General features: G+C 69.3%; 96 protein-coding genes and 1 pseudogene. 51 read left to right on the top strand and 46 right to left on the bottom strand.

The window, feature by feature from the left end:
* Positions 1 to 127, top strand: a 127-nt coding sequence (locus DDF62_RS01070) for an EF-Tu C-terminal domain-related protein (RefSeq protein ID WP_482764081.1), incomplete at its 5' end; no start/stop codon positions are given.
* Positions 128 to 350: 223 nt separating this feature from the next.
* On the opposite strand, the gene DDF62_RS01065 is transcribed toward DDF62_RS01070, so the two are convergent.
* Positions 351 to 1,004: a DUF998 domain-containing protein gene (locus tag DDF62_RS01065; RefSeq protein ID WP_116487390.1), complete on the bottom strand. Its 654-nt coding sequence runs from the start codon at positions 1,002 to 1,004 to the stop codon at positions 351 to 353.
* Positions 1,005 to 1,158: 154 nt separating this feature from the next.
* Positions 1,159 to 2,817 carry a M28 family peptidase gene (locus tag DDF62_RS01060; RefSeq protein ID WP_116487389.1) on the bottom strand — a complete coding sequence of 553 codons (1,659 nt, stop codon included), beginning with the start codon at positions 2,815 to 2,817 and terminating at the stop codon, positions 1,159 to 1,161.
* 242 nt (positions 2,818 to 3,059) lie between these two features.
* On the opposite strand from DDF62_RS01060, the gene DDF62_RS01055 reads away from it, so the two are divergent.
* Positions 3,060 to 3,281, top strand: coding sequence for a flagellar hook protein FlgE (locus DDF62_RS01055; RefSeq protein WP_116487388.1), 222 nt, complete (start codon positions 3,060 to 3,062; stop codon positions 3,279 to 3,281).
* A 125-nt stretch (positions 3,282 to 3,406) separates the two neighbouring features.
* Here the strand turns inward: DDF62_RS01055 and DDF62_RS01050 are convergent, their stop codons facing one another.
* Both DDF62_RS01050 and DDF62_RS01045 read right to left on the bottom strand, forming a co-directional pair.
* Positions 3,407 to 4,177, bottom strand: a complete 771-nt coding sequence (locus DDF62_RS01050) for an anti-sigma factor (RefSeq protein ID WP_116487387.1) — start codon at positions 4,175 to 4,177, stop codon at positions 3,407 to 3,409.
* The gene (locus DDF62_RS01045) at positions 4,174 to 4,674 is read right to left on the bottom strand and encodes a sigma-70 family RNA polymerase sigma factor (RefSeq protein WP_208866799.1); all 501 of its coding nucleotides are present in this window, start codon (positions 4,672 to 4,674) and stop codon (positions 4,174 to 4,176) included. The genes DDF62_RS01050 and DDF62_RS01045 overlap by 4 nt, the downstream gene beginning before the upstream one ends.
* A 126-nt stretch (positions 4,675 to 4,800) precedes the next feature.
* Here DDF62_RS01045 and DDF62_RS01040 point away from each other — a divergent pair, with 126 nt between their 5' ends.
* Positions 4,801 to 6,075: a S8 family serine peptidase gene (locus tag DDF62_RS01040; RefSeq protein WP_244286662.1), complete on the top strand. Its 1,275-nt coding sequence runs from the start codon at positions 4,801 to 4,803 to the stop codon at positions 6,073 to 6,075.
* 99 nt (positions 6,076 to 6,174) lie between these two features.
* Positions 6,175 to 7,026 (top strand): hypothetical protein, encoded by an 852-nt coding sequence (locus DDF62_RS01035; RefSeq protein WP_116487384.1) that lies wholly within the window; start codon positions 6,175 to 6,177, stop codon positions 7,024 to 7,026.
* Between the two features lie 84 nt (positions 7,027 to 7,110).
* Here the strand turns inward: DDF62_RS01035 and rpoD are convergent, their stop codons facing one another.
* On the bottom strand, positions 7,111 to 9,066 hold the full coding sequence (gene rpoD / locus DDF62_RS01030) for an RNA polymerase sigma factor RpoD (RefSeq protein ID WP_116487383.1): 1,956 nt from the start codon (positions 9,064 to 9,066) through the stop codon (positions 7,111 to 7,113).
* On the opposite strand from rpoD, the gene DDF62_RS25310 reads away from it, so the two are divergent.
* Entirely contained in the window at positions 9,059 to 9,256 is a 198-nt protein-coding gene (locus DDF62_RS25310) for a hypothetical protein (protein ID WP_133244862.1), read from the top strand. The genes rpoD and DDF62_RS25310 overlap by 8 nt on opposite strands.
* Before the next feature lie 510 nt (positions 9,257 to 9,766).
* On the opposite strand, the gene carB is transcribed toward DDF62_RS25310, so the two are convergent.
* The 3 genes from carB to DDF62_RS01015 all read right to left on the bottom strand — a co-directional run bounded on the left by carB (position 9,767) and on the right by DDF62_RS01015 (position 14,764).
* Positions 9,767 to 13,060, bottom strand: a complete 3,294-nt coding sequence (carB, locus tag DDF62_RS01025) for a carbamoyl-phosphate synthase large subunit (protein ID WP_116487382.1) — start codon at positions 13,058 to 13,060, stop codon at positions 9,767 to 9,769.
* 146 nt (positions 13,061 to 13,206) lie between these two features.
* Entirely contained in the window at positions 13,207 to 14,403 is a 1,197-nt protein-coding gene (locus tag DDF62_RS01020; protein ID WP_116487381.1) for a patatin-like phospholipase family protein, read from the bottom strand.
* A 151-nt stretch (positions 14,404 to 14,554) separates the two neighbouring features.
* Positions 14,555 to 14,764 carry a cold-shock protein gene (locus tag DDF62_RS01015; RefSeq protein ID WP_058346787.1) on the bottom strand — a complete coding sequence of 70 codons (210 nt, stop codon included), beginning with the start codon at positions 14,762 to 14,764 and terminating at the stop codon, positions 14,555 to 14,557.
* A 281-nt stretch (positions 14,765 to 15,045) separates the two neighbouring features.
* Here DDF62_RS01015 and DDF62_RS01010 point away from each other — a divergent pair, with 281 nt between their 5' ends.
* Positions 15,046 to 15,246: a hypothetical protein gene (locus tag DDF62_RS01010; protein WP_208866798.1), complete on the top strand. Its 201-nt coding sequence runs from the start codon at positions 15,046 to 15,048 to the stop codon at positions 15,244 to 15,246.
* An 87-nt stretch (positions 15,247 to 15,333) separates the two neighbouring features.
* A complete protein-coding gene (locus DDF62_RS25455) occupies positions 15,334 to 15,480 on the top strand; it encodes a hypothetical protein (RefSeq protein WP_165832140.1) in 147 nt (48 codons plus the stop codon).
* Between the two features lie 162 nt (positions 15,481 to 15,642).
* On the opposite strand, the gene DDF62_RS01005 is transcribed toward DDF62_RS25455, so the two are convergent.
* The 3 genes from DDF62_RS01005 to DDF62_RS00995 form a co-directional block, all read right to left on the bottom strand.
* Positions 15,643 to 16,695, bottom strand: coding sequence for an alpha/beta hydrolase-fold protein (locus DDF62_RS01005; RefSeq protein WP_116487380.1), 1,053 nt, complete (start codon positions 16,693 to 16,695; stop codon positions 15,643 to 15,645).
* Between the two features lie 71 nt (positions 16,696 to 16,766).
* Positions 16,767 to 17,384 carry a CDP-diacylglycerol--glycerol-3-phosphate 3-phosphatidyltransferase gene (pgsA, locus tag DDF62_RS01000; RefSeq protein WP_116487379.1) on the bottom strand — a complete coding sequence of 206 codons (618 nt, stop codon included), beginning with the start codon at positions 17,382 to 17,384 and terminating at the stop codon, positions 16,767 to 16,769.
* A 70-nt stretch (positions 17,385 to 17,454) separates the two neighbouring features.
* Positions 17,455 to 18,123 carry a phytanoyl-CoA dioxygenase family protein gene (locus DDF62_RS00995; protein ID WP_116487378.1) on the bottom strand — a complete coding sequence of 223 codons (669 nt, stop codon included), beginning with the start codon at positions 18,121 to 18,123 and terminating at the stop codon, positions 17,455 to 17,457.
* A 157-nt stretch (positions 18,124 to 18,280) separates the two neighbouring features.
* Here DDF62_RS00995 and DDF62_RS00990 point away from each other — a divergent pair, with 157 nt between their 5' ends.
* The 3 genes from DDF62_RS00990 (at position 18,281) to DDF62_RS00980 (ending at position 22,316) form a co-directional block, all read left to right on the top strand.
* Positions 18,281 to 19,024 (top strand): SDR family NAD(P)-dependent oxidoreductase, encoded by a 744-nt coding sequence (locus tag DDF62_RS00990; protein ID WP_116487377.1) that lies wholly within the window; start codon positions 18,281 to 18,283, stop codon positions 19,022 to 19,024.
* A gap of 177 nt (positions 19,025 to 19,201) precedes the next feature.
* A complete protein-coding gene (locus tag DDF62_RS00985; protein WP_116487376.1) occupies positions 19,202 to 20,479 on the top strand; it encodes an MFS transporter in 1,278 nt (425 codons plus the stop codon).
* 160 nt (positions 20,480 to 20,639) lie between these two features.
* Positions 20,640 to 22,316 (top strand): sensor histidine kinase, encoded by a 1,677-nt coding sequence (locus DDF62_RS00980; protein ID WP_116487375.1) that lies wholly within the window; start codon positions 20,640 to 20,642, stop codon positions 22,314 to 22,316.
* On the opposite strand, the gene DDF62_RS00975 is transcribed toward DDF62_RS00980, so the two are convergent.
* From DDF62_RS00975 to DDF62_RS00955, 5 genes are all read right to left on the bottom strand, one after another.
* On the bottom strand, positions 22,313 to 23,416 hold the full coding sequence (locus DDF62_RS00975; RefSeq protein WP_116487374.1) for a hypothetical protein: 1,104 nt from the start codon (positions 23,414 to 23,416) through the stop codon (positions 22,313 to 22,315). The two genes, DDF62_RS00980 and DDF62_RS00975, sit on opposite strands and share 4 nt — an antisense overlap.
* Positions 23,417 to 23,462: 46 nt before the next feature.
* Positions 23,463 to 24,815: a lipocalin-like domain-containing protein gene (locus DDF62_RS00970; protein ID WP_116487373.1), complete on the bottom strand. Its 1,353-nt coding sequence runs from the start codon at positions 24,813 to 24,815 to the stop codon at positions 23,463 to 23,465.
* 139 nt (positions 24,816 to 24,954) lie between these two features.
* Positions 24,955 to 26,874: an excinuclease ABC subunit UvrC gene (uvrC, locus tag DDF62_RS00965; protein ID WP_425266994.1), complete on the bottom strand. Its 1,920-nt coding sequence runs from the start codon at positions 26,872 to 26,874 to the stop codon at positions 24,955 to 24,957.
* A gap of 19 nt (positions 26,875 to 26,893) precedes the next feature.
* Positions 26,894 to 27,175: a type II toxin-antitoxin system RelE/ParE family toxin gene (locus DDF62_RS00960; RefSeq protein WP_116487371.1), complete on the bottom strand. Its 282-nt coding sequence runs from the start codon at positions 27,173 to 27,175 to the stop codon at positions 26,894 to 26,896.
* A 3-nt stretch (positions 27,176 to 27,178) separates the two neighbouring features.
* Positions 27,179 to 27,499 (bottom strand): hypothetical protein, encoded by a 321-nt coding sequence (locus DDF62_RS00955; protein ID WP_133244861.1) that lies wholly within the window; start codon positions 27,497 to 27,499, stop codon positions 27,179 to 27,181.
* 61 nt (positions 27,500 to 27,560) lie between these two features.
* Between DDF62_RS00955 and DDF62_RS00950 the strand changes: the two genes are divergently transcribed.
* The 7 genes from DDF62_RS00950 (at position 27,561) to DDF62_RS00920 (ending at position 35,006) form a co-directional block, all read left to right on the top strand.
* Entirely contained in the window at positions 27,561 to 28,181 is a 621-nt protein-coding gene (locus tag DDF62_RS00950; RefSeq protein WP_116487369.1) for a TIGR02466 family protein, read from the top strand.
* 100 nt (positions 28,182 to 28,281) lie between these two features.
* Complete coding sequence (locus DDF62_RS00945; protein WP_116487368.1) at positions 28,282 to 30,381, top strand: multicopper oxidase family protein; 2,100 nt, start codon at positions 28,282 to 28,284, stop codon at positions 30,379 to 30,381.
* 103 nt (positions 30,382 to 30,484) lie between these two features.
* Positions 30,485 to 32,197, top strand: coding sequence for a tyrosinase family protein (locus DDF62_RS00940; protein WP_116487367.1), 1,713 nt, complete (start codon positions 30,485 to 30,487; stop codon positions 32,195 to 32,197).
* Between the two features lie 47 nt (positions 32,198 to 32,244).
* On the top strand, positions 32,245 to 32,658 hold the full coding sequence (locus DDF62_RS00935) for a hypothetical protein (protein WP_116487366.1): 414 nt from the start codon (positions 32,245 to 32,247) through the stop codon (positions 32,656 to 32,658).
* Positions 32,655 to 33,446 (top strand): DJ-1/PfpI family protein, encoded by a 792-nt coding sequence (locus DDF62_RS00930; protein ID WP_116487365.1) that lies wholly within the window; start codon positions 32,655 to 32,657, stop codon positions 33,444 to 33,446. Before DDF62_RS00935 ends, DDF62_RS00930 begins: the two co-directional genes overlap by 4 nt.
* Positions 33,447 to 33,634: 188 nt before the next feature.
* Entirely contained in the window at positions 33,635 to 34,396 is a 762-nt protein-coding gene (locus DDF62_RS00925) for a phosphocholine cytidylyltransferase family protein (protein ID WP_116487364.1), read from the top strand.
* 172 nt (positions 34,397 to 34,568) lie between these two features.
* Positions 34,569 to 35,006 carry a hypothetical protein gene (locus tag DDF62_RS00920; protein WP_116487363.1) on the top strand — a complete coding sequence of 146 codons (438 nt, stop codon included), beginning with the start codon at positions 34,569 to 34,571 and terminating at the stop codon, positions 35,004 to 35,006.
* A 150-nt stretch (positions 35,007 to 35,156) separates the two neighbouring features.
* Here DDF62_RS00920 and DDF62_RS00915 read toward each other — a convergent pair whose 3' ends face one another.
* Together DDF62_RS00915 and DDF62_RS00910 are read right to left on the bottom strand one after the other, a co-directional pair.
* Positions 35,157 to 36,077, bottom strand: coding sequence for a phosphodiester glycosidase family protein (locus DDF62_RS00915; protein ID WP_116487362.1), 921 nt, complete (start codon positions 36,075 to 36,077; stop codon positions 35,157 to 35,159).
* A gap of 134 nt (positions 36,078 to 36,211) precedes the next feature.
* Complete coding sequence (locus DDF62_RS00910; protein ID WP_116487361.1) at positions 36,212 to 36,634, bottom strand: RrF2 family transcriptional regulator; 423 nt, start codon at positions 36,632 to 36,634, stop codon at positions 36,212 to 36,214.
* Positions 36,635 to 36,738: 104 nt separating this feature from the next.
* Here DDF62_RS00910 and DDF62_RS00905 point away from each other — a divergent pair, with 104 nt between their 5' ends.
* The 4 genes from DDF62_RS00905 (at position 36,739) to DDF62_RS00890 (ending at position 39,516) form a co-directional block, all read left to right on the top strand.
* Positions 36,739 to 37,398 carry a TehB-like domain-containing protein gene (locus DDF62_RS00905; RefSeq protein ID WP_116487360.1) on the top strand — a complete coding sequence of 220 codons (660 nt, stop codon included), beginning with the start codon at positions 36,739 to 36,741 and terminating at the stop codon, positions 37,396 to 37,398.
* A gap of 162 nt (positions 37,399 to 37,560) precedes the next feature.
* Positions 37,561 to 38,652: an NO-inducible flavohemoprotein gene (gene hmpA / locus DDF62_RS00900; protein WP_341871554.1), complete on the top strand. Its 1,092-nt coding sequence runs from the start codon at positions 37,561 to 37,563 to the stop codon at positions 38,650 to 38,652.
* A gap of 56 nt (positions 38,653 to 38,708) precedes the next feature.
* Positions 38,709 to 39,191: a hypothetical protein gene (locus tag DDF62_RS00895; RefSeq protein WP_116487359.1), complete on the top strand. Its 483-nt coding sequence runs from the start codon at positions 38,709 to 38,711 to the stop codon at positions 39,189 to 39,191.
* A 100-nt stretch (positions 39,192 to 39,291) separates the two neighbouring features.
* The gene (locus DDF62_RS00890) at positions 39,292 to 39,516 is read left to right on the top strand and encodes a hexameric tyrosine-coordinated heme protein (protein ID WP_116487358.1); all 225 of its coding nucleotides are present in this window, start codon (positions 39,292 to 39,294) and stop codon (positions 39,514 to 39,516) included.
* Here the strand turns inward: DDF62_RS00890 and DDF62_RS00885 are convergent.
* The 5 genes from DDF62_RS00885 to DDF62_RS00865 are packed head-to-tail and all read right to left on the bottom strand — an operon-like array spanning position 39,513 to position 44,146.
* The gene (locus tag DDF62_RS00885) at positions 39,513 to 40,274 is read right to left on the bottom strand and encodes a nucleotidyltransferase family protein (protein ID WP_244286661.1); all 762 of its coding nucleotides are present in this window, start codon (positions 40,272 to 40,274) and stop codon (positions 39,513 to 39,515) included. The genes DDF62_RS00890 and DDF62_RS00885 overlap by 4 nt on opposite strands.
* A complete protein-coding gene (gene bcerS / locus DDF62_RS00880; protein WP_116487356.1) occupies positions 40,271 to 41,425 on the bottom strand; it encodes a ceramide synthase in 1,155 nt (384 codons plus the stop codon). Before bcerS ends, DDF62_RS00885 begins: the two co-directional genes overlap by 4 nt.
* On the bottom strand, positions 41,425 to 42,486 hold the full coding sequence (locus tag DDF62_RS00875) for an LptF/LptG family permease (protein WP_116487355.1): 1,062 nt from the start codon (positions 42,484 to 42,486) through the stop codon (positions 41,425 to 41,427). The genes bcerS and DDF62_RS00875 overlap by 1 nt, the downstream gene beginning before the upstream one ends.
* On the bottom strand, positions 42,483 to 43,667 hold the full coding sequence (locus DDF62_RS00870) for an LptF/LptG family permease (protein ID WP_116487394.1): 1,185 nt from the start codon (positions 43,665 to 43,667) through the stop codon (positions 42,483 to 42,485). Before DDF62_RS00870 ends, DDF62_RS00875 begins: the two co-directional genes overlap by 4 nt.
* A gap of 41 nt (positions 43,668 to 43,708) precedes the next feature.
* Complete coding sequence (locus tag DDF62_RS00865) at positions 43,709 to 44,146, bottom strand: HIT family protein (protein WP_116487354.1); 438 nt, start codon at positions 44,144 to 44,146, stop codon at positions 43,709 to 43,711.
* A gap of 74 nt (positions 44,147 to 44,220) precedes the next feature.
* Here DDF62_RS00865 and DDF62_RS00860 point away from each other — a divergent pair, with 74 nt between their 5' ends.
* Together DDF62_RS00860 and DDF62_RS25915 are read left to right on the top strand one after the other, a co-directional pair.
* Positions 44,221 to 44,706 (top strand): DUF2141 domain-containing protein, encoded by a 486-nt coding sequence (locus DDF62_RS00860; protein WP_116487353.1) that lies wholly within the window; start codon positions 44,221 to 44,223, stop codon positions 44,704 to 44,706.
* 7 nt (positions 44,707 to 44,713) lie between these two features.
* Positions 44,714 to 44,848, top strand: a pseudogene (locus tag DDF62_RS25915) (hypothetical protein); the annotation flags it as partial.
* Here DDF62_RS25915 and DDF62_RS00855 read toward each other — a convergent pair.
* Positions 44,848 to 45,738, bottom strand: coding sequence for a metallophosphoesterase family protein (locus DDF62_RS00855; RefSeq protein WP_116487352.1), 891 nt, complete (start codon positions 45,736 to 45,738; stop codon positions 44,848 to 44,850). The pseudogene DDF62_RS25915 and the gene DDF62_RS00855 overlap by 1 nt on opposite strands.
* Before the next feature lie 150 nt (positions 45,739 to 45,888).
* Between DDF62_RS00855 and DDF62_RS00850 the strand changes: the two genes are divergently transcribed.
* The 3 genes from DDF62_RS00850 to DDF62_RS00840 are packed head-to-tail and all read left to right on the top strand — an operon-like array spanning position 45,889 to position 48,757.
* Entirely contained in the window at positions 45,889 to 46,941 is a 1,053-nt protein-coding gene (locus DDF62_RS00850) for a CDP-alcohol phosphatidyltransferase family protein (RefSeq protein ID WP_116487393.1), read from the top strand.
* Positions 46,941 to 47,852, top strand: coding sequence for a diacylglycerol/lipid kinase family protein (locus DDF62_RS00845; RefSeq protein ID WP_116487351.1), 912 nt, complete (start codon positions 46,941 to 46,943; stop codon positions 47,850 to 47,852). The genes DDF62_RS00850 and DDF62_RS00845 overlap by 1 nt, the downstream gene beginning before the upstream one ends.
* Positions 47,849 to 48,757, top strand: coding sequence for a hypothetical protein (locus tag DDF62_RS00840; RefSeq protein WP_116487350.1), 909 nt, complete (start codon positions 47,849 to 47,851; stop codon positions 48,755 to 48,757). The genes DDF62_RS00845 and DDF62_RS00840 overlap by 4 nt, the downstream gene beginning before the upstream one ends.
* A 165-nt stretch (positions 48,758 to 48,922) precedes the next feature.
* Here the strand turns inward: DDF62_RS00840 and DDF62_RS00835 are convergent, their stop codons facing one another.
* The 12 genes from DDF62_RS00835 to DDF62_RS00780 all read right to left on the bottom strand — a co-directional run bounded on the left by DDF62_RS00835 (position 48,923) and on the right by DDF62_RS00780 (position 61,035).
* Positions 48,923 to 49,540 carry a hypothetical protein gene (locus tag DDF62_RS00835; RefSeq protein WP_116487349.1) on the bottom strand — a complete coding sequence of 206 codons (618 nt, stop codon included), beginning with the start codon at positions 49,538 to 49,540 and terminating at the stop codon, positions 48,923 to 48,925.
* A complete protein-coding gene (locus DDF62_RS00830; protein WP_116487348.1) occupies positions 49,540 to 49,845 on the bottom strand; it encodes a PadR family transcriptional regulator in 306 nt (101 codons plus the stop codon). Before DDF62_RS00830 ends, DDF62_RS00835 begins: the two co-directional genes overlap by 1 nt.
* A 214-nt stretch (positions 49,846 to 50,059) precedes the next feature.
* Positions 50,060 to 51,274 (bottom strand): serine palmitoyltransferase, encoded by a 1,215-nt coding sequence (gene spt, locus DDF62_RS00825; RefSeq protein WP_116487347.1) that lies wholly within the window; start codon positions 51,272 to 51,274, stop codon positions 50,060 to 50,062.
* Positions 51,275 to 51,277: 3 nt separating this feature from the next.
* The gene (locus tag DDF62_RS00820) at positions 51,278 to 51,529 is read right to left on the bottom strand and encodes an acyl carrier protein (RefSeq protein WP_101711242.1); all 252 of its coding nucleotides are present in this window, start codon (positions 51,527 to 51,529) and stop codon (positions 51,278 to 51,280) included.
* Positions 51,530 to 51,608: 79 nt separating this feature from the next.
* A complete protein-coding gene (locus tag DDF62_RS00815; RefSeq protein WP_116487346.1) occupies positions 51,609 to 52,580 on the bottom strand; it encodes an NAD-dependent epimerase/dehydratase family protein in 972 nt (323 codons plus the stop codon).
* Between the two features lies 1 nt (position 52,581).
* The gene (locus DDF62_RS00810) at positions 52,582 to 54,294 is read right to left on the bottom strand and encodes a fatty acyl-AMP ligase (protein ID WP_116487345.1); all 1,713 of its coding nucleotides are present in this window, start codon (positions 54,292 to 54,294) and stop codon (positions 52,582 to 52,584) included.
* Positions 54,291 to 55,703, bottom strand: a complete 1,413-nt coding sequence (locus DDF62_RS00805; protein ID WP_116487344.1) for a lipopolysaccharide biosynthesis protein — start codon at positions 55,701 to 55,703, stop codon at positions 54,291 to 54,293. The genes DDF62_RS00810 and DDF62_RS00805 overlap by 4 nt, the downstream gene beginning before the upstream one ends.
* Complete coding sequence (locus DDF62_RS00800) at positions 55,700 to 56,860, bottom strand: glycerophosphotransferase (RefSeq protein ID WP_116487343.1); 1,161 nt, start codon at positions 56,858 to 56,860, stop codon at positions 55,700 to 55,702. The genes DDF62_RS00805 and DDF62_RS00800 overlap by 4 nt, the downstream gene beginning before the upstream one ends.
* Before the next feature lie 11 nt (positions 56,861 to 56,871).
* Complete coding sequence (lptC, locus tag DDF62_RS00795) at positions 56,872 to 57,486, bottom strand: LPS export ABC transporter periplasmic protein LptC (protein ID WP_116487342.1); 615 nt, start codon at positions 57,484 to 57,486, stop codon at positions 56,872 to 56,874.
* 233 nt (positions 57,487 to 57,719) lie between these two features.
* The gene (locus DDF62_RS00790) at positions 57,720 to 58,880 is read right to left on the bottom strand and encodes a DSD1 family PLP-dependent enzyme (RefSeq protein WP_116487341.1); all 1,161 of its coding nucleotides are present in this window, start codon (positions 58,878 to 58,880) and stop codon (positions 57,720 to 57,722) included.
* A 10-nt stretch (positions 58,881 to 58,890) separates the two neighbouring features.
* Positions 58,891 to 60,165: a D-arabinono-1,4-lactone oxidase gene (locus tag DDF62_RS00785; RefSeq protein ID WP_116487340.1), complete on the bottom strand. Its 1,275-nt coding sequence runs from the start codon at positions 60,163 to 60,165 to the stop codon at positions 58,891 to 58,893.
* Between the two features lie 207 nt (positions 60,166 to 60,372).
* The gene (locus DDF62_RS00780) at positions 60,373 to 61,035 is read right to left on the bottom strand and encodes a TetR/AcrR family transcriptional regulator (protein WP_116487339.1); all 663 of its coding nucleotides are present in this window, start codon (positions 61,033 to 61,035) and stop codon (positions 60,373 to 60,375) included.
* A 149-nt stretch (positions 61,036 to 61,184) separates the two neighbouring features.
* Here DDF62_RS00780 and DDF62_RS00775 point away from each other — a divergent pair, with 149 nt between their 5' ends.
* From DDF62_RS00775 to DDF62_RS00720, 12 genes are all read left to right on the top strand, one after another.
* On the top strand, positions 61,185 to 62,270 hold the full coding sequence (locus DDF62_RS00775) for a serine hydrolase domain-containing protein (protein WP_116487338.1): 1,086 nt from the start codon (positions 61,185 to 61,187) through the stop codon (positions 62,268 to 62,270).
* 112 nt (positions 62,271 to 62,382) lie between these two features.
* On the top strand, positions 62,383 to 63,783 hold the full coding sequence (locus DDF62_RS00770; RefSeq protein WP_425266991.1) for a M20/M25/M40 family metallo-hydrolase: 1,401 nt from the start codon (positions 62,383 to 62,385) through the stop codon (positions 63,781 to 63,783).
* Positions 63,784 to 63,787: 4 nt separating this feature from the next.
* The gene (locus DDF62_RS00765) at positions 63,788 to 64,438 is read left to right on the top strand and encodes a suppressor of fused domain protein (RefSeq protein ID WP_165832139.1); all 651 of its coding nucleotides are present in this window, start codon (positions 63,788 to 63,790) and stop codon (positions 64,436 to 64,438) included.
* A gap of 405 nt (positions 64,439 to 64,843) precedes the next feature.
* The gene (ftsQ, locus tag DDF62_RS00760) at positions 64,844 to 65,749 is read left to right on the top strand and encodes a cell division protein FtsQ (protein WP_116487335.1); all 906 of its coding nucleotides are present in this window, start codon (positions 64,844 to 64,846) and stop codon (positions 65,747 to 65,749) included.
* Positions 65,750 to 65,782: 33 nt separating this feature from the next.
* Entirely contained in the window at positions 65,783 to 67,108 is a 1,326-nt protein-coding gene (ftsA, locus tag DDF62_RS00755) for a cell division protein FtsA (RefSeq protein ID WP_101711281.1), read from the top strand.
* A gap of 429 nt (positions 67,109 to 67,537) precedes the next feature.
* The gene (ftsZ, locus tag DDF62_RS00750) at positions 67,538 to 69,082 is read left to right on the top strand and encodes a cell division protein FtsZ (RefSeq protein ID WP_116487334.1); all 1,545 of its coding nucleotides are present in this window, start codon (positions 67,538 to 67,540) and stop codon (positions 69,080 to 69,082) included.
* Positions 69,083 to 69,348: 266 nt separating this feature from the next.
* The gene (locus tag DDF62_RS00745) at positions 69,349 to 69,819 is read left to right on the top strand and encodes an Lrp/AsnC family transcriptional regulator (RefSeq protein WP_116487333.1); all 471 of its coding nucleotides are present in this window, start codon (positions 69,349 to 69,351) and stop codon (positions 69,817 to 69,819) included.
* 285 nt (positions 69,820 to 70,104) lie between these two features.
* Positions 70,105 to 71,223 carry a histidinol-phosphate transaminase gene (hisC, locus tag DDF62_RS00740; protein ID WP_116487332.1) on the top strand — a complete coding sequence of 373 codons (1,119 nt, stop codon included), beginning with the start codon at positions 70,105 to 70,107 and terminating at the stop codon, positions 71,221 to 71,223.
* 30 nt (positions 71,224 to 71,253) lie between these two features.
* The gene (gene hppD / locus DDF62_RS00735; RefSeq protein WP_116487331.1) at positions 71,254 to 72,315 is read left to right on the top strand and encodes a 4-hydroxyphenylpyruvate dioxygenase; all 1,062 of its coding nucleotides are present in this window, start codon (positions 71,254 to 71,256) and stop codon (positions 72,313 to 72,315) included.
* Between the two features lie 157 nt (positions 72,316 to 72,472).
* Positions 72,473 to 73,750, top strand: coding sequence for a homogentisate 1,2-dioxygenase (hmgA, locus tag DDF62_RS00730; protein ID WP_116487330.1), 1,278 nt, complete (start codon positions 72,473 to 72,475; stop codon positions 73,748 to 73,750).
* Positions 73,751 to 73,775: 25 nt separating this feature from the next.
* Positions 73,776 to 74,780, top strand: coding sequence for a fumarylacetoacetate hydrolase family protein (locus DDF62_RS00725; RefSeq protein ID WP_116487329.1), 1,005 nt, complete (start codon positions 73,776 to 73,778; stop codon positions 74,778 to 74,780).
* A complete protein-coding gene (locus tag DDF62_RS00720; RefSeq protein ID WP_116487328.1) occupies positions 74,777 to 75,151 on the top strand; it encodes a Rieske (2Fe-2S) protein in 375 nt (124 codons plus the stop codon). The genes DDF62_RS00725 and DDF62_RS00720 overlap by 4 nt, the downstream gene beginning before the upstream one ends.
* 159 nt (positions 75,152 to 75,310) lie before the next feature.
* Here DDF62_RS00720 and DDF62_RS00715 read toward each other — a convergent pair whose 3' ends face one another.
* Positions 75,311 to 75,676 (bottom strand): c-type cytochrome, encoded by a 366-nt coding sequence (locus tag DDF62_RS00715; RefSeq protein ID WP_116487327.1) that lies wholly within the window; start codon positions 75,674 to 75,676, stop codon positions 75,311 to 75,313.
* A gap of 132 nt (positions 75,677 to 75,808) precedes the next feature.
* On the opposite strand from DDF62_RS00715, the gene DDF62_RS00710 reads away from it, so the two are divergent.
* On the top strand, positions 75,809 to 76,375 hold the full coding sequence (locus DDF62_RS00710; protein ID WP_116487326.1) for a GNAT family N-acetyltransferase: 567 nt from the start codon (positions 75,809 to 75,811) through the stop codon (positions 76,373 to 76,375).
* Positions 76,376 to 76,396: 21 nt separating this feature from the next.
* On the opposite strand, the gene DDF62_RS00705 is transcribed toward DDF62_RS00710, so the two are convergent.
* The 3 genes from DDF62_RS00705 to DDF62_RS00695 form a co-directional block, all read right to left on the bottom strand.
* Complete coding sequence (locus tag DDF62_RS00705; RefSeq protein WP_116487325.1) at positions 76,397 to 77,818, bottom strand: PI-PLC domain-containing protein; 1,422 nt, start codon at positions 77,816 to 77,818, stop codon at positions 76,397 to 76,399.
* Positions 77,819 to 78,023: 205 nt separating this feature from the next.
* Positions 78,024 to 78,845 carry a flagellin gene (locus DDF62_RS00700; protein ID WP_101719006.1) on the bottom strand — a complete coding sequence of 274 codons (822 nt, stop codon included), beginning with the start codon at positions 78,843 to 78,845 and terminating at the stop codon, positions 78,024 to 78,026.
* Between the two features lie 318 nt (positions 78,846 to 79,163).
* Positions 79,164 to 79,508: a hypothetical protein gene (locus tag DDF62_RS00695; protein ID WP_116487324.1), complete on the bottom strand. Its 345-nt coding sequence runs from the start codon at positions 79,506 to 79,508 to the stop codon at positions 79,164 to 79,166.
* A 74-nt stretch (positions 79,509 to 79,582) separates the two neighbouring features.
* Between DDF62_RS00695 and DDF62_RS00690 the strand changes: the two genes are divergently transcribed.
* A complete protein-coding gene (locus tag DDF62_RS00690; RefSeq protein WP_116487323.1) occupies positions 79,583 to 80,566 on the top strand; it encodes a helix-turn-helix transcriptional regulator in 984 nt (327 codons plus the stop codon).
* Here the strand turns inward: DDF62_RS00690 and DDF62_RS00685 are convergent.
* Positions 80,563 to 81,573: a DNA topoisomerase IB gene (locus DDF62_RS00685; protein ID WP_116487392.1), complete on the bottom strand. Its 1,011-nt coding sequence runs from the start codon at positions 81,571 to 81,573 to the stop codon at positions 80,563 to 80,565. The two genes, DDF62_RS00690 and DDF62_RS00685, sit on opposite strands and share 4 nt — an antisense overlap.
* Positions 81,574 to 81,678: 105 nt before the next feature.
* Here DDF62_RS00685 and rlmJ point away from each other — a divergent pair, with 105 nt between their 5' ends.
* The 3 genes from rlmJ to phaH all read left to right on the top strand — a co-directional run bounded on the left by rlmJ (position 81,679) and on the right by phaH (position 84,562).
* A complete protein-coding gene (rlmJ, locus tag DDF62_RS00680; RefSeq protein ID WP_116487322.1) occupies positions 81,679 to 82,503 on the top strand; it encodes a 23S rRNA (adenine(2030)-N(6))-methyltransferase RlmJ in 825 nt (274 codons plus the stop codon).
* A 4-nt stretch (positions 82,504 to 82,507) separates the two neighbouring features.
* Complete coding sequence (chrA, locus tag DDF62_RS00675) at positions 82,508 to 83,788, top strand: chromate efflux transporter (protein ID WP_116487321.1); 1,281 nt, start codon at positions 82,508 to 82,510, stop codon at positions 83,786 to 83,788.
* A gap of 84 nt (positions 83,789 to 83,872) precedes the next feature.
* The gene (gene phaH, locus DDF62_RS00670) at positions 83,873 to 84,562 is read left to right on the top strand and encodes a phasin PhaH (RefSeq protein WP_116487320.1); all 690 of its coding nucleotides are present in this window, start codon (positions 83,873 to 83,875) and stop codon (positions 84,560 to 84,562) included.
* Positions 84,563 to 84,571: 9 nt separating this feature from the next.
* On the opposite strand, the gene DDF62_RS00665 is transcribed toward phaH, so the two are convergent.
* The gene (locus DDF62_RS00665) at positions 84,572 to 85,033 is read right to left on the bottom strand and encodes a PaaI family thioesterase (protein WP_101711268.1); all 462 of its coding nucleotides are present in this window, start codon (positions 85,031 to 85,033) and stop codon (positions 84,572 to 84,574) included.
* A 112-nt stretch (positions 85,034 to 85,145) separates the two neighbouring features.
* Here DDF62_RS00665 and DDF62_RS00660 point away from each other — a divergent pair, with 112 nt between their 5' ends.
* From DDF62_RS00660 to DDF62_RS00635, 6 genes are all read left to right on the top strand, one after another.
* On the top strand, positions 85,146 to 85,460 hold the full coding sequence (locus DDF62_RS00660) for a DUF3253 domain-containing protein (RefSeq protein WP_116487319.1): 315 nt from the start codon (positions 85,146 to 85,148) through the stop codon (positions 85,458 to 85,460).
* A gap of 90 nt (positions 85,461 to 85,550) precedes the next feature.
* Positions 85,551 to 86,207, top strand: coding sequence for a glutathione S-transferase family protein (locus DDF62_RS00655; RefSeq protein WP_116487318.1), 657 nt, complete (start codon positions 85,551 to 85,553; stop codon positions 86,205 to 86,207).
* Positions 86,208 to 86,267: 60 nt separating this feature from the next.
* Positions 86,268 to 87,377, top strand: a complete 1,110-nt coding sequence (locus DDF62_RS00650) for a phage tail sheath family protein (protein WP_116487317.1) — start codon at positions 86,268 to 86,270, stop codon at positions 87,375 to 87,377.
* 61 nt (positions 87,378 to 87,438) lie between these two features.
* Positions 87,439 to 88,023: a uracil-DNA glycosylase family protein gene (locus DDF62_RS00645; RefSeq protein ID WP_116487316.1), complete on the top strand. Its 585-nt coding sequence runs from the start codon at positions 87,439 to 87,441 to the stop codon at positions 88,021 to 88,023.
* Positions 88,020 to 89,054 carry an alpha/beta hydrolase gene (locus DDF62_RS00640; RefSeq protein ID WP_116487315.1) on the top strand — a complete coding sequence of 345 codons (1,035 nt, stop codon included), beginning with the start codon at positions 88,020 to 88,022 and terminating at the stop codon, positions 89,052 to 89,054. The genes DDF62_RS00645 and DDF62_RS00640 overlap by 4 nt, the downstream gene beginning before the upstream one ends.
* Positions 89,055 to 89,197: 143 nt before the next feature.
* Positions 89,198 to 90,259 (top strand): Leu/Phe/Val dehydrogenase, encoded by a 1,062-nt coding sequence (locus tag DDF62_RS00635; protein WP_116487314.1) that lies wholly within the window; start codon positions 89,198 to 89,200, stop codon positions 90,257 to 90,259.
* 141 nt (positions 90,260 to 90,400) lie between these two features.
* Here the strand turns inward: DDF62_RS00635 and DDF62_RS00630 are convergent, their stop codons facing one another.
* Positions 90,401 to 91,834 carry an MFS transporter gene (locus tag DDF62_RS00630; RefSeq protein WP_244286660.1) on the bottom strand — a complete coding sequence of 478 codons (1,434 nt, stop codon included), beginning with the start codon at positions 91,832 to 91,834 and terminating at the stop codon, positions 90,401 to 90,403.
* Between the two features lie 94 nt (positions 91,835 to 91,928).
* On the opposite strand from DDF62_RS00630, the gene DDF62_RS00625 reads away from it, so the two are divergent.
* Together DDF62_RS00625 and DDF62_RS00620 are read left to right on the top strand one after the other, a co-directional pair.
* Complete coding sequence (locus DDF62_RS00625) at positions 91,929 to 92,228, top strand: UvrB/UvrC motif-containing protein (protein ID WP_116487313.1); 300 nt, start codon at positions 91,929 to 91,931, stop codon at positions 92,226 to 92,228.
* Between the two features lie 63 nt (positions 92,229 to 92,291).
* Entirely contained in the window at positions 92,292 to 93,470 is a 1,179-nt protein-coding gene (locus DDF62_RS00620; RefSeq protein ID WP_116487312.1) for a vWA domain-containing protein, read from the top strand.
* 132 nt (positions 93,471 to 93,602) lie between these two features.
* Here the strand turns inward: DDF62_RS00620 and DDF62_RS00615 are convergent, their stop codons facing one another.
* From DDF62_RS00615 to DDF62_RS00605, 3 genes are all read right to left on the bottom strand, one after another.
* Positions 93,603 to 94,013, bottom strand: a complete 411-nt coding sequence (locus tag DDF62_RS00615) for a MerR family transcriptional regulator (protein ID WP_116487311.1) — start codon at positions 94,011 to 94,013, stop codon at positions 93,603 to 93,605.
* Positions 94,014 to 94,114: 101 nt separating this feature from the next.
* Positions 94,115 to 96,088: an acetyl-CoA carboxylase biotin carboxylase subunit gene (locus tag DDF62_RS00610; RefSeq protein WP_116487310.1), complete on the bottom strand. Its 1,974-nt coding sequence runs from the start codon at positions 96,086 to 96,088 to the stop codon at positions 94,115 to 94,117.
* A gap of 146 nt (positions 96,089 to 96,234) precedes the next feature.
* On the bottom strand, positions 96,235 to 96,541 hold a 307-nt coding region (locus DDF62_RS00605; protein ID WP_279629651.1), incomplete at its 5' end, for a carboxyl transferase domain-containing protein.

The following is a 96,541-nucleotide window of genomic DNA, read 5'->3' as shown; positions in this document are numbered from 1 at the left end:
GGGCGACAACGCCGAGCTGGACGTCGAGCTGATCACCCCGATCGCCATGGAAGAGAAGCTCCGCTTCGCCATCCGTGAAGGCGGCCGCACCGTCGGCGCCGGCGTCGTCGCCAAGATCGTCGAGTAATCGACCGATCCAGCGATAAGCTGATCTGAGATCAGGCCCCGGAGGGAAACCTCCGGGGCCTTTTCTTTTGCTCCTCCCCCTGTGGGGGAGGCGGCCGAAGGGCCGGAGGGGGAAGTGTCCGATGAGGGCGGTTCACCAGCAAAGCCAGCAGTCCCTTCCCCCTCAGTCGGCTTCGCCGACAGCTCCCCCTTCAGGGGGAGCGTCTTGGCTGTCGGGAAGAGCCCTAAGCCGCCGCCGGCTCCAGTTCCACGGGCCTGGCCCGCCAGCCGCGTTCCAGGCTCCAGGCGGCGATGCCCAGCCAAAGGAGGCCCAGGAACGCATGGCCCCGCTGCCAGAAGCCGACGTCATTGCCCGTGCGCACGTTCCACACGCCCGTCAGCAGGGCCAGCACCAGCAGCAGGCCGAAGAACCAGCCCAGCGAGAAGTGCGCCAGCCGCCGATAGCCCGGCTTGCCCCACAGGGCCCAGGCGGTGAACAGCGGCGCGAACTGGATGGCCAGGCCCACGCCGCAGGCCCGGTGCATAGGGTCGGGCCAATGGAAGACGCCGGCGAAGAAGGCGCCCAGGCCGGTCATCGCCACCCAGAGGCCCGCGAAGGCCGAGACCTGGCGGCGGCCGCCGGCCTTCTCCAGGGCATGGGCGAAGCCCGCGCCGGCGAAGAGGCCGGCGACGCCGGCCAGCATCATGCCCAGGTTGAAGATTTCCGGAGTCGGGGCCGCCGGGCCGCCCAGCTCGCTGATGAACTGGGCGCCGGGGTCGAAGCCGGGGAACAGCCTCTGGGCCAGCCACACGTCGGCCACCATCACCAGCGGCGTGATCACGCCGAGCCTCAGGAGCGCGCCCACGCTGGCCAACAGATTCCCTCTCGATAAAGACATGAGCGTGGCAGCCGAAAGTGTAAGCGGTTTCGGCGCTCGCCACGCTCAAGTGTATGAAACTGAGCCTGTTTTATCCGCTTCTGATGGAATCCATCAGAAGCGGACAGGCTCAGAGGGAAAATCGGCCTCTCCGCCTCCTCGGTCAATGGGTCGCTCAGCGCGCGGCCGAGGACGGATGCCCCTTGGGCGCGAAGGTCGAGCCGAAGAAGTCGCCGGGGTTCCAGGTCGGACGCTCGGCGGCGTCGGCCAGGTCGTGGGCGATCTCGTAGTTGACCAGGGCGAACTTGGCGGCCGCCTGGTAGTCGATCGGCTGTTTCAGGTCGTCATTGGGCTTGTGATAGTGCGTGGCCAGGAAGTCCTTGAAGGCCTTCTCGCCGCCGTTCTTGAAGCCGGTCATCAGGAATACCGACGGCACGCCCTGCTCGACGAAGCGATAGTGGTCGCTGCGGGTGAACAGGCCTTCTTCCGGCATCGGGTCGGGCGAGAGGGCGATGTCGACGCGGCCGGCGGCCTTGGCGACGATCGGGCCGATGCTCGAGCGGTTGGCCCCGAAGGCCACCACGTCGGTGAACGGGTACAGCAGCACCGGCATGTCGAGATTGACGTCGGCGGCCAGCTCGGCTTTCGGCACGGTCGGATTGTGCGCGAAGTATTCCGAGCCGATCAGGCCCTTTTCCTCGGCGGTGACGGCCAGCAGCAGGATCGAGCGCTTGGGCCGGTCCTTGGCTTGAGTGAAGCCGCGACCGACCTCCAGCAGGGTGGCGACGCCGCTCGCATTGTCCAGGGCGCCGTTATAGACCGCGTCCTCTCCGGGCTTGGGGTTTTCCTTGATCCCCTCGTGGTCGAGGTGGGCGCTGAGCACGATGGTCTGCGCCTTCAGGGTCGGGTCCGAGCCCTCGATCAGGCCGGCGACATTGCTGCTGCGGCGCTGCTGGATCTCGCTCTTCAGGGCGATGGCCGCGGTCGTCGGCAGGGCGAAGCCCTCGACCTTGCCTTCCTGGGTGTCGGCGGCCGTGTAGGCGGCTTCCAGGCGGGCGGTGGCCGAGCCGAACAGCTTGTACGCGCCCTTGACGCTGATCGAGGCCAGGCTCGGCGCCGAGCCGCCTCGGACGAAGGGCGCGCCCTCCGGCGTGCTCCAGGTCATGCGCCAGTCGCGGCTGCCGGCCACGCCGCGCGCGAACGGACGGCGCTTTTCTCCCGTGGGCGTGCCCAGGGTCAGCATGCCGATCGCGCCGCGACGGGCCGCCTCGGCCCGCTTGACGCCGACCGAGCCGTAGTGGGCCCGTTCCTCGGTCTGGAAGCCCTTGGGGGCGCCGGACAGCACGACGACGATCTTGCCCGCCACGTCCAGGCCCGCGAAGTCGTCGCGACCGCGCTCGGGGGCGCTGACGCCGAAGCCGACGAACACGAGCGGCGCATTGAGGGCAAGCTCGGCCTTGCCGGCCTGCGGGCTGGGCAGGAAGTCCTCGCCGAAGACCAGCGAGGCCGAGGTCCCGCCGCCTTCGCTGATCTTGATCTCGCCGTCGCTCGCCGGGCGATAGGCGACCAGCGGCACGGTCTGCAGGTAGGAGCCGGCGTCGCCGGCCGGCTTCAGGCCCAGGAGGGCGAACTGGGCGGCCACGTAGTTGGCGGCCAGGTCGTAGCCGCGCGTGCCGGCCTCGCGGCCCTCCATCAGGTCGTCCGCCAGGAAGGTCATGTGGGCGCGGATGGCGCCGGCCGAGGGGACGAAGGCGTCCTTGGGCGCGGCGAGGGCGGGATGGGCGACCAGCAGGAGGGCGGCGCTGAGAAAGGCGGCGCGGCGCGAGAAGGGCATTCGGTCAGGTTCCAGGCGCGGCGGATCCGCGGAGCCGGCGACCTTGCAGAGGGGAGGACAGCTTGTCGAGCAAGCTCTGCCTGAACGTTTTGTAATGTCGGCGATCAGAGCGTTCGCGTCAGTAACCTTAACGAGAAAAATTCTCTACATAATTGGGTAAGGTCGATGGAAATTCACCCTATTTATGAAGATCCGCTTAACCGAACCCCGTCAGCTTCGCGATACGACAGGGGAAACGGTTCATGCAGGCCTTCTCGATCTCCGCCGCGGGCATGGGCGCCGCGACCGGCCGCTTGGCCGCCAGCGCTCAGCGCGTGGGGAGCGATGCGGGCCTTGCCGCCAAGACGGATCTCGCCGCCGAGCGCGTCGAGCAGATCTCGGCTGAAACCGACTTCGCCGCCAACGCCGCGGTGCTTCGCACCGCCGACGCCATGACCGGCGTCCTGCTCGACCTTCTGGCCTAGCAGTCCTCCGGTCATTATCCGCGCCCGCCTCGCGTCCCCCCCTGCGAAGGGCGCGGATACGCCGCCTCCTGGATTTTCCCCTAGTCTTTCCAGGAGGCGGCGACCCTATCCGCCTCCCGATCCACTCAGCGCCAGTTGCTCTTCAGGGCCTGGGCCTCGCCGGCCGCGTCCAGCGGCGCGCCCGAGATCATGCCGTCGACCACGGCCATCACCGCCGTCGGCGTCTCCGAGGCGGCCTGGCGGTACTCGCCGCCGGCGGCCGGAGCCGTCGCGGGCGCGGAGGCCAGCACCCGCCAGGCGCCGTCGGCGCGGCAGGCCACGCCCGCCTGGTCCTGGCCCTGGAAGGTGCGGCACCAGCGGCCGGCCTGGCTCTTGAAGGTCACGCCGATCCGCACCGGGTCCTGGCCTTGCGCGGCCGCGCCGTCTTCCAGCGCCCGGGCCAGCGGTCCGACGGCCATCGGCGGTTCGGCGGCGCGTCCGTCTGCGGTCGGCGGCGAGGGCAGGGCCAGGCGGCCGATCGCCAGGCCGGCCACCAGGCAGGCGGCCATGGCGGCCCAGGCCGGCGGTTTGCGGAAAGCCGGGCGGCCGGCGACCGGCGTCGCGGGCTTCTGGACCTTGGCCTTGTCCTTGAGCTTTTCCTTGGGCTTGGGCTGCGGGAAGGCGATCACCTCGGCGGGCTTGCTTCCGGCGGTCACGGTCGCCTTCAGGTCGGGGGGGACCGGTTCGCGCAGGACGCCGGCGTGGGCGCCCGACAGCAGCCGGCGCAGGTCGCGCTGGGCCTGGATTCTGGCGGCCAGGGCCGGATCCTTGGTCATGGCCGCGGTGATCTTGGCCATGGCCTCGGGCGGCAGCTCGCCGTCCACATAGGCGAAGACCTCTTCGTCGCTCACGGTCATGGCCTTGCTCCTTGGTCGATCAGCGCGGCTTGCAGGGCCGTGCGGCCGCGCGCCAGGCGGCTGGTGAGGGTTCCCATCGGGATGTCGAGACTATCGGCGGCTTCCTGGTAGGACAGCCCCTCGATCAGCACCAGGGCCACGGCGATCCGCTGGTCTTCCGGCAGGGCGTCCAGCGCCGCCTCGACGGCGGTCATGGCCAGCCGTCCGTCCAGCGACGGCGCGGCCGGGTCGGCCGCATGCACGCCGGCTTCGGGCGGGGCCAGGACACGGCCGTGGCGGGCCCTGCTTCTGCTCTCGTCGATCCAGGCGTTGCGCATGATCCGAAACATCCAGCTGTCTTGTCGCGTGCCTTCCCGCCACTGATCGCGACGCGCCAGGGCGCGCTCGATAGTCAGCTGCGTCAGGTCGTCGGCGTCGGCGGGATCCCGGGCCAGCACCCGCGCCATGCGGCGAAGCCTTGGCAAGAGGTCCAGCATGTCCTTCTGAAAAGAATCCAAGGTCCGCCTACGTCGCCTAAGGGAAGAAACGCGCCGCTTCCGGCGTTTAATCCATGAACCGGATAATTATTCCACTCCGCGCGGGTTCCGGCCATCGTTCTCGCGCGGCAAGCTTCGGAGATCGCGTTGCGGAAGAAAGTCCACGTCCTGGTCCTCGCGGCCTGCGCCCTGGCCCTCGCGCCGGCGCCGGCGGCGGACGCGCAGCTGCTGCCGGGCGGCCTGCCGTCGCTGCCAGGCCGGCTGCCGGTGGTCTCCGACGTGGTCGACGGCGCCGAGGACCTGACCACGCGCACCGCGCGGGGCGTGGGTGACCTGGCGGGCCTCGAGCGGCTGAAGGCCCTGCTGCGCGCCAACCCCCGCGTGCTGGAGCCCGACGACCAGGGCCGCCCCGTCGTGCGCGGAGAGGTGCTGGCCGTGTCGCCCAGCCCCGAGGCCCTGAGGCGGGCCCTGGACGCCGGCTTTGTCGAGGCGCGGCGTGAACGGTCCGGCGAGCTGGGCATCGAGCTGGTGACCCTGACGCCGCCGCGCGGCATGGACGCCCGCCAGGCCGTTCGCCGGCTGAGGGCGCTGGATCCGTCCGGCGATTACGACTTCAATCACATCTATGCGGGGGCCGGCATGGCGAGCGCGAGCGGCCTGGCTGTCGCGGGCCCGGCCGTCGCCGGGGCGAGCGGCGCGCGGGTCGGGCTGGTTGACGGCGGAGTGGAAGCGGGCCATCCGGACTTTCGCGGCGTCGTCATCGAGCAGCGGGGCTTCACCAAGGGCGCGCCCAAGGCCGGGGCGCACGGTACGGCGACGGCTTCGCTGATCGTCGCGCGCGACTACGGCTCGGCCGGACCGGGCGCCAGGTTGCTGGCCGCAGACGTCTATGGCGTGGGGCCGACCGGAGGTTCGGCCTCGGCGATCGTCGGGGCGCTGTCGTGGATGAGCGCGGCCAAGGTCCCGGTGGTCAATGTCAGCCTCGTGGGGCCCGACAATGGGGCGCTGCGGGCGGCGGTGAAGGCGCTGGTCGGCCAGGGCGTGCTGGTGGTGGCGGCGGTCGGCAACGACGGTCCGGCCGCGCCGCCGCTGTATCCGGCCTCCTATCCGGGCGTGATCGCCGTGACGGGCGTCGACAAGCGGGGCAGGGCGCTGCCCGAGGCCAGCGCCAACGGCCAGGTGGCGTTCGCGGCTCTGGGCGCCGAGGTAAGGGCCGCCGCGCCGGGCGGACGCAAGGCGAGCCTGCGCGGCGCCTCGTTCGCCGCGCCCGTCGTGGCCGGACGGCTGGCCCGGCTGACGGCCAGCCCGGACCCGGCCAAGGCCCGGGCGGCGGTGGCTGCGCTGGGACGCTCGGCCAAGGATCTGGGCGCGCCGGGGCCCGACAGGACGTTCGGCGCGGGCGAGGTCGACGCCGGTCGCTGAAATAATTTCCGGCGCGATGGAAGAAAGCCGGAAGCGGCGTCGTTGGACGGGTCAGGAGGCGAAAAGACGCCCCGCGAAATGACCTCAAGGAGACGTGCCATGCGTAAGATCTCGTTCCTCGTCACCGCCGCTTCGGCCGCCGTTCTGCTGGCCGCCCCGATGGCCCAGGCCCAGTTGCTGGGCGGCTCGGGCGGCGGCGGGCTGACCGGCGGACTCACTGGCGGCATGGGCGGCCTTGGCGGTCAGCTGGGCGGCGCCGGCGGCCTGGGCGGCGGTCTGACCGCTCCCGACACGAGCGGCCTGGGCTCGGGCGTCCGCGGAACCACGAGCCGGATCCGCGACCGGGCCGGCGAGACGACCTCGACCGCGCGCGGCAAGGCCCGTGACGCCGCCGGCCGCACGCGCGGCGCCGCCGAAGGCGCGGCTTCTACCGCCCGCGGCGCGGCTTCGAGCGCCAAGGCCGACGGTTCAGCCGAAGGTTCCGGCTCGGGCTCGGCGACCGCCGGCCAGCTGACCGGCGCCCTGGCGGGCTCGGGCTCCGGCGCGGGTTCGGTCGCTGCGCCAGACACGAGCGGCCTGACCTCGACCGCTTCGGGCGCCGCCTCGAACGCCGCGTCCCGGGCCCAGGGCGTCGCCGGCTCGGCCCGCGACCGGGCCGCCGGTTCCACCGGCCGCGCCACGGGCGTCGCCCGCAATGCCGCCAGTTCGGCCCGTGACGCGGCCGCCTCGACCAACGCGACCGGCGCCGGCGCCCTGACCGGCGGCGGTTCGGTCAGCCGCGACGGCGCCTCGGGCTCGGCCAATGGCTCGGGCTCGTCCAGCGCCTCGACCAGCAAGGGCGGGGCCGGACAGTCCGGCTCGCTGGGCCTGTCGGGCTCGGCCTCGCGCAGCGGCGTCTCGGGTTCGGCGGGCGGCGCCGGCTCGGCCGACGTCAAGACCGGCAACAACTAGACCGTCCCGTTCCTCAGCGGGCTCCAAAGAAAAAGGCGGCGTCCTCGCGGGCGCCGCCTTCGTCTTGTCTGGCCTGGAAGCCGATCAGCTGTCGAGGAAGCTGCGCAGCTTGCGCGAGCGGCTCGGGTGCTTGAGCTTGCGCAGGGCCTTGGCCTCGATCTGGCGGATGCGTTCGCGGGTCACCGAGAACTGCTGGCCGACTTCTTCCAGCGTGTGGTCGGTGTTCATGCCGATGCCGAAGCGCATCCGCAGAACCCGTTCTTCCCGCGGGGTCAGCGACGCGAGCACTCGCGTCGTGGTCTCACGAAGATTGCTCTGGATGGCCGCGTCGATCGGCAGGACCGCGTTCTTGTCCTCGATGAAGTCGCCCAGGTGGCTGTCTTCCTCGTCGCCGATCGGCGTTTCGAGCGAGATCGGCTCCTTGGCGATCTTCAGGACCTTGCGCACCTTTTCCAGCGGCATGGCCAGCTTTTCGGCCAGCTCTTCCGGGGTCGGCTCGCGACCGATCTCGTGCAGCATCTGGCGGCTGGTGCGGACGATCTTGTTGATCGTCTCGATCATGTGCACCGGGATGCGGATGGTCCGCGCCTGGTCAGCGATCGAGCGGGTGATGGCCTGACGGATCCACCAGGTGGCGTAGGTCGAGAACTTGTAGCCGCGGCGGTACTCGAACTTGTCGACGGCCTTCATCAGGCCGATGTTGCCTTCCTGGATCAGGTCCAGGAACTGCAGGCCGCGGTTGGTGTACTTCTTGGCGATCGAGATCACGAGGCGCAGGTTGGCCTCGACCATTTCCTTCTTGGCCTGACGGGCCTCGCGCTCGCCCTTCTGAACGGTCTGGACGATGCGGCGGTAATCGTCGATCGGCACGCCCGTTTCGGTGGCCAGGGCGGCGATTTCCTGGCGGATGTCGGAGACCGAGCTGGTGTCGTTCTCGACGAACTTGGTCCAGCGCACGCCCATGCCCTTCACCTGGTCGACCCAGGTGGGGTTCAGTTCCGAACCGAAATAGGCCTTGAGGAACTCGGCGCGGCTGATGCCGTAGCTGTCGGCCAGGCGCAGCAGGCGGCCTTCCAGGCCGATCAGGCGCTTGTTGATCGCATAGAGCTGCTCGACCAGCGCCTCGATGCGGTTGTTGTTCAGCTTCAGCGTCTTCAGGTGCTGGATGATCGTCGCCGACAGGCCCTCGTAGGCCTTGCGGTCGGCGTCCGACAGGTCCGTGCCCTTCAGGCGGCTGCCGACCAGCTTGTCCTGCAGCTTGCGGAAGGTCTCGAACTCGCTGGCGATGGCGTCGAGGATGGCCATGACGCCTTCGCGCAGCTCGCCTTCCATGGCGCTGACGGTCGGGCCGGCGCCGTCGTCGAAGTCGTCGTCGTCCTCGCCTTCGCCCTCGGGCTTGGCTTCGCCGGCTTCGTCGTCGACGGGCTCGGCCGGACCCTCGTCGTCCTCGGCCGCGGGCTGGGCCGCGCCGCCGTTGATGGCCGCGTAGGTGCCTTCCAGGTCGATGACTTCACGCAGCAGGATGCGGCCGGTGGAGAGTTCCTCGCGCCACACCATGATGGCTTCGAAGGTCAGCGCGCTTTCGCACAGGCCGCGGATCATCGTGTCGCGGCCGGCCTCGATGCGCTTGGCGATGGCGATTTCGCCTTCGCGCGACAGCAGCTCGACCGAGCCCATCTCGCGCAGGTACATGCGCACGGGGTCGTCGGTGCGGTCGTAGGCGGCCGGCTTGTCGCTGGTGATGACCGTGGTGTTCTCGTCGCGGGTGGCGACTTCGCCGCCCTCGGCGTTCTCGGCGTCTTCCTCGGCCTCGACGACGTTGACGCCCATCTCGCTGAGCATGGCGAGGGTGTCTTCGATGGCGTCGGGGCTGACTTCTTCCGACGGCAGCACCTTGTTCAGCTCGTCCATCGTGACGTAGCCGCGGGCTTTCGCCTGCTTGATGAACTTCTTTACGCCGGCGTCGGTCAGGTCGAGGAGCGGACCATCACCACCGGTGGCTTCGGGCGCTTCGGTCTCGGCCGTGGAATTGTTGCTCATCAAGCTCTCCGAAATCGGCGCCGACCCCTTCGTGGCGGGGGCGGGCCGAAAATGCCTCAACATGTCTCCGGCCTTCCGCGGATCCTCGCGAGTTCGGGCCGGCTACTGCTTCCTCAAGGGTCAGGACCCCGCTGCGCAGGCGCTCCAAGCGTCCAGCAGGATCGGCGAAAAAATTTTCGACGTTCTGTGAACTAACGCACGAAAGACCACGGGGTAACGCTCCGCGCGAAAAGGGCGGAGGGCGGCGGCTTCGAGCGCGGCGTTCATGAACGTCGATCTTTCGATCGGCGACCGCTGGGACCTGGCGCGGCGAGGATGACATCCTGTTTCAAAGAGGGCGCGCGCTGTGCGTTGGCGGCCCGATCGATGTCAAATCAGCTGCGTGGCAAATCCTTGAGTCGGCAAATGGCCGTGGGTGACGCCTGTGTCAAGATGGCGACAGCCGGGAAGGGCGGTTTCTTTGGGTTTTGGGGCTGTGCGCGCGCTGTTCGGCCCTTCCTCAAGATGCTCCCCCTGAAGGGGGAGCTGTCGCGGAGCGACTGAGGGGGAAGTTGTTGGTGAGCCAGCAGCGCCCTCGATGTCAGCAGACACTTCCCCCTCCGCCCCTTCGGGCCACCTCCCCCTTCAGGGGGAGGATCAAGAGAAAGCCGCCCGGATCGCTCCGGGCGGCTTCTTGCGTCTTAAGGACGGGGCCTTGACCTTACGCGTAGCTTTGCAGCGGGCGCACGTCGAGGGACTCGGCAGGGGCGCCGGCGATGGCTTGGGCGGCGGCCAGCGCGCCGGCGCTGGTGGTGTAGTAGGGCACCTTCATCATCAGCGCCGTGCGGCGGATGTCGAAGCTGTCCTCCAGGGCCTGCTTGCCTTCGGTGGTGTTGAAGACCAGTTGCACGCCGCCGTTCTTCATCACGTCGACGATGTTGGGACGGCCTTCCAGCACCTTCTTGACCAGTTCGACCTCGACGCCCTGCTCGGCGAGGTAGCCGCGCGTGCCGACGGTGGAGATCACCTTGAAGCCGGCCGCTTGCAGCAGCTTCACCGGCTCGACGATCCACGGGCGGTCGCTTTCCTTGACCGACACGAACGCCGTGCCCGAGGTCGGCAGCTTCACGCCGCCGCCCAGCTGGCTCTTGGCGAAGGCGCGGGCGAAGGCCGGGCCCAGGCTCGTCTCGCCTTCACGGATCCAGTCCAGGCCCATGACCTCGCCGGTCGAGCGCATTTCCGGGCCGAGCACCGTGTCGACGCCGGCGAAGCGGGCGAACGGGAAGACCGCTTCCTTGACCGCGATGTGGTCGTAGGGCTCGTCCTTCAGGCCGAACTCGGCAAGCTTGGCGCCGGCCATCAGCTTGGCGGCGATGGCGGCCACGGGCTGACCAATGGTCTTGGCGACGAACGGCACGGTGCGCGAGGCGCGCGGGTTGACTTCCAGCACATAGATGCGCGGAGCGTCGGAGTGCGGCTCCTCGATGGCGAACTGCACGTTCATCAGGCCGCGCACGTTGAGGGCCAGGGCCATCTGCACGGTCTGGCGCTTCAGCTCCTCGATGGTCTCGGCCTTCAGCGAGAAGGGCGGCATCGAACAGGCGCTGTCGCCCGAGTGGACGCCGGCTTCCTCGATGTGCTCCAGCACGCCGGCCACGAACACGCTTTCGCCGTCGCACAGGGCGTCGACGTCCACTTCCGTGGCGCGGCTCAGATAGTGGTCGAGCAGGATCGGGTGCTCGAGCGAGATCTCGCCGGCGCCGGCGATGTAGCGCTCCATGGCTTCGTGATCACGGATGATCTCCATGCCACGGCCGCCCAGCACGTAGGACGGACGCATCACGAACGGGAAGCCGATCTTGTCGCCTTCGGCGCGGGCTTCGTCCCAGCTGCGGGCGATGGCGTTTTCCGGCTGGGCGATGTCCAGGCCGTTCAGCAGCTGCTGGAAGCGCTCGCGGTCCTCGGCCAGGTCGATGGCGTCCGGGCTGGTGCCCAGGATCGGCACGCCGGCCTCTTCCAGGGCGTGGGCCAGCTTCAGCGGGGTCTGGCCGCCGAACTGGACGATGACGCCGGCCAGCTCGCCCTTGCTCATCTCGACATGCAGCAGCTCCAGCACGTCCTCGGCCGTCAGCGGCTCGAAATACAGGCGGTCGGAGGTGTCGTAGTCGGTCGAGACGGTCTCGGGGTTGCAGTTGACCATGATCGACTCCACGCCGATCTGGTCGAGCGCGAAGGCGGCATGGCAGCAGCAGTAGTCGAACTCGATGCCCTGGCCGATCCGGTTGGGACCGCCGCCGAGGATGACGGCCTTCTTGCGGTCGGACGGCTCGCTCTCGCACTCGGGAACCTGGCCCAGGGCGCCGAACTCGTAGGTCGAATACATGTAGGGCGTGGTGGCCAGGAACTCGCCGGCGCAGCTGTCGATGCGCTTGAACACCGGGCGCACGTTCAGGGCCTGGCGAGCGGCGCGGACGGCCTTCTCGGTCGAGGCGGTCAGCTTGGCCAGGCGGGCGTCGGAGAAGCCCTGGGCCTTCAGCTCGCGGAAGCCCTGGGCGGTCTTGGGCAGGCCGCCGGCGCGGACCAGGCCTTCCTGGCGGACGATCTCGGCGATCTGGCGCAGGAACCAGGGTTCATACGAGCACGCGGCGTTGACCTCTTCCACGGTCAGGCCGTGGCGGAAGGCCTGGGCGATGACGCGCAGGCGGTCCGGGGTCGGCACGCCCAGAGCGCGGACGACCGCGGCCTTGCCGGTGTCCGGGTCATCGGCGCCGTGGATTTCCACCTCGTCGAAGCCGGCGAGACCGGTCTCCAGGCCGCGCAGGGCCTTCTGGACGCTTTCCTTGAAGGTGCGGCCGATGGCCATCACTTCGCCGACCGACTTCATGGCCGTGGTCAGCAGGGGCTCGCTGCCCGGATACTTCTCGAAGGCGAAGCGCGGGATCTTGGTGACGACGTAGTCGATCGACGGCTCGAACGAGGCCGGGGTGGCGCCGCCGGTGATGTCGTTCTGCAGTTCGTCGAGCGTGTAGCCGACGGCCAGGCGCGCGGCGACCTTGGCGATCGGGAAGCCGGTGGCCTTGGACGCCAGGGCCGACGAGCGCGACACGCGCGGGTTCATCTCGATGACGACCATGCGGCCGTCGGCCGGGTTCAGGGCGAACTGGACGTTCGAACCGCCGGTCTCGACGCCGATCTCGCGCAGCACGGCGATCGAGGCCGCGCGCATCCACTGGTATTCCTTGTCCGTCAGGGTCAGGGCCGGGGCGACGGTGATGCTGTCGCCGGTGTGGACGCCCATCGGGTCGATGTTCTCGATCGAGCAGACGATGATGCAGTTGTCCGCGGTGTCGCGGACCACTTCCATCTCGTATTCCTTCCAGCCCAGGACGCTCTCTTCGATCAGCACCTCGGTGGTCGGCGACAGGTCGAGACCGCGCTCGACGATCTCCTTGAACTCTTCGAGGTTGTAGGCGATGCCGCCGCCGGTGCCGGCCAGGGTGAAAGACGGGCGGATGATCGCCGGCAGGCCGACGAAATCCAGGCCTTCCATGGCTTCGTCCATGGTGTGGGCGGCCTTGGAGCGCGGGCTCTCGAGGCCCAGCTTGTCCATGGCGTCGCGGAACTTCTGGCGGTCCTCGGCCTTGTCGATGACCTCGGCCTTGGCGCCGATCATCTCGACGCCGAACTTCTTCAGGACGCCGGCTTCCTCGAGGGCGAGGGCGGTGTTCAGGGCCGTCTGGCCGCCCATGGTCGGGAGGAGGGCGTCGGGGCGCTCCTTCTCGATGATCTTGGCGACCATGTCGGGGGTGATCGGCTCGATGTAGGTTGCGTCGGCCACGTCCGGATCGGTCATGATCGTGGCCGGGTTCGAGTTGACCAGGATGATGCGGTAGCCCTCGGCGCGCAGCGCCTTGCAGGCCTGGACGCCCGAATAGTCGAACTCGCAGGCCTGACCGATGACGATGGGCCCAGCGCCGATGATCAGGATCGAGGAGAGGTCGGTACGTTTGGGCATGGCTAACTCGCGCAAAGACACGGTCGCGCACATCCGCGCGCCCGCTGTCGACCATCTTGCAGGTTAAGCCGCCCCTTTAGAGACGGAGTCAGGCGGGCGCAACCCCAGAGTCGGGGAGTCTGGAAAAGCGCTGTTAGCGGTGTGGCTTAGCGTCCGCTCTTGGCCGGCGGCGCGGGGACGACCCCGGGACTTGGCGGAGGCTCGGCGGGGGCGGCGGCGAGGCTCCAGGCCCAGCCGGCGACAGCGCGGTCGTAGCCCATGCGGAACAGGGCCTTTCGGTTGTCGGCGGCGAAATCCAGGCCCGAGGTGTCGGCCTCGGCGGCGTCGGGGATGGCGCTGTAGAACAGCTGCCCGCCGTTGCGCTGGGCGAAGCCGGCGCTGGCGGCCAGGTGGGTGCGGATCAGGGCCTTGCTCATGGTCTGCCACGAGCGGCCGACGATCGACAGGGCGCCGCCCTTGGTGAAGCCGAAGACGCCGCCGACCTGGCCGTTGACGACGACGAAGATCCGGCCGGGCTTGGCCGTGCCGCGGTCGGCGGTCCACAGCAGCAGAGACTCCGGCGCGACGAAGAACGGGATGGTCACCCCGCCGTCGACGTGCATCTCCGACAGCCGGCGGCCGTGGCCCTCGACCTGGATCAGGGCGGGCGGGAAGACGCCGGGAATGCTGGCCGAGGCCACCAGCACGTCGCGGAACAGCTCGCGCGAGGCCTCGTCGCCCTTGGAGGCGATGGCGCCCATGTCCCAGATCACCGTCTCCTCGGTGTCGAGGTTGGTGGTGGCGATCAGCAGGCGCCGGCCGCGGGCGTGCTCGGCGGCGATGGCCTGCATCATGTTGGCGTCGGCGTACTTGTCGACGAGGCCGCTCAGCGCCCGGCTGTCGTAGAAGCTGGGATGGAAGAGGACGCCCAGGCCGCGCGGTTGCAGGATCCGGTCGACGGCCTCTCCGGTGTAGACCTCGGCCAGGCGCTCGTCCCAGGTGGGGCCGAGAAAGGCGAAGGGGGCGGTCAGGGCGCCGGTCGAGACGCCGGTGACGATGTCGAACTCGGGCCGCTCGCCGGTCTTGGTCCAGCCGGTGATGACGCCCGCGCCATAGGCGCCGTTGGAGCCGCCGCCGGAGAGGGCCAGGACGTCGAAGGTCTGCTGGTGGCGGGCGCGGTTGCGGGCGGCGTCGGCGAAGCGGATGCCCGCGGCGCTGTCGCTGGCGTTGAAGCGGATGTCCGACAGGCCCGACGGCGGCGGGCCGGCCATGTCGCTGGCCTTGAAGGCGTCGCGCGACACCGAGCCGCAGGCGGCCAGGGTCATCAGGGCGAGGGCGGCGAGGGCGAGGCGGATCGGACGCATGAGGGGCCGGAGGTGTTCGAACGGCGCGAACCTAGGCGTGGCGGCGCCCCGCGTCCACTCAATGGCGCGTTCGTTCAAAACCGAACGCCCAAACGCAAAACGGGCCGGCGCTGGGCCGGCCCGTTCGCGGGTCGCTTATGCAGCGCGGCTTTTAGGCCGACTGCAGCTGGCCGGCCGAGACCTTGCCGCTGCGGCGGTCTTGCTCGAGCTCGTAGCTGACCTTCTGGCCTTCGTTCAGCGAGGTCATGCCGGCGCGTTCGACGGCCGAGATGTGAACGAAGACGTCGTTGCCGCCGTCTTCAGGCTGGATGAAGCCGAAGCCCTTGGTGCCGTTGAACCATTTCACGGTGCCGATAGCCATTGGGGTAGTCCTTTAGATCGTAGTGCAAGGCGCCTCGCGGCAACGTGCCGGAAAGCGATCAATTTCGTTGGAGGTCGGAGGGCTGGCCCGAGGCTTCTTCATCAAAGAAGCATGGAATAGCAGATCGAGCGGCAGCGAATTCGATGATCGTCTTCTAGAAGGTCGAGGCGTGAATAGCAAGCGGAACATCGATATTTTATTTTTTGGCGGCGAAGCGTCACCTTCGAAGCTCTTTGAGCGTTGTGGTTATCGACGTCGCTGAATTTGGATGGAGCGAGACCATGACGCTGATCGATCGCATTCCGAGCCTGAAGGACTCGGAGCTGGCGCAACTGCTGAGCAACGTGCGCCGCCTCGACGTCAGCGGGACGCCGGAGGAACGCCGGCGCGCGGCCGAGGTTGCGCCGCACCTGGAGCGCGAAGCCTCGCGCCGTCGGGAGCGGGTGCTGCTGGCGCGTCGCGCGGCCACCGCGCGCTTCTAAGAGGGGAGCCTTAAGCGTCGAAATCGCCTTGATTGGTTCGATATTGCGAGTCACTCTCAATAACGACCTTGAGTCCTGGAGGCGATCATGGTGTTGCGGATGACGGGGACCCGCTGGCTGGCTCTGATGATGCAGGCCGAGCGAGCCGGCGGCGAAGACCGGCCCGACAGCGAGTGGCTGATGTACGGCCCGTCCGAAGAGGACGACGGCGAAGAGATCATCGCGGGCGAATAGGGCGCGGCGTCTTTGCCTCCACAAGGAACCTCCCCTGTGGGGGAGGTGATCGCGTAGCGATCGGTGGGGGAAGTAAGTGATGACTTCCGGACGCGCGGGCAGCTGAAAATGCCCCCCACCGGCCCTTGGCCGCCTCGCCCCCATAGGCAGGTTCCTGAAGGCTCACCCTGGCTCGAACGCCAGCGTGCGCCCGAAGAACGGCAGGGCGCGGGCCTCGACGCGGCCGGCCTGGGTCCAGTGGCGTTCGCCCCACCAGCCGCGATACTCCTCGGCCTCGTTGGGCACGCCGAACTCTTCCAGGAGGCCCGCGAAGGCGCGGTTGGCGACCACATGGTCGGCGTTGCCGTCGAAGCGGCCCCAGTCGAACATCAGGCCGCGCAGGCTTTTCAGGTCGGCGGCGTGGGCCGGCAGCAGCCTGTCGAGCAGGAAGGCGTTCTGCAGTTTGGCCGTCAGGACCGGATCGGTGGCCAGGCTCTCGCCCCGGCCGCTGGCGGGCAGGTCGGCATAGAGCGGGGCCTTGTCCGGATTGGGCAGGAAGGCCTGGTACATCCCCAGGAACACCCGCGAGAAGCCGTCGTCGCCCAGATCGTCGAGCGATCTGGACGCGGCCAGCCGCTCGAAGTTCGGGCGTGAGTTCATGGTCTGGAGCCCGACGCCCGTGCCGACCGGATGCAAGGCGTAGACCGAGCCGAACACCCCCGGCGCCACCATGGCCGTGCGGATCGCGCCATAGCCGCCCATGCGGTCGCCCAGCAGGCCGCGCGAGTCGGCGGCGGGCAGGGTGCGGAAGCGGCCGTCGACGGCGGCCACGAGGTCTTTCGAGAGGAAGCCCGTCCAGTCGCCGGTCACCGGCGAACTCGCATAGAATGAACTGCCGGCCGGGGTGGAGAAGTCGGCGCTGACCAGGATCAGCGGCGGGACCGTCCCGTCGGCGATCGCCCGGTCGAGCACGGCCTTGGCGCCGTCGCGGTCGAAGAGGGCGCGATGGCCGTCGAACAGGTTGGGCAGGAAGTAGACGACCGGATAGCGCCGCGACCCCGCCTCGTAGCCCTCGGGCAGGTAGGCGACGACCTTGCGGATCGGCGAGATCCCGACCTTGGCGCCGTCGAAGCGCCTGGAGGCGACCTCGAAATCCACAAGCCGCCCCTCGGCCAGCGCCGTCATGGGCGCGAGCGCCAGCAGGAACACAACGCACGACCACAGCACGCCACGCATCGCACCGCCCCCGTCGCAGGTGTTGGGAATGCGATGATCGCCCTATGCGTGTGTCGGATTTGGGGCGGTGGTCAGGTCAGCGCCTTGCGGGCGGCTTCCCAGTATTGGGCGCCGGTGATCAGGGTGACGACGGCGGCGACGCCGAGCAGGCCGTGGACGGCCCAGGAAACCGGCTCGATGATCGCCGGGTCCTGCGGCAGGTTGAAAGCGCCCCAGGAGACGACGATCAGCTCGCCGCCGATGGCCACCAACTGCAGGGTGGTCTTCCACTTGGCCAGCAGGGTGACGGGCAGCTTGATCCCCTTGCCGGCGCCGACCTCGCGCAGGGCGCTGACGGCGAATTCGCGGAACAGGATCAGGCCGGCGGGCAGGATGACCAGCGGATTGGGGCCCAGCGCCATCAGGCCCAGCAGGGCGCCGCAGACCAGGATCTTGTCGCCGATGGGATCGAGGATCGCGCCCCAGATGCTGACGGCGTCAAGCTTGCGGGCCAGCCAGCCGTCGAAGAAGTCGGTGATCGCGGCGATGGCGAAGGCCCAGAACGCCCAGCGTTGCAGCGAGAACTGCTGGTCGCCCGTCAGGCGCTCGCTGAGCCACGGCACGCCGCCGGCGGCGGCCGCCAGGGCCACGAACATGAAGAGAGCGATGACCAGGCGGGCGGAGGTCAGGATGTTGGGCAGGGCTTTCATGGCGCCGTTCTAACGCATGAGCGCGCCACAGGGCTATGGCGCATGCGCGGTTGCGGCCAAGCCTGTTTCCTTAGGGGGTGAACACCTCGCCGTTGTCCATGCGCACGTCGCGGACCGCGCGGTAGGCGTCTTCGGCCGCCCGGTCGCGTTCGGGCAGGAAGTTCAGCAGCAGCGAGCGCCGCCGGGCGCCGGACACGTTGCGGGTGGCGCCGTGCAGCAGGTCGGCGTCGAACACCAGGATGTCGCCGGCCTGGCCCGCCAGGGTCTGGGACAGGGTCTCGTCAGGATCGCCCTGGTCGAGCGGACGGGGAACCACGCGGGTTGCGCCGTTGGCCGGACCGTAGTCGTCGAGAAAGACCATGGCCGAGACGGCGCGCAGGCCCGCGCCGTCTCGATGCAGGGGCTGGTGGCCGCCGTCCGGCAGGGGTTCGCGGCCCTCGACCTGGGCGAGGAAGAAGGGGCCTTCGAGCATGTGTCCCGCCACTGAAAGCAGGGTCGGCAGGCGGCAGGTCTCGCGGACGGTCGGATTCAGGTCGACGAGGGCGTGGCGCCAGCCGGGCGCCTTGGGCGCGGCCCACTGCTCGTCGCCGACGACGCCTGCCTCGAAGGCCGCGTGCAGAAGATCGCGCCAGGCCTCGGGCACGACGCCGCGCAGCAGGAGATAGCCGTCGTGGTCGAGAAGGGCGGCCAGATCCGCGGCCAGCGAGCCGACCTTGGTCGGCGTCAAAGCGGTGCACATCAAGGTTGGGTAGAGGTCAGCCGCGGGGCCTGCAAGGGCGACGCGCACGTAAGGCGTCGCGGGGAAAAATGGGCGGTGGCGGTGGTGGCGCTGGGGACCGGGCGGTCCCAGATAGGACACGGGGCGTATAGTGTAACACCAAGTGGAGTAGAGCCTCATGAGCACGGAATTCGCGAACAAGGTCGCCCTGGTCACCGGCGGCGCCTCGGGCATCGGCGAGGCGGTGGTGCGCGAACTGGCGGCCGGCGGCGCCAGGGTGGTGATCGCCGACTTCAACCTCGACGCAGCCGAGGCGCTGGCGAAGGAGGTCGGCTCGGCGAGCGCGTTCAAGGTGGACGTCGCCGATCCGGCCCAGGTGGAAGCCATGGTCAAGTTCGCGGTCGACACCTACGGCGCCCTGCACCTGGCGGTGAACAACGCCGGCATCGGCGGTCCCAACATGCCCACGGCCGACTATCCGCTCGACCAGTGGAAGCGCGTGGTCGATGTCGACATGAACAGCGTGCTCTATTCGATGAAGTACGAGATCCCGGCCATGCTGGCGGCCGGCGGCGGCTCGATCGTCAACATGGCCTCGATCCTTGGCACGCACGGCTGGGCCGGTTCGGGCGCCTATGTCGCGTCCAAGCATGCGGTGGTCGGCATGACCAAGACCGCGGCCATCGAGTACGCCCCGCAGGGCGTGCGCATCAACGCCGTCGGCCCCGGCTTCATCGAGACGCCGCTGATCCATTCGGAGATGACCGACGAGGCCCGCGCCGGCCTGATCGGCCTGCATCCGGCCGGGCGCCTGGGCCGTCCCGAGGAGGTTTCGGCCCTGACCTGCTTCCTGCTGTCGGACCGCGCCTCGTTCATCACCGGCAGCTACCACCTTGTGGACGGCGGGTTCTCGGCCCGCTGAGGATACGGCCCCGCTGTTCGCGCGGCGGGGCAATCCTCTTCCTTGAAACGAGGTTCGCGCGAAGAAAACGCATTGGTTCGCGCGAATTTCCTGTTTGGCTCGGGTGATTTTCTTCTCTCGGATGGTTGACGTGGCGGACGGGCGGAGCCAAGCCGTGGTCAAGTTTCCGAGGACGCCATGACCGCCAGCGCCGCACCGACCAGCAATTCTTCCCGCCGCGTGCTGATGGCCAGCCTGGTGGGCACGGCGGTGGAGTTCTACGACTTCTACATCTACGCCACCGCCGCCTCGCTGGTGTTCGGGCCGCTGTTCTTCCCCTCGCACTCGGCCTCGATGCAGCTCCTGGCGTCCTACGCCAGCCTGGCGGTGGCGTTCTTCGCCCGGCCGGTGGGCGCGATCGCCTTCGGCCACTTCGGCGACCGCATCGGCCGCAAGTCGACTCTGGTGGCGTCGCTGATGCTGATGGGCGGCTCGACCCTGCTGATCGCCTTCCTGCCGACCTACCAGATGGCCGGCTGGCTGGCGCCGGCGCTGCTGTGCGTGCTGCGGTTCGGCCAGGGCTTCGGCCTGGGCGGCGAGTGGGGCGGGGCGGCGCTGCTGGCCGTCGAGAACGCCCCTCCCGGCTGGAAGGCGCGCTTTGGCATGTTCCCGCAACTGGGCGCGCCGGTGGGCTTCATCGCCGCCAACGGCCTTTTCCTGATCCTGGGCCTGCTGCTGAGCCCCGAACAGTTCATGGCCTGGGGCTGGCGCCTGCCGTTCCTGGCCAGCGCCGTGCTGGTGGGCCTTGGCCTGTGGGTGCGGCTGAAGCTGACCGAGACCCCGGCCTTCGCCGCGGCCCTGGCCCACGAGCCGCCGCCCGCCGTGCCGCTGGCCGAGCTGCTGCGCCTGCACTGGAGGGAGACGCTGGGCGGCACCTTCGCGGTGGTCTGCTGCTTTGCGCTGTTCTACCTGAGCACGGCCTTCGCGCTGGGCTACGGGGCCAAGACCCTGGGCTACGACCGCCAGCTGTTCCTGGGCGTGCAGCTGTTCGCCATCCTGTTCATGGCCGGCGGCATCGTCGCCTCGGGGTACTGGTCGGACGCCACGACGCCGCGTCGGGTGCTGATGGCCGGCTGCGCCATGACCGTGGGCGCGGGCGTGCTGCTGCCGGTGATGATGGGCGCGGGCTCGCTGGCCCTGATCTGCGCCTTCCTGTCGCTGGCCCTGTTCGCCATGGGCTTCGTCTACGGCCCGCTGGGTTCGTGGCTGCCCGAGCTGTTTCCGGCCCGGGTGCGCTACACCGGCGCCTCGATGGCCTTCAACATCGGCGGCATCATCGGCGGCGGCCTGACGCCGATGGCCGCCACCTTCCTGGCGGCGCAGGGCGGGCTGGTTCCGGTCGGGATCTATCTGGCGGTCGCCGCCGCGATCAGCTTCGTGGCCCTGGTGCTGCTGAAGACGCGCACCGAGGCGTGAGGCTGGCGAATAACGTCGGTTTCTTACCGGGTGACAGCGTCGACACATCGCGTAAGGTCGCGTCATCCGGGCAGGGGGAGCAAGGCATGGCGGGGCTGACGAACGGCGCGATCCAAGGGGCTGTCCGCAACCTCCCGGCCGCCGCCGCGTAATTCCGCCCATGGCGTCCAACCCTTCCGAGACCCCGGCCGCGTCGCACCGGGGCCTGCGCAGCTCGGTCCGCGGCCTGCTGGTGCTGCTGACCGTCAGCCTGCTGGTGCCGGCCCTGGCCGCCACGGCGCTGCTGCTCGAACGCTCCAACCGCCAGAACCGCGACCAGCTGGAAGAGCAGCTGCTGGCCACCGCGCGGGCGCTGTCGGGCGCGGTCGACCGGCAGGTGGCCGAGGGCGTGGCGGTGGCCGAGACCCTGGCCACCGACCAGGCGCTGCTGAACGGCGACTGGAAGAACTTCTACGTCCGGGCCAAGCGGGCCACCGGCAACCGGCCCGGCTGGGTGGCCGTGACCGCGGCCGACGGCCAGCAGGTGGTCAACACCCTGGTTCCGTGGGGCGCGGCCCTGCCCAAGACCCCGCCGCCGGCCTACATGGTCGCCGCCCGCGCGGCCGGCCGCACCCAGGTGTCGGACCTGCGCATGGGCGCCCTGGCCCAGCGCCACGTGATCACCGTCGGCGCTCCGGTCGACATCAAGGGGCAGGCCTATGTGGTGTCTTACGTGGTCGAGGCGGCCAGCTTCACCTCGGTATTCCGCCAGCAGCGCGCGCCCGAGAGCTGGGTCGCCACCATCCTCGACAACCAGCGCAAGGTGATCGCCCGCTCGGTGCGCAACGAGCGCTTCACCGGGGCCAGCGCCTCGCCGGACATGACCCGCAACCTGGCCCGCTCGAACGAGGGGATCAGCAAGAGCGTGTCGCTCGACAACGTGAAGACCCGCGTGGCCTACAGCCGCTCGCCGCGCACGGGCTGGACGCTGGTGGTGGCCATCCCCCGCGCCGACGTCGCCAAGGTGGGGGTGGCGGCGGCCTGGGGCACGGCGGCGATCTTCCCGTTGCTGCTGCTGCTGGGCGTGGGCATGGCGCTGTTCCTGGCCAACCGCATCAACCGCGAGGTCGTGGGCCTGGTCGAGGACGCCGGGGCGATCGGGGAGGGGCGGCCGCTGGATCCGAACAAGCGCGGCGGGCTGGCCGAGATCGCCGTGGTGCGCGAGGCCCTGGTCGCCGCCTCGCACGAACTGGAGGCCCGCGAGGCGCGCCAGGCGGTGATGATCAACGAGCTTAACCATCGGGTGAAGAACAACCTGGCCACCGTGCAGTCGCTGGCCCGCCAGACCTTCGCCAAGCTCGACGCCGACCAGGTGCGGATCTTCACCGAGCGGCTGGTGGCCTTCTCGGCGGCCCACGACCTCCTGACCCGCACCGGCTGGAACGAGGCCGACCTGACCGACGTGGCGGCGATCTGCGTCAAGGCGCACGGCGAGGGCATCGACGCTTCGGGGCCGAAGGTGGCGCTGAGCCCGCACGTGGCGGTGTCGCTGTCGATGGTGCTGCACGAACTGGCCACCAACAGCGCCAAGTACGGCGCGCTGTCGGCGGCCGAAGGGCGGGTGAGCCTGCGCTGGAGCCTCGACCAGGACGCGCGGCAGCTGCGCCTGACCTGGAGCGAGAGCGGCGGCCCGGCGGTCAGCGAGCCCGAGCGGTTCGGCTTTGGCGCGCGGCTGATCGAGAATCTGACCCAGCGCGAGCTGAAGGGCCGCTCGCGCTTCGACTTCCACCCCGACGGCCTGGTGTTCGAAGCCTGGCTGCCGCTGGCCTCGGTGCAGCGCTGGAGCAACGACTTCTAGGGTTTGCCGCCCTGGCCCGGGCGGCAGGCCCAGGTGCGCACGGTCCTGACGTAGCGCAGGTCGCGCAGGCCGGTGGCCACGACCCCGGCGACGCACAGGCGCCCCTCTGCCGCCAGCCGGCCCTCCTGGGGCGACAGCTCCCATTCGGTCGGCCGGTCATCGACCACGATCACGGCCTCGTAGCCGTCGCGATGCAGGCCGTCGGTGTCCTGGCGCAGGTCGGTCAGCTGGGCCGGGACGACGGTCTCTGCGCGGGTCAGCCACTTGTTGGCGCGCAATTGCAGCAGCTCCTTGCTGAACGGCAGCAGGCACAGGGCGACCAGGCCGACGACCAGCAGCGTGCGGTGCGACGAGGCCCGCCGGGCGCCGAGCAGGACGTAGGGCCCCACGGCGACCGCCAGCCAGGCCGCCATGCCCAGCCAGTCGAGCTGGGCGTAGGTCTCGATCTGGCGGGCCCACAGCTGCTCGCTGTCGTGATGGGCCGCGAAGATCGCGCCGCCCGCCAGCAGGGCCCAGGCCAGGCCCAAGATCCGCCGGTCGAACCAGGACGGCGCCGGCGCGGGGCCGTCGCCCGGGCCGGGCCAGAGCTTGGCGAAGGCGCAGAGCGCCTCGCCGGCGGTCGCCATGTCGTGCTGGCCGTCGTCGCGGTCGGGTCGCAGGGCGCCGGCCATGGTCATGGTGACGCGGCTGAAGGCGATATCGACCTGGGCGGCGCCGGCGTCGAACAGCTCGAGCACCGCGCGGCGCAGGTCGGGCCGCTCGCGCAGCGCGGCGATCAGGTGCTGGTCGGCGGTTGTCAGATAGATGCGGCTGTCGAACTCGGTGTCGCCGGTCTGCGGCTCGACGGCGTAGCCGATGTCCTTGGCCAGGCGGTCATAGGCGCTCTCGGCGGTCAGCTGGGCCGGGCGCAGGCCCTGCACGGTCAGGGACATCACGTTGCTGCCGCGCCCGCTGTTGCGTCGGCCGTCGAACAGGCCCGACCGGGCGCCGGCGAAGCTCAGGTCCTCGCCGCCTGGGCCGCGCCCGGTCCAGTCGTGGTTGCCGTGGTCGGTCCAGGCGACGGGCGGGAAGGGGGACGCGGCGAAGGCGGGCGAGGACATGTCCAAGCTTAACCTTTGCGCGCGTCCCGCGCCATGCCCGCCGGCCTCAGAGCGCCTGTTCGATCCAACCCGTGCCCGACGCGGGCTTGCCCTGGAAGCTGCCCTCGGCCGAGGCGATGCCCTCGTAGATCGAACCGGTGGGCAACGGGAACTCCTGGTCGGCCAGCAGGGCCTTGAAGTTCAGCACCGCGTCGAAGCCGGCGATGTCGAGCTGGTAGTCGAGATAGTAGACCACGCCGGAGGCCGGGCTGGTCCAGGGGCGCTCGGCGGTCATGACGCCGGGCACGACGTACATCTGGCCTTCGGGGTCCTGCAAGGTGACCTCGCAGGGGACCGGTTCGCCGGGATTTGGCCGCTTGTTGCCGCCGGCTAGGACGTAGTGGTTCGACAGCGACCAGCCGTTGTCGAGCTGGGCGTTCTGCAGGATCCACTTGACCGGGTTCTGGGCGGTGCCGAAGAAGCCGTACTCGTGGTCCATCCAGGTCTTGCCCGTGACCTCGAAGATCTCGCCGTCGATGGTGATCGTGCCCGAGGCGGCGACGTTGGTCAGCGAGTAGTAGTAGTTGCCGGTCTGCAGGTGCGAGCCGCTGGCCGGCGGCAGGATCTGGGTGACGCCGGTGCCCCAGACCACGAACGGCGCGCCCTTCTGCGACAGGGTCAGGTCGAAGACGACCTCGGTGTCGGTGGCGTCGTCGGTCAGCTTGGAGACCACGGCCATGTTCTGGGTGGGGTCGCCCCAGGCCGCGTCCATGGTGATGAAGGTGTGCACCGCCTCGGCGGTGGCGCCCGAGCCCTTGCCGGTGATGACGATGTGCGGCGGCGAGGTGTAGCCGCGCCCCGGGTTGGTCAGCTGGATCGACAGGATGGCGCCGGTGGTCGGGTCGACCAGCGGCCAGGCTATGGCCTGCGAACCGCCGCCGCCGGTCACGGTGACGGTGGTGGCGAGGGGGTCGTAGCCCGAGCCCGGATTGGTCACCTTGATCGCGGTCAGCCGGCTGTTCGGGTCGCCCAGCCGCACGCGCCAGTCGCGGTTGACGTCGTGCTCGGCCCAGGTGGCCGGGTCATAGCCGGCCGGCGGGGTGAAGGTGGTGGTGCGCTGGTAATGCTTCTTGGCGGCGACGTCGGTCAGCATGATCTGCGAAAAGCCGAAGCCCCGGCCCTGGAACGAGGCGGCGTTGATCTCGAAGCCGAACACCCTGTCGCCGGCCTTCAGCGTGCCGATGTGCCACCACCACTCGGTGGGGGCGTCGCGGTGCAGGTAGTGGTCGGCCGGCAGGCGGATCACCGACAATTCGCGCGGGATCGGCTGGGGCGCGTCGGTGTGGGTGTCGGCGCCAGGGCAGGCCTGGGCGAGCGGGCGCGCGAAGCCGCGGCCCCGCAGGAACGGCAGAATGGTCATGGCGATGTTTCCCCCAAACGGCTCCGGCGCGGCGCGTTGGTCGCGCCACGTGGCAGGTTGAATGCTTTTCCAGAGCGGCCTGAGGTTCCGTTCGGCGACCGGCGTTGTCAATCGCGCCGGCCCGTTTTGGGTAGGGGGATCAGCCCTTGCGGAAGAAGGCGTGGATGCGCTCGGCCAGGGCCTGGCTGACGCCGTCGACCTTGATCAGGTCCTCGACGCTGGCCCGCCCGACGCCCTTGGCCGAGCCGAAGGCGTGCAGCAGGGCCTTCTTGCGGCCGGGGCCCACGCCCTCGATCTCGTCGAGCGGGTTCTTCTTCAGGTCCATGCTGCGACGGGTGCGGTGGGCGCCGATGGCGAAGCGGTGGGCCTCGTCGCGCAGGCGTTGCAGGTAGTAGAGGACCGGCGACTTGGGCTCGAGCATGAACGGCGTCTGGCCGGGGATGAAGAAGCGCTCCAGCCCGGCGTCGCGATCAGGACCCTTGGCGACGCCGATGACGGTGATGTCGTCGACGCCCAGGTCGGCCATGATCTCCAGCGCCGCGTCCAGCTGGCCCTTGCCGCCATCGACCAGGACGAGGTCGGGGCGGTTGGCGTCGTCGCCTTCTTCCTCTTCCTTGACCAGGCGGGAGAAGCGGCGCTTCAGCACCTCCTTCATCATGCCGTAGTCGTCGCCGGGCGTGAGCTCGGTGCTCTTGATGTTGAACTTGCGGTACTGGCCCTTCATGAAGCCTTCGGGGCCCGCCACGATCATGCCGCCCACGGCGTTGGTGCCCTGGATGTGGCTGTTGTCGTAGACCTCGATCCGCTCGGGCGGGGCGTCCAGCTTGAAGGCCTCGGCGACGCCGGCCAGCAGCTTGGTCTGGGCGCTGCCCTCGGCCATGCGGCGGCCCAGGGCTTCGCGGGCGTTGGTCAGGGCATGGCCGACCAGGTCGGCCTTCTCGCCGCGCTTGGGCACGGCGATCTCGACCTTGCGGCCGCTCTTCAGGGCGAAGGCCTCGCTCAAGAGGTCGGCGTCGGCCGGCTGGACGTTGGCCAGGATCAGGCGGGGGATCGGCTTGTCGTCGTAGAATTGGCCCAGGAACGCGGTGATGATCCGCTGCTCCTCGGTGACGCCTTCCTCCTCGTCCTCGGCGGCGCCGGTGATACGGGGGAAGTAGGCGTGGTTGCCCCAGTTCTGGCCGGCGCGGAAGAAGAACACCTGCACGCAGGCCTGGCCGCCCTCGACGTGCAGGGCGACGACGTCGGCCTCCTCGACGGTGTCGGGGTTGATCTGGCTTTCCTGGGCGACGGCGGCCAGGGCGCGGATGCGGTCGCGCAGGCGGGCGGCGCGCTCGAACTCCAGGTCCTCGGCCGCGGCCTCCATCTCCTTGGCCATCTGGCCCATGACCGCGCGGGACTTCCCCCTCAGGAAAGCCTCGGCCTGGTCGACCAGGCCAGCGTAGTCCTCAAGGCTGATCAGGCCGGTGCAGGGCGCGGCGCAGCGCTTGATCTGGTGCAGCATGCAGGGGCGGTCGCGCGTCTCGTAGACGCTGTCGCTGCACGAGCGGAGCAGAAACGCCTTCTGCAGGGTGTTGAGCGTGCGGTTCACCGCCCAGGCGCTGGCGAACGGTCCGAAATAGTCGCCCTTGATCGCGTGCGCGCCGCGATGCTTGCGCAGCTGGGCGGCGTCGTGGTCGCGGCGGATGAGGATCTCGGGAAAGCTCTTGTCGTCGCGCAGCAGCACGTTGAAGCGCGGCTTCAGCTGCTTGATCAGGTTGATCTCGAGCAGCAGGGCGTCGGCTTCGGTGCGGGTGGTGACGAACTCCATCGCCCGCGTGGCGTCGACCATGTGGGCGATGCGGTTGGTGTGGAAGCGGCCCTGCGCGTACTGCACGACGCGCTTCTTGAGGCTCTTGGCCTTGCCGACGTAGAGCACCTCGCCGGCGTCGCCGATCATCCGGTAGACGCCCGGTCCGTCGGGCAGGCGCGTGACCTCGTCCTTGATCAGGGCGGCGCCGGACAATTTCGGCGGTTCGGCGGGGGAGGGGATGTCGGCGGTGGTGTCGGTCACGAGGCAGATATAGGCGAGTCCGGCGGAATCAGCGACGTTCGAGGCTGTGTCGGATGCGCAGGATCACCACGGCGTCGCCGTGGACTTGATATTGGATGACGTACTGGTTCGAGTGGAAGGTCACGTGGAGTTCACGGTAACGACCATCTTTGCTCAGCGAGGTGCGCTCGGAATACTCGACGAGGGTGGCTGAAGCATCCGCGAGCTTGCCGCCTAGCGCGAGGCCGTAATCGGCGCCGCGTTTGAGCAGCCAGTCTTCAAGGTAATCGACATCGGCTATGGCCGCCGGTGTGACGATGACCCGATACATGGATCAGCGGGGCTGTCCGAGGTTGCGAAGGCGGGCTTGTAAGACCTCGAAAGGAATGCCGCCGGTTCTCAGTGCTTCCTCAGCGATCCGATCCAGTTCGTCGGCATAGGCTTCCGCGTCCTCGCCGAAGCCGTTGTCCTGCACTACGCGAGCCGGTGATCCGTTCCACGGGCTATCAGCTTCTTCGAGGCCCGGCTGTTCGACGGCGCGCCGCAGAACGTCGAGAGCATACTCTTCAACGCTCAGACCGGCTGCCTCGGCGAACGGCCGTAGGCGCTCGGCGCGCGCCGCGTCGATCCTTATGATGAGGGCGCCGTCAGTCATGTTCCCATGATGTTCTATTCGCGGTTTGTCGTCAACGCGCTCGGGCGCTATGAGGCGCCCCATGACCACGCGCTCGCTCTTCGTCACCCCGCTCTATGAAGCCGCCCTGTCCGGCGAGAAGGACTTCGAGACCTTCATCGACGACCTGCACGACGCCTGCATCGCCGTGGCCGAGGACGACGAGGCCGGCCAGGCCTGGGCCGAGCGCAAGGGCTATCTGGGGTACACCTCCTACGCCTCGCTGGACGACCTGGCCCAGCGCGACAGCCTGTTCGCAGACCTGAAAAAGAAGCTCGACAAGCACGCGGCGGCCTTCGCCAAGGCGCTGCGCTTCGACCTGGCCGGCGGCAAGCTGGTGATGGACAGCTTCTGGATCAACATCCTGGATCCGGGCGGCCAGCACACCGGCCACATCCATCCCCACAGCGTGATCTCCGGCACGGTCTACGTCACCATCCCGGAGGGCGCCTCGGCGCTGAAGTTCGAGGACCCGCGCCTGCCGATGATGATGGCCGCGCCGACCCGCCAGGAAGACGCGCCCGAGAGCCTGCAACCGTTCGTCTACGTGCGGCCCGAGCCGGGCACGATCCTGATGTGGGAGAGCTGGCTTCGCCACGAGGTGACGCCCAACCAGGCCGAGGAGCAGCGGATCAGCATCAGCTTCAACTACGCCTGGCGTTGAGCCCTGCTGCGTGTGCGAAAGATCACAAAAATTTAGCCTTCACCTGTAGTATCGCTTAGGTAGTATGTAGCCTCGGGGAACGTCGTTCGGGGAGGCTGCGATGAGCGGTGCTGGTTGGCGCGCGCGTGATAGGCGCGTGATGTTGGCGGTGGGGGCGGCCCTGGCCGCGATCGCCGTGCAGGCGGGGACCGCCGCGGCGCAGGACCGGATTGTCGACAATCCCCGCGTCCTGGGCGCGCCGCTCGAGGAGACGGCCCAGAAGGCGACGACCAGCCTGCTGGCCATCACCGGCACGGCCTCGGGCGACAAGAGCTATGTCATCCCGCCGTCGACGGCGGCGATCACCGCCGACAAGCGCCTGGCCCTGAACATCGTCTACACCGACGGGCGGCTCTACAATCCCGCCAACGGTCGCTACGACAAGGTCCACCTGCGCAGCTACAACGGCACCGACGTCTCGCCGACCACGCCCTATGTGGCGCCGACGATCTCGACGCGGCCGGGCGAGACGGTGCGCGTCGCGCTGGACAACAGGCTGCCGGCCGACCCCAGCTGCACCGACCCCAACTGGCTGATCAACGTGCCGCACTGCTACAACGGCACCAACCTGCACAGCCACGGCCTGTGGGTCAGCCCGACCGGCAACAGCGACAACGTGCTGCTGTCGATCAATCCCGGGGTGAAGTTCGAGTACGAATACAACATCCCCCGCGACCATCCGGCCGGCACCTTCTGGTACCACACCCACCGCCACGGCTCGACGGCGCTGCAGGTCTCCAGCGGCATGGCCGGGGCCCTGGTCATCAAGGGCGACCGCAAGCCGACCCTGGCCACGAACGGCGACCTCGACACCCTGCTCTACAAGAACGGGGCCCCGATCCCGGAAAAGCTGCTGGTGTTCCAGCAGATCCAGTACGCGTGCCTGGGCAAGGACGGGAACATCAAGGTCAAGACCGACGCCAAGGGCAATGTGGTCGAGTGGGTCTGCGATCCCGGCGACACCGGGGTGATCGAGTTCTACAGCGACGCCAACGGCAACGGCTTCGGGCCGGGCAGCTGGGGGCAGTCGGGCCGCTACACCAGCATCAACGGCCAGGTTCTGGCCACCCTGCCGGCCAAGCAGGGCGAGCTGGCCCGCTGGCGGATGATCCACGCCGGCGTGCGCGACACCATCTCGCTGCAGTTCGTGAAGATGGCCGAGGGCGGTCCGGCGGCGATGGAGCGCCTGGCGGCGGCCGACGGCCCGGCCTTCCAGAAGACCTACTGCATCGGCGAGCCGGTTCCGTTCTACGTGGTCGCCGACGATGGCCTGACCGACGCCCAGGCCCGCAAGGCCACGGTGGTCACCCTGCAGCCGGGCTATCGCAACGACCTGCTGGTGGTTTTCCCCAAGGCGGGCAACTACTGCATGCTCGACGCCGACACCGCGCCCAGCGCCACGGTCAACAGCATCGCGGTCGGTACGCGCCTGCTTGGCAAGGTCAGCGTCGCGCCCGGCCAGGAGGTCAGGGACATCCCGGCCTTCGTCACCAGCGAACTGGTGGCCGCCGCCAACGTGCAGATGCCGCCTGACGTGCGCGCCAGCGTCGTTTCCGACCTGCGCAACGGCCTGAAGCTGACCCGCTTCGTGCCGCACCCGACCATCACCGAGGCCGAGATCAAGGGCTCGGAGACCGAGAAGGTGCTCTTCAACATCGCCATTCCGGGCCAGAACACCAACATGCCGGTGCAGTTCGAGGTTGGTTCGCAGGACTATGCGCCGCGTCCCTACGCCCCCGACCGCGTCGACCGCACCCTGGTTCTGGGCACGGCCCAGGAGTGGGAGCTGCGCTCGGAGTTCGTCAGCCACCCGTTCCACATCCACGTGAACCCGTTCCAGATCGTCAAGATCCTGGACCCGACCGGCAAGGACGTCAGCGCCCCCGGCGCGGTCGACGACTTCGGCCCCGGCCCGCCCGACCCGCAGTATCCGGGCCTGAAGGGCGCGTGGAAGGACACCCTGTGGGTCAAGAGCGTGCAGAAGACCGACAACGGTCCCTACCTGCCCTACACCCTGATCGTCCGGACCCGCTACCAGCGCTACATCGGCGAGTACGTCCTGCACTGCCACATCCTCGACCACGAGGACCAGGGCATGATGCAGAACGTCCAGATCGTGCTGCCCGACGGCGCCGGCGGCGTATCCCACGGCCACCACTGACGACCTGCCGGCGCGGCCTTTCTGGGCCGCGCCGCTCGGCTTTCCGCGCTTCGCCGGGCTCGCGCCGGCGCTTCTCCATGATCCGAAAAAGAGAGTCTTCGCCATGACCCAGGATCCGACCGTCCCAGGCCCGTTCTCTGGCCCGTTCTCCGCTCCGTCGCGCCGTGACCTGATGGCGGGCGGCGCGGCCGTCGTCGGCGCCATGGCCGCCGGTCAGGCCCTGGCCCAGCCCGCCGCCCCGAAGAAGGCCCGCTGGCGGCGCTGGAACGTCGCCAGCCCGCAGGGCCAGAAGGCGCTGGCCAGCTACGCCAAGGCCGTCGAGATCATGCTCAAGCTGCCGCCCGAGCATCCGAACAACTGGTACAACCACGCGCTGACCCACACGGTCGACTGCCCGCACGGCAACTGGTGGTTCGTGGTCTGGCACCGCGGCTATGTCGGCTGGTTCGAGCAGACGGTGCGCCAGCTCAGCGGCGACCCCGACTTCGCCTTCCCCTACTGGGACTGGACCGCCAGCCCCCGGGTGCCGGCGGCGATGTTCGAGGGCGTGCTCAATCCCAACAACCGCGCCTACATCCAGAGCCTGGACGCCTTCAACAAGGCCTTCGGGCCGGTGCTGGAGAAGTTCTGGGCCGGTCTCAGCCAGGCCCAGAACCAGCAGCTGCTGATCCGCGGCCTGCGCTTCCCGGCCGACCTGCTGTTCGACATCGGACCCAAGGGCGGGCCGATGTTCTTCGCGCCGCCGAACGCGCGAGGCTCGACGCCCCAGAACCCGGGCTTCGACACGATCACCAACAACGCCGTGTCGTCGTGGATGCTGAACGACGCCCTGTCGCCGCGCGACTTCATCGGCTTCGCCAGCCCCAAGTCGAACTATCACAGCAGCATCACCGGCTTTGGCGTGATGGAAGGCCAGCCGCACAACAAGGTGCACAACTGCGTCGGCGGCATCTGGACCGACGACCAGGGCAACACGACCTATGGCGACGGCTTCATGCAGTCGAACCTGTCGCCGGTGGACCCGCTGTTCTTCCTGCACCACGCCAATATCGACCGCATCTGGGACGTGTGGACCCGCAAGCAGCAGGGCTTCGGCTATCCGACCCTGCCGGCCGACAATCCCAGCTACGTCGACCCCAAGGGCGACCTGGTGCGCTGGCAGTCCGAGCCGTTCCTGTTCTTCACCGACGCCGGCGGCGCGCCGCTGCCGCCCGAGAAGCAGAAGGCCAAGGCCTACCAGACGATCGGCGAGTTCGATTACGACTACGAGCCCGGCTCGGGCGAGAACGTCGTGCCCAAGCTGGGCGCGCCCAAGCTGAAGGCCGCCGCCGCGCCGACCCGCTACGCCGCCAAGCTGAAGACGCCGACCGGAACGAGCCTCGGGGCCGGCGACGTCGCCGTGCCGTCCGCCGTCCTGGCCCAGGCCGCCAAGCCCGAGGGAACCAGCCTGCTGGCGACGATTACCGTCGACCTGCCGCCGTTCGAGCACGGCGGCGACCTGGCGGTGGTGCTCAACACGCCCGAAGGCCAGCCGGTGACGCCCAGTTCGCCGGGCTTCGTGACCACGCTGTCGATGTTCGGCCGCCACCTGGTCACCCGGCCGGTGACCTTCACCGTGCCGCTGTCGCCGCCGCTGGCCAAGCTGGCCAAGGCCAGGGGCACGCTGGAGGCCGCCGCGCCGTCCGGTCTGAACATCCGGCTCGTGCGCCTGTCGGGCAAGCCGCTGCTGACCGAGACGCCGCACGCCCACCACGCCGACGCTGGCGCGACGACCGCCACGCCGCAGGTGCTGGACATCGTCATCAACGCCAACTGAGGCGGCGCCCGAACATCTGACGCGAAACCTGGACGGGGAGGATCCCGATGAGCCTGGCCGGCAAGTGGACCTATCGCAGCTACCTGAACAATCCCGAGCTGGTGGGCGACGACGCCCAGACGGCGCTCAGCCTGATCTTCGGCGAGGGGGTGTTCACCTTCGAGACCCCGACGCCGCGCACCGTCGCGGGTACGCTCGACATGGGCGGCGGTTACGTGCTGGACCTGAAGGGAACGGTCGATCCCGAATGCGAGGGGCCGACCACCATCGTCATCCGGGGTTTTGGCCGTGACGGCACGCCCACGGCCGGCTGGGAGTACGACTACTACGGCTGGCCCGGCTACATGTGGCCGGACGGCGTGGACCAAGTGCCGTCGATCGTCGGCACGATCGTGCGGGCCAAGCCGCACAACGGCGAGCCGGCCGGGGTGACGGCCTCGTTCATCGCGGTGGCCCAATGACCGCGCCGACGCCGCCGCCGTTCACGGTGGGCATCGTGCTCTATCCGGGCGTCGACATCCTCGACGTCGCGGGGCCGCACGAGGTGTTCGCCTTCTTCGACGGCGAGGTCATCGGCCGAACGATCGAGGTGGCGACCGTGGCGGCGAGCACCGACCCGATCCAGACCTCGGGCGTGCTCAAGGTGGTGGCGCAGTACGACTATGACGCCGCGCCGCACATCGACATGCTGTTCGTGCCGGGCGGCGGCGCCGGCCTGCAGGACGCCATCGGCGACCAGGCGCTGCTGGACTTCCTGAGCGATCGAGCCGGCAAGGCGCGCTATGTGGTCTCGGTCTGCACCGGCGGGCTGCTGCTGGCCTCGGCCGGGCTGCTGGACGGCTATCGGGCCACCACCCACTGGGGCTTCATCGAGTGCCTGAAGCTGTTCCCCAAGGTGACGGTGGTCAACGGCTGCCCGCGCTGGGTCAAGGACGGCAACCGCATCACCGGGGCGGGGATCTCGTCGTCGATCGACGAGTCGCTGTTCATGGTCCAGACGATCGTCACCGACCTGGCCGGCGGTCCGGACGCGGAAGAGAAGGCGCAGCTGGCCTCGCAGCAGGCGCAGCTGTCGATCCAATACAATCCCGAACCTCCGTTCCCCGGCGGCGATCCTTGCTCGGTCAGCTACGACGTGTTCGAGCCGGTCAACGCCGGCATGGTCGACTTCCGGGCGGCCCTCGACGAGGCGATCGAGGCGCGGCTGCATCCAGCCACCAAGACCTACAAGGCGACCGTCGAGGCCTGACGACGGGGGAGGGCGCGCGAGCCCCGAGGGCGCGCGGATTGTCGCAAGCGGCGTTTTGCGGGACGCCGGACCTTGCCACGGCTATGGTCGCGCACAATTTGCGCTGATATGGCTCGTTTCGAGTCGTGCTCTCGCCCTTTTCACCCCCGTCTTCGCCGCCCTCTTCGCGGCGCGCCCGAGTTTTCGCCATGCAGTCGCCGGTCAAAGCCATCATCCTCAGCGCCGGACAGGGCAAGCGCCTGTCGCCGCTGACCGACACCCGTCCCAAGTGCCTGGTGGACCTGTCGGGCCGCTCGGTCCTGGAATGGCAGATCCGCCACCTGCACAGCGCCGGCGTCACCGAGGTGGTGGTCGTCACCGGCTTCAACGCCGACCTGGTCGAGGCCGAGCTGGCCAAGCTGCGCCTGCCGGGCCTGACCCTGCGCACGATCTTCAACCCGTTCTACAGCGTCAGCGACAACCTGGCCTCGGTGTGGATGGCGCGCGGCGAGATGCAGGGCTCGTTCCTGCTGCTGAACGGCGACACCCTGTTCGAGCCGGCCATCGCCGAGCGCCTGCTGTCGGCGCCGTCGGCCCCGATCACGGTGACCATCGACCGCAAGGACGGCGGCTACGACTCCGACGACATGAAGGTGCGCACCGAGGGCGACGCCCTGCGTGAGATCGGTAAGACCATCACCACCTATGACGCCGAGTCGATCGGCTTCCTGCGCTTCGAGCCGGAAGGCGCGGCGCTGTTCACCGACATCGTCGAGCGCTCGCTGCGCACGCCCGAGGGTCTGCGTCGCTGGTACCTGTCGGCCATCGACCAGATCGCCCGCGCCCATGACGCCGTGGCCGTGCGCTCGATCCAGGGCCTGGACTGGGCCGAGATGGACTTCCCCGAGGACCTGCCCAAGAACCGCGAACTGGCCGCGCGCTGGGCGGCGGTCGAGGCGACCCCGGCCTGAGGCGAGCGCGCGCTGCGTCTTCAAGCGCCACCACCCGCCCGCGCCGTGCGCAGGCGGGCGATTGGCGCGGCGATCCGATGGATCGGCGTTCTCCCAAAGAATGTGTCATGCGTTGATGCGATCATAGGTTGCGCGAGCTTCGTCGCGCCGCCCCTTGATCGAGGATGCGCTCATGCAGCAAACCGGCGCCCTGAAGCTGACGGTCTACAAGCCCGACATCGTGGCCGACGGCCAGGTGGGCTTCGAGTACGAGCTGACCCTGGTGACCCCGGAGGGAAAGAGCCTCGCCAGTAGCGAGGCCGCGCTGGAGACGGGCTCGACGGCGCGCTGCGAAGTGGTGCCGGTGACGGGCGAACTGTCGTTCCCAAACCCGGCCGCGCCGGTGATCTCGCCGTTCACCGGCGTGATGTTCATCTACGACAACGCCCCGGCCATCGGCTTTCCGCTGTCGATCATGATCAGCAGCACCAGCGACGAACTGCTGAAGTTCAGGCTCAACCTGTGTTTCCCGTCGATGTCGAGCGACCCGCTTTCCGGCTCGATCGTGTTCGGCGACTGGCCCGGTCCGCTCAGCAATGTCGCGGCCAGCTTCCTGTCGCCGCAGGTCTAGGGCGGATCGGCGTTCAAGGTCCGAGCGTGGTCCTCGTCCTTCGACAAGCTCAGGATGAGGACCATTGATAGGCCCGGATCGTAGAAAAACCTCATCCTGAGCCTGTCGAAGGACGAGGTTTTCGTCTCTGATATCGAATGTCGATCCGACCTACGGCGCGCCAAGCACCCGCACGCCGATCTGGTTGGCCACCGGGCGCTCGCGGCCGGGCACGCCGGTATGGATCGGCGAGTTCAGCACGCGCGGGCGGCCAAAGCCGTCGTCGACCGCTAGGGTGGTCGAGCCGCCGCCGTCGAGATTGATGGCGTCGGCCGCGCCCAGGTCGCGGAAGAAGGCGGTCAGCTCGGTCAGGGTCGCGCCCTCGCTGAGCACGGACTGGCGGCCGTCGACCACCACCAGCCAGCCGGTGCGGCCGTCGGCCGACACGCCGAAGGCGGTGCGCGGATGGCGGTCGCGGGCGTACTTGGGCCCGGCGTTCTGGAACGACTGCTCGGCGCCGTCGACCAGCAGGACGGGGCCGGCGGCCACCGCGTCGACCACGTCCCAGCGGCAGGTGGCGCCCGAGCGGATCTCGACGAACGACGGGTGGATGCAGAGGATGGCGTTGACCCGCGGGTCGACCTCGGGATCGTCCGGCGGGGCCACCTCGCGGCCGCCGACGATCACCTTGCCGACGGGATCGACGTGCTGGCCCGCGTGCGGGACGAAGTCGTCGCCGCCCGGCGAGCCGGCCTTGAACGGCACGAAGTAGCTGGCGTTGACGGCCAGCAGGGCGCCCGAGGCGGTGACGAATTCCGAGGTCGTGCGGGCGTGGTACTGGCCCGCGCCGTCATTGGGCGGCGAGACGAAGAGTTCGACCTTGGGGTCGGCCAGGTCCAACTGCACCACGTGATAGACCTGTCGCAGCGGGTTTTCGCGCGTCTCGCTCCAGTAGGTCACGCCCTGGGACAGGACGCCGGAAGCGCTGCGGCTGAACGCGGCCTTGGGCGAGGCGGGAAGATCGACGCTGGCGCAGGCCGACAGCAGGAAGAGGGCGCCCAGAACGGCGGCGCGACGAAGGAAAGGCGGCACGGGACAGACTTCGGCAAACGAAAATAGAGGTGGCCGCGGTCATGGGAGAGGGCGGCCTGGGCCGGCACATAGGTCCGGCCGCCGCCGCATGCAAAGCCGAACGCCGTGTTTTATCGCGCTGTGGCGGGAAGGCCTCAGCCGGCCTGGGCGAACAGGTGGCGCAGCACGTCGGGCTGGCGCGAGATGTCGGCGACGCTGTAGCCGTCGAGCACGGCCAGGAAGGCCCGCGTCGCCTCGGCCAGCATGCGCGGCAGGCCGCAGCCCGGCGCGGCCACGCAGGACGAGCAGTCGACGAGGTCGAAACCGCCCTCGGTCTCGCGCACCAGGGCGCCGACATTGACCTGGTCGGCGGGACGGGCCAGGCGCAGGCCGCCGCCGCGACCGCGCACCGTCTCGACGAAACCGGCGGCCGCCAGTTGCTGCACCACCTTCATCAGGTGGTTCTGCGAGATGTCGTAGGCGCGGGCGATCTCGGCGATCGAGGCCAGGCGGCCGTCGTGATTGGCCAGGTAGATGACCGTGCGCACCGCGTAGTCGGTGTAGCGGGTGAGCTTCATGGGCTCCCCTTAAGGGTTCGGCGCGCCGGATAAATCATGCATTCAGATTGCATGTTTTTGGTCGCGGGAATAGATGCATTCCAGATGAATGAATTGAGGGCGTCATGTCCGCCAACCCCGTCTTCGACTTCGACGACACCGTCCTGCCGGCGCTGCTGACCAGCTTCTACGCCGCCGTGCGGGACGATCCGCAGCTGGGCCCCGTCTTCGCCGATGCGGTGGAGGACTGGGACGAGCATCTCGACCGGCTGGCCGATTTCTGGTCGTCGGTGATGCGCGCCTCGGCCCGCTACAAGGGCAATCCGCTGGCCGCGCACATGAAGCATGTCGAGCGCATCGAGCCGGAGATGTTCGATCGCTGGCTGGCGCTGTGGCGCGAGGCGACGAACACCTTCGTTCCGCCCCGTCACGCGGCCGAGCTTCAGGAGAAGGCGCAGCGCATGGCCCGGAACCTGAACGGCGCGCTGGAAAGCCGACGGCCGGCGCCGAACGCGCCCTACCGCTCGACCCCGGTGTTCGACGAGGCGACCCTGCCCGAGGGCCTGCGTCGCGACCACAGCACCCGGGCCGGCGTCTGGGGCGTGATCCGCCTGATCGAGGGGCGGCTCGTCCTGCACTACGACGACGCCGACATTCCGTCGGTCGAGCTGAGCCCCGGCGTGTCGGGGCTGGTGCGGCCGCAGCAGATCCATCGGGTCGAGCCGCTGGGGCCGATCCGCATGCAGGTGGATTTCTACGACCGCGAACCCGCGCTCGCCGCCTGATCCCCCGACACTCCCGACATCCGAATTCCAAGGAGCAAGACCATGCCCAAGCCGCTGAGCGCGGAGACGATCGCGCACGTCAAGGCCACCGCCCCGGCCGTCGCCGCCCGCGCCACCGAAGTGACCAAGGCGATGTACGCCCGGCTTTTCTAGGACGACCACATCAAGGCCCTGTTCAACCACGCCAACCAGGCCAGCGGTCAGCAGCATCACGCCCTGGCCGGGGCGATCGTCGGCTACGCCCTCAATATCGAGAACCTGGAGGCGCTGATCCCGGCGATCGAGCGCATGGCCCAGAAGCATGTCGGCTATCACGTGCTGCCCGAGCACTACCCCTACGTGGCCAAGGCCCTGCTGGGCGCCATCGCCGAGGTGATGGGCGAGGCGGTCAACGACGAGGTGCTGGCCGCCTGGGGCGAGGCCTACTGGTTCCTGGCCGGCCTGCTGCAGGAGCGCGAGCACGGCATCCGCGAGGCCATCGAGGCGGTCGACGGCGGCTGGAACGGCTGGCGCGCCTTCGAGATCGCCGAGCGCACGGTCGAGAGCGCGGTGATCACCTCGTTCGTGCTGCGGCCCAAGGACGGCGGCAAGGTGCTGCCGCACAAGCCCGGCCAGTACCTGACCCTGCGCCTGACGACGCCCGACCAGGGCGAGATCCGCCGCAACTACACGATCTCGAACGCGCCCAACGAGACGGCCTATCGCATCTCGGTCAAGCGCGAGGAGGGCGGCCAGGGCGGTTCGCGCTTCCTGCACGACGTGGCGCGGGTCGGCACGACGATCCAGCTGACCCCGCCGTCGGGCGATTTCTTCCTGCCGCAGGCGCAAGAGCGGCCGGTGGTGCTGCTGTCGGGCGGGGTGGGGCTGACGCCGATGGTCAGCATGCTGGAGACCATCGCCGACAAGCATCCGGAGCTGGAAACCGCCTTCGTGCACGGCGCGCTGGACGGCGCCAGCCACGCCATGGACGGCCACGTCCGGGCTCTGGCCAAGGCGCATGGCAAGACCTCGGTGGCCACCTTCTATGCCCAGCCGGCGGCCAATGACGAAGCCGGCCGCACCCACGACCACGACGGCCTGATCACCGTCGACTGGCTGAAGGCCAACACCCCGTTCGAGACCGCCGACTTCTTCCTGTGCGGGCCGCGCCCGTTCCTGAAGGCGTTCGTCGGCGGGCTGTCGCGGGCCGGGGTGGCGTCCGAGCGGATCCATTTCGAGTTCTTCGGCCCGGCCGACGAGGCCCTGGCCGTCTGAGTGCGCGTGTCCTCCCAACCCTGACCCCGGCCGCCGAGCGGCCGAAGGAGCCTGTCATGGACTATGTCTCCACCACGACGCCGCTGACCTACGCCTTCTACGAAGGCCCGTCCTGGGAGCCGCCCGCGCCGCGCGCGCGGACGGCTCCGGCGGTGGTCGAAGCCGCCGTCCGCGAGCCCCTGGCGCCCGAGCCCTCGACGCCCGACCTGCCCAAGGCGGTGGGCTGGATGATCGTCGGCGCCTATGGCGCGATCCTCGGGGCGTTCGCCCTGGCCTTTCTCGGCGACGCCGAGGTCGGGCTGGTGCTGGGGGTCTGCGCGGTCTACCTGGCCGTCTATCTCGGCGTGCCGGCGGTGATCCTGCGCATGGAGCCGAAGGTCGAAACCCGGCCCGACCTCGCCGATTTCCTGCGCGAGGGCCTTTCGACCTGGACCGGCCGGGTGAGCGCCGGCTCGGCCCTGGCCCAGATCCTGACCGTGCCGATCGCCCTGGCGGTCGCGGCCGCGGGCCTCGGGGTCATCGTCAGGCTCAGCGCCTGAGGTCTTGGCGACGATTGGACGGAACGGCGGAGCTTTTCGTCCAATCGTGGTCGCGCCGGGCCGCCTAGGCTGCCCGGATCCTGAACGTGAGTGACGCCCAATGGCCGCCTGGCTGCCCAGCCTGATCACCGCCACGCCCGAGGAGGGCTACGATCTCGCCATCAAGCTCTCGCGGATGGCGGTCAAGAAGACCCAGCCCTCAGACGAGGTCCGCGCCCGGCTGCGGGCGATCTACGAGAACGACGCGCAGGCCCTCGTGGCCGTCTCGCACGTGGTGGCGGTGAACTTCGCCACCGTGGCGGCGGCGAACGGCTACTGGCGCTAGGCGGGTTCGCCGACGATCCGGCGCACGAGATCGAGGTCCGCGGGCTTGTCGACATCGACGGCGGCCAGGCCGTCCTGGGCGCGCACCGCCGCCGCCTTGACGCCCGCCAGCAGGCCCAGGCGCGCGATGGCCTCGTCCAGAGTCAGCAGGCCCAGCAGGTAGCGGACCAGCAGGCCCGGGCCGAGCATGGCGGCGATCTTCCAGGGCTGCTTGCGGTTCTGCTCGACCCGCCGCCACAGGGCGATGGCGGGCAGGGCGGCCTCGCTGCGGAACAGGAAGAGGTTGCAGCCCGAGAAGCGGCCGTCGCGGAACGCAAGATAGGTGCGCTTGGTGTCCGGCGCGGCGGCGCGGACACGCTCTTCCGGCGCCAGCATCAGGCAGACGTCGGCGTTGGCCGGCGCGTCGGCCAGGAACTGCTTGATCCACTCGGGCTTGAGCAGCGCGTGGTCGACGGTGGTGATCAGCAGCGGGAAGCCGAGCGTCTTAGCGCCTTCCCGCACGCTCTGGCTGGGGCCCTCGGCCGAGGCGGCGATGGCCGCGACGCCTTGCGGCAGGGCCGAGACTATGGCGGCGTCCGACGTCGAGACCCCGATCGCTTCCGCGCCGGCGGCCTGGACGGCGCCGAGCACGCGGTCGAGCAGCGTGCGGCCTTCCAGCGTGATCAGGCCCTTGTGCGAGACGCCGGCATAGGCCGCGGCGCTGTCGATCTCGCCCGGCCGCGAGCCGGCCAGGACCAGGGCCTTGAAGGGCAGGGTCACAGCGCCTTCTCGTAGATCCGATAGGTCTTGTAGATCGTCGAGCCGATGGACTCGGCGATGCGGCGCATGGGCATGTTCTCTTCCAGCACCCACGAGATCTCGAAGCGCTCGTAGCCCAGGGCGATGGCCGAGGTGCGGCCCGCGTGCATCATCTGGAACGGCAGCATGCGGCCGCGGATGCTCTCGGCGAACTTGCGCTTGACGCCCATCAGCGGGATGCGGGCCGACTTCACGCGCTTGACCTTCAGCCGCCACAGGAGCTTGGCCCAGCCGAACGGCAGCAGCTTGCCGCCAAGGTCGCGGATGGCCTCGTTGACGTTGGGCAGGAAGACCAGGAAGCCGGCGGCCTCGCCGTCGATCTCGGCGAACCAGGTCAGGCGCTTGTCGATCACGGCCTTGAGGGCCTTGGCCAGCTGGGCGGTCTCGGCCTCGGTGGTGGGGGTGAAGCCCCAGTTGTCCTTCCAGGCGTCGTTGAGGATCTCGGTCAGGGTGACCACCTCCTCGTCGTAGCGGCTCATGTCGAGCTGGCGCAGAACCACGCCATCGGCTGGCGGACGCTCGGCCCGGCGGCGCACGGCCGGCGGCAGGTCGGCCTGCATGGGAGCGTAGTAGGCGTAGATGTCCTTGGCCTTGGCATAGCCCTGCTGTTCGACGCGGCCGCCGGCATAGGCCGGGTCGTGGCCCATCATCACCATCGGCGGGGTGTCGAAGCCGTCGACCAGCAGGCCGACCTCCTCGTTGATCGACAGGTTGAAGGGCCCCATCACATGGGTGCGGCCGCGCTCGCGCAGCCAGGCCTCGGCCGCGCGCAGCAGGGCGGCGAAGACCTCGGCGTCGTCCTCGGCGGCGATCAGGCCGAAGTGACCGTCCAGACGACCGGGAACCTTCTGGGGCGTCAGCTGGTCGATCTGGGCGCTGATCCGGCCGACGTCTCGGCCGCCGCGCACGGCCAGGAACAGCTGCACCTCGGCGTGCTGGAAGAACGGGTTGGTCTTGGGCGACAGGGCCTCGGTCCGCTCCAGGAACAGCGGGGTGATCCAGCTTCGATCTTTTGTGTTGAGGCGCGCGGGCAGGGCGATGAAGCGCTTGAGCTCTTCAGGCGTGCGGACGGGCAGGACCGAGATCGCCTCGGCCGCGGAATCGAAAGGCATCATCCCTCCAGGGATACGAAGGCGCGCACAGCGAGGGCGGCGAAGACGACGGGGGCGGCCCAGGCCGCCAGGATCGGCGACAGGGCCCCGGACTCGCCCAGGGCGGACAACAGGCCGTCGGCGACCAGGAAGACGAGGCCGGCGGCCAGGCCCGAGGTCAGCAGCACCGCGCCCTGGCCGCTGCGGAAGTTGGCCCAGGCGACGGGGGCGCTGAGCAGCAACATGACCAGCGCCGCGATCGGGCCGGAGAAGGCCGTCTGCAGGCGGGTGGCGTAGAAGCTCTGCGGGCGGTCCGAGCCGCCGTTCTCCAGCGCCCGGCGGGCCGAGGCGGCGGACGGGGCGGGGGCGTCGGCGAACAGCGCCTGCACGTCGGCCGGGCGCAAAGCGGTCGGCCAGGTGGCCGAGGCGGCGGTCATCGGCTCGACGCGGTCGCCGAGATAGCGGGTGGTGACCGGCGATTGCAGCCGCCAGGCGCCGGCCTGGAACTGGGCCGAGGGGGCGACGACGCGCTCGGTCAGGGCGCCGGAGTTGTCGCGGCGATAGATGGTCAGCTCGGTCAGGCGCGCGCCGTTGGCCGTGGCTTCTTTGGCGGTGACCAGGTCTTCGCCGGCGCGGAAGGTGCGCGAAGCGGGGGCCTTGCGGTCGGCGACCGGCGTGGTGGCGGCCCACCAGGCGCTGAGCGTCGGGTCGGTGCGCGGCGAGACGACCTGGGCGCACAGGGCGTCCAGCGCCAGCACGGCCAGCGCGACCGGCACGGCCATGGCGACGATCCGGTAGCCCGAGATGCCGGCGGCGCGCATGGCCACCACGGCGTTCTCGCGGGCCAGCTGCGAGAAGGCGAACAGGCCGCCGGCCAGCACGGCCAGCGGGGCGACCTGCTGGAACAGCGCCGGGGCGCGCAGGGCGGCGTAGTAGAACACGCCGCCGACGCCCAGGCCCCGGTCGAGGATGTCGGTGGTGACTTCCAGCAGGTCGAGGATCTGCAGGATGGCCATCAGGATCAGGACGGCGCCCAGCACGCGCGTGGCGACGGTGCGCAGGACGTAGAGCTGCAGCTTCATGCGGCGCGCTCCTTGCGCTGGAACGGCTTGAGGGCGCGGCGGATCCAGGCGCTCATGGCCAGCACGAGGCGCGAGATCGGCGTGTCGCCGGGCCGCGTGCGGCTGCCGACGAACAGCCAGACCGCAAGGCCGGTGAAGATCAGGAACGGCAGGCCGACGGCGGGCAGGGAAGCGATGCGGCCCGACTCCGCCAGGCTCTGGCCCAGCAGCAGGCTGTGCTGGAAGGCCAGCAGCAGCACGCCGGCCAGCAGCAGGCCGGGCGCGCGGTTGCCGCGCTTGGCGGCCAGGCCCAGGGGGAAGGCCAGCAGCGGCAGGAACGGCAGGAAAGCCGCGCGAGCCAGGCGCCCGTAGAACTCGGCCATCAGCGTGGTCTTGGGCACGACCGGGTTGGGCGACCTGGCCTGGTGCAGCAGCTCGCCCAGGGTCAGCTCGCGTTCATCGCCGCCGCGGGCGCGCAGCAGACTGGCGGCGGCTTTCAGCGGCGCCTCGGTGGTCAGGTCGTCGAAAGCCAGGCTGCGGTAGTTTCCGCGCGCGTCGCTGCCGATGCGGCGGCCCGACTTCAGGCGCATGGTCACCGTCTTGCCGTCGGCCGAGACCTGCAAGGTGGCGGTGGCGGCGGTGATCAGCTCCTCGTGGCCGGCGGCGTCGGGGCGGCGGATGAAGACGCGGGTCAGGCTCTGGCCGGCGAGGTCGGCGGCGTCGGCGGTCATCAGCGAGCCGTCGTCGTCGATGAAGGCTCCGCCCGACAGGCGGCCGTTCCAGCCGGCGTTGACGGCCGCGTGCATCACGGCGCGATAGGCGTAGCGGCTGTAGGGCTGGACGTAGCCGAACACGGCGATGCTGAAGACGCTGAGCGCCAGGCCCACGCAGACGAACGGCGCGGCGACTCTTTCGAGGGATTGGCCGCCGGCCAGCAGGGCGTCGATCTCCGAGCCGTCCGACAGTTTGCTGATGACGATGAACAGCGCCACGAAGAACGCCACCGGCAGGGCCAGGCCCAGGTAGTGCGGCAAGAGGTTGAGCGCCAGCTGGGTGACGTAGTCGAAGCGGGCGCTGCTCTGCGACAGGAGGTCGAGCAGGCGCAGCACGCGCTCGAGCAGCAGGGCGACGACGGTCAGCCCCAGGCACCCGGCCAGCGGCCAGCCCAGCAGGCGCAGCAGGTAGCGGTCGATCAGGCCCATGGCCGTGATCCGTCGCACGTCGAACTTCTTCTTCAGCTTGCTCACGCGGCGGTCCACGCGGCTGCGAGGTCCTGGGCCAGGCGCTCGACGGCGGCGTCGTCCAGCGCGACGGCCGAGGCCAGGGCCGGAGCGGCGGGCCAACCGGTGTCAGGGAAGCTCGTTCCCTCGTGTTCGCGCGCGCCTTCGTAGCGGGGCAGGACGTGGAAGTGCACGTCGCGGTCGACCATCATCAGCATCAGATAATTGATCTTTTCGTAGGCGACCCTGGCCTTCAGGACGCGCTCGATCCCGGCCACGGCGACCCGCATGTCGGCGAAGGCTTCGGGGCTGAGGTCCGAGAACGCCTGAACGGGTTCCTTGCATACGAGGACGAGAGACCCGAAAGTCGGCTGCTTGGGACGTACAAGGACCAACCAGTGGTCGGTCTCGGCCACTTTCGAACGTGGGAAGCCGAATGCGAGGGCTGTGGGATTGGGCATGCGGCAACCGATACTTCAGGCGAGTCTGCGGGCGCTGATCGCGTCGGGGCGACAATAGGGACACGGCCTTTTACATGGAAGCACGAACCGCTCTTCCAGGCCTTGCGGCGCTAGGGACGCTGCTGGGCCTGCTGGGGATGGCGACACCGGCGGCGGCCAGGCAGGACTGCGTGGGTCGCGACACCGGCGTACGACTGACCGTGGAGGTCGGCCGCCTGAAATCGGAGACGGGAGAGGTGACGGTGACGATCTATCCGTCCGATCCCAGTCGTTTCCTGGCGCCGCGCGGCAAGCTGCTGCGCCTGCGGATCCCGGCCAGCGCGCCGACCACCGAGGCCTGCTTCAACCTGCCCAAGGCCGACATCTACGCCGTGGCCGTCTATCATGACGCCAACGGCAACCACGACTTCGACCGCAACGCCGTGGGCCTTCCGACCGAGGGCTACGGTTTTTCCAACGACGCGCCGTCGCGGTTCGGCGTGCCGTCCTTCGATTCGGCGCGGATCAGCGTGAAGTCGGGCGACAACACGATCCGGGTGCGGATGCGCTACGGGAAGTAGGGCGGGAGATCCTCCCCCTCAGAGGGGGAGGTGGCCCGGAGGGCCGGAGGGGGAAGTTACTTCGGCTTTGGGAGCTGCTGCTTCAGCAGTCACGTCCCCCTCCGTCGGCTTCGCCGACACCTCCCCCTTCAGGGGGAGGATCTAGATCAGCGAATAGCGTCCGAGCTCCCTGATCCCGCCGGTCTGCGGATCGAGGCCCCGCGCGATGACCCGCAGCGAAAAGCCGCCATTCTCACGCGGCTCGATCTCCAGCGCGTGCCAGCGGGCCGGCGAGTGGCCGCCGATCCAGGCCGAGGCCGAGGGCACGCCCAGCACGGGGATAGACCGGCCGCCCGGGCCCGGAATGGTCGCGGTCAGCGACTCGTGGGCGTGGCCGTGCAGCACGAGGTCGACACCGCGGCGGGCGAGCAGGTCGCGCAGGGGGCCTTGATCGTCCAGCGACTTGCGACCCGAGACCGCGCCGGCGATCGGCGGGTGATGCAGCAGCAGCACCTTGAACCTGTCGGCGAAGGCGGGATCGGCCAGCAGGGCGTCGAGCTTGTCGAGCTGATCGACGCCGAGGCGGCCGGTGGCCAGATGCAGGGCGGTGGGCACGGCCGAGCACAGGTTGAAGAGCGCCACGGGGCCGCGCAGCCGCACCTGCGGGAAGGCGGCCGCCTCGTCGTCGCCCAGCCAGGCGGTCCAGGGGGCGAAGCGGGCCTGAGCGGTCTCGCCGACCAGGGCGTCGTGGTTGCCGGGGCTGACGGTGATCGTCTCGGCGGGGCCCAGGCCTTGCAGCCAGCGGGTGGCGGCCGCGATCTCCACGGGCGAGGCGAAGTTGGTGAGATCGCCGGTGATCGCCACATGGTCGGGGGCGTGGGCCTTCAGGTCGGCGACCAGGGCTTCGAGGACTTCGAGGCGATGGATCTTGTGCTTGCGACGCCAGGCGATGCGGCTGAGCAGCCGCTTGGAGGCTAGGTCGCGCCAGCCGAACGCGCCCGGCGGCGGCGGCAGGTGAGGGTCCGACAGATGGGCGAGGCGGAATATCGACAAGAGGGACCGGCGCGATTGTGGCGAATTTCGGCGAAGCTGCTTATCAATCGCCTCGGCTTTCAAGGGGTTTAAGTACCGGTGACCGGCGAAATCAATCCAGTCGCTTCGCGCGCCGTGACGGTGGGCGACAGCGAGGCGCGCATCTGGGGCATGTCCTCGGGCGAGCGGCTGTCGCGCATCTATCGCCGGATCGGCGTTTCGGAAGCCCCGGAGCAGGGCGGCGATACGATCGCCGTGCACGCCGGCTGGGTGTTCGACGAGTCGCTGATCAAGGCCCTGGCCGGCCGTCCGTGGGCGGTGCTGGTCGACGAGGCCGGCGGGGCCACGGCGGTGAACGCCCCGGCCGAGGTCGCCGAAGCAGCGGTCGCGGCCCTGGCGGCCGGTAAAGACCCCTCGACCGTCGATGCGCGCTTTACGCGCCTGACAGCGCTGGAGCTGGGCTCGGCCTACAACAGCGCCCTGCGAAAGCGTGAGCCGCCGGTGCTGGAGCGCCTGACCAAGGAAACCGTGCGCGCCGTCGAGAAGCGCCTGTTCCAGGGCTCGTACAAGGGCGTCACCGATCTGGTCACCAAGTATGTCTGGCCGACCCCGGCGCGGATCGTCACCCGCTGGTGCGCGCTGGCGAAGATGACGCCCAACCAGGTGACCTTCATCGGCTTCCTGCTGACCATCGCCGCCTTCGTGCTGTTCTGGCGCGGCCAGTTCGGCTGGGGCCTGGTCTGCGCCTGGATCATGACCTTCCTCGACACGGTCGACGGCAAGCTGGCCCGGGTGACCCTGACCTCGTCCAAGTGGGGCAACGTCTTCGACCACGGCATCGACCTGGTTCACCCGCCGTTCTGGTGGTGGGCCTGGTACGTCGGCGTGTTCGCCGTCGGCCTGTCGATGCCCTACGCGCCATGGCTGCTGGCCATCGTCGTCGGCGGCTATGTGGCCCAGCGGGTGGAGGAGGGGATCTTCCTGGCCCTGTTCAAGCTGGAGATGCACGCCTGGCGGCCGTTCGACAGCTTCTTCCGGCTGATCACCGCCCGTCGCAACCCCAACTTGATCCTGCTGACCGGCAGCGTGCTGGTCGGCCGGCCCGACATCGGCTTCGTGCTGGTGGCGGTGTGGACGGCGATCTGCTTCCTCGTCCACGCCCTTCAGATCGTGCAGGGCGCCCTGGCCCCCAAGGGCTCGATCCAGTCCTGGCTGTCGCGGTGATGCGCGTCGGCGTCGTCCGCAACCCGCGCAGCCACGCCAACCAGGGCCGGGTGCATGCGCCCACGCCCGAGGGCGTGCGCGTGGTCGAGCCGGCGACGCGCGAGGCGCTGGGGCAAGAGCTGGCCCGCTTCGCCGAGGACAGGATCGACCTCCTGGTCATCGACGGCGGCGACGGCACGGTGCGCGACGTGCTGGGCCTGACGCCGTCGACCTTCGGTGACGACATGCCGATGCTGGCGATCCTGCCGTCGGGCAAGACCAACGTGCTGGCCATCGACCTGGGCGCGCCGCGCGACTGGCGGCTGGAGGAGGCCCTGGCGGCGGCCGCGAGCCCTGAGCCGCGCGTCAAGATCCGCGCGCCGCTCGAGGTGCGCTTCGCCGACGGCCGTCCGCCGCTGCGGGGCTTCTTCTTCGGCCTGGGGGCCCTGGTGCGGGCCACGGCGCTGTCCAAGCGCGTCAACCGCATGGGCGTGTTCCAGAGCCTGTCGGTGGCCGTGACCCTGGTCGGCGCTACGCTGGGCGCGCTGTTCGGCGGCGCGCGCGACCAGTGGCGCCAGGGCGTGGCCGTGAAGGTGGCCATGGACGGCGAGATCCAGCCCGAAGGCGAGCGCTTCGTCCTGTTGGCCACGGCGCTGAAGCGCCTGCCGTTCGATCTCAAGCCGTTCGGCCCGCCGCGCGAGGGGCTGAAGGTGCTCGACGTCGACGCCCCGCCCAAGCGCCTGCTGCGCATGGTGCCCACGGTGCTGTCGGGCAAGGACAAGCCGATCCTGGAGGCGCGCGGCTATCGCCGGCGCGACCCGGCGGCGCTCTACGCCTCGGGCCAGTTCGACTTCGTGCTCGACGGCGAGGTGTTCGAGGGCGGCAAGCTGGCCTTGGCCCTGGGCGCGCCGCTGCGGTTCGTGGTCGGATGAGCGCGGTCCGGCCGCTGGTCGAGGCCGAGCTGGCGCAGTCGATCCCGGCGCCAATCCGCGCCTTCGCCGAACACCTGACGGGTCTCTTCCCGACCGCCCAGGCGGTGCTGTTCTACGGCTCGATCCTGCGCACCGGCGACCTGTCGGGCGTGCTCGACTTCTACGTTCTGACCGAGCGGCCGCCACGCGGCCTGCGCGGCGTGGCCACCCGCATCCTGTGGCCCGACGTCAGTTATCACGAGCTGGAGCACGAGGGAGTCACCCTGCGGGCCAAGGCCGCCTCGATGACCCTGTCGCGGTTCTCGCAGGCGGTGAAGGGCAGGGGGATCGATACCACCCTTTGGACCCGCTTCGTGCAGCCCTCGGGCCTCGTTTGGGCCGTCGATGAGGCCGCGCGCGAGGCGGTGGTCGAGGCCGTGCGCCGCGCGGCCCGCACCGCCGCCCGCTTCGCCACCGCCCTGGGGCCAGAGGACGGGCCGCCCGAGGCCTATTGGACGGCGCTGTTCCAGGAGACCTACGCCGCCGAGTTCCGGGTCGAGAAGGCCGGGCGCGAGGCGTCGATCCTGGCCTTCGACCCCGCGCACTACCAGCGCCTGCTGCCGGCCTGCTGGGCCGACGACGGCCGCTTCGACGGCGAGGGACGCCCGGCGCCGCAGATGTCGGCTATCGAGCGCAAGCGCCTGAAGGCCGCCTGGCGGCTGCGGCGCAACCTCGGCAAGTCGCTGAACGTGGCCCGCCTGATCAAGGCCGCCTTCACCTTCCAGGGCGCGGCCCGCTACGCCGCCTGGAAGATCGAGCGCCACACCGGCTTCAAGGTCGAGCTGACGCCCTGGCGCGAGCGTCACCCTGTGCTGGCCGCGCCGGGCATCCTGCTGGGCCTGTGGAAGTGGCGGCGCGGGCGCTGAGGCGACCCAACACCGCTCTCACCCTGAACACGCCCGTCATTCCCGCCCTGGAACCGGGGACTTCCACCGCTACCGACACTCGCCTCTTGGCGGACGTATCAAGCGGCCGCGAAGGGTGGGGGCGGACGCTTCTGCGCGCTAACGCGCTCTGTAGGTCCTAGCCATCTAGCGACGCGTAAAGTTCCAATGTTCCAGCTTGGCCAGGCCGTGCCCCATGGCCAACATCATTGCGATCAGAAGAATGTAAATCACCGGGAACGTAATACCGCCGCCCCCGAGCGCTGGCATGGCGAGCGCAAACACAGCGACAATCATGCTCGTCCAGGCGAGGCGCCCAATACTGCCGCGTAGCAGCAGCACTGCGGCGACGAGATGCAACGCCCCAAAAGCAGCCATGGCGCCTTGCTGCCATAGCCAATGACTGAGCGGTAGGTCGCCGACAGTGCGTACCCAGCTTTCGCAACGCGTTCCGCAGGCGGTGAAACCGGGATCCGCGAGCAGCCGCATTTTCAAGGCGACATTGGACCACGGCTGAACGATATGCAGCAGCCCGAACAGACTCGCCGCGAGTGCGGTGGCCAAACGAGCGGAGAAAGCCAGAACGGCGAGAACGCTCATCCGTTGACTATAGGCGGCGACAACGCAGCCCAGCGCGAAATCGAAAGCGTCGCTCGCGCTTTCGATATGATCGAGTTCGACAACCATCGCACGGGCCTGCGTCGGTCGCAGGGGGGCGATCACGGCCGCCGCATGAGTGACCAGACACTTGGCGAACTTGCGCATCAGGCCATGCTCGGCTTCAGATTTGCCACTACGGCGGGGGACGTTGCCCAGGTCCGCGCAAAAACGATCCCGGCCGCCGTCAGGCGATAGGCGTGTCTCGCGGGGCGTCCTGGAGCGTCGGCCTTGCGCCACTCGGCTTCGAGCAAGCCCTGACGCGCCCAGCGATCAAGGAGAGGGTAGAGCGTGCCCGCGCCTACACTTGTCTCCTTGGTCAGATCGTAGCCGTGACGCCAGTTCGCCGGCGCGGCGAGGAATGCCGCGAGCACTGCCTGAGCCGCTGCTGAAGGTCTGCGTGTCGATGTCATACATCCATAATCGATATATATCGATTTGAGTCAATATCCCAGCAGTGTCCACGACAACCTATAGTTTCTGAGGCTCCGCTCAGGGGCGTGAACCGAAGTTGGCTCCACCGGCTGTTTTGGACGGTCAGATCGGTGTCGCGTCGCGTCACCGGAGTAAAGAAAAAGCCCCGGACCTTGCGGCCGGGGCTTCGTCTTTTCAGCGGTGCGCCTGCCTTTAAGCGAAAGCGCGCTGCTGGCCGTCGATGACGCCGAGCGCCGCGCCGACCTCGGCGAACACCTTGAGGACCTGGTCGATCTGCTCGTGGGTGTGGGCGGCGCTGATGCTGGCGCGCAGCAGCGGACGGCTGTCGGGGGTGGCCGGCGGCAGGGCGAGGTTGAGGTAGACGCCCGATTGCAGCAGGCCGTTCCACATGGCGATGGCGCGCTCGACGTCGGGCATGGTGGCCGCGACGATCGGGCTGGCGGCCGGGCCGGTGACGAAGCCCAGCGCGGTCAGGCCGTCGTACAGGCGGCAGGCGTTGCTGTTGAGCTGCTCGCGCAGCTGCGGCTTGGCGATCATCTGCTCCAGCGCCACCAGGGTCGAGGCGACCACGGCCGGCGGCAGCGAGGCGGTGAACATGTACGGACGGCAGATCACCCGCATGACCTCGAAGTCGTCGAGGCTGGAGACGCAGAAACCGCCGATGGCGCCCAGGCTCTTGGAGAAGGTGCCGACGATGAAGTCGACGTCGTCTTCCACGCCCGCGGCTTCGGCCAGGCCGCGGCCGGTGGCGCCGAGCACGCCCATCGAGTGGGCCTCGTCGACCAGCAGGTAGCCGCCCATCTCGCGCTTCACGGCGGCGATTTCCTTGAGCGGCGCGGTGTCGCCGATCATCGAATAGATGCCTTCGACGACGATCAGGCGCTCGCCCGGGACGTCCTTGAGGCGACGCAGGCGCTTGGCCAGGTCTTCAGGGTCGTTGTGGCGGAAGCGGATGACCTCGGCGTGGCCCAGGCGCGAGCCGTCGTAGATCGAGGCGTGGCTGTCGGCGTCGAGGATCAGGTGGTCGCCGCGGCCGACCAGGGTCGACAGCACGCCCAGATTGGCCTGGTAGCCGGTGGTGAACACCATGGCGTGCTTGCGGCCGTAGAACTTGGCCAGCGCTGTCTCCAGGGCCACGTGGGCCTCGAAGCTGCCGTTGGCGATGCGGGAACCGGTGGTGCCGGTGCCACGTTCCTGGACGGCCTTGACCGAGGCGGCGATCGCCTTCTCGTCAAAGGTCAGGCCCAGATAGTTGTTGGTGCCCAGCAGGATGGTCGGACGGCCGTCGACCACGCCCTCGGTCGGCGAGACCACGGCGTCGAAACGGACGGTGAACGGGTCGGCGCCCGCTTGCTGGATGGCCTTGTACGCGTCGCGATAGGCCAGATGCTTGTCGAACAGACCCATCGGTCAAGCCTTGGTTCGGAGATCGTTGATCAGTTTGGAGAGGTCGCCGGCGGTTTCCACCGCGGCGAGGCGATCGAGCGGGATGGAGATGTCGAAGGCGTCTTCGAGCTCCATCACGATGTTCATCAGGGCGAGGGAATCCACGGCCAGGTCGCGGCCGATGTGGGTGTCGTTCGTCACCTCGACCGTGCGGCCGAGCACCTTGCTCGTCGCCAGCCCGATCTCACGCAAACTCAGATCTGTCACTGTATCCATGCCAAACGCCAGACGCCCCCGTCAAAGCACTGTGACCGCACCGTAACAGTGTCTCTGTCAGATATCTGCCACAATTGAACTAGTCGCTGTATTTTTTCGACAACCATCCGGCCGACCGATACCAGTCGACGGTTTCGCCGAAGCCGCGGGCAACATCGTGACGACTCGGCGACGACGCAAGGGATGGATCGTCCGAAAACGCCCAATCTGCATGCGACAGTTCGCGCGCCTTGCCCGATCCGAACACCGAGGGTTGTCCTGAAAGTCTACTCGCCGCATCGGCGACGCTTCCGGCCAGTCGGATCAGGCCTTCGGGCACGCGAAGCAGGCGAGGCCGCCCCGCGCCGACGGCGACCGCGGCGGCGGTCATGATCTCGCTCCAGGCGTAACCGTCGGGCCGGGCGTCGCAGATCGAGGCCAGGCCCGTGCGGCGGCTCGTGACCAGGTCGAGGATCTGGGCGGCGGCGTCGCGCACCTCGATCATCGCCACGCGCGAGGCGGGCGACAGGACCGGCAGCACGCGGCTGGATTGGGCCGCGGCGAACAGGCCGACCGTCTCGCGGTCGCCGGGGCCGTAGATGGCCGGCGGGCGGATGATCAGCGCCTCGGGCGCGATCGCCAGTACGGCTTCCTCGCCGGCGCGCTTGCTGGCGGCGTAGTCGGAGAGCCGGGGCTCGCGGGCGGCAAGGCTGGAGACCAGCACGAAGCGGGCGCGGGCGGCGGTCGCGGCCTGGGCCGCGGCGCGGGCGCCGTCGACATTGACCTTGTCGAAGGCGGCGCGGTCGGCGGCCTTGATCAGGCCGGCCAGGTGGATCACCACGTCGGCGCCGTCGCACAGCGGGGCGAGCGCTTCTGGGCGGGCGAGATCGCCCAGCACCACCTGCGGCTCGATCCCGCGCCAGAACGGCGAGACCGGATCGCGACGCGACAGGATGCGGGGGACAAGGCCCCGTTCGGCGATGGCGCGGACGAGGTGCTGGCCCAGGAACCCGGTCGCGCCGGTGACGGCGACGACGCGAGGCCCCGAGTCCTTGGCCTCAGGGCCCTCCACCTCAGGCGCGCTCGTAGGCGCCGGCCAAGTAGGCGGCCTTGGCCTTGGAGCGGCTGAGCTTGCCCGACGAGGTCTGGGGCAGGGCGTGGGCGCCGACCAGCTTGACCTGGGTCTCGACGCCGTGGCGCGAGCGCAGCACGCCGGCCACGGTGTCGACCAGGGCCGCGCGGCTGTCGGCGTCGCCGCCGCGGGCCTGGACCAGGATGGTGACGATCTCTTCTTCCGCCGCGTCGCCGGGCACGGAGAAGGCCGCCACGTCGCCGCTGCGCAGGCCCGGGACCTCGCGCTCGGCGGTCCATTCCAGGTCCTGCGGCCAGATGTTGCGGCCGTTGAGGATGATCAGGTCCTTGGCGCGGCCGGTGATGACGATCTCGCCCTCGACCAGGAAGCCGAGGTCGCCGGTGTCGAGCCAGCCGTCGGCGTCGAGCACGCGGGCGGTCTCCTCCGGCTGCTCGAAATAGCCGCCCATCAGGCTGGGGCCCTTGGCGAAGATGCGGCCGACCTGGCGCTCGGCGACCGGCTTGCCGTCGGCGTCGCGCACTTCCAGCTGGTGGTGGGGCAGGGCCGGGCCGCAGCGGGCGAAGGCCCGGGCGCGGGGCGCGTCGGCGCCGACCGTGACGGCCAGGTCGTCGCGCTCCAGGCGCTCGATGTCGAGGATCTCGACGCGCAGGCCCTTGCCCAGCGGGGCCATGGAGAGGGCCAGGGTTGCCTCGGCCATGCCGTAGCTGGCCACATAGGCCTTTTCCGAGAAGCCGACGGCGGCGAACCGTTCCGCAAAGGCCTCGACGGGGGCCGTGCGGATCATGTCGCCGCCCAGGCCGGCGCTGCGCCAGCGCGACAGGTCCAGGTGGTCGATCGAGGCGGCCTCGGCGCGGCGGGCGCACAGCTCGTAGCCGAAGGTCGGGCTATAGGCGATCGTGCCGCCGTTGCGGCTGATCAGGTCGAGCCACAGCAGCGGCCGGCGCACGAAGGCGCCGGTGGGCAGCAGGTCGACGCTCATCTGGCTGGTCAGCGGGCTCAGCAGGAAGCCGATCAGGCCCATGTCGTGATAGAGCGGCAGCCACGAGACGGCGCGGTCTTCCGGTTTCACCTGCAGGCCGTCGCGGGTGATGGCCACGGCGTTGGCCATCAGGGCCTTGTGCGTCACCAGCACGCCGGTGGGGAAGCGGGTGCTGCCCGACGAGAACTGCAGATAGCAGGGGTGCTCGAGCGTGATTTCCGGCAGGGCCGCGCCGGCGTCTTCCGGCAGCTCCGACAGCGGGCCGGCGAAGTCGAGGCCGGCGGCGTCGCCGATCTGCTTGAGCCACTCGGCCATGCCCGACGGGCCGATCAGGATCTTCGCATGGGCAGAGGCGCACATGCGGCCGATCTGCTCGATATAGGCCTCGCGACCGCCCAGCGGCGCGGGCAGGGGCAGGGGCGCGGGAACCAGGCCCGCATATTGGCAGGCGAAGAAGGCGCGCACGAAGTCGCCTTCGGTCTCGGCGATCAGGGCGACGCTGTCGCCCACCTTGGAGCCGGCGGCCAGCAGGCGGCGGGCCAGGCCTTGGGCCTGCTCGCGCAGGGCGGCGTAGGTCAGGGCCTCGACCAGTTCGCCGCGCAGCGAATGCAGGTTGATCCCGGTCTCGCCGGTCGCGGCGAAATCCAGGGCGGCGGTCAGGGTCGGGAAGTCGGCGAGACGGACGGTCCTGCCGGAAGCGGTGGGCGTATTCATTGCGGATCGCCTTTGCGCTCGTTCAGGGGTTCCGCGCAAGTCTGTTCAAGCATGACGGCGCTTTTGTCCTCGCGCTCTGCGGCGGCTTCCGCTGCGAGACGCGACCGGAGGGTGATGAACATGCCGATCGCCATGCAGGTCGAGGCCAGGACCAGGGCCGCGCCGGCGCCGGTCAGGTCGAAGACCTGAAGCAGCGGCACGAGGGCGGCGAAGTAGATGGCGATGACGACGATGCGCACGCGCAGGGCGGCGCCGGCCGCGTGCATCGACACCAGCATCGGCTCGATCGGCAGGGCCATGATGCTGATCGCGGCGGCGGCCACCTGCCAGCTCATGATGCCGGCGGCCGAGGCGTATTCGGGGCCCATGATCACGGTCAGCAGCCAGGGGCCGGCCAGCAGGCAGACCGCCAGCAGCACGCCGGCGACGCCGCCGCCGATCAGGGCGATCTGGCGGGCCAGGCGCAGCATGGCCGCGTCGTCCTTCTGCGCGCGCAGACGGGCGAACTCGGGATGCAGGGCGGGCAGCATCAGGCGCGCGGGCTTGGCCATGCCGTCGGCCACCTGGCGGCCGACGCGCCACATGGCGGCCTGGGCGGGGCCGACCAGCGCGCCGATGGCCAGGGTCAGGACGTGGGTGAAGCCGACCTCGATGGTGCTGCTGAAATTGGTCGCCCAGGCGAAGCGCCAGACGCCCGGCAGACCGTCGCCCAGCGGGCCGAACAGGCTGAAGCCGTTCAGCAATCCCCGTTGCAGCAGGCTCCAGACGGCGATGGCGGCGACATAGAGGAACGAGGCCACGGTGCCGGCCGCCCAGGCCAGCAAGAACATCTCGATCGGCGCATCCATGGAGGCGGCGATCACGCAGCCGATCAGGCGCACGACGGACGACACCACCTGCTCGGCGGCCAGCATGCGGAAGCGGTCGAAAAGGCGCAGCAGGCCGACGCCCGTGGCCGAGGTCATGACCCCGACCGACAGGCAGTAGAGCGCGGCGGCCGGCGCCAGGTTGTCGGGCCAGCCCATGTAGTGGCTGAACAGCAGGCAGCCGGCCACGCCGATGGCCACGCCGGCGACCGCGCCGATGCCGTCGAGCACCAGGGCCAGGCGCATCACCTGCTGGAAGGTCCTGCGGTCGCCGTCCATCAGCGGCTTGGCGCCGTACTGCACGACGGTCTGCCAGGACTGGAACTTGGCCATCTCGCCCAGCGCCTGGGCGAAGGCGTTGATCAGGATCAAAAAGCCGAAGACCTCGATGCCGAGGCTGCGGGTGGTCACCGCGATATAGGCCAGGCCCACCACGGCGTTGACCCCACGGCCGCTCAGCAGGGCGCCGACATTGGCCAGCATCCTGGCCAGGGGATTGACCTTCGCGTCCTTTGGGGGCGCGTCCTTGACGGTCGCGTTCATCGGTCGAGGACGGCCAGGCGGTCGACGATGGCGCGGGCGGCGCGCTGCGACGAAGGGACGGAGGTGATGTCGAAGGTCTCGGCGACGCCGACCTTCTGGGCCTCCAGGAAGTCGCCGTGCCCGGCGATGGCGGCGGCGACCGCGTCGCAGATGTCGTCGGCGGTCTCGCGCACCGGGCCGTACAGCCAGTGATGGAAGCTCTCGTCGCCCTTCCAGTCGGCATGGCTGGGATTGAGGAACAGGCAGGGCTTGGGCGTACGCAGGAACTCGTAGACCTGGCTGGAGACGTCGCCGAGATAGAGGTCGGCGAGCCGCGTATAGGTCATGTCGAAGGCGGCCGGGCCGCCGAGGTCGAGGTGGATGCGCGGGTGGCCCTCGAAGGCGGCGACGGCGCGGCGATCGGCCTCCGAAGCGGTCTCGAACAGTCGCACGTGCGGGGCGAAGATCAGGTTGAACCGCTCGTCGGCGGCGAACTGCTCGAGGATCGACAGGCCGAAGGCGCTCCACGAACCGAGGGTCTCGTGAAAGTGCGGGTTGTAGACCACGGTCGGCAGGGCCTTGGCGAAGGCCGGGGTGGCGCTGGGCGGCAGGGCGTCGACGAGGTCGAACTTGGGATAGCCGACCATTGCGCAGGCCTCGGGACGGACCCAGCCTTCGTCGACCATCCGGTCGCGCTGCTTGGGACCGGCGGCCATCACCAGGTCGAAGACGCGCAGGCGCGGTTCGAACGGGCCGCCGCGATCGCCGGCCCCGTGCTGGGTGTAGACCAGAGCGGTGCGGCGCACGCCCAGCTTGCGCAGCAGGGCGGTGGTGCGTTCGGGCGTGACCACGGCGTCGTAGGCGGCCAGCCGGCCGGCGTTCAGGGCCAGCATCAGGGCCTTGGGCGGCGGGGCGGTCCTGGACAGTCGCCGCAGCCAGGCCGGCGGCAGCAGGCGCAGGGTGATCGGCGCACCGCCCAGGCCGTCCAGCATGCCCTGGATGTAGTCGAGGTGCCCGGCCGAGGTGGCGGCGATCTCGACCCGGATCTCCGGCCAGGCGCGGGCCATGGCCACGGCGATCGACAGGCTGTGCCAGACCTGGTGCGGCTGGGCGATGTAGAGGAAGCACACGCGCGTCGCGCGGGCCCGTTGCTGGTCCAGGAGGCCGAGGCCGGTCATCGGTCGGGGACCTAGTTGGTGGGCTGGACGCGGGTGCGGACGCGGCCCTTGAAGACCACGCGGTCGCCCTTGTCGCTGACGCTGTAGCTGTCGGCGCTGACATTGCCGCGCGGGCCGGCGCCGGCCACCGGCGCGCCGCCGACGACCTCGCCGGTCTTGGTGTCGATGCGGGCTTCCTGCGAGGCGAACTGGTAGCCCTGGCCGTTGTCGATCTTCACGTCCTTCGTCAGCACCAGAATGTTCTGGGCTTCCTGGTAGATCCCGTCCTTGGAGGTCACCTTGCTGGCGTCGGGCTCGCCGTAGCCGCGCACCAGGGTCGGCTCGACCAGCTTGACCTTGTTGGGATCGGCCGCGTCGCGCTCGGCGCGGCGGGCGGTGATCAGGAAGGCGCGGCCGTCGCGCATCGCGCCGGTGAAGCGCGGATTGTCCATGGCCAGCGGCGCGGCGGCGGCGACCTTGGAGGCGTTGTGAGTGTCGAGCATACGTAGGGTCGTCTGGCCGATCACCACGCCCGACACGCCGACCGCCAGCACCAGCAGGCCCGCGCGCGCCCAGCGCGCCGAGGGCCGACGCCGGTTGCGGCGGGGCTTCTTGGCGGGAGCGGCGGAGAGGGCGGCGGTGGTCATGCGGGCGGACGATCCAGAACGGACGCCATGGATAGTCTTCAACGCGCCCGACGCCAAAGCGGTTTTTCTCGCCGCCCTCCCTCCCGTCATTTCCGCTCTTGTGGCGGGAACCTCTCTGTCAGCCGCAGGTGCGGATGGGACGGCGCGCTCGGCGCGCCGCTTGAACTTCACGTGCGAACGGAACCAGCGGGTCCCGCCACAAGGGCGGGAATGGCGGGAGGTTGGGGCGGAGCCTACCGCGACCGTCCGCGCGCCGTGACCGGCCAGATGGCCACCAGCGTGTCGCCCTCGACCACGTGATAGGCGTCGTAGAGGTTCACGGTCGGGTCGCAGTGCGGGGCGGCCAGGGTCACGCGGGCGCCCAGGGGCGGGGGCGAGCCGGACGACGGGACCAGGGCGCCGTGCTCGTCGCCCATGAAGAAGTAGCGCGAGCCTTCCGGCGCGCCGGCGAAGACCTGCGGCGGATCGGCGTCGGTCGACATCGCCTTGAAGCCGGCGTCGACGGTGACCATGCCGGGGCTGTTGGCGCTGACAACGCGGGCGTCGATGAACAGCGAGCGCCGGTAGGGACTGGCGTCGGCGCGGGCCCCATCACCATCACCCGTCAGGTCGCAGGCCAGGTACTGGTCGTCCATGAACACGTAGGAACCGACCTGAAACTCGGTGAACAGACCGAGTTCGGCGTCGATGCGGTGCGAGCCGGTGCCCGAGCCGCTGACGATCGGCGGCGCGCCGCCGGCGGCGGTCAGGGCGTCCACGACCTCGCGGATGTAGGCCCCGCGATCCTCCAGGGCCGTCTTGCGGACGTCGAAGGCCTCGATGTGCTGCTGGACGCCGCAATAGCATTGCAGGCCGGCATAGGTCAGGGACGACTGGGCCTTGATCGCCTCGAACAGGGCGACGGCGGCCTGGGGCGAGGCGACGCCGGTGCGGTGGATGCCGGGATCCAAGTCGATCAGCACCTCCAGCGGCTTGCCGCTCGCGCTGGCCGCCGCGCCCAGGGCGGCGACGTTGTCGGGGTGATCGACGACGACCTTGAGGCCCTCGGTCGCCAGGTTCAGCGCGACCAGCCGGGCGATGGCGGGAGCCGACACGACGGGCGAGGTGATCAGCAGGCCGCTCGAGACGCCCTGCGCCGCCAGGGCCTCGGCCTCGCCGATCTTGGCGCAGCACAGGCCCACGGCGCCGGCTTCCAGTTGAAGGCGGGCGATGTCGGCGCTCTTGTGGGTCTTGGCGTGCGGGCGAAGCTTCAGGCCCTTGGAGGCGGCGAAGGCGGCCATGGTCGCGATGTTGGCGCTCAGCGCGGCGCGATCCACGACCAGGACGGGGGTGTTCAGTTGCTCGCGCGAGCCGGACTGACCGATGAGGCCGGCGTGCAGGGCGATGTCGGTCATCTGCTTGTCTCTAGAGTCCGAAGAGCTGGGTCAGGTGGGCGTTGGCGAACTTGCCGGTCGGGTCCCAGGCCTTTCGCACCCGCAGGAAGTCGCCGGCGCGGGGATAGAGGCGGTGGACGTCGGCCGGGGTGAGGGTATGGCGCTTGGCCCAGTGGGGTCGACCGCCGCTGTCGGCCAGCACGGCCTCCATCTCGGCGAAGGCCGGCCGCCAGGGCATCTTGGCGTACTGGTGGAACGAGATCGAGGCGCCCGCGCCGATGTTGAACGGACTCATCCAGATGTCGTCGCCGGCCACCAGGCGGAACTCGAACGGGAAGGTGATCGGCAGACGGCGCTTGCGGATATGGGCCATGGCCGCCCGCAGGGTGGGCAGGCCGGCGGCGCGCGGCATCTCGTACTCCATCTCCTCGAAGCGGACATTCCGCTCGGAGGGGAAGACCTCGAAGGCCGGGCCGGCGCGGCGGGCGGGCTTGCCGGCGACCTTCATCATCAGCTTTTGCAGCGGCGCGGTCAGGACGGGCAGGGCGGCGCACAGGTCGCAGATCGTCCGGAAGGTGTCCTCGTCGCCTTCGCCGCTCTTGCCCAGGGTTTCGTCGGCGGCCTCGGGCGCGACGGGGTGCAGGGTCTTGAAGATGACGTCGTCGCTATAGGGAAAGACCCAGAACTCCATGTGCCGGGTGGCGGCGGCCAGGTCGTCGAGGCGCTCGGCGACCTCGGCGAGGGGCATCCGGCTGACACGCTCTTCCAGGTAGTAGGCCGGGATGACGTTGATGCGGATGGCGACGGCCACGCCCAGCAGCCCGAGCGAGACGCGCTGGGCCTGGTAGAGCTCGGGCTCCTGGTCCGGTCCGCATTCGACGAGGCGGCCGTCGGCGGTCATCAGCCGGAAGCCGCAGGCCTGGGTCGACAGGCTGCCCAGTTCCGCGCCGGTGCCGTGGGTGCCGGTGGCCGTGGCCCCGGCCAGCGATTGCGGATTGATGTCGCCCTGATTGATCAGCGACAGGTCTTGCGCCCAGAGGGCGGCGGTCAGGCGCTTGAGGCTCCAGCCGGCCGGGGCCCAGACGGTCTTGCGGTCGGGCGCGATCTCGACGGCGCCTTCCAGGTCCGACAGGTCCAGCAGCAGGCCGTCCGTCTCGCACAGCGGCATGAACGAGTGGCCGGCCCCGACGACGCGGACCTTGCCGGCCTCGCGGACGAGGCCCGACAATTCGTCGAGCGTGCGCGGCGGGGCTATGCTGCTGGGCGTCGCCTCGACGCTGCCCGACCAGTTCTTCCAGCCCTCCATCGGCGTTCCCCCGCTGCGATGGAGTGACGATAGTAAAAACTATCGTTATTGCAAGCCGGTGTTATGCGGGGGGCGTTTTCAGCACCCTCTCCCTGTGGGAGAGGTGTCGGCGAAGCCGACGGAGAGGGGAGTGGCTGCGAAGTCGGCGGAAGCTGAGAACGGCCCCCCTCCGGCCCTCCGGGCCACCTCCCCCAGAGGGGGAGAATCTTAGAGCACCGTGTCGAACGTCTCGAAATAGCAGTCGAACAGTCGCCCGATCTCTTCGGCCAGGGCGCCGGCGTCCTGCCCCGGTTCCTCGACGGCCATTTCGGTGGCGGCGTAGGTCAGCTCGACCATCATGCGGGTGGCGGTGCGGATGCGGACCGGCGAGACCGACGGAAACCGTGCGGCCAGCACCTCGCCGAACTGTCCGGCGACCATGTCGCGCGAGGCGAAGCGCAGCTGCTGGAGCATTGGCACCGCGCGCAGAGCCCGGCCGATGGCCGCGCCGCCGGGAAAGCGGCGGGTCATGTCGATGACGTCGGTCAGCAGGGCGGCGGTCTTGGCCACGCGCTCCGAAGCGGTTGCGCCCTCCAGGCCGCCGGCCTCCATCCAGGCGAACACGGCCTCGTCCTGGAGCCGCATCAGCCGGTCGCCCAGCTCTTTCAGGATCGCGTACTTGTTGGGGAAGTAGCGATAGAGCGCCGGCGGGGTCAGGCCGGCGCGCTTGCAGATGGCGTTGGTGGTCAGTTGCTCGAAGCCGGACTCGATCAGCAGTTCGCCGGCGGTGACCAGCACCACCTCGTAGGTGTCCTGGGCGCGGGCCTGGGTCGGCCGCAGCTTGGCGTCGAGCGGAATGTCGGCGGCCGGTACGACCGTCGGCTTGGGCATCGGGGTCTCCTGAAGTCGCCAACAGACCTAGAGCGCTTCTCGTCGAATGCCAATGTTCGCTCATTGCCAAAGCTTAACGGGACTTGGGATCGCCCGTGCGCCAGGGTCTCGGCGATTGCTGGGGGCGGCGGTTTGTGGGGAGTTTTCCGATGATCGACCGACGCGGCCTGTTCGCTGCCGCCGGGGCGCTGTGCGCCGCGCCCGGCCTTTCGATGGCCGCCCCGGCCGGGCTGGGCGCCGACAACCCCGTGGTCGACGCCTTCGTCGCCGAGCAGAAGTTCCAGGGCGTGGTGATGATCGGGCGCAAGGGCAGGGCGTCCTATGTCCGCGCCTTCGGCATGGCCGACATCGAGGCGGGCAAGCCCGCGACGCGTGACACCGTCTACTGCGTGGCCTCGATCTCGAAGTGGCTGACCACGATCGCCGTGCTGCGGCTGGTGGAGCAGGGCAAGCTGTCCCTCGACGCGCCGATCGCCGCCTGGCTGCCGGACCAGCGGCCCGACACCGGCAAGACGGTGACCCTGACCCACCTGCTGTCCAACACCAGCGGCATTCCCAACGGCTTCATGCCGGCGCTCAAGGCCGATCCGGACCTCCTGAAGAAGAACCTGTCGGCGGCCGAGTCCGTCAAAGCCTTCGCCCAGGGCGACCCGCTGTTCCCGCCGGGGACGAAGTTCGACTACCACCCGGTCAACTGGTTCGTGGTCAGCGCCATCGTCGAGGCGGTGACTGGCAAGCCGTTCCTGGCGGTGGTGAGGGAGTTGACGACCGATCCGCTGAAGATGAGCCATACCCGGGCGGGCCTCGGCGTCGACGCCGAGCCGGGCGTCGCGGTCTCCTACTATGCCGGCCCGCCCCTGGCGCGGCGGGCCAATCCGCGCATGGAGGTCATGGCCGCCAGCGGCGGCTACTTCAGCACGGTCGACGACCTGCTGGTCGCGGCCCACGTCGTCTTCGACACGCCGTTCCTGTCCGAGGCCTCGCGCAAGGCCCTGACGACCATCCTGGTCCCAGAGCAGGACTATGCGCTGGGCGGGCGGGTGCGCAGCCTGACCATCGACGGCCAGGTCAAGCCGGCGGCCTGGGAGACCGGGCGCACGGCCGGCTATCGCTCTGTGCTGGGCCATCGGCTGGACACCGGCGACACCGTCGTGATCCTCAACAACACCGACCTGTCGCAGAAGGCGCTCGACCTCTTCGCCGACAAGCTGTTCGGCGCCGCGCCGCGGCCCTGACGGGGCGATTTTCGCCGCAACCGCCGACTGCTGACAAAAGTGGGCGTTGGGCGGGGTTCTCCACCGGAAGAGCGATGCTATGACAAGCACGCCTTAGGGGAGAATCCTGCTCATGATCCGCAGCCTGCTGACCGCCGTCGCCGCTTCCGCCCTGCTCGTGGGCGCGGCCCACGCTCAAGACGTCAAGACCGCCGAGGCGCTGCGCGACAAGGCCCTGACCGATCGCCTGGCCTGGGACATCACCGAGGACCTGACCACCAACATCGGCCCGCGCCTCGTCGGCTCGCCGGGCATGGAGCGCGCCAAGGACTGGGGCGTGGCCAGGTTCAAGGCCCTGGGCTTCACCAACATCAAGGTCGACCAGTTCGCCAAGCCGTCCTGGACGCGCGGCGAAGAGAGCGCCGAGCTGGTCGCGCCCTATCCGATGAAGCTGTCGATCGTTGGCCTGGGCCGCACGATCCCGACGCCGGCCGAAGGTATCGAGGCCGAGGTCGTGCTGTTCACCACCTATGCCGAGATGGTCGCCGCGCCCGCCAGCGCCATCAAGGGCAAGATCGTCGTCATCACCCAGCCGATGGTTCGCGCCCAGGACGGCGCCGGCTACGGCGTCGCGGGCGTCTCGCGCCGCGCCGGCCCGGTCGAGGCGGCCAAGCGCGGGGCCGTGGGCCTGCTGATCCGCTCGGTCTCGACCTCCAGCTCGACCGTGCCGCACACCGGCGTGACCACCAACGGCGCCGACGTCGTCACCATCCCCGCCGCCGCCCTGGGCGTGCCGGAGGCCGAACAGCTTGAGCGCCTGGCCAAGAAGGGCCCGCTGCGCATCAGGCTGAAGCTGGCCTCCAGCCTCGACGCCGGCGACGTGGCCTGGAACATCTCGGCCGACATCAAGGGCTCGGAAAAGCCCGACGAGGTGATCGTCATCGGCGGCCACCTCGACAGCTGGGACGTCGGCACGGGCGCCTTCGACGACGCCGCCGGCATCGCCATCACCACGGCCGCCGCCAAGCTGATCGGCGAGCTGCCCAAGCATCCCAAGCGCACCATCCGCGTGGTGATGTGGGGCTCCGAAGAGAGCGGCGGCTCGTCCGACGCCTTCCTGGCCGCCAACAAGGGCAACCTCGAAAAGCTGGTCCTGGCCGGCGAGAGCGACACGGGCGCCGACCGCATCTACAGCCTGCAACTGCCCAAGGGCTCGGAAGGCCACCCGGCCATGAAGGCGGCCATCCAGGTGCTGAGCCCGCTGAAGATCTATTACGACCGCAACCCGGCCGCGCACGGCGGGGCCGACATCGGCGGCATCGAGGGCGCGGGCGTGCCGGTGGTGAACCTGAACCAGGACGCCAGCCGCTACTTCGACTACCACCACACCGCCGACGACACCCTGGACAAGGTGGACCCGATCCAACTGGCCCAGAACGTGGCCGCTTGGACGAGCTTCATCTATCTGGTGGCCGACAGCGACATCGACTTCCGCGTCCTGGGCGCGGCCGCGCCGGCGCAGGCGGGGCACTGATCGCTTGAAGAGCTTCTGGCGTCGCAAGTCGCGCCTGGAGCGCGTATGGGAAGAGCGGGAAGAGACGCGCTATCCGGCCCTGTTCGGGGCGGATGGCGAAGGGGTCTTTCCGCTCGGCCCGGAAACCTTCGCGCCGTTTGGCGAGGCGGGAACGCCTGATCCCCGCTGGCTGACTATCGGCGTCTTCCGTTTCGCGCCGACGCCTGACCGGCCGACTTGGCTGGTCGTCAGCTCGGGCCTCTCCAACGATTGGGCGGACGAGGGCGAGCCGGGCCTCGGTCACGAGCTGATCGTCGAGACGCCGTGGCGCGACGACGACGCGATCCGGCTGCTGCACGGCCTCGTCGCCTACGACCTGCTGATCGCCCATGGCTGTTTCGGCGAACCGCGGGTCCTGGAGGTCGGCAGTCGCGTGAACGCGCCGTTCCAGTTCGGCGAGCGGGGCGGGATCGCGGGCGTGTTCGTCGCCCAGGGGCGTCGTTTCTCCGCCGGCTTCCGGACGGAGGTCGGGCCCGTCGCGCTGCTGTCTTGCGTCGGCGCTGGCCAGGACGAGCTGGATTTCGCCCGCGCAAACAGAACCGCCGATCTGCACGAGCGCCTGGTGGCGGCGGGCGTCGATGAGGTTACCGACCCGGAGCGGCCGTCGGTCGCCTGAGGCGTGTGCCTTGGAAAACACTCCCCGCGCGTGCGACGCGTCGCCGCGACCGTCGGGTGAGTCAAAAGGCCGCAAAGCGCGGCCGTTCATACTTTACGTGCTCATCCACAGATTTGCGGCGCCGCATCATCGCGCCGCAAAGGCCTCCCGCAACAAGGAAAACACGCCGTAAACCCTGACGCTGCAAGGCGGCGAGGGGTTAACGCCTGTCCCAGAATGGTGCGCGTCTTGGTTGCCGAGGCGTAACGCGACGGCCTCTTCGTTATCCCGGCATTAACGACCTTCGGGCCTTTCTACGCCTCCGTAGGCGCTTCGCCCGAAACCGCTCCGTCGTCGAACGACGGTCGGGTTTGGAGAAGTGTCGAAGGGTTCCGTTTTTCCAGTGTCTGATGGTGGAGGACGCTTATGCCCGCGGCAGTGCGGGGGGGACCGCGCAAGCCAGCGCGCCCCCGGGCCGAAGCGCCCGCAGGTCCGAACAAGGCTCGCCCGGCTCAGCAACAGCCGGCGGGGAAGCTGCATGCCGCGCGCGGCGGCGTCGGCGTGTCGCCGACCCTGGCCCTGGGCGTCGCCGGCGGCGCGCTCGCGCTCGCCCTGGTCGTCACCCTGGCCACCGGCCACCGCGCCGAGCGCCTGGGCCAGGCGATGGTGCACGGCGTCGACGGCGAATTCGCCAACCTGGGCTTCAAGCTGAAGGCCGTGCACGTGACCGGCGCCTCGGCCACCGCCCAGGCCGACATCCTGAAGGCCAGCGGTCTCTACCAGGACCAGCCGACGCTCGGCATGGACCTGGTCGATCTGAAGTCCCGCGTCGAGGGAGTGGGCTGGGTCAAGTCGGCCAAGGTGGTCCGCCTGCTGCCCGACACCGTGATGATCGCCGTCGAGGAGCGCCCGGCCCTGGCCGTGTGGCAGCACTCGGGCCGTCTGAAGGTGATCGACGCCGAGGGCCGCATCATCCGCGAGGCCGACGCCGCGCGCTTCCCGCATCTGCCGCTGGTGGTGGGGCAGGGCGCCGACCAGGCCGCCGGAAACATCCTGCCGGCGGTCAACGCCCGGCCGCGCCTGCGCGATCGTCTCGAGGCGCTGGTGCGCGTCGACGACCGCCGCTGGGACCTGCGATTGAAAGATGGCTCGCTGATCCAGCTGCCGGCCATTGACGAAGAATCCGCGTTGATTCAATTGGATCAACTGGACCAGCGGCAACGCATCCTCGATCTCGGCTTCGCGCGCATCGACCTGCGCGATCCCGAGATGGTGGCGATCCGGCCCCGAGACTCCGTGCTGCCCGGGCAGCCCGTGGCCAACGGGGCGTAAGAACAGAAACGATGGACTGAGGTGACCCTGACCATGTCGCGACTTGAGGACCGGAGACAGGCCCGTGACGGCCTGAAGGCGACGCTCGTGCGTCAGCCCGCGGTCGCGGCCGTGGACCTGGGGGCGTCGAAAGTCACGTGCTTCATCATGAAGGCGGACGGCGTCCACCGCGACAACCGCACCCTGACGACCGCCGGGGTCGGCTACGTGCAGTCGCGCGGCGTGCGCGGCGGGGCGATCGTCAATCTGGACGAAGCCGCCCAGGCGATCGCGCAGGCCGTGGAGCGCGCCGAGACGGTCGCCGGCGTCAGCGTCCAGGGCGTCAGCGTCTGCACCGCGGGCGGCCAACTGGCCAGCCACCGCGTCCACACCCAGGTCTCGCTGGGCGCCCGTCCGATCGCGGACGGCGACCTGTCGCGCGCCATTTCGTCGGCCCTGGCCCAGGTGCGCCTGCCGGGCCGCAAGCCCGTGCACCTGCTGCCGATCGCCTGGTCGGTCGACGGCCAGAAGGGCATCCGCGACCCGCGCGCCATGTTCGGCCGCTCGCTGGGCCTGGAACTGCTGGTCGTCTCGGTCAACGAGAACATCTTCCATACCCTGGCCCACTGCGTCGAGCGCGCCCACCTGTCGTTCGAAGGCATCGTCGCCGCGCCCTTCGCCTCGGCCCTGGCGGCCCTGGAAGAGGACGAGATGGACCTGGGCGCTGTCTGCATCGACATGGGCGGCGGCTCGACCTCGGTGGCGGTGTTCAACAACGGCGCCCTGTGCCACGTCGACAGCCTGGCCGTCGGCGGGGGGCACGTCACCCAGGACATCGCGCGCGGCCTGCAGACCTCGGTCGCCGGCGCCGAGCGCATCAAGACCCTGCACGGATCCGCCATCGCCTCGGCCAACGAGGACCGCGAGATGATCGAGGCCCCGCCGCGGGGCGACGATCCCGGCGCGGGTCCCGTCATCGCGCCGCGCTCCTTGCTGAAGGGCATCATCCAGCCGCGCGTCGAGGAGACGCTGGAGCTGCTGCGCGAGCGCCTGAAGGCCTCGGGCGCGCCGGTGGAGCCGGGCGCGGGCATCGTCCTGACCGGCGGCGCCAGCCAACTGGCCGGCGTGCGCGAAGTGGCCGTGCGGGTGTTCGACCGGCCGGTGCGCCTGGGCCGTCCGCGCCGGGTGCCGCACCTGGCCGACGCCGCCTCGGGCCCGGCCTTCTGCGCCGCCGCCGGGGTGCTGCATCGCACGGCCTTCGGTCCGCGCGAGGTGGTGTCGCCCAAGACCCTCAGCGGCGGGCAGGTGCGCAAGCGCCCGATGGATCCCAACGCCTCGCCGGTGGCCAAGGCCGCCGCCTGGCTGCGCGACAACCTCTAAGCCGTCGTCTCGACGCGGAAATTCGTCAGCGCCTCGCCTGAAAGGGCGGGGCGTTTTCGTGCGTCTGGACCAAATCACCCGGCTCGCCCGATGGGTGAATTAATCCTGTCGTTTAACTTTCTAAGTGCCTGAATGGCCAAACAGTGTAGTTTCGCGCCCCCGAATCCGAGGGCCTGGACGCAGAAAACAGGCCAGCGGCGTTCCGCCGCACAAGGGTTCCGGCCCCGCTTGTAAACCAAGGAGTTCCAAGCAATTCCTTTGGATAACTCGCTTTTTTCCCTGTAAGCGGGATCGACCTGCAGCCGACTCAGATTATGGCTTTAACCGCCAGTTAACGATGGTGGTTGTTCTGTTAACCCGATCGTCGAGGCGTTACCGGCTTGCGGTCGGTTCATTTGGCGAATTCGGCGTAAGGACGCGAGGGTCCCCATGGCTATTTCTCTTTCGGCGCCGCGCACCACCGAGCTGAAGCCGCGTATCGTGGTCTTCGGGGTCGGCGGCGCGGGCGGCAACGCCGTCAACAACATGATCGAGGCGGGCCTCGAGGGTGTTGAGTTCGTCGTCGCCAATACCGACGCCCAACAGCTCCAGTTCGCCAAGACCGACCGTCGCATCCAGCTCGGCGTGCAGATCACGCAGGGCCTGGGCGCCGGCGCGCACCCCGAAGTGGGCATGAGCGCCGCCGAGGAAAGCTTCCCCGAGATCGGCGAGCACCTGGAAGGCGCTCACATGGTGTTCATCACCGCCGGCATGGGCGGCGGCACCGGCACCGGCGCGGCTCCGATCATCGCCAAGTGCGCCCGTGAACGCGGCATCCTGACCGTCGGCGTGGTGACCAAGCCCTTCCACTTCGAAGGCCGTCACCGCATGCGCCTGGCCGACGCCGGCATCCAGGAGCTGCAGCGCTACGTCGACACCCTGATCGTCATCCCGAACCAGAACCTGTTCCGCGTCGCCAACGAACGCACGACCTTCGCCGAAGCCTTCGGCATGGCCGACCAGGTGCTGCACTCGGGCGTGCGCTCGATCACCGACCTGATGGTGCTGCCGGGCCTGATCAACCTCGACTTCGCCGACGTCCGCACGGTCATGACCGAGATGGGCAAGGCGATGATGGGCACCGGCGAGGGCACCGGCGAAGACCGCGCCCTGATGGCCGCCCAGAACGCCATCGCCAACCCGCTGCTCGACGAAGTGTCGCTGAAGGGCGCCAAGGCCGTGCTGGTCAACGTGACCGGCGGCATGGACATGACCCTGCTGGAAGTCGACGAGGCCGCCAACGCGATCTCCGACCAGGTCGACGCGGAAGCCAACATCATCTTCGGCGCGGCCTTCGACCCGTCGCTGGACGGCGTGATCCGTGTGTCGGTGGTCGCCACCGGCATGGACGGCGCCTCGATCCAGCAGATCGAACCCAAGCCGGTCGCCCGCAACACCCAGGCTCCGCCGCTGCTGGCCGAGACCTCGCGTCCCGCGCCGCAGCCGGCTCCCCAACCCGCGCCGCAGCCGGTCGCCCAGGCTCCGGCCCAGCCGGAAATCCGCCCGGGTTCGCGCTACGAAGCCCGTCCCATCGAGCGCCCGACCGCCACGGCCTATCCGGAACCGGCTTACGAGCCGGCACCGCAGCCGCACGCCCAGGCCGACCTCTACGCCCAGCCGGAAGCCGCCTACGAGCCGGAACCGGTCTATGAGCCGGCCCCCGCGCCGCGCGTCACCCGCATCGTCGACCCGATGGTCGCCGAGGCCGACGACGAGCCGCTGTACAGCGATCACTACGAGGATCGCCGTCAGCAGAAGAGCGGCGGCTGGATGAGCCTGTTCGGCGGCGGTCGCCAGCAACGCTACGAGCCGGCCCCGCAGCCGCAAGCGCGCCAGACCAGTTCGGTGCGTCCGCAACTGCAGCCGATCGAGCCCCAGGCCGACGACGGCGAGGATCTGGAGATCCCGTCGTTCCTGCGCCGCCTGGCCAACTGAACACCGAGTTAGTACCAGTAAGCGTAACAGTAAGCGTAAAGCGTAAGTCGAAGCGCCCGGGTCCTCTGGCCCGGGCGTTTTGCTGTCTGGGCGCCAGATGCTCCCCCTGAAGGGGGAGCTGTCGCGGAGCGACTGAGGGGGGGAGTGGCTTCCGACCCTCCGCAACAACTTCCCCCTCCGGCCCTTCGGGCCACCTCCCCCTTCTGGGGGAGGATTGGAGAGCAAACTCGTCATATACTGCCGCCAAATCAGCTGATCCGGTCACGATGAAGCTCACGCGCACCGACAAGAAGATCCTCGACGTCCTGCAACGCGACAGCGGGGTCACCAATGTGGAGCTGGCGGATCGGGTGGGGCTGTCGCCAAGTCCCTGCCTGCGCCGGGTCAAGCAGCTGGAGGTCGCCGGCCTGATCAGCGGCTATGTGGCCCTGCTGGACCGGCGCAAGGCCAAGCTGGACCTGCTGGCCTATGTCGAGGTCGCCGTCGATCGCCACAACGAGGCGGCCGCCGAGGCCTTCAAGGAGGCGATCCTGCGTGAGCCCCTGGTGGTCGGCTGCCACGCCATGACGGGCAGCTATGACTATCTGCTGCGGGTGGTGGCCCCGAACCTCGACGCCTATGCCGAGTTCACGATGAAGCGGCTGCTGAAGATGCCGGCGGTCAAGGACATCCAGTCGAGCTTCGTTCTGGAGACGATCAAGGACTCCACGGCCCTGCCGCTGGATTATCTGGAGTAGGGGGGCAAGGAACCTCCCCCTGTGGGGGAGGCGATCGCGTAGCGATCGGTGGGGGGCGTGACTGCGAGCCTTCCAGCACCGCGGAAACTGAGAATCTCACCCCCGCCGGCCTTCGGCCTCCTCCCCACAGGGGGAGGTTTTCTAATAGCGGGCCGTCTGTCGGATTGGCGGGATTTGGGTCATAAAATGACCTGCAAAGTGTCAACGCCGGTCATCATCGTCACAACACGTCTCTGCGCCTGACCTATCCTGACGTCCGTATCCCCGACTCCCGGAGCGGCCGTCATGCTGGTTCTCGATCGCAAGCCCCAAGCCGCCGCCCAGACGCCGATGCGTGCCGCCCTCGACGGCGTCGTGGCCTACAAGGCGGGCATGACCCTGGCGGAGGCCGGTCGCCGAACGGGCCTTTCCGACTTCGCCAAGCTGGCCAGCAACGAGAACCTACTGGGCGCCAGCCCGAAGGTCGCCGATGCGGTGATGGCCGCCGTGGCCGAGCCGCAGATCTATCCCGACCCCTATTGCGAGACCCTGCGCGCGGCCATCGGCCAGCGCCTGGGCGTGCCCGCCGCTCGTCTGGTGGTGTCGCCGGGTTCCGAAGCCCTTATCGACTACGTGTTCCGCGCCGTGCTGGCGCCGGGCGATGAGATCCTGCTCTCCTCGCCGACCTTCCCGGCCTACGACATCTTCGCCAGGTGCGCCGAGGCGGCGCTCGTCGACGTGCCGCGCCTGGCCAATTTCGACCTCGACGTCCCGGCCGTGGCCGCCGCGGCCGCCAAGGGCCCCAAGCTGCTGATCCTCTGCACGCCCAACAACCCGACCGGCAACGCCCTCTCCAAGGAAGCCGTCGAGACCGTGCTGGCCGCCACCCCGAAGACCACGCTGGTGTTCGTCGACGAGGCCTATCGCGAGTATTTCGAGACCTACGACATGCTGGCCGTGCTGGAGGCCTGGGGCGGCCCGTGGATCGCCGCGCGCACCTTCTCCAAGGCCTATGGCCTGGCCGGCATGAGGGTGGGCTACGGCATCGCCTCCTCGGAAGAGCTGATCGCCTATCTCGATCGCCTGCGCCCGCCGTTCAACGTCACCGCCGTCAGCCAGGCCGCCGCCCTGGCCGCCTGGGAGGACCGCGAGCACCTGGCCTCGACCGTCGCCCTGACCCTGTCCGAGCGCGCTCGCGTCGAGGCGGCGCTGGACGAGATGGGCGTCGAATACACCCGCTCCGAAGCCAATTTCGTCTTCCTGCGCACCCCCGCTGGCCCCGAAGCCACCGCCATGCGTTTGTTGCACGAAGGGCTCATCGTCCGCCCGACGCCCGTCAAGGGCGGCTGGGTGCGCATCACCATCGGCCGGCCGGCCGACAACGACCGCCTGATCGCCGGCCTGCCGGCCGCGCTGGTTCCGTAAGAGAACATCACGAGCCTTAGGGAGGCCCGCATGCCCGTCACGTCCGACAACCCCCTCGGCCTGAACGGCTTCGAGTTCGTCGAATTCACCAGCCCCGATCCAGCGGCGATGAAGGCGATCATCGAGCAGTTGGGCTTCGTGCCCGCCAGCACCCATCCGACCAAGGCCGTGACCCGCTACAAGCAGGGCCGCATCAACCTGCTGGTCAACGAAGAAGCCGCCGGCCAGGTCGCCGACTTCCGCGCCGCCCACGGCCCGTCGGCCAACGGCATGGCCTTCCGCGTCGGCGACGCCGAGCAGGCCTTCGCCGACGCCCTGAAGCGCGGCGCCAAGGCCGCCGACGCCAGCCGCTCGGTGCTGGGCGAAGGCGCCAAGGTGCTGGAAGGCATCGGCGGGTCCTTGCTCTATCTCGTCGAAGGCGAGGGGAGCATCTATGACGCCTGGACGCCGGTGGCCGGCGCGGCCGAGGCCGAAGCGGCCAATTCGGTGGGCCTCGATCTGCTCGACCACCTGACCCACAACGTCAAGCGCGGCCAGATGCGCACATGGTCGACCTTCTACAATCAGGTCTTCGGCTTCGAGGAGCAGAAGTACTTCGACATCAAGGGCCAGGCCACGGGCCTGTTCAGCCAGGCGATGATCGCGCCCGACAAGGCCATCCGCATCCCGCTGAACGAAAGCCAGGACGACAAGAGCCAGATCGAGGAGTTCATCCGCCAGTATAACGGCGAGGGCATCCAGCATCTGGCCCTGACGACGGACAATATCTACGACACCGTCGAGCGCCTGCGCGCCCGCGGCGTGAAGCTGCAGGACACCATCGAGACCTATTACGAGCTGGTCGACAAGCGCGTGCCCGGCCACGGCGAGGACCTGGAGCGCCTGCGCAAGAACCGCATCCTCATCGACGGCAATGTCGGCGACGAGGGCCTGCTGCTGCAGATCTTCACCGAGAACCTGTTCGGGCCGATCTTCTTCGAGATCATCCAGCGCAAGGGCAACGAGGGCTTCGGCAACGGCAACTTCCAGGCCCTGTTCGAGAGCATCGAGCTGGACCAGATCCGCCGCGGCGTGATCACGGTCGACGCGTAAGGCGTTCGCGCAAAAATACCTTCGTCGTCATCCCGGCCGAAGCGTAGCGTAGAGCCGGGACCCAGGGGCGGTGCGTACGGCCCCTGGGTCCCGGATAGCCCCTTCGAGGCTTCCGGGATGACGAGAGAAAAAGTGCTGGGAAGGCACGGAAACGCACATGGACCTCCGCTACCAGACCGGCTTCGGCGCCCACTTCGCCACCGAGGCCGTGACCGGCGCCTTGCCGGTCGGGCAGAACTCGCCGCAGCACGTGCCGTTCGGCCTCTATGCCGAGCAGATCTCCGGCACGGCCTTCACAGCGCCCCGGCATGAAAACCGCAGGAGCTGGCTCTATCGCCTGCGGCCCAGCGCCGGGCACGGACCGTACAAGCCCTACGACCAACCGCGCCTGACCAGCGCCTTCGACGGACCGGTGACGCCTAACCGCCTGCGCTGGAGCCCGATCGAGATCCCCGCCGAGCCGACCGACTTCGTCGACGGCCTGGTCACCTTGGCCGGCAATGGCGACGTGGCGGCCCAGGCCGGCATGGGCGTGCACCTGTACCTGGCCAACGCCTCGATGCGGGACCGGGTGTTCTACGACGCCGACGGCGAGCTGCTGATCGTGCCGCAGCAGGGCGTGCTGACCCTGGTGACCGAGATGGGCCGCCTGAAGGCCGGTCCCGGCCACATCGCCGTCATTCCGCGCGGCGTGCGCTTTCGGGTCGAGGTCGACGGTCCTTCGCGAGGCTATGTCTGCGAGAACCATGGCGCGGCCCTGCGCCTGCCGGAGCTGGGGCCGATCGGCTCCAACGGCCTGGCCAATCCGCGCGACTTCGAAACGCCGGTGGCCGCCTTCGAGGACGTGGATGCGCCGACCCAGGTGATCCAGAAGTTCCAGGGCGAGCTGTGGGCGGCGCAATGGGATCACAGCCCGCTGGACGTGGTGGCCTGGCACGGCAATCTCGCGCCGTACCGCTATGACCTAGCGCGGTTCAACACCATCAACACGGTCAGCTACGACCACCCCGATCCGTCGATCTTCACGGTGCTGACCTCGCCCAGCGACACGCCGGGGACGGCGAACGTGGACTTCGTGATCTTCCCGCCGCGCTGGATGGTGGCCGAGCACACCTTCCGCCCGCCCTGGTTCCACCGCAACGTGATGAGCGAGTTCATGGGGCTGGTGCACGGCGCCTATGACGCCAAGGAGGGCGGCTTCGCCCCGGGCGGCGCGAGCCTGCACAACTGCATGAGCGACCATGGCCCCGATGTGGCCAGCCATCGCAAGGCTGTCGACGCCGAGCTTGGCCCGCACAAGATCGATCACACCCTGGCCTTCATGTTCGAGAGCCGCTGGGTGATCGCGCCGACGAAGTTCGCGCTGGAGCATCGCGCGCTTCAGGCCGACTATGATGCGTGCTGGGACGGGTTCCCCAAGGCCCGCCTGCCGTAACCAGAACAGGAAGAGGAAGCGCCGAATGAAGCTCGCGTCTCTGAAGGGCGGCCGCGACGGCCGGCTGGTCGTGGTGTCGAACGACGTGGCCTGGTGCACAGACGCCGGGACGATCGCGCCGACGCTGCAGGCCGCGCTCGACGACTGGGAGCGCTGCGAGCCCTTGCTTCGCGGGCTGGCCGAAAGCCTCGAGCACGGCGGCGTGCCCAAGGAGCGCTTTCACGAGCACGACGCGCTGAGCCCGCTGCCGCGCGCCTACCAGTGGGTGGACGGCAGCGCCTACGTCAATCACGTGCAACTGGTGCGCCAGGCCCGCGGCGCGGAGATGCCGGAAAGCTTCTGGACCGATCCCCTGATGTACCAGGGGGCGTCGGACGGCTTCCTGGCCCCCCGCGACACCATCCCGCTGGCCGACGCGGCCTGGGGCTGCGACCTGGAAGGCGAGGTCGCCGTCATCGTCGGCGACGTGTCGCTGGGCGCCAGCCGCGAGGAGGCCCTGGCGGCCATCCGCCTGGTGATGCTGTGCAACGACGTCTCCCTGCGCAACCTGATCCCGGCCGAGCTGGCCAAGGGTTTCGGCTTCGTGCAGTCCAAGCCGGCCAGCGCCTTCTCGCCGACGGCGGTGTCGCCCGACGCCCTGCCGGGCTGGAAGGACGGCAAGCTGCATGGCGCGCTGCTGATCGAGCTGAACGGCCAGGACTTCGGCCGCGCCGACGCTGGCGTCGACATGACCTTCGACTTCGGGACCCTGGTGGCCCATGCGGCCAAGACCCGGGCGCTGTCGGCCGGCACCATCGTCGGTTCGGGCACGGTTTCGAACCGCGACGCCGACGGCGGTCCTGGCAAGCCGATCGCGCAGGGCGGCCTCGGCTATTCGTGCCTGGCCGAGGTGCGGACCGTGGAGACCATCCTGCACGGCGCCCCGCAGACGCCGTTCCTGATGGGCGACGACACCGTCCGCATCGAGATGAAGGACGCCAAGGGCCACACCATCTTCGGCGCCATCGAACAGACGGTCGAGCGGGTTTGACGGAAGACGCCGCAGTGGTCGGACGCGTCTGGTCGACGCGGGCTGGGATCAATCTTGGCCCGCTGGACCTGATCGCCGACGGGGCGGCGCGCAACTACGTGCTGCAGATCGGCGAGAACCGCTTCCACGGCTTCGTGGTGCGGCGGGGCGAGGCGGTGTTCGGCTATGTCGACCGCTGCCCGCACGCCGGCCTGCCGTTGGCCCAGCAGCTGGACCAGTACCTGACGCCTGACGGCGGCATGATCGCCTGTTCCTGGCATGGGGCGGTGTTCGCCATCGAGGACGGCGCCTGCCTGGGCGGACCTTGCGCCGGCGGCCGCCTGACGCCCTGGCCGGTGATGGTCGAGGACGGCAAGGTCCGGACGGCCTGATCGCGGGCAAAAGAAAAGCCGCCCTCCAGGAGAAGAAGGCGGCCCAGTGAATTGGGAGGAAACGCCCAGGAAGGGCAGGACCTGTATAGCGGCTTTCGCTACGCGTGACAACGTTGTCATGAAGTTTTCGGCGAAAATAGTTCGCCGTGTGTCCGGGCCCTATTTCCGCCGGCGCGCGGCGGCGATCTCGGCGGGCGTGATCGCCTTGCCCTTGTTGCCCCAAGACGTACGCGCATAGGTCAGCAGCCCGGCGAGGTCGGCGTCGGTGAGGTCGTCCTTGAAGCCGGGCATCTCGTTCTTGCCGTTCAGCACGATGGAGAGAAGCGGCTTGGCGTCGCCCTGGATCAGCTGCGCGCCGGCCAGGGCCGGATAGGCGCCCTTGACGCCCTTGCCGCTGGCCTGGTGGCAGGCGGCGCAGTTGTCGTCGTAGAGCGTCTTGCCAGGCGGGGGCGCGGCCAGGGCCGAGGCGGCGGGCAGGGCGGCCCCGGCCAGGACCAGGGCGGCGAAGGTGGTGTTGCGGTACATCAGGTCTCCCCGGGGAGGGTGTCGGCGACTCGACGGCGTCGGCTCCGTCGCCGGGCAGGTTAGCCGAGGCGGGCGGTCGCGAGATAGGGCGCGGGGTCTTGCACCAGCGCCGGGCCGGGCTATTTCGGACCCATGACCGATCTGACCCTGCGCCTGGCCAGGCCCGAGGACATCCCCGTCCTGACCACGCTGATGAACGCGGCGATCGCCGAGTTGCTGACGCCGTTCCTGCCGCCGGAAGGCGTGGAGGCCTCGTTCGAGGTCATGGGCCTGGACAGCCAGCTGATCGCCGACGGCACCTATTTCGTCGTCGAGGACTTTTCGCACGAGGATGGCGGAGAGATCGCCGGCTGCGGCGGCTGGAGCCGTCGCGCCACCCTGTTCGGCGGCGACCATTCGGCGGGGCGCGACGCGGCCATGCTGGACCCGGCCCGCGACGCCGCTCGCGTGCGGGCGATGTACACTCACCCCGATCACGTGCGGAAGGGCGTGGGCCGGATGATCCTGGCGGCCTGCGAGCAGGCCGCGGCGGGCGAGGGCTTCACCCGCGCCGAGATGGCCGCGACCATGGGCGGCGTGCCGCTGTACGAGGCCTGCGGCTATACGCTGATCGAGCCGTTCACCGCGCCGACCTCCAAGGGCTACGACGTGCCGCTGGCGCGGATGGGCAAGGCCTTGGGACCGGCCCCGGCGCGCTAGACGCCGGAGCCGGCCGCCGGCTCACTTGACGAAGAGCTTCTGGTTGCTGGCGATCATCAGGTCCAGCAGGCCTTCGGGGTCGCTGACGAAATCCAGAGGCAGGGTTCCATAGCGGCCGACGCCGGTCTGCACGATGTACTGGAAGATCCGGGCGTTGATGTTCTTGAACCCCGTCGCATAACCGCGCGGCGTCTCGGGGCCGGCCAGGCTCAGGAAGTTGATGAACCAGGTGCCGCTATATTCCGTCCGGGCGACGTCGGAATACTGCTGAACATAGGCGGTCTTGGCGTCCTCGGTCTGTTTCTCGTAGTTGTCCTGGATCGCGTAGGCCTGAAGATAGGGATCGCCGGGCTTGTAGTGGTCGAGCTGGTAGTTGACGCCGGTTTCGCCCTTCAGCTTGACCTCCGCGAAGGTGTCGGAGTTCTGGGGCCAGGGATAACGGTTCGTGCCGCCCTTATCGGTGAACTGGATCATCTGGATGCCGCTTAGCGGCGCGTATATCGGGTTGCCGCCGCTCTGGAGCGGGTAGCGGCGCAGAAGGACGATCTTGCCTCTCAGCTCTTTCAGGGGGAGCTGAAGCTGGCCGGCTTCCAGGCGCTTGAGGCCTGCGCCGGGCGTCTGGAAGGTGTCGCTCAGCGACCGATCGAGAAGCCCGATCAGGTTGTCGTGAAAGTTCTCGAGAGGATTGTCGTCGACGTCCGAGTTGACGCAAAGCACGATCGTTTCCTTCGGACCGCGATCACGCAGGAACTCGGCCATCGGCGCGGCGCAGTCCTTTTCGAAGAACTTCCCGGTGCGCGACAGTCCGTGGCAGATCTGGAGCGGATAGAACGGCGTCAGGCGGATGTCGAAGTAGCGGACGCCCGCGTCCAACTGCTCGGCGATGGTCAGGTCCTGGCAGCGGCTCAGGTCGATGATGTCGGCGGCGGTGCCCGCGTCATGGGCCCCCGGCAGGGTGAGGTCGCGCAGCATCGTTTCATCCGGCAGGTTGGACATCCAGGTCTTGGCGTCGATGCGCGGGATGATGGCGATGGCCAGGTGGCGGTCGTTCTCGTCCTCTCCGGTGCCGTACTCCACCTCGAGCACCCGGAAGTCGCCTGCGGCCGAGCCGAATGTAGGCAGGTAGCCCTTGCGTTCACCGGCGTCGAAGAACTTCTTGGTATCCTCGTTGACCCCTTTGATCGGCGCCCAGCCGTCGCCGATCGTACCGACCTCTCCGCGGCCGATCGCGAAGTTCAGTCGAAACTCCGCCGTCTTGGTGTCGTCGGCGATGTGCAGCGGAAGGAGTTCGGTGGAGCTGAACGGGGCGACGCGGGCGCCCTGAAACTGCATGGGCGTGCGATCGTAGGGCGGTTCCCAGTTATGGCGCTCCATCAGGCTGAGGCTGAGAATGGCGTCATACGGCGTCATGTTGAAGATCTGGAGGCTACAGAACTGGGTCATCGGCTTTCCATCGGCGGGCGCTGTTGTGGTCGACGCAATGTCGACTTCCCGACGTGAATGCCGCGTACGCCTTCTGGCCGCAGTGCGCAAAAATACACTTATTGAGGGTTTTTCGGGCGAGCGCTGCTCGAGCCCGTCGCGCCTGGGCGCGAAGAGTGGGGCGGGCCATGCGGCCCGCCCCGGTAGTCTTGGCCGTCGTTTCCGCTTAGCGGAACAGGCTCAGGATCGAGCTCGACGACTGGTTGGCGATCGAGAGCGCCTGGATGCCCAGCTGCTGCTTGGTCTGCAGGGCTTGGAGCTTGGCGCTTTCCTTGGCCAGGTCGGCGTCGATCAGGTTGCCCACGCCGGCGTCGAGGCTGTCTTGCAGCTTGCCGACGAAGTTCAGGTGGGTGTCCAGGCCGGTCGAGCTGGTGCCGAGCGAGGCCAGCTTGTTGGTCGCCGTCTGCAGGGCCGTGTCGATGGTGGTGATCATCGTCTTGGCCGCGGCGGCGGTCGTGAAGGTGGTCGTGGTGCTCAGGCCGATGCCGGCCAGCGACAGGGTCTTGGAGTTGACCGTGATGCCCGACCCGTCCGAGTTGGCCAGGTAGGTGAGCTTGGTGGTCTTGCCGTCGATGATGCTGGCGCCGTTGAACTTGGCGTTGGAGACGGCCTTGGTGATCTGGTCGCGCAGCGAGTTGAAGTCGGCCTTCAGTGCGTTGAACGACGCGGTGTTCAGCGAGGTGTCGGAAGCGGCCAGGGCCTTTTCCTTCATCTTGCCGAGCAGGTCGGTCACCGTGTCGCCGGCCGCCAGGGCGACGTCGATCGTGGACTGACCGCGTTGCAGCGAGTCCTTCACGGCGTTGATCGAGGACGAGGTGGCCGACTGGTTCTTGGCGGTGGCCCAGATCGCGCCGTTGTCCTTGGCGGAGCCGATCTTCTTGCCGGTGTTGATCCGCTGTTGGGTGACACCGAGCTCGCTGTTGGTCGAGTTCAGGTTCTGCAGGGCGATCATCGCCCCCGAGTTCGTGTTGATGCTGTTCAGCGCCATTACGAAGACTCCTTCTTGAGGTGTCCGACGTCATTTTGACGGTCGGAGGGCTTTTTGCCCCACTGCAATGTTTCGTAATATTCTTGACATTGAGTGAAAATGTCGCGGTTATCGGCGCGTTTACTGTGATGATTTGTTAACCGAGATTGACGCAGCCGGCGTGACTGAATCGAGCTCGATGTCGACATGAGGCCCTCAGGTTCACGGGGGCTCGCCTAGTCTCTGGAACCCTTGCCGGAAATGGCGAAAGCCGGGCTGGAGACCCGGCTTTCACGCTCGAAGATTCAAGCTGTTCCTCGGCACGCGGCGCCGGAATGGTCACGCGCAGAGCCGGGCCGGTTCAGGCTCGTGGTCTTCGGCGTCGAACAGGTCGAAGGCCTCTTCCCAGGCCGCCAGGCGGGTTTCGCGCAGGGCCGCGTCGTCGATCACCCGCACCAACTGGTCCTCGCGGTCGTTCCACACCAGGCCGACGTCGGTCGCCCGCTCGGCGTCGCCGCCCAGTAGCAGGATCACGTCGGCCTTGGCCGCGCGCTCGGGGCTCAGGCGCATCAGGGTGCGGCCGCCGCCCAGGTCGCGGTGGATGTCGGCGAAGGCCAGCACGGCCGAGATCATCGCGGCGCTGACCGGACGAACGTGCCAGGGCTGGCAGGCGAGGCGGCTCATGTCGGTTTCTCCGAACCATTGCGATGCTCCCTTTTCCACGTGCGTTGCGACAGAAACGGTCGTAATGATCCGGAATGAGACATGAGAAGGCGACGAAGCTGCTCGACCTGGCCCGCCGGCTGGCCAGTTCTTCCGAGGGGCTGACCCTGGACGAGATGGCCCAGGCGATGGAGGTGGGGCGGCGGACCGCCGAGCGCATGCGCGACGCGGTGTGGTCGGCCTTCCCGCAGATGGAGGCGATCGAGGACCCTCCCACCCGCCGTTTTCGTATTCCGTCAGGCCTGGACAGCCTGTTCCAGACCCCGACCGCCGAGGAGCTGGCGGCGCTGCGCACGGCGGCCGATTCCAACGCCGCGGCGGGCGCGGAGGCGCGGGCCGCGGCGCTGTATGCGCTGGAGGGCAAGCTGCTGTCGGCCCTGAAGGGGTCGGCCCGTCGGCGCGTGGCCCCCGACGTCGAGGCCCTGGTCCAGGCCGAGACCATCGCCGTCCACGCCGGTCCGCGCCCGTTCGAGGACCAGGGCGTGCTGGCCGAGATCCGCTCGGCGGTGAAGGGGCTGACGGCGCTGTCGTTCCGCTACGAGGGCGGCAGCCAGCCGGGCCGCACCCGCACGGTGACGCCGCTGGGCATCCTGTTCGGCCGCAGCAACTATCTGGTGTCGCTGGAGGGGCAGAGCCCGCGCCCGCGCACCTTCCGCCTGGACCGGATGAGCGAGGTCGAGGCTTTGGACAAGCCGGCCTCGCCGCCGGCCGCCTTCTCGTTGCAGGCCTTCGCCGACGAGAGCTTCGGCATCTATCACGGCGAGATCGAGGACGTGGTCCTGCGCATCAAGTCCGAACGGGCCGAGGACGCGCTGCGCTGGCGTTTCCACTCGAACCAGGTGGTGACGCAAGGACCGGACGGCGTCGTCATCGTGGCTTTCCGGGCCAGCGGCATGCTGGAACTGGCCTGGCACCTGTTCACCTGGGGCGACGCGGTGGAGATCGTCTCGCCCGAGAGCCTGAAGCACAGGATGATCGAGGAGCTGGAGAGAGCGCTGGCGGCGCATCGGCAAACCTAGGCGGCCACCAGTCTCAGCAGCGCCAATTCCCGCGCCCTGGCCGAGCTCGCCCGTCGCCTGGGCAGGGCGCTGGCCTCGAAGGCTTCGAGCACACGAGGGTGGATATAGGCGGCGCGGCAGACGGCCGGGGTGTTGCCCAGCAGGCCGGCCACGGCCTTGATGCAGAGGTTCAGGGCCTTCTTCGCCTCGGTCTTGCTGGTCGGGGCGGGTTGGAGGCTCAGCGCCTCGAGCGCCGCCAGCGAGCCGTACCAGGTGCGGAAGTCCTTGGCCGAGAAGTCCTCGCCGGCGACGGCGCGGATGTAGTCGTTGACGTCGTGGCTTTCGATCGAGCGGCGCTGGCCGTCCTCGTCGAGATACTGGAACAGGCGCTGTCCGCGCAGGTCCTGGCAGGCGCGCACGATGCGCGCCAAGCGTTGGTCGCGAAAGCCGGTGCGGTGGATCTTGCCGCTCTTGCCCCTGAACTCGAACACCGCCCCGCCGCCGGCGAGCTTCAGGTGGCGCTTCTGCATGGTGGTGAGGCCAAAGCTCTTGTTGGCCCTGGCGTATTCGTCGTTGCCGACCCGGATGAGGGTCAGTTCCAGCAGGCGCACGACCGCCGCCAGCACCTTCTCGCGCGGCAGGCTGCGACGGGAGAGGTCGGCTTCCACCCGCTTGCGAAGGCGGGGCAGGGCGCGGCCGAAGGCGGCCATGCGCTCGTATTTGCGCGCCTCGCGATCGGCGCGCCAGTCGGGGTGATAACGATACTGCTTGCGGCCCCTCTGGTCGCGGCCGACCGCCTGGATATGACCGTTGGGATCGGGGCAGATCCAGACGCTCGTCCAGGCCGGCGGGATGGTCAGGGCGCGGATCCGCTCCAGTGTCGCCTCGTCCTTGACCGGCCGACCATCGGCGTCGGCATAGGCGAAACGGCCGGGCTTGCCGAGACGGGTCAGGCCCTGTTCCTGGTCGTTGACATAGGCCAGCAGGACTTTTTCGGCGGCCTGGGTCGCGTTGGTGTCGCGGGCCACGGCGCTCACCGTGCGCCGAAAGCGGAAAAATGCCGGGTCATGCGTTCGCTCCCAACCCAATCCCGGCCAACGTGGTAGAGGGTTCGTCCGTTCCGGGGAGCTTCGATGAACTACCGCCACGCCTTTCACGCCGGCAACTTCGCCGACCTGCAGAAGCACGCGATCCTGCTGGCCCTGCTCGAGGCCCTGACCGTTGATGAGTCGCCGCTGGCGGTGATCGACACCCACGCCGGCGCCGGGGCCTACGATCTGCGCGGCGACATGGCCCAGAAATCCAAGGAAGCCGCCGCCGGCATCGGCCGCCTGCTGGCCGAGGGCGATGCGCCCGCGCCGTTCGCGCCGCTGCTGAAGGCGGTGGAAGAGCTGAACGTCGGCGCGGCCGACGCGCCCCTCTACCCCGGCTCGCCGCTGCTGATCGCCCGCGTCCTGCGGCGCAGCGACCGCTATACCGCCTGCGAACTGCGCGACGACGACTTCGACCAGCTGCGCAAGGTGCTGGGCCCTTACGCCTTCGCCCAGGGCCTGAAGGCCGACGGCTACGCCACGGCCGAGGCGCGCGCCGGGCGCGGGGGGCGGACCTTCGTGCTGATCGACCCGCCGTTCGAGCGTCCCGACGACTATGCCCAGTGCGTGGCCACGGTGCGGGCGGTGCGCAAGGTCGATCCAGGCGCGGTGCTGGCCATCTGGACGCCGCTGAAGGACCTGGAGACGTTCGACGCCTTCATCCGCGCGCTAGAAAACGTCACCGATGACGCGCTAGTGGCCGAGCTTCGCCTGCGGCCCCTGCGAGACCCGATGAAGATGAACGGCAGCGCCATGGTGCTGGTCGGCGCCCCGGCGGCGATCGAGCCGAGGGTCAGCGAGATCACTGCCTTCCTGGCCGAGCGCCTGGGCGAGCCCGGCGCGGCCGCCCGCGTCTGGCGCGCCTGATCCTGTGAGCACGGCGCCGAGCCTTCGTCAGGCCTGCGCCCTCTGGTTCAAGGTCGGTTGCCTGGGCTTCGGCGGGCCGGCCGGCCAGATCGCCCTGCTGCATCGCGAGGTGGTCGAAAGGCGCGGGTGGGTCGACGAAGACCGTTTCGCCCACGCCTTGAGCTTCTGCATGCTGCTGCCGGGACCCGAGGCGCAGCAACTGGCCACTTGGCTGGGCTGGCGGCTGCACGGCGTGCGCGGCGGGCTGGCGGCGGGGCTGCTGTTCGTGCTGCCGGGCCTTGCGGCGATGCTCGGGCTTTCGGCGCTTTATGTCGTTCACGGCCAGGCGCGCTGGGCCGCGCCGGTGCTGCTGGGGCTGAAGGCGGCGGTGGTGGCGCTGGTGCTGCAAGCCCTGCTGCGCATGGCCGGGCGCGCGGCGCGCGGACGGACCGGCGCCGTGGCGGCGATCCTCGCCTTCCTGGCCCTGACCTTCACCATCGCGCCGTTCCCGCTGGTGATCCTGGCCGCCGGCCTGGGCGGCTGGCTGTGGGGCGCGCGAGGCGGGCCGATCGCGGCCGATGTCGAGGCCCCGCCGCTGAAAGGCGCGGGGAGGGCGGCGCTGGTCTGCCTGGCCGCCTGGCTGGGCCCTGTGGCCCTGGCCTTCCTGCTCGCGCCGCGTTCGGCCCTGGCCCAGATCGGGGCGGTGTTCAGCGGTCTGGCGGTGGTCAGCTTCGGCGGCGCCTATGCCGCCCTGGCCTATGTGGGGCAGGTGTCGGGCGAGCTTGGCTGGCTGACGCCGGGCCAGATGCTGGACGGCCTGGGCCTGGCCGAGACCACGCCAGGGCCGCTGGTGCTGGTATTCGTCTTCGTCGGCTTCGTGGCCGCCTGGCGCGACGCCGATCCGGCCCTGGCCTGGCCGATGGCCGTGCTGGGCGGGCTGATGGCGGCCTGGGCGACCTTCGCACCGTCGTTCCTGTGGATCTTCGCTGGCGGACCGTTCGTCGAGCGGCTGCGGGTTCATGCCCGGGCGGCCGCGGCCCTGTCGTGGGTCGGCGCGGCGGTGGTCGGGGTGATCGCCAGTCTCGCCTTGTGGTTCGCCGTTCACTTGCTGTTTCGGACCGGGAACGAGGCGGCCTGGGGGCCGTTCAGGGCGACGTTGCCCGACCTCGCCAGCCTCCATCCCGCCGCTCTCGGCCTGGTGGCGCTCGCCTGCGGACTGACCTTCGCCATCAGGCTGCCGATCTTGGCCCTGGTGGCGGTGATGATGCTGGCGGGCGCGGCCTGTTCGGTGTTCCTGGGAGGCTGACGCAAGGGTAGCATTTTTGCGCTTGCGAAACGGCGTTCCATGCTATGCTGCGCCGCACAATCTCGATCGACGGAGTGAACGGCCATGGTTTCCTCGTCCTTCCCGCCCTCGTCTTCCGAAAGTTCCCAGACCCCCTCGACCAACGTGCTGCTGGGCGCGGCCTCGCCCCTGTGGGCGGTGTTCGGCGGCGCGGCCGCCGCGGGCGCGGCCTGGTGGTGGTGGTCCAACCGCTGGCGCGAGGCGGTGAACCTCGAAGCCCTGATCGCCATAGCGCCCGAGCCGGTGTCGCGCGGCGTGATCGACGAGCCCGCGCCCGCCCTGGTCGAGGCGCCGGTCAAGGTGGTCGAGGTCGTGGTGGCCGAGGTGGAGCCGGTCGTCGAGACCGTGGCGACTGCGACCGTCGAGGTCGTCGAGGCCGCCGCCGAAGTTCCGCCGGCCGTCGTCGAAGCCACGGCCGAGGTGGTCGAAGCCGTCGTCGAGACCGTTCCCGAGCCCGTCGTCGAGGCTGTCGCCGCGCCGGTCGAGACCGTCGAGAAGGCCGCCGCCCCGCTGGTCGAGACCGCCAAGGTCGCGGCCGACGACCTGACCCTGCTGGTCGGCATCGGCCCCAAGCTCGCCGCCTCGCTGGCCGATCTGGGCGTCACCCGCTTCAGCCAGATCGCCGCCTGGAGCGCCGACGAACTCGACAGCTTCGACAAGCTACTGAGCCTCAAGGGCCGCGCCGAGCGCGACGCCTGGGTGGCCCAGGCCAAGCGGCTGGCGGACGGTGCGTAACGCCCCGCCCTAGGCTGGTCCGCCCATCGTCCAGATCTTCTTGATCACGCCGGAGAAGGTCAGCATCGGCTGGCCGCCGGTGGACAGCAGGCCGCGTACGAAGATCATCGAGCCGCCGGCGCGGACCACCTCGCCGGTCGCCTCCACCAGGTCGCCGGCCTTGGCCGGGCCCACGAAGTCGCCGTTCAGCGAGACGGTGACCGCCTTGGCGTTGTCGAGTTCGCGCCAGGCGATGGCGAACAGCGAGAAATCGGCGAAGGTCAGCATGCAGCCGCCGTGCATGAAGCCGCCGCCGTTCATGTGGCGCGGCTCGGCGCGGAAGGCGCAGCGCACCTTGCCGTCGTCCTCGCGGAAGTAGAACGGCCCGGTCTGGTCCTCGAACGGATCCAGGCCCGCCCAGGTGCGCCAGCCGGCCCACTCGCCGTCCTCGATCAGCCTTGGCCCGCTGACGATCTCGTTGCCGCCGTCCATGCCCTGCGCTCCCGTACTTTCTCGTTGTTATTGCGGCTCAGCTAAGACCCCGAAGCGCGTCGAGGCAAGCCGCCCGCTTACGTCGAAGCCCGAACCGTGGCATGGCTTTGCGATGACCACCCCGATCCAAGACACCATCCTCTCTCAACTGGCCGGCCTTCCGGCCGGCAAGTCCATCGACCCGATGTCGGTGGCCAAGGCTCTCCAGCCCGAGCGCTGGCAGCGCCTGCTGGGCCACATCCGCACCGACGCCGTCGAACTGGCCAAGGAAGGCAAGATCGTCATCCTGCGCCACAACAAGCCGGCCAATCCCGAGAAGTTCCGGGGCGTCTATCGCCTGCGCCTGCCGATGGAAGGCGATCCGACCAGCTTCCCGGACGACGTGGAAGATGGGGCCGACGACGTGGCCGACGTCGCCGAGGACTGATCGCACCGAGGCCCGCCGAAAGGTGGGTCTTGAAAAGAAACCTGTTCGGTGAACTATGAGCCTCCCAAATATGTCAGGGGAGGTTCGCTCATGATCGTCTTCGGTTCGTCGCTGTCGCCCTATGTGCGCAAGACCCTGGCCTTCGGGGCCGAGAAGGGGCTGAAGCTGGAGAACCGGGTGTCGCCGCCCGGGACCCTCGATCCCGAGTTCGCCGAGTGCAGTCCGTTTCGGAAGATCCCGGGCTTCCAGGACGGCGATTTCCGCATCTCGGACTCCACGGCGATCATCACCTATCTGGAAGCCCTGCATCCGGAGCCCAACCTGATCCCGGCCGAGCCGCGCGCTCGCGCCCGGGCGGTGTGGTTCGAGGAGTACGTCGACACCATCCTGGTGGCGGCGGCCGGCAAGATCTTCTTCAACCGCATCGTCGCGCCGCGCTTCATGCGCCGGCCCGGCGACGAGGCCGTGGCCGCCAAGGCCGAGGCCGAGGAGCTGCCGCCGGTGCTCGACTACCTGGAGCGCATCGTGCCGGACGCCGGCGGTTTCCTGCTCGAGGACCGCGTGACCCTGGCCGATATCGCCGTGGCCAGCCCGTTCGCCAACCTGCGCCACCTCAAGCTCGACCTGTCGCGCTGGCCGCGCACCAAGGCCTATACCGACGCCATCCTGGCTCGGCCGGCCTATGCGGCGCTGATCGCCGGCGAAGAGGCGCTGCTGGCGGCCTTCGCGCCGCCCGAGGCCGCCTGAAGCCTTGCCAAGGCCGGTGCGGCTATCGGAGGTTGCGACGTCGAGTATGGAGTAGCTTCGATGTCGCAACTGAAGACCCCGGGCGTATACGTCCAGGAGATCGCGCCGGTGCAGCCGATCGTGGGCCTGCCCACGGCGGTGACGGCCTTCGTCGGCCGGATCGGCCACGGTCCGGCGGGCGTCGCCGTCCCGGTCGACGGCCAGGCGGCCTTCGAAGCCGCCTACGGCCCGGCTGATCGGGCCTATCCCCTGACCCTGGCCGTGGCCGACTTCTTCGCGAACGGCGGCGAGGCCGCGGTGATCGTCCGCCTGCCTGGGGACGCCACCACCCAGGCCGCCCTGGACAGCGCCCTGGCCGCGCTGAAGGCGGCGCCGTTCAACATCCTCTACCTGTCGCCCGACCAGATCGAGGGCGATGTCCCGGTCTTCGCCCGGGAGACGGCCGCGGCCTTCGTGGTCGAGCACGAGGCGATGATGATCCTTGAGGCCCCGGCCGCCTGGGCGACCGCCAAGATCGACGCGATGACGGTCGACGCGCTCGGCTACTTCTCCGAGCCGCAGCTTTCGCGCATGGCCTGCTACGCCTCGCGCCTGCTCGACGAGAGCGGCCCGCGTCCCTCCGGCGGAGCGGTCGCCGGCATCTGGGCCCGCACCGACCGCAAGGACGGCGTCTGGACCGCGCCCGCGGGCATCCGCGCCGACTTCGCCAGCGGCGTTCCGCAGCGCTTCCTGACCGACGGCGACAACGCGGCGCTGTCGGCGCGCGGACTCAATGCGCTCAGAAGCTTCCCGGGCCACGACGCCGTCATCTGGGGCGTGCGGACCCTCTCGTGGGCCAGCGACACGTTCCGTTACGTGCCCGCGCGGCGGCTGGTCGATCACATCGAGGACAGCGTCGAGGGCGGCCTGGCCTGGACGGCGACCGAAGCGCCGTCGCCGGCGCTGTTCGTGACGGTGCAGGCGCAGGTGTCGGCTTTCCTGACCGAGATCTGGAAGGCGGGCGGCCTGATGGGCGCCAAGGCCGCGGAGTCGTTCTACGTCGTCTGCGACATGAGCAACAACGGGCCCTATATCGGCCAGGGCGTCCTGCGGGTCGACATGGGCCTGGCCGTGCAGCACACGGCCGAGTTCGTTCCGGTGTCGGTCGTGGTCGGGGTCGCCGCGACCTGACGGGCAGTCCAAGGGCAGGGCGCCTCTTGGTGCGCGGCCGGCGGCGTCCTAACTGCCGGCCATGTCGCTCGACGTCCTGCTTTCCGAGATCCGCGCCTGCCGGGCCTGTGTCGGCGAGATCCCCGAACCGCGTCCGGTGGTGCGGGTGGGCGCGGAGACGCGCCTGCTGATCTGCGGCCAGGCGCCGGGCCGGCTGGTGCACGAGACCGGCCTGCCGTTCAACGATCCCTCGGGCAATCGCCTGCGCCAGTGGATGGGCGTCGACCGCGACACCTTCTACGATCGGCCCGAGATCGGCGTTGCGGCCATGGCCTTCTGTTTTCCGGGGACCAATCCCAAGGGCGGCGACTTTCCGCCGCCGCCCCGCTGCGCGGCCCTGTGGCGCAAGGACCTGCTGGACCTTCTGCCCAATGTCGAGCTGACGCTGCTGGTCGGCGGCTACGCCCAGGCCTGGGCGCTGGGCGAGGCCATGAAGCCGTCGATGACCGAAACCGTGGCCGCCTGGAGCGAATACGCCGCCTACGGCGTTCTGCCCCTGCCACATCCCTCGTGGCGCAACACCGCCTGGCTCAAGCGCAATCCATGGTTCGAGGAAGAGGTCACGCCCTATCTTCGCCGCCGTGTCGCGGGCATTCTGACGCGATGAACCGCCGGAGCCTTCTCCTGACCGTCGGGGCCGCCGGCCTCGCCGCCGCCTGCGTCCCCATCACCCAGCGCCCCGCCCTCGCGCCGCTCGGCCTGCGCGGCGCCCGGCTGCAGGACGACTGGATGATCGCCTTCGACGGCGCCAAGCTGGGCCTCAAGCGCTGGCTGCCTCAGGACGGACAGGTCACCCACGTGGTCGTCGGTCTGCACGGCATGAACGACTACTCCAACGCCTATCACCTAGCCGCCGACTGGTGGGCGGGGCAGGGGATCGCCACCTACGCGCTCGACCTGCGCGGCTTTGGCCGCTCGCCACGCCGGGGCGTCTGGGCCTCGGCCGACCTGATGATCGAGGATGTCCGCACCCTGGTGTCGCTGGCCCGCGAGGCCCACCCCGACGCCAAGGTCTCGCTGGCGGGCGTCAGCATGGGCGGGGCGCTGGCCATCGCCGCCATGGCCACCGACAACCCGCCGGCCGCCGACTCCCTCCTCCTGTTCGCCCCGGCCGTCTGGGGCTGGTCGGCCCAGCCTCTGCCCTACAAGACCAGTCTCTGGATCAGCGCTCACACCGCGCGCAGCTGGGTGGTCAAGCCGCCCGAATGGCTGGTGCAGAAGGTGCTGCCGACCGACAACATGGAAGAGCTGCGGCGCATGGGCCGCGATCCGCTGATGATCTGGGGCGCGCGGTCCGACACTCTCTACGGCCTGGTCGGGCTGATGGAGCGGGCCTGGGCGTCGCTGGGCAAGGTGCGGGCGCCGGTCGCCTATTTCTACGGCGAGCGCGACGAGATCATCCCCGAGGAGCCGACGAAACAGGCCGCCCGTCGCCTGAAGCCCGACGATCGTTCGGCCTTCTACGCCGACGGCTACCACCTGCTGCTGGTCGACAAGCAGGCGCAGGTGGTCTGGCGCGACGCCGCCGCGTTCCTGAAGGATCCGCAGGCCGACCTGCCGTCGGGCGCGCCGCCGATCCCGGGCGCGCCGACCGCGCCGAATGTCGTAAAAGTTCAGGGCGTTCCGGCCGGGCGCTAGTCGAACGTCCGGTATATTGCAGTGCGATATGAACGATCGTCGGCCGATGTGACAAAAGGCCGATAAAGTGATCCTTGCGGCGGCGCTCGGGGCGGCGTACACCCCGGCGCACTGTTTTCCAGGCTGAGGCGAGGCCCACGGCAATGACCTTGTTCGATCTGCCCGATTTCGAAGGGCATGAAGGCGTCCACTCGTTCTACGACGAAAAGACGGGCCTCAAGTCGATCATCGCCATCCACTCCACCGCGCGCGGCCCGGCCGCCGGCGGCTGCCGGATGTGGGACTACGCCAGCAGCGAGGCGGCCCTGACCGACGCCCTGCGCCTGTCGCGCGGCATGTCGTACAAGAACGCCATGGCCGACCTCGACTTCGGCGGCGGCAAGGCCGTGATCATCGGCGACAGCCGCAGCCAGAAGACGCCGGAACTGTTCGAGGCCTTCGGCCGCGCCGTCGACAGCCTGGGCGGCTCGTACTGGACGGCCGAGGACGTCGGCGTCTCGCCGGCCGACCTCGAGAGCACCCGCAGGACCACCCGCTACGTCGCCGGCCTGGAAGGCCACGCGGCCGCCTCGGGCGACCCGTCTCCGGTCACCGCCGAGGGCGTGTTCCGCGGCGTACGCCTGTGCGTCGAGCGCGCCCTGGGCCGCGACCTGAACGGCGTGAAGGTCGCCATCCAGGGCGTCGGCCACGTCGGCGCCTACCTGGCCGAAAAGCTCCACGCCGCCGGCGCCAAGCTGATCATCGCGGACGTCAACCAGGTGGCCCTGAACGAAGTCGCCGCCAGGACCGGCGCTGAGATCGTGTCGACCGACGCCATCTTCGACGTCGAGGCCGACGTCTTCGCTCCTTGTGCTCTGGGCGGTGTGATCTCGGCCGCGACCCTGCCGCGCCTGAAGGTCAAGGTCATCGCCGGCGGCGCCAACAACCAGCTGGCCGACGCCATGATCGGCCAGACCGTGTTCGACCGCGGCATCCTCTACGCCCCGGACTACGTCATCAACGGCGGCGGCATCATCAACGTGGCCGCCGAGATCCGCGCCCTGGAAGCCGGCGGCGCCTTCGATCCGCAATGGGTGGCGACCAAGCTCGATCGCCTGGCCCTGACCCTCGCCGAAGTGCTCGACCAGTCGCTGGCCGAGAAGCGCCCGGCCAACCTCGTCGCCGACGAGATCGCCCGCGCGCGGATCGCGGCGGCGCGTTCCTGATCGTCACGGAACCTCCCCCTGTGGGGGAGGTGATCGCGAAGCGATCGGTGGGGGGAGTTGTTGCTGCGTCGGCCAACACGGCAGCAGCTGAAAACGGCCCCCCACCGGCCTTCGGCCGCCTCCCCCACAGGGGGAGGTTCTCTATCTTCCGCTCAAACTCGCCCCGGCGTCCTTGTCGAGCCGCAGGTAGACCGGCAGCGCCAGCAGCGTCACCACGCCGATGGCCACGAACGGCCAGACGAAGCTCGCCGGCGTCAGGGCGTGGTCGCCCGCGCCGCGCGTCAGGTGCAGCATCAGGCCGCCGAAGCTCACCCCCAGGGCCAGGCCCACCTGCTGGCTGACCGCCGCCAGGGTCGAGGCGGCCGCCACGCGCGGCTGGGGGACGTCGGCATAGGCGATGGTGTTGGCGGCGATGAACTGGCTCGACCGTGCAAAGCCGCCGACCAGCAGCAGCGCGATCATCAGCCACATCGGGGTCGAGGCCGTGAAGAAGCCCGGTACGGCGGTCATCAGGGCGGTGGCGACCACGAACACCGCCAGCGCCGTGCGGAAGCTGTAGCGCTTGAGCAGCGCGGCCGCGAAGGGGCGCGCGACCAGCACGCCCAGGCCCGTGGCGATGGTCACGCCGCTGGCCTTCAGCGGGCTCCAGCCCAGGGCCACCTGTAGCAGCAGCGGCATCAGGAACGGGCTGGCCCCGATGCCCAGCCGCACGAATGTCCCGCCCACCAGGCTTGCCCGAAAGGTCGGATAGCGCAGCAGGGTCAGGTCGAGGATCGGTCTGGCCTGGGCCCGGCAGTGCTTGAGGTACAGCCAGCCCGCGCCCAGCGACACGGCCAGCAACAGCGCCTGCACCAGCGGCGGCAGCAGGGAAAGGCCGGCCGTCTCGGCCAGGCCGATCAGGCCCGACAGGGCGATGGCGCTCATCACGAAGCCCTGGGTGTCGAAGCGGCCGGCCTCCGGATCCGGCGCGCCCTTGGGTACGAAGCGTCGCACGGCGATCGCCCCGACCATGCCGATCGGCAGGTTCAGGTAGAAGATCCATGGCCAGTCGGCGACCGACAGCACGAAGCCGGCGATCGGCGGTCCGATCAGCGGTCCGACCATGGCCGGCATGGTGAACCAGCCCATGGCGCTGATCAGCTTGTCCTTGGGTGTCGAGCCCACGACGATCAGCCGCGCCACCGGCGTCATCATCGCCCCGCCTATGCCCTGGACGATGCGGGCGGCGACCAGTTGACCCAGGTTCTGCGACAGGCCGCACAGCGCCGAGCCGACCAGGAACACCAGCATGGCGATCAGGAACACCCGCCGCGCGCCGTAGCGCTGGGCGGCCCAGCCGCTGGCCGGGGTGAAGACGGCCAGCGCCAGGATGTAGGAGGTGAGCGCCAGCTTCAGGTGGATCGGATCGGCCGAGAAGGCCTGGGCCAGGCGCGGCAGGGCGGTCGACAGGGCCGTGGAGTCGATGAACTCCATCAAAAGGGCGCTGGCCACGGCCAGCGACACCAGCCGCGTGGCCCATGGCGAGGGCTCTTGCAGGGGCGGGGCGGCCGGATTGACGGAGACGGGTTCGGACACGCCGACGGCCTACGCCCGCACGCGCGACGTCTCAAGCAAAGAGTGGACGAACGCCGGCCTGAGGCGTTGTCGTCAGGCCAGCAAGGGAGCGGCCATGAGCGAGACCCACATCGAGACGCTGGAGGAGCGGATGGCCCAGGCCGTCGCCGCCGAGGACTTCGAGGCCGCCGGCCGTCTGCGCGACGAGATCGCCGGCCTGCGCCGGTCCGAGCGTCTGCACGAGCCGCCGAACGCGCCCGAGCCCCAGGCGTCGTACTTCCAGCGGCAGGTTCCCGGAAAGATGGGGCTGGGGACGGACCAGCCGGTCCCGGCCCGGCCGCCGGGCTGGGTTCCGCCGCAGAAGCCCGACCCGATGACCGCCGGCCATTCGCGCGGAGGACGCCGTCGCAAGTAGCGGGCCGTTGCGCCGGAGGGCGGATGGCCTCATTCTTTCGAACAGACGTTCGAGGCCCTGCCGATGTTCCTTCGTTTCTTCTCCGAGCTGCGCCAGGCCAAGGTGCCGGTGTCCCTGCGCGAATACCTCCTGCTCATGGAGGCGCTGGACAAGGGCGTCATCGACCGCTCGATCGACGACTTCTACTTCCTGTCGCGCGCCAGCCTGGTGAAGGACGAGAAGAACCTCGACAAGTTCGACCGCGTGTTCGGCCACGTCTTCAAGGGGCTGGAGACGGTGGGCGAGGGGATCACGGCCGATATTCCCGAAGAATGGCTCAAGGCCCTGACCGAGAAGTTCCTCACCGACGAGGAGAAGGCCCAGATCGAGGCCCTGGGCGGCTTCGAGAAGCTGATGGAGACCCTGCGCGAGCGTCTGGCCGAGCAGAAGGAGCGCCACCAGGGCGGCAACAAGTGGATCGGCTCGGGCGGGACCTCGCCGTTCGGCAACAACGGCTACAACCCCGAAGGCGTGCGCATCGGCCAGGACAAGGGCCGCCACGGCCGGGCCGTGAAGGTCTGGGACAAGCGCGAATACAAGAACCTCGACGACAGCGTCGAACTGGGCACCCGCAACATCAAGGTCGCGCTGCGCCGCCTGCGCAAGTTCGCCCGCACCGGGGCGGCCGAGGAGCTGGACCTGAACGGCACCATCCGCGGCACGGCGGAAAAGGGCTATCTCGACATCCAGCTGCGCCCCGAGCGCCGCAACGCCATCAAGGTGCTGATCTTCTTCGACATCGGCGGCTCGATGGACGGCCACATCAAGCTCTGCGAGGAGCTGTTCTCGGCGGCCAAGACCGAGTTCAAGAACCTGGAGTTCTACTACTTCCACAACTGCCTCTACGAAGGCGTGTGGAAGGACAACAAGCGCCGGCACACCGAGAAGGTCCCTACCTGGGAGGTGCTCCACAAGTTCCCGGCCGACTACAAGGTGATCTTCGTCGGCGACGCCACCATGAGCCCCTACGAGATCACCTATCCGGGCGGCAGCGTCGAGCACTGGAACGAGGAGCCCGGCGCGATCTGGATGAGCCGGGTCACCGACATCTACCAGAGCTGCGTCTGGCTCAACCCGACGCCCGAGCGCCACTGGGACTACACCCAGTCGATCGGCGTCATGAAGCAGCTGATGAACGACCGCATGTTCCCCCTGACCATCGACGGGCTGGACAAGGCGATGCGGGAACTGGTGCGGGGGTAGAAGAAGAACCTCTCCCATAGGGAGAGGGAGGGGCCCATGCGAAGCATGGGAGGGTGAGGGGTTTCAAAGTTGGCGGTCCCATCACCACGCTCGGAGTGAATGCCGTAGATAAACGGTGAGCGGTGTAACCCCTCACCCTCCCGCGCGCTGCGCGGGCCCCTCCCTCTCCCTTTGGGAGAGGGAAACAAGATACCCCGCGATCGCCGTCCGCCGCGCGTCCAGCGCCTCCAGTTGCGCCCGCAGCCGCGTCTTCAGGCGATCGGGACAGGCGCCGTCCGGTCCCAGCAGGTCGACGATCTCCGAGATCGGCAGGCCCAGCGTCTTGAGGTCGGCGATGGCCGCCAGCCGGGCCCGCGCCGACTGGCCCAGGGTGCGGACGTTCTTGGGGCCGCGTCCGCAGGCGATCAGGCCCATCTCCTCGTAGTGACGAATGGCGCGCAGGGTCAGGCCCAGCTGTTCGGCGACCTCGCCGATCGGCAGCTCGGAGGACCGCAGCGTGAAGCGCGGGGCAGGGGCGGCAGCGACGGTGTGGATAGCAGGCATCTGAACTCCCTTGCGAATGGTCGTCTGGGCCCGACGACGGCGCTCCGCCAGCGCGAGCGCCGCCTTTGTCCGTGGACCGGGGATGGCGAGGTCGGGAAGACTCACAGGAACTCCACGAGGACCTGGTCGGCGGCGACGGGGTCGCCGGGCTTGGCGTTGACGGCCTTGACGACGGCGTCGCGTTCGGCGCGCAGGATGTTCTGCATCTTCATGGCCTCGAGGACGCAGACGACCTCGCCCTCGCGGACCTGGCGGCCGACCTCGACGTCCATCGAGACGACGAGCCCCGGCATCGGCGAGAGGATGAGCTTGGAGGTGTCGGCCGGGGCCTTGGCGGGGAGCTTGTCGTGCAGCTCGGCGCTGCGGGCGGTCAGCACCAGCACCCGGGCCTTGGCGGCGCGGTGGCGGATGGTGAAGCCCTCGGGCGCGGGGGCGACCTCGGCGGTGAAGGCGGTTCCGTCCAGCACGCCGCGGAAGGTCGGCAGGCCCGGCCGCCAGGCGATGTCGGTGAGCTGGAGCGACCGCCCCTCGTCGAGCAGGTCGACGCTCAGCGACTGGCCCTCGCCGGAGAGATGCACCCGCTGCTTGCCGTGGCCGATGACCACGGTCCACTCGGCCCGGGCCCGCCCCAGCCGCTGGGCCGCGATGCGCTGCATGGCGCAGCCGACGGCGGTCAGCAGGTCGTGCTGGAAGGCGGTGGCTTGGGTTCCGGCAAAGCCGTCGGGGAACTCGTCCTTGATGTAGCTGGTGGCCAGCTTGCCGGAGACGAAGCGCGCCTGGTCCATCACCGCGGCCAGGAACGGCACGTTGTGGCCCAGGCCCTCGATGTGGAAGTCCTCCAGCGCCCGGGCCATGCCGGCCACCGCCTGGTTACGGGTCGGGGCCCAGGTGCAGAGCTTGGAGATCATCGGGTCGTAGAACATCGAGATCTCGTCGCCCTCGCGCACGCCGGCGTCGTTGCGGACGGTGTACGCGCCCTTCTCGCCTTCCGGCGGCGGGGCGTAGCGCACCAGGCGGCCGATGCTGGGCAGGAACTTGCGGTAGGGATCCTCGGCATAGATCCGGCCCTCGATCGCCCAGCCGTTGATGGAGAGGTCGTCCTGGCCGAACGCCAGCGGCTCGCCGGCCGCCGAGCGGATCATCTGCTCGACGAGGTCCAGGCCGGTGATCAGTTCGGTGACCGGGTGCTCCACCTGCAGGCGGGTGTTCATCTCCAGGAAGTAGAAGCTCTTGTCCTGGCCGGCGACGAACTCGACGGTGCCGGCGCTGTCGTAGTTGACCGCCTTGGCCAGGGCGACGGCCTGGGCGCCCATGGCCGCCCGGGTTTCGGGATCGAGCAGCGGGCTGGGCGCCTCCTCGATGACCTTCTGGTTTCGCCGCTGGATCGAGCATTCGCGCTCGAACAGGTGGACGACATTGCCGTGCTTGTCGCCCAGCACCTGGATCTCGATGTGGCGCGGGCTCTCGATGAACTTCTCGATGAAGATGCGGTCGTCGCCGAACGCCCCGGCGGCCTCGGCCCGCACGGCCGGGAAGCCCTCCTCGACGTCCTGGCGGCTCCAGGCCACCCGGATGCCCTTGCCGCCGCCGCCGGCCGAGGCCTTGATCATCACCGGATAGCCGATGGTCTCGGAGACTTTCAGCGCCTCGGCGACATCGGCGATTTCGCCGATATGGCCGGGCACGCAGGACACCCCCGCGGCCTGGGCGAACTTCTTGCTCTCGATCTTGTCGCCCATCGCCGAGATCGCGCCGGGATTGGGGCCGATGAAGACGATGCCCTCGTCGGCGCAACGTTGGGCGAACTCGGCCTTTTCCGACAGGAAGCCAAAGCCCGGATGCACGGCCTGGGCGCCCGTCCGCTTGCAGGCCTCGATGATCTTGTCGGCGACCAGGTAGGACTGCGCGGCCGGAGACGCCCCGATATGCACCGTCTCGTCGGCCATCTCCACCGCCAGGCTGTCGGCGTCGGCGTCCGAATAGACCACCACCGTCGCTATCCCCAGCCGACGGCACGTCTTGATCACCCGCACCGCGATCTCGCCCCGGTTGGCGATCAGGATCTTCGTGAACATCGGCGGCGGTCCTTGGATCGAAATCCTCCCCCTGAAGGGGGAGGTGGCCCGGAGGGCCGGAGGGGGAAGTTGCTGCTGAGGTTGGGAAGTCACTTCCCCCTCAGTCGCTCCGCGACAGCTCCCCCTTCAGGGGGAGCATCTCGCGCCTAAAGCGGAATGTTGTCGTGCTTCTTTGCGGGGTTGGTGAGGACCTTGCCTTTCAGCGAATGCAGGGCCCGGACGATGCGCTTGCGGGTGCCGTGGGGCATGATGACGTCGTCGACATAGCCGCGCGAGGCGGCCACGAACGGGTTGGCGAAGCGGTCCTTGTATTCGGCCTCGCGGGCGGCCAGCGCCTGCGGGTCCTTGGCCTCCTGGCGGAAGATGATCTCCACCGCGCCCTTGGCCCCCATCACCGCGATCTCGGCGGTGGGCCAGGCGTAGTTGAAGTCGCCGCGCAGGTGCTTGGAGCTC

It is taken from the genome of Caulobacter radicis (assembly GCF_003094615.1).
GTDB lineage: Bacteria > Pseudomonadota > Alphaproteobacteria > Caulobacterales > Caulobacteraceae > Caulobacter > Caulobacter radicis.
The sequence above is the reverse complement of the archived record's forward strand: the minus strand, read 5'-3'. Positions and strand labels throughout refer to the sequence as shown.

Coding starts and splice junctions, on each gene's coding strand:
- DDF62_RS00860 (WP_116487353.1), top strand. CDS start 44,221: ATGGAAGCACGAACCGCTCTTCCAGGCCTTGCGGCGCTAGGGACGCTG.
- DDF62_RS00690 (WP_116487323.1), top strand. CDS start 79,583: ATGAGACATGAGAAGGCGACGAAGCTGCTCGACCTGGCCCGCCGGCTG.
- DDF62_RS00925 (WP_116487364.1), top strand. CDS start 33,635: ATGCAGTCGCCGGTCAAAGCCATCATCCTCAGCGCCGGACAGGGCAAG.
- DDF62_RS00960 (WP_116487371.1), bottom strand. CDS start 27,175: ATGTATCGGGTCATCGTCACACCGGCGGCCATAGCCGATGTCGATTAC.
- DDF62_RS01050 (WP_116487387.1), bottom strand. CDS start 4,177: ATGACCGTGAGCGACGAAGAGGTCTTCGCCTATGTGGACGGCGAGCTG.
- DDF62_RS00775 (WP_116487338.1), top strand. CDS start 61,185: ATGATCGACCGACGCGGCCTGTTCGCTGCCGCCGGGGCGCTGTGCGCC.
- hmgA (WP_116487330.1), top strand. CDS start 72,473: ATGGACCTCCGCTACCAGACCGGCTTCGGCGCCCACTTCGCCACCGAG.
- DDF62_RS00845 (WP_116487351.1), top strand. CDS start 46,941: ATGCGCGTCGGCGTCGTCCGCAACCCGCGCAGCCACGCCAACCAGGGC.
- lptC (WP_116487342.1), bottom strand. CDS start 57,486: ATGACCACCGCCGCCCTCTCCGCCGCTCCCGCCAAGAAGCCCCGCCGC.
- DDF62_RS00890 (WP_116487358.1), top strand. CDS start 39,292: ATGGCCGCCTGGCTGCCCAGCCTGATCACCGCCACGCCCGAGGAGGGC.
- DDF62_RS00950 (WP_116487369.1), top strand. CDS start 27,561: ATGACCACGCGCTCGCTCTTCGTCACCCCGCTCTATGAAGCCGCCCTG.
- DDF62_RS00710 (WP_116487326.1), top strand. CDS start 75,809: ATGACCGATCTGACCCTGCGCCTGGCCAGGCCCGAGGACATCCCCGTC.
- carB (WP_116487382.1), bottom strand. CDS start 13,060: ATGCCCAAACGTACCGACCTCTCCTCGATCCTGATCATCGGCGCTGGG.
- DDF62_RS01005 (WP_116487380.1), bottom strand. CDS start 16,695: ATGCGTGGCGTGCTGTGGTCGTGCGTTGTGTTCCTGCTGGCGCTCGCG.
- DDF62_RS00850 (WP_116487393.1), top strand. CDS start 45,889: ATGTCCTCGGGCGAGCGGCTGTCGCGCATCTATCGCCGGATCGGCGTT.
- DDF62_RS00790 (WP_116487341.1), bottom strand. CDS start 58,880: ATGACCGACATCGCCCTGCACGCCGGCCTCATCGGTCAGTCCGGCTCG.
- DDF62_RS00955 (WP_133244861.1), bottom strand. CDS start 27,499: ATGACTGACGGCGCCCTCATCATAAGGATCGACGCGGCGCGCGCCGAG.
- DDF62_RS01065 (WP_116487390.1), bottom strand. CDS start 1,004: ATGTCTTTATCGAGAGGGAATCTGTTGGCCAGCGTGGGCGCGCTCCTG.
- DDF62_RS00785 (WP_116487340.1), bottom strand. CDS start 60,165: ATGGAGGGCTGGAAGAACTGGTCGGGCAGCGTCGAGGCGACGCCCAGC.
- ftsA (WP_101711281.1), top strand. CDS start 65,783: ATGTCGCGACTTGAGGACCGGAGACAGGCCCGTGACGGCCTGAAGGCG.
- DDF62_RS00650 (WP_116487317.1), top strand. CDS start 86,268: ATGTCGCAACTGAAGACCCCGGGCGTATACGTCCAGGAGATCGCGCCG.
- DDF62_RS00700 (WP_101719006.1), bottom strand. CDS start 78,845: ATGGCGCTGAACAGCATCAACACGAACTCGGGGGCGATGATCGCCCTG.
- DDF62_RS01055 (WP_116487388.1), top strand. CDS start 3,060: ATGCAGGCCTTCTCGATCTCCGCCGCGGGCATGGGCGCCGCGACCGGC.
- DDF62_RS00990 (WP_116487377.1), top strand. CDS start 18,281: ATGAGCACGGAATTCGCGAACAAGGTCGCCCTGGTCACCGGCGGCGCC.
- DDF62_RS00610 (WP_116487310.1), bottom strand. CDS start 96,088: ATGTTCACGAAGATCCTGATCGCCAACCGGGGCGAGATCGCGGTGCGG.
- DDF62_RS00940 (WP_116487367.1), top strand. CDS start 30,485: ATGACCCAGGATCCGACCGTCCCAGGCCCGTTCTCTGGCCCGTTCTCC.
- DDF62_RS00715 (WP_116487327.1), bottom strand. CDS start 75,676: ATGTACCGCAACACCACCTTCGCCGCCCTGGTCCTGGCCGGGGCCGCC.
- phaH (WP_116487320.1), top strand. CDS start 83,873: ATGGTTTCCTCGTCCTTCCCGCCCTCGTCTTCCGAAAGTTCCCAGACC.
- DDF62_RS00635 (WP_116487314.1), top strand. CDS start 89,198: ATGACCTTGTTCGATCTGCCCGATTTCGAAGGGCATGAAGGCGTCCAC.
- DDF62_RS00980 (WP_116487375.1), top strand. CDS start 20,640: ATGGCGTCCAACCCTTCCGAGACCCCGGCCGCGTCGCACCGGGGCCTG.
- pgsA (WP_116487379.1), bottom strand. CDS start 17,384: ATGAAAGCCCTGCCCAACATCCTGACCTCCGCCCGCCTGGTCATCGCT.
- DDF62_RS00770 (WP_425266991.1), top strand. CDS start 62,383: ATGATCCGCAGCCTGCTGACCGCCGTCGCCGCTTCCGCCCTGCTCGTG.
- hisC (WP_116487332.1), top strand. CDS start 70,105: ATGCTGGTTCTCGATCGCAAGCCCCAAGCCGCCGCCCAGACGCCGATG.
- spt (WP_116487347.1), bottom strand. CDS start 51,274: ATGGGTCTGTTCGACAAGCATCTGGCCTATCGCGACGCGTACAAGGCC.
- ftsZ (WP_116487334.1), top strand. CDS start 67,538: ATGGCTATTTCTCTTTCGGCGCCGCGCACCACCGAGCTGAAGCCGCGT.
- DDF62_RS00970 (WP_116487373.1), bottom strand. CDS start 24,815: ATGACCATTCTGCCGTTCCTGCGGGGCCGCGGCTTCGCGCGCCCGCTC.
- DDF62_RS00620 (WP_116487312.1), top strand. CDS start 92,292: ATGTTCCTTCGTTTCTTCTCCGAGCTGCGCCAGGCCAAGGTGCCGGTG.
- rlmJ (WP_116487322.1), top strand. CDS start 81,679: ATGAACTACCGCCACGCCTTTCACGCCGGCAACTTCGCCGACCTGCAG.
- DDF62_RS00655 (WP_116487318.1), top strand. CDS start 85,551: ATGATCGTCTTCGGTTCGTCGCTGTCGCCCTATGTGCGCAAGACCCTG.
- DDF62_RS00910 (WP_116487361.1), bottom strand. CDS start 36,634: ATGAAGCTCACCCGCTACACCGACTACGCGGTGCGCACGGTCATCTAC.
- DDF62_RS00725 (WP_116487329.1), top strand. CDS start 73,776: ATGAAGCTCGCGTCTCTGAAGGGCGGCCGCGACGGCCGGCTGGTCGTG.
- bcerS (WP_116487356.1), bottom strand. CDS start 41,425: ATGCCTTTCGATTCCGCGGCCGAGGCGATCTCGGTCCTGCCCGTCCGC.
- DDF62_RS00665 (WP_101711268.1), bottom strand. CDS start 85,033: ATGGACGGCGGCAACGAGATCGTCAGCGGGCCAAGGCTGATCGAGGAC.
- DDF62_RS00780 (WP_116487339.1), bottom strand. CDS start 61,035: ATGCCCAAGCCGACGGTCGTACCGGCCGCCGACATTCCGCTCGACGCC.
- DDF62_RS00905 (WP_116487360.1), top strand. CDS start 36,739: ATGTCCGCCAACCCCGTCTTCGACTTCGACGACACCGTCCTGCCGGCG.
- DDF62_RS00865 (WP_116487354.1), bottom strand. CDS start 44,146: ATGCCCAATCCCACAGCCCTCGCATTCGGCTTCCCACGTTCGAAAGTG.
- DDF62_RS25455 (WP_165832140.1), top strand. CDS start 15,334: ATGGTGTTGCGGATGACGGGGACCCGCTGGCTGGCTCTGATGATGCAG.
- DDF62_RS00615 (WP_116487311.1), bottom strand. CDS start 94,013: ATGCCTGCTATCCACACCGTCGCTGCCGCCCCTGCCCCGCGCTTCACG.
- DDF62_RS00870 (WP_116487394.1), bottom strand. CDS start 43,667: ATGGGCCTGATCGACCGCTACCTGCTGCGCCTGCTGGGCTGGCCGCTG.
- DDF62_RS00975 (WP_116487374.1), bottom strand. CDS start 23,416: ATGTCCTCGCCCGCCTTCGCCGCGTCCCCCTTCCCGCCCGTCGCCTGG.
- DDF62_RS00875 (WP_116487355.1), bottom strand. CDS start 42,486: ATGAAGCTGCAGCTCTACGTCCTGCGCACCGTCGCCACGCGCGTGCTG.
- DDF62_RS00805 (WP_116487344.1), bottom strand. CDS start 55,703: ATGAACGCGACCGTCAAGGACGCGCCCCCAAAGGACGCGAAGGTCAAT.
- DDF62_RS00895 (WP_116487359.1), top strand. CDS start 38,709: ATGGACTATGTCTCCACCACGACGCCGCTGACCTACGCCTTCTACGAA.
- DDF62_RS00830 (WP_116487348.1), bottom strand. CDS start 49,845: ATGACATCGACACGCAGACCTTCAGCAGCGGCTCAGGCAGTGCTCGCG.
- ftsQ (WP_116487335.1), top strand. CDS start 64,844: ATGCCCGCGGCAGTGCGGGGGGGACCGCGCAAGCCAGCGCGCCCCCGG.
- DDF62_RS00625 (WP_116487313.1), top strand. CDS start 91,929: ATGAGCGAGACCCACATCGAGACGCTGGAGGAGCGGATGGCCCAGGCC.
- DDF62_RS01020 (WP_116487381.1), bottom strand. CDS start 14,403: ATGCGTCCGATCCGCCTCGCCCTCGCCGCCCTCGCCCTGATGACCCTG.
- DDF62_RS00745 (WP_116487333.1), top strand. CDS start 69,349: ATGAAGCTCACGCGCACCGACAAGAAGATCCTCGACGTCCTGCAACGC.
- DDF62_RS00660 (WP_116487319.1), top strand. CDS start 85,146: ATGACCACCCCGATCCAAGACACCATCCTCTCTCAACTGGCCGGCCTT.
- DDF62_RS00985 (WP_116487376.1), top strand. CDS start 19,202: ATGACCGCCAGCGCCGCACCGACCAGCAATTCTTCCCGCCGCGTGCTG.
- DDF62_RS00705 (WP_116487325.1), bottom strand. CDS start 77,818: ATGACCCAGTTCTGTAGCCTCCAGATCTTCAACATGACGCCGTATGAC.
- DDF62_RS00695 (WP_116487324.1), bottom strand. CDS start 79,508: ATGAGCCGCCTCGCCTGCCAGCCCTGGCACGTTCGTCCGGTCAGCGCC.
- DDF62_RS00930 (WP_116487365.1), top strand. CDS start 32,655: ATGACCGCGCCGACGCCGCCGCCGTTCACGGTGGGCATCGTGCTCTAT.
- DDF62_RS00810 (WP_116487345.1), bottom strand. CDS start 54,294: ATGAATACGCCCACCGCTTCCGGCAGGACCGTCCGTCTCGCCGACTTC.
- DDF62_RS00840 (WP_116487350.1), top strand. CDS start 47,849: ATGAGCGCGGTCCGGCCGCTGGTCGAGGCCGAGCTGGCGCAGTCGATC.
- DDF62_RS00935 (WP_116487366.1), top strand. CDS start 32,245: ATGAGCCTGGCCGGCAAGTGGACCTATCGCAGCTACCTGAACAATCCC.
- DDF62_RS01060 (WP_116487389.1), bottom strand. CDS start 2,817: ATGCCCTTCTCGCGCCGCGCCGCCTTTCTCAGCGCCGCCCTCCTGCTG.
- DDF62_RS00835 (WP_116487349.1), bottom strand. CDS start 49,540: ATGCGCAAGTTCGCCAAGTGTCTGGTCACTCATGCGGCGGCCGTGATC.
- DDF62_RS00800 (WP_116487343.1), bottom strand. CDS start 56,860: ATGACCGGCCTCGGCCTCCTGGACCAGCAACGGGCCCGCGCGACGCGC.
- DDF62_RS01015 (WP_058346787.1), bottom strand. CDS start 14,764: ATGGCTATCGGCACCGTGAAATGGTTCAACGGCACCAAGGGCTTCGGC.
- DDF62_RS00645 (WP_116487316.1), top strand. CDS start 87,439: ATGTCGCTCGACGTCCTGCTTTCCGAGATCCGCGCCTGCCGGGCCTGT.
- DDF62_RS00640 (WP_116487315.1), top strand. CDS start 88,020: ATGAACCGCCGGAGCCTTCTCCTGACCGTCGGGGCCGCCGGCCTCGCC.
- DDF62_RS00820 (WP_101711242.1), bottom strand. CDS start 51,529: ATGGATACAGTGACAGATCTGAGTTTGCGTGAGATCGGGCTGGCGACG.
- rpoD (WP_116487383.1), bottom strand. CDS start 9,066: ATGAGCAACAATTCCACGGCCGAGACCGAAGCGCCCGAAGCCACCGGT.
- DDF62_RS00995 (WP_116487378.1), bottom strand. CDS start 18,123: ATGTGCACCGCTTTGACGCCGACCAAGGTCGGCTCGCTGGCCGCGGAT.
- hppD (WP_116487331.1), top strand. CDS start 71,254: ATGCCCGTCACGTCCGACAACCCCCTCGGCCTGAACGGCTTCGAGTTC.
- DDF62_RS00945 (WP_116487368.1), top strand. CDS start 28,282: ATGAGCGGTGCTGGTTGGCGCGCGCGTGATAGGCGCGTGATGTTGGCG.
- DDF62_RS01035 (WP_116487384.1), top strand. CDS start 6,175: ATGCGTAAGATCTCGTTCCTCGTCACCGCCGCTTCGGCCGCCGTTCTG.
- DDF62_RS00920 (WP_116487363.1), top strand. CDS start 34,569: ATGCAGCAAACCGGCGCCCTGAAGCTGACGGTCTACAAGCCCGACATC.
- DDF62_RS01010 (WP_208866798.1), top strand. CDS start 15,046: ATGACGCTGATCGATCGCATTCCGAGCCTGAAGGACTCGGAGCTGGCG.